Origin of the sequence: Streptomyces sp. NPDC006435 (assembly GCF_040612315.1) — a bacterium.
Taxonomy (GTDB): domain Bacteria; phylum Actinomycetota; class Actinomycetes; order Streptomycetales; family Streptomycetaceae; genus Streptomyces.
On sequence record NZ_JBEXPY010000012.1, the window covers coordinates 1 to 112,280 of the forward strand.

General features: G+C 72.2%; 102 protein-coding genes, 1 tRNA gene, 1 pseudogene and 1 riboswitch (1 of these 105 running past the window's edge). Of the genes and pseudogenes, 51 read left to right on the top strand and 53 right to left on the bottom strand.

Annotated features, from left to right (window positions below; translation table 11 throughout):
- Positions 1–110 precede the first annotated feature (110 nt).
- Positions 111–755, bottom strand: a pseudogene (locus ABZZ04_RS14680) (TetR family transcriptional regulator); the annotation flags it as partial.
- A gap of 117 nt (positions 756–872) precedes the next feature.
- Here ABZZ04_RS14680 and ABZZ04_RS14685 point away from each other — a divergent pair.
- Positions 873–2,483, top strand: a complete 1,611-nt coding sequence (locus tag ABZZ04_RS14685; RefSeq protein ID WP_356932563.1) for an MFS transporter — start codon at positions 873–875, stop codon at positions 2,481–2,483.
- Positions 2,484–2,697: 214 nt separating this feature from the next.
- A complete protein-coding gene (locus ABZZ04_RS14690) occupies positions 2,698–3,114 on the top strand; it encodes a peptidase inhibitor family I36 protein (RefSeq protein ID WP_356932695.1) in 417 nt (138 codons plus the stop codon).
- 126 nt (positions 3,115–3,240) lie between these two features.
- On the opposite strand, the gene aceE is transcribed toward ABZZ04_RS14690, so the two are convergent.
- Positions 3,241–5,973, bottom strand: a complete 2,733-nt coding sequence (gene aceE, locus ABZZ04_RS14695) for a pyruvate dehydrogenase (acetyl-transferring), homodimeric type (protein WP_356932564.1) — start codon at positions 5,971–5,973, stop codon at positions 3,241–3,243.
- A gap of 472 nt (positions 5,974–6,445) precedes the next feature.
- Here aceE and ABZZ04_RS14700 point away from each other — a divergent pair, with 472 nt between their 5' ends.
- From ABZZ04_RS14700 to ABZZ04_RS14725, 6 genes are all read left to right on the top strand, one after another.
- The gene (locus tag ABZZ04_RS14700; protein WP_148834892.1) at positions 6,446–6,883 is read left to right on the top strand and encodes a DUF3052 domain-containing protein; all 438 of its coding nucleotides are present in this window, start codon (positions 6,446–6,448) and stop codon (positions 6,881–6,883) included.
- A 334-nt stretch (positions 6,884–7,217) separates the two neighbouring features.
- A complete protein-coding gene (locus tag ABZZ04_RS14705) occupies positions 7,218–7,676 on the top strand; it encodes a peroxiredoxin (protein ID WP_189541777.1) in 459 nt (152 codons plus the stop codon).
- Positions 7,677–7,953: 277 nt separating this feature from the next.
- On the top strand, positions 7,954–8,529 hold the full coding sequence (locus tag ABZZ04_RS14710) for a TerD family protein (RefSeq protein WP_148835649.1): 576 nt from the start codon (positions 7,954–7,956) through the stop codon (positions 8,527–8,529).
- 131 nt (positions 8,530–8,660) lie between these two features.
- Positions 8,661–9,236, top strand: a complete 576-nt coding sequence (locus ABZZ04_RS14715) for a TerD family protein (RefSeq protein ID WP_148834890.1) — start codon at positions 8,661–8,663, stop codon at positions 9,234–9,236.
- A 70-nt stretch (positions 9,237–9,306) separates the two neighbouring features.
- A complete protein-coding gene (locus ABZZ04_RS14720) occupies positions 9,307–10,443 on the top strand; it encodes a DUF475 domain-containing protein (protein WP_356932565.1) in 1,137 nt (378 codons plus the stop codon).
- A 174-nt stretch (positions 10,444–10,617) separates the two neighbouring features.
- Entirely contained in the window at positions 10,618–11,355 is a 738-nt protein-coding gene (locus ABZZ04_RS14725; protein ID WP_356932566.1) for a Tellurium resistance, read from the top strand.
- Positions 11,356–11,459: 104 nt separating this feature from the next.
- Here the strand turns inward: ABZZ04_RS14725 and ABZZ04_RS14730 are convergent, their stop codons facing one another.
- A complete protein-coding gene (locus tag ABZZ04_RS14730; RefSeq protein ID WP_356932567.1) occupies positions 11,460–12,359 on the bottom strand; it encodes a TerD family protein in 900 nt (299 codons plus the stop codon).
- A 208-nt stretch (positions 12,360–12,567) separates the two neighbouring features.
- On the opposite strand from ABZZ04_RS14730, the gene ABZZ04_RS14735 reads away from it, so the two are divergent.
- The 4 genes from ABZZ04_RS14735 (at position 12,568) to ABZZ04_RS14750 (ending at position 18,309) form a co-directional block, all read left to right on the top strand.
- Positions 12,568–13,731, top strand: a complete 1,164-nt coding sequence (locus tag ABZZ04_RS14735) for an HpcH/HpaI aldolase/citrate lyase family protein (protein ID WP_356932568.1) — start codon at positions 12,568–12,570, stop codon at positions 13,729–13,731.
- A gap of 139 nt (positions 13,732–13,870) precedes the next feature.
- Positions 13,871–16,573 (top strand): phosphoribosyltransferase, encoded by a 2,703-nt coding sequence (locus tag ABZZ04_RS14740; RefSeq protein WP_356932569.1) that lies wholly within the window; start codon positions 13,871–13,873, stop codon positions 16,571–16,573.
- 125 nt (positions 16,574–16,698) lie between these two features.
- The gene (locus tag ABZZ04_RS14745) at positions 16,699–17,499 is read left to right on the top strand and encodes an HAD family hydrolase (RefSeq protein ID WP_356932696.1); all 801 of its coding nucleotides are present in this window, start codon (positions 16,699–16,701) and stop codon (positions 17,497–17,499) included.
- 150 nt (positions 17,500–17,649) lie between these two features.
- Positions 17,650–18,309 carry an O-methyltransferase gene (locus ABZZ04_RS14750; RefSeq protein WP_356932570.1) on the top strand — a complete coding sequence of 220 codons (660 nt, stop codon included), beginning with the start codon at positions 17,650–17,652 and terminating at the stop codon, positions 18,307–18,309.
- Between the two features lie 74 nt (positions 18,310–18,383).
- Here ABZZ04_RS14750 and ABZZ04_RS14755 read toward each other — a convergent pair whose 3' ends face one another.
- From ABZZ04_RS14755 to ABZZ04_RS14770, 4 genes are all read right to left on the bottom strand, one after another.
- The gene (locus ABZZ04_RS14755; RefSeq protein ID WP_148834877.1) at positions 18,384–18,611 is read right to left on the bottom strand and encodes a zinc ribbon domain-containing protein; all 228 of its coding nucleotides are present in this window, start codon (positions 18,609–18,611) and stop codon (positions 18,384–18,386) included.
- A gap of 9 nt (positions 18,612–18,620) precedes the next feature.
- The gene (locus ABZZ04_RS14760) at positions 18,621–19,205 is read right to left on the bottom strand and encodes a DUF4383 domain-containing protein (protein WP_356932571.1); all 585 of its coding nucleotides are present in this window, start codon (positions 19,203–19,205) and stop codon (positions 18,621–18,623) included.
- Between the two features lie 148 nt (positions 19,206–19,353).
- Positions 19,354–20,727: a hypothetical protein gene (locus ABZZ04_RS14765; protein ID WP_356932572.1), complete on the bottom strand. Its 1,374-nt coding sequence runs from the start codon at positions 20,725–20,727 to the stop codon at positions 19,354–19,356.
- A gap of 71 nt (positions 20,728–20,798) precedes the next feature.
- Positions 20,799–21,515, bottom strand: a complete 717-nt coding sequence (locus tag ABZZ04_RS14770; RefSeq protein ID WP_356932697.1) for a DUF4097 family beta strand repeat-containing protein — start codon at positions 21,513–21,515, stop codon at positions 20,799–20,801.
- A 274-nt stretch (positions 21,516–21,789) separates the two neighbouring features.
- On the opposite strand from ABZZ04_RS14770, the gene ABZZ04_RS14775 reads away from it, so the two are divergent.
- Positions 21,790–21,861 (top strand) — tRNA-Val (locus ABZZ04_RS14775).
- Positions 21,862–21,935: 74 nt separating this feature from the next.
- On the opposite strand, the gene ABZZ04_RS14780 is transcribed toward ABZZ04_RS14775, so the two are convergent.
- On the bottom strand, positions 21,936–22,130 hold the full coding sequence (locus ABZZ04_RS14780) for a hypothetical protein (RefSeq protein WP_356932573.1): 195 nt from the start codon (positions 22,128–22,130) through the stop codon (positions 21,936–21,938).
- 111 nt (positions 22,131–22,241) lie between these two features.
- Complete coding sequence (locus ABZZ04_RS14785; RefSeq protein WP_356932574.1) at positions 22,242–23,426, bottom strand: helix-turn-helix transcriptional regulator; 1,185 nt, start codon at positions 23,424–23,426, stop codon at positions 22,242–22,244.
- A gap of 118 nt (positions 23,427–23,544) precedes the next feature.
- Here ABZZ04_RS14785 and ABZZ04_RS14790 point away from each other — a divergent pair, with 118 nt between their 5' ends.
- Complete coding sequence (locus tag ABZZ04_RS14790) at positions 23,545–24,084, top strand: flavoprotein (protein WP_356932575.1); 540 nt, start codon at positions 23,545–23,547, stop codon at positions 24,082–24,084.
- A 175-nt stretch (positions 24,085–24,259) separates the two neighbouring features.
- Here the strand turns inward: ABZZ04_RS14790 and ABZZ04_RS14795 are convergent, their stop codons facing one another.
- Complete coding sequence (locus ABZZ04_RS14795) at positions 24,260–25,207, bottom strand: peptidoglycan recognition family protein (protein ID WP_356932576.1); 948 nt, start codon at positions 25,205–25,207, stop codon at positions 24,260–24,262.
- Between the two features lie 1,485 nt (positions 25,208–26,692).
- Between ABZZ04_RS14795 and ABZZ04_RS14800 the strand changes: the two genes are divergently transcribed.
- From ABZZ04_RS14800 to ABZZ04_RS14810, 3 genes are all read left to right on the top strand, one after another.
- A complete protein-coding gene (locus ABZZ04_RS14800) occupies positions 26,693–27,349 on the top strand; it encodes a hypothetical protein (protein WP_356932577.1) in 657 nt (218 codons plus the stop codon).
- A 240-nt stretch (positions 27,350–27,589) separates the two neighbouring features.
- Positions 27,590–28,024 carry a hypothetical protein gene (locus ABZZ04_RS14805; RefSeq protein ID WP_356932578.1) on the top strand — a complete coding sequence of 145 codons (435 nt, stop codon included), beginning with the start codon at positions 27,590–27,592 and terminating at the stop codon, positions 28,022–28,024.
- 113 nt (positions 28,025–28,137) lie between these two features.
- Complete coding sequence (locus tag ABZZ04_RS14810) at positions 28,138–28,362, top strand: DUF2277 domain-containing protein (RefSeq protein ID WP_148834866.1); 225 nt, start codon at positions 28,138–28,140, stop codon at positions 28,360–28,362.
- On the opposite strand, the gene ABZZ04_RS14815 is transcribed toward ABZZ04_RS14810, so the two are convergent.
- The 3 genes from ABZZ04_RS14815 to ABZZ04_RS14825 form a co-directional block, all read right to left on the bottom strand.
- Entirely contained in the window at positions 28,349–29,020 is a 672-nt protein-coding gene (locus tag ABZZ04_RS14815) for a VTT domain-containing protein (RefSeq protein ID WP_356932579.1), read from the bottom strand. The genes ABZZ04_RS14810 and ABZZ04_RS14815 overlap by 14 nt on opposite strands.
- Before the next feature lie 468 nt (positions 29,021–29,488).
- Positions 29,489–29,935: a DoxX family protein gene (locus tag ABZZ04_RS14820; protein WP_356932580.1), complete on the bottom strand. Its 447-nt coding sequence runs from the start codon at positions 29,933–29,935 to the stop codon at positions 29,489–29,491.
- 936 nt (positions 29,936–30,871) lie between these two features.
- Positions 30,872–31,516, bottom strand: a complete 645-nt coding sequence (locus ABZZ04_RS14825; RefSeq protein ID WP_356932581.1) for an HNH endonuclease family protein — start codon at positions 31,514–31,516, stop codon at positions 30,872–30,874.
- A gap of 279 nt (positions 31,517–31,795) precedes the next feature.
- On the opposite strand from ABZZ04_RS14825, the gene ABZZ04_RS14830 reads away from it, so the two are divergent.
- Complete coding sequence (locus ABZZ04_RS14830) at positions 31,796–32,533, top strand: ABC transporter permease (RefSeq protein WP_356932582.1); 738 nt, start codon at positions 31,796–31,798, stop codon at positions 32,531–32,533.
- Between the two features lie 35 nt (positions 32,534–32,568).
- Here the strand turns inward: ABZZ04_RS14830 and ABZZ04_RS14835 are convergent, their stop codons facing one another.
- Positions 32,569–33,231: an HAD-IA family hydrolase gene (locus tag ABZZ04_RS14835; protein WP_356932583.1), complete on the bottom strand. Its 663-nt coding sequence runs from the start codon at positions 33,229–33,231 to the stop codon at positions 32,569–32,571.
- A 234-nt stretch (positions 33,232–33,465) separates the two neighbouring features.
- Positions 33,466–34,683, bottom strand: a complete 1,218-nt coding sequence (locus ABZZ04_RS14840) for a peptidoglycan-binding domain-containing protein (protein WP_356932584.1) — start codon at positions 34,681–34,683, stop codon at positions 33,466–33,468.
- 198 nt (positions 34,684–34,881) lie between these two features.
- Here ABZZ04_RS14840 and ABZZ04_RS14845 point away from each other — a divergent pair, with 198 nt between their 5' ends.
- Complete coding sequence (locus ABZZ04_RS14845) at positions 34,882–36,936, top strand: MDR family MFS transporter (protein ID WP_356932585.1); 2,055 nt, start codon at positions 34,882–34,884, stop codon at positions 36,934–36,936.
- A 121-nt stretch (positions 36,937–37,057) separates the two neighbouring features.
- On the opposite strand, the gene ABZZ04_RS14850 is transcribed toward ABZZ04_RS14845, so the two are convergent.
- Together ABZZ04_RS14850 and ABZZ04_RS14855 are read right to left on the bottom strand one after the other, a co-directional pair.
- Positions 37,058–37,570 carry a GNAT family N-acetyltransferase gene (locus ABZZ04_RS14850; RefSeq protein ID WP_356932698.1) on the bottom strand — a complete coding sequence of 171 codons (513 nt, stop codon included), beginning with the start codon at positions 37,568–37,570 and terminating at the stop codon, positions 37,058–37,060.
- A 115-nt stretch (positions 37,571–37,685) separates the two neighbouring features.
- A complete protein-coding gene (locus tag ABZZ04_RS14855) occupies positions 37,686–38,738 on the bottom strand; it encodes a DUF2330 domain-containing protein (RefSeq protein ID WP_356932699.1) in 1,053 nt (350 codons plus the stop codon).
- 452 nt (positions 38,739–39,190) lie between these two features.
- On the opposite strand from ABZZ04_RS14855, the gene ABZZ04_RS14860 reads away from it, so the two are divergent.
- Positions 39,191–41,197 carry a bifunctional glycosyltransferase 87/phosphatase PAP2 family protein gene (locus ABZZ04_RS14860; RefSeq protein ID WP_356932700.1) on the top strand — a complete coding sequence of 669 codons (2,007 nt, stop codon included), beginning with the start codon at positions 39,191–39,193 and terminating at the stop codon, positions 41,195–41,197.
- A gap of 155 nt (positions 41,198–41,352) precedes the next feature.
- Here the strand turns inward: ABZZ04_RS14860 and ABZZ04_RS14865 are convergent, their stop codons facing one another.
- Together ABZZ04_RS14865 and ABZZ04_RS14870 are read right to left on the bottom strand one after the other, a co-directional pair.
- Positions 41,353–42,438 (bottom strand): AEC family transporter, encoded by a 1,086-nt coding sequence (locus ABZZ04_RS14865; protein ID WP_356932586.1) that lies wholly within the window; start codon positions 42,436–42,438, stop codon positions 41,353–41,355.
- 111 nt (positions 42,439–42,549) lie between these two features.
- The gene (locus tag ABZZ04_RS14870; protein WP_356932587.1) at positions 42,550–43,833 is read right to left on the bottom strand and encodes a cytochrome P450; all 1,284 of its coding nucleotides are present in this window, start codon (positions 43,831–43,833) and stop codon (positions 42,550–42,552) included.
- A 282-nt stretch (positions 43,834–44,115) separates the two neighbouring features.
- Here ABZZ04_RS14870 and ABZZ04_RS14875 point away from each other — a divergent pair, with 282 nt between their 5' ends.
- Both ABZZ04_RS14875 and ABZZ04_RS14880 read left to right on the top strand, forming a co-directional pair.
- A complete protein-coding gene (locus ABZZ04_RS14875; RefSeq protein WP_356932588.1) occupies positions 44,116–45,294 on the top strand; it encodes a steroid 3-ketoacyl-CoA thiolase in 1,179 nt (392 codons plus the stop codon).
- 194 nt (positions 45,295–45,488) lie between these two features.
- A complete protein-coding gene (locus ABZZ04_RS14880) occupies positions 45,489–46,778 on the top strand; it encodes an alpha/beta hydrolase (protein WP_356932589.1) in 1,290 nt (429 codons plus the stop codon).
- Positions 46,779–46,956: 178 nt separating this feature from the next.
- Here ABZZ04_RS14880 and ABZZ04_RS14885 read toward each other — a convergent pair whose 3' ends face one another.
- The 8 genes from ABZZ04_RS14885 to ABZZ04_RS14920 form a co-directional block, all read right to left on the bottom strand.
- The gene (locus ABZZ04_RS14885) at positions 46,957–47,763 is read right to left on the bottom strand and encodes a hypothetical protein (protein WP_356932590.1); all 807 of its coding nucleotides are present in this window, start codon (positions 47,761–47,763) and stop codon (positions 46,957–46,959) included.
- A 204-nt stretch (positions 47,764–47,967) separates the two neighbouring features.
- Entirely contained in the window at positions 47,968–48,384 is a 417-nt protein-coding gene (locus ABZZ04_RS14890; RefSeq protein WP_356932591.1) for a transglycosylase SLT domain-containing protein, read from the bottom strand.
- 320 nt (positions 48,385–48,704) lie between these two features.
- Positions 48,705–49,523 carry an ECF transporter S component gene (locus tag ABZZ04_RS14895; RefSeq protein ID WP_356932592.1) on the bottom strand — a complete coding sequence of 273 codons (819 nt, stop codon included), beginning with the start codon at positions 49,521–49,523 and terminating at the stop codon, positions 48,705–48,707.
- Positions 49,524–49,630: 107 nt separating this feature from the next.
- Entirely contained in the window at positions 49,631–51,349 is a 1,719-nt protein-coding gene (locus ABZZ04_RS14900) for an ATP-binding cassette domain-containing protein (RefSeq protein WP_356932593.1), read from the bottom strand.
- The gene (locus ABZZ04_RS14905; RefSeq protein ID WP_356932594.1) at positions 51,346–52,512 is read right to left on the bottom strand and encodes an energy-coupling factor transporter transmembrane component T; all 1,167 of its coding nucleotides are present in this window, start codon (positions 52,510–52,512) and stop codon (positions 51,346–51,348) included. The genes ABZZ04_RS14900 and ABZZ04_RS14905 overlap by 4 nt, the downstream gene beginning before the upstream one ends.
- Positions 52,509–53,165: an SCO2322 family protein gene (locus ABZZ04_RS14910; RefSeq protein ID WP_356932701.1), complete on the bottom strand. Its 657-nt coding sequence runs from the start codon at positions 53,163–53,165 to the stop codon at positions 52,509–52,511. Before ABZZ04_RS14910 ends, ABZZ04_RS14905 begins: the two co-directional genes overlap by 4 nt.
- Positions 53,166–53,212: 47 nt before the next feature.
- Positions 53,213–54,490 carry a prenyltransferase/squalene oxidase repeat-containing protein gene (locus tag ABZZ04_RS14915; RefSeq protein WP_356932595.1) on the bottom strand — a complete coding sequence of 426 codons (1,278 nt, stop codon included), beginning with the start codon at positions 54,488–54,490 and terminating at the stop codon, positions 53,213–53,215.
- Between the two features lie 128 nt (positions 54,491–54,618).
- Positions 54,619–54,694, bottom strand: a riboswitch (cobalamin riboswitch).
- Positions 54,665–55,840 (bottom strand): MBL fold metallo-hydrolase, encoded by a 1,176-nt coding sequence (locus ABZZ04_RS14920; protein WP_356932596.1) that lies wholly within the window; start codon positions 55,838–55,840, stop codon positions 54,665–54,667. It overlaps the preceding riboswitch by 30 nt.
- Positions 55,841–56,147: 307 nt before the next feature.
- On the opposite strand from ABZZ04_RS14920, the gene ABZZ04_RS14925 reads away from it, so the two are divergent.
- From ABZZ04_RS14925 to ABZZ04_RS14940, 4 genes are all read left to right on the top strand, one after another.
- On the top strand, positions 56,148–57,914 hold the full coding sequence (locus ABZZ04_RS14925; protein WP_356932597.1) for a protein kinase: 1,767 nt from the start codon (positions 56,148–56,150) through the stop codon (positions 57,912–57,914).
- A 140-nt stretch (positions 57,915–58,054) separates the two neighbouring features.
- Complete coding sequence (locus ABZZ04_RS14930; protein WP_356932598.1) at positions 58,055–59,518, top strand: aldehyde dehydrogenase; 1,464 nt, start codon at positions 58,055–58,057, stop codon at positions 59,516–59,518.
- Complete coding sequence (locus tag ABZZ04_RS14935; RefSeq protein ID WP_356932599.1) at positions 59,518–59,751, top strand: ferredoxin; 234 nt, start codon at positions 59,518–59,520, stop codon at positions 59,749–59,751. Before ABZZ04_RS14930 ends, ABZZ04_RS14935 begins: the two co-directional genes overlap by 1 nt.
- Before the next feature lie 148 nt (positions 59,752–59,899).
- Entirely contained in the window at positions 59,900–61,900 is a 2,001-nt protein-coding gene (locus tag ABZZ04_RS14940) for a GAF domain-containing protein (RefSeq protein ID WP_356932600.1), read from the top strand.
- A gap of 219 nt (positions 61,901–62,119) precedes the next feature.
- On the opposite strand, the gene ABZZ04_RS14945 is transcribed toward ABZZ04_RS14940, so the two are convergent.
- On the bottom strand, positions 62,120–62,497 hold the full coding sequence (locus tag ABZZ04_RS14945) for a DUF4190 domain-containing protein (RefSeq protein ID WP_356932601.1): 378 nt from the start codon (positions 62,495–62,497) through the stop codon (positions 62,120–62,122).
- Positions 62,498–62,585: 88 nt separating this feature from the next.
- The gene (locus tag ABZZ04_RS14950) at positions 62,586–63,197 is read right to left on the bottom strand and encodes a TetR family transcriptional regulator (RefSeq protein WP_356932602.1); all 612 of its coding nucleotides are present in this window, start codon (positions 63,195–63,197) and stop codon (positions 62,586–62,588) included.
- Positions 63,198–63,424: 227 nt separating this feature from the next.
- Here ABZZ04_RS14950 and ABZZ04_RS14955 point away from each other — a divergent pair, with 227 nt between their 5' ends.
- The 6 genes from ABZZ04_RS14955 (at position 63,425) to ABZZ04_RS14980 (ending at position 69,088) form a co-directional block, all read left to right on the top strand.
- A complete protein-coding gene (locus ABZZ04_RS14955; protein ID WP_356932603.1) occupies positions 63,425–64,747 on the top strand; it encodes a glycosyltransferase family 4 protein in 1,323 nt (440 codons plus the stop codon).
- Between the two features lie 65 nt (positions 64,748–64,812).
- Positions 64,813–65,571, top strand: coding sequence for a class I SAM-dependent methyltransferase (locus ABZZ04_RS14960; protein WP_356932604.1), 759 nt, complete (start codon positions 64,813–64,815; stop codon positions 65,569–65,571).
- The gene (locus ABZZ04_RS14965; protein ID WP_356932605.1) at positions 65,568–66,638 is read left to right on the top strand and encodes a prenyltransferase; all 1,071 of its coding nucleotides are present in this window, start codon (positions 65,568–65,570) and stop codon (positions 66,636–66,638) included. Before ABZZ04_RS14960 ends, ABZZ04_RS14965 begins: the two co-directional genes overlap by 4 nt.
- Positions 66,639–66,829: 191 nt before the next feature.
- Positions 66,830–67,384: a hypothetical protein gene (locus tag ABZZ04_RS14970; RefSeq protein ID WP_356932702.1), complete on the top strand. Its 555-nt coding sequence runs from the start codon at positions 66,830–66,832 to the stop codon at positions 67,382–67,384.
- Positions 67,385–67,467: 83 nt separating this feature from the next.
- Positions 67,468–68,250, top strand: a complete 783-nt coding sequence (locus ABZZ04_RS14975; RefSeq protein ID WP_356932606.1) for a maleylpyruvate isomerase family mycothiol-dependent enzyme — start codon at positions 67,468–67,470, stop codon at positions 68,248–68,250.
- Positions 68,251–68,491: 241 nt separating this feature from the next.
- A complete protein-coding gene (locus tag ABZZ04_RS14980; RefSeq protein ID WP_356932607.1) occupies positions 68,492–69,088 on the top strand; it encodes a VOC family protein in 597 nt (198 codons plus the stop codon).
- Positions 69,089–69,150: 62 nt separating this feature from the next.
- Here the strand turns inward: ABZZ04_RS14980 and ABZZ04_RS14985 are convergent, their stop codons facing one another.
- Positions 69,151–69,540, bottom strand: coding sequence for a helix-turn-helix domain-containing protein (locus ABZZ04_RS14985; protein ID WP_356932608.1), 390 nt, complete (start codon positions 69,538–69,540; stop codon positions 69,151–69,153).
- A 76-nt stretch (positions 69,541–69,616) separates the two neighbouring features.
- On the opposite strand from ABZZ04_RS14985, the gene ABZZ04_RS14990 reads away from it, so the two are divergent.
- Positions 69,617–70,027, top strand: a complete 411-nt coding sequence (locus ABZZ04_RS14990; protein ID WP_356932609.1) for a RidA family protein — start codon at positions 69,617–69,619, stop codon at positions 70,025–70,027.
- A 68-nt stretch (positions 70,028–70,095) separates the two neighbouring features.
- Here ABZZ04_RS14990 and ABZZ04_RS14995 read toward each other — a convergent pair whose 3' ends face one another.
- Positions 70,096–70,707: an NAD(P)H-dependent oxidoreductase gene (locus ABZZ04_RS14995; protein WP_356932610.1), complete on the bottom strand. Its 612-nt coding sequence runs from the start codon at positions 70,705–70,707 to the stop codon at positions 70,096–70,098.
- A gap of 161 nt (positions 70,708–70,868) precedes the next feature.
- On the opposite strand from ABZZ04_RS14995, the gene ABZZ04_RS15000 reads away from it, so the two are divergent.
- Positions 70,869–71,267 carry a helix-turn-helix domain-containing protein gene (locus tag ABZZ04_RS15000; protein WP_356932611.1) on the top strand — a complete coding sequence of 133 codons (399 nt, stop codon included), beginning with the start codon at positions 70,869–70,871 and terminating at the stop codon, positions 71,265–71,267.
- 118 nt (positions 71,268–71,385) lie between these two features.
- On the opposite strand, the gene ABZZ04_RS15005 is transcribed toward ABZZ04_RS15000, so the two are convergent.
- The 7 genes from ABZZ04_RS15005 to ABZZ04_RS15035 form a co-directional block, all read right to left on the bottom strand.
- The gene (locus ABZZ04_RS15005; RefSeq protein WP_356932612.1) at positions 71,386–72,414 is read right to left on the bottom strand and encodes an LLM class F420-dependent oxidoreductase; all 1,029 of its coding nucleotides are present in this window, start codon (positions 72,412–72,414) and stop codon (positions 71,386–71,388) included.
- Positions 72,415–72,538: 124 nt separating this feature from the next.
- Entirely contained in the window at positions 72,539–73,357 is an 819-nt protein-coding gene (locus ABZZ04_RS15010; RefSeq protein WP_356932613.1) for a DUF5336 domain-containing protein, read from the bottom strand.
- A 191-nt stretch (positions 73,358–73,548) separates the two neighbouring features.
- Positions 73,549–74,502 (bottom strand): N-acetylmuramoyl-L-alanine amidase, encoded by a 954-nt coding sequence (locus tag ABZZ04_RS15015; RefSeq protein WP_356932614.1) that lies wholly within the window; start codon positions 74,500–74,502, stop codon positions 73,549–73,551.
- A gap of 209 nt (positions 74,503–74,711) precedes the next feature.
- Positions 74,712–75,299, bottom strand: a complete 588-nt coding sequence (locus ABZZ04_RS15020; RefSeq protein ID WP_356932703.1) for a class I SAM-dependent methyltransferase — start codon at positions 75,297–75,299, stop codon at positions 74,712–74,714.
- 109 nt (positions 75,300–75,408) lie between these two features.
- Positions 75,409–75,699: a hypothetical protein gene (locus ABZZ04_RS15025; protein ID WP_356932615.1), complete on the bottom strand. Its 291-nt coding sequence runs from the start codon at positions 75,697–75,699 to the stop codon at positions 75,409–75,411.
- Positions 75,696–76,070: a DUF6415 family natural product biosynthesis protein gene (locus ABZZ04_RS15030; protein WP_356932616.1), complete on the bottom strand. Its 375-nt coding sequence runs from the start codon at positions 76,068–76,070 to the stop codon at positions 75,696–75,698. The genes ABZZ04_RS15025 and ABZZ04_RS15030 overlap by 4 nt, the downstream gene beginning before the upstream one ends.
- Before the next feature lie 350 nt (positions 76,071–76,420).
- Positions 76,421–78,454: a protein kinase gene (locus ABZZ04_RS15035; RefSeq protein WP_356932617.1), complete on the bottom strand. Its 2,034-nt coding sequence runs from the start codon at positions 78,452–78,454 to the stop codon at positions 76,421–76,423.
- Positions 78,455–78,847: 393 nt separating this feature from the next.
- Here ABZZ04_RS15035 and ABZZ04_RS15040 point away from each other — a divergent pair, with 393 nt between their 5' ends.
- From ABZZ04_RS15040 to ABZZ04_RS15055, 4 genes are all read left to right on the top strand, one after another.
- Positions 78,848–79,720, top strand: a complete 873-nt coding sequence (locus ABZZ04_RS15040) for a helix-turn-helix transcriptional regulator (protein WP_356932618.1) — start codon at positions 78,848–78,850, stop codon at positions 79,718–79,720.
- A 5-nt stretch (positions 79,721–79,725) separates the two neighbouring features.
- Positions 79,726–79,923 carry a DUF397 domain-containing protein gene (locus tag ABZZ04_RS15045; protein WP_356932619.1) on the top strand — a complete coding sequence of 66 codons (198 nt, stop codon included), beginning with the start codon at positions 79,726–79,728 and terminating at the stop codon, positions 79,921–79,923.
- Between the two features lie 5 nt (positions 79,924–79,928).
- Positions 79,929–80,129, top strand: coding sequence for a DUF397 domain-containing protein (locus tag ABZZ04_RS15050; RefSeq protein WP_356932620.1), 201 nt, complete (start codon positions 79,929–79,931; stop codon positions 80,127–80,129).
- A 145-nt stretch (positions 80,130–80,274) separates the two neighbouring features.
- A complete protein-coding gene (locus ABZZ04_RS15055; protein ID WP_356932621.1) occupies positions 80,275–81,333 on the top strand; it encodes a phosphotransferase in 1,059 nt (352 codons plus the stop codon).
- A 197-nt stretch (positions 81,334–81,530) separates the two neighbouring features.
- Here ABZZ04_RS15055 and ABZZ04_RS15060 read toward each other — a convergent pair whose 3' ends face one another.
- The 4 genes from ABZZ04_RS15060 to ABZZ04_RS15075 all read right to left on the bottom strand — a co-directional run bounded on the left by ABZZ04_RS15060 (position 81,531) and on the right by ABZZ04_RS15075 (position 86,379).
- Positions 81,531–82,397 carry a GNAT family N-acetyltransferase gene (locus ABZZ04_RS15060; protein ID WP_356932622.1) on the bottom strand — a complete coding sequence of 289 codons (867 nt, stop codon included), beginning with the start codon at positions 82,395–82,397 and terminating at the stop codon, positions 81,531–81,533.
- A 306-nt stretch (positions 82,398–82,703) separates the two neighbouring features.
- On the bottom strand, positions 82,704–84,041 hold the full coding sequence (locus tag ABZZ04_RS15065) for a M20/M25/M40 family metallo-hydrolase (protein WP_356932623.1): 1,338 nt from the start codon (positions 84,039–84,041) through the stop codon (positions 82,704–82,706).
- Positions 84,038–85,426 (bottom strand): cytosine permease, encoded by a 1,389-nt coding sequence (locus tag ABZZ04_RS15070; RefSeq protein WP_356932624.1) that lies wholly within the window; start codon positions 85,424–85,426, stop codon positions 84,038–84,040. The genes ABZZ04_RS15065 and ABZZ04_RS15070 overlap by 4 nt, the downstream gene beginning before the upstream one ends.
- Positions 85,426–86,379, bottom strand: coding sequence for a DUF1177 domain-containing protein (locus ABZZ04_RS15075; protein WP_356932625.1), 954 nt, complete (start codon positions 86,377–86,379; stop codon positions 85,426–85,428). The genes ABZZ04_RS15070 and ABZZ04_RS15075 overlap by 1 nt, the downstream gene beginning before the upstream one ends.
- A 192-nt stretch (positions 86,380–86,571) precedes the next feature.
- Here ABZZ04_RS15075 and ABZZ04_RS15080 point away from each other — a divergent pair, with 192 nt between their 5' ends.
- Positions 86,572–87,399: an IclR family transcriptional regulator gene (locus tag ABZZ04_RS15080; RefSeq protein WP_356932626.1), complete on the top strand. Its 828-nt coding sequence runs from the start codon at positions 86,572–86,574 to the stop codon at positions 87,397–87,399.
- 29 nt (positions 87,400–87,428) lie between these two features.
- Complete coding sequence (gene pepE, locus ABZZ04_RS15085; RefSeq protein ID WP_356932627.1) at positions 87,429–88,157, top strand: dipeptidase PepE; 729 nt, start codon at positions 87,429–87,431, stop codon at positions 88,155–88,157.
- On the opposite strand, the gene ABZZ04_RS15090 is transcribed toward pepE, so the two are convergent.
- Both ABZZ04_RS15090 and ABZZ04_RS15095 read right to left on the bottom strand, forming a co-directional pair.
- A complete protein-coding gene (locus ABZZ04_RS15090) occupies positions 88,120–89,922 on the bottom strand; it encodes an MFS transporter (protein ID WP_356932628.1) in 1,803 nt (600 codons plus the stop codon). The genes pepE and ABZZ04_RS15090 overlap by 38 nt on opposite strands.
- Positions 89,923–90,432: 510 nt before the next feature.
- On the bottom strand, positions 90,433–90,636 hold the full coding sequence (locus ABZZ04_RS15095; protein WP_356932629.1) for a hypothetical protein: 204 nt from the start codon (positions 90,634–90,636) through the stop codon (positions 90,433–90,435).
- A gap of 235 nt (positions 90,637–90,871) precedes the next feature.
- On the opposite strand from ABZZ04_RS15095, the gene ABZZ04_RS15100 reads away from it, so the two are divergent.
- Together ABZZ04_RS15100 and ABZZ04_RS15105 are read left to right on the top strand one after the other, a co-directional pair.
- A complete protein-coding gene (locus ABZZ04_RS15100; protein ID WP_356932630.1) occupies positions 90,872–93,052 on the top strand; it encodes an acyl-CoA dehydrogenase in 2,181 nt (726 codons plus the stop codon).
- A 15-nt stretch (positions 93,053–93,067) separates the two neighbouring features.
- Positions 93,068–94,291 carry a lipid-transfer protein gene (locus ABZZ04_RS15105; RefSeq protein WP_356932631.1) on the top strand — a complete coding sequence of 408 codons (1,224 nt, stop codon included), beginning with the start codon at positions 93,068–93,070 and terminating at the stop codon, positions 94,289–94,291.
- Positions 94,292–94,341: 50 nt separating this feature from the next.
- Here ABZZ04_RS15105 and ABZZ04_RS15110 read toward each other — a convergent pair whose 3' ends face one another.
- Genes ABZZ04_RS15110 through ABZZ04_RS15120 form a run of 3 tightly spaced genes read right to left on the bottom strand, consistent with a single transcriptional unit; the run spans position 94,342 to position 97,248 of the window.
- Positions 94,342–94,974: a response regulator transcription factor gene (locus ABZZ04_RS15110; RefSeq protein ID WP_356932704.1), complete on the bottom strand. Its 633-nt coding sequence runs from the start codon at positions 94,972–94,974 to the stop codon at positions 94,342–94,344.
- Between the two features lie 43 nt (positions 94,975–95,017).
- Positions 95,018–96,466 (bottom strand): serine/threonine-protein kinase, encoded by a 1,449-nt coding sequence (locus ABZZ04_RS15115; protein WP_356932632.1) that lies wholly within the window; start codon positions 96,464–96,466, stop codon positions 95,018–95,020.
- Complete coding sequence (locus tag ABZZ04_RS15120) at positions 96,463–97,248, bottom strand: FHA domain-containing protein (RefSeq protein ID WP_356932633.1); 786 nt, start codon at positions 97,246–97,248, stop codon at positions 96,463–96,465. Before ABZZ04_RS15120 ends, ABZZ04_RS15115 begins: the two co-directional genes overlap by 4 nt.
- 287 nt (positions 97,249–97,535) lie before the next feature.
- Here ABZZ04_RS15120 and ABZZ04_RS15125 point away from each other — a divergent pair, with 287 nt between their 5' ends.
- Positions 97,536–98,468, top strand: a complete 933-nt coding sequence (locus ABZZ04_RS15125) for a hypothetical protein (RefSeq protein WP_356932634.1) — start codon at positions 97,536–97,538, stop codon at positions 98,466–98,468.
- 56 nt (positions 98,469–98,524) lie between these two features.
- Positions 98,525–98,995, top strand: a complete 471-nt coding sequence (locus tag ABZZ04_RS15130) for a hypothetical protein (RefSeq protein WP_356932635.1) — start codon at positions 98,525–98,527, stop codon at positions 98,993–98,995.
- Between the two features lie 92 nt (positions 98,996–99,087).
- Here ABZZ04_RS15130 and ABZZ04_RS15135 read toward each other — a convergent pair whose 3' ends face one another.
- The 3 genes from ABZZ04_RS15135 to ABZZ04_RS15145 are packed head-to-tail and all read right to left on the bottom strand — an operon-like array spanning position 99,088 to position 102,004.
- A complete protein-coding gene (locus ABZZ04_RS15135) occupies positions 99,088–100,320 on the bottom strand; it encodes a sensor histidine kinase (RefSeq protein ID WP_356932636.1) in 1,233 nt (410 codons plus the stop codon).
- Positions 100,321–100,331: 11 nt separating this feature from the next.
- Positions 100,332–101,054: an ABC transporter permease gene (locus ABZZ04_RS15140; protein ID WP_356932637.1), complete on the bottom strand. Its 723-nt coding sequence runs from the start codon at positions 101,052–101,054 to the stop codon at positions 100,332–100,334.
- Positions 101,054–102,004: an ABC transporter ATP-binding protein gene (locus ABZZ04_RS15145; protein WP_356932638.1), complete on the bottom strand. Its 951-nt coding sequence runs from the start codon at positions 102,002–102,004 to the stop codon at positions 101,054–101,056. Before ABZZ04_RS15145 ends, ABZZ04_RS15140 begins: the two co-directional genes overlap by 1 nt.
- A 293-nt stretch (positions 102,005–102,297) precedes the next feature.
- On the opposite strand from ABZZ04_RS15145, the gene ABZZ04_RS15150 reads away from it, so the two are divergent.
- The 3 genes from ABZZ04_RS15150 to ABZZ04_RS15160 are packed head-to-tail and all read left to right on the top strand — an operon-like array spanning position 102,298 to position 105,286.
- Positions 102,298–103,170, top strand: coding sequence for a MaoC/PaaZ C-terminal domain-containing protein (locus ABZZ04_RS15150; RefSeq protein WP_356932639.1), 873 nt, complete (start codon positions 102,298–102,300; stop codon positions 103,168–103,170).
- A 55-nt stretch (positions 103,171–103,225) separates the two neighbouring features.
- Positions 103,226–104,302, top strand: a complete 1,077-nt coding sequence (locus ABZZ04_RS15155) for a Zn-dependent alcohol dehydrogenase (RefSeq protein ID WP_356932640.1) — start codon at positions 103,226–103,228, stop codon at positions 104,300–104,302.
- A gap of 42 nt (positions 104,303–104,344) precedes the next feature.
- Positions 104,345–105,286 carry a 3-oxoacyl-ACP reductase gene (locus ABZZ04_RS15160; RefSeq protein ID WP_356932641.1) on the top strand — a complete coding sequence of 314 codons (942 nt, stop codon included), beginning with the start codon at positions 104,345–104,347 and terminating at the stop codon, positions 105,284–105,286.
- Between the two features lie 88 nt (positions 105,287–105,374).
- On the opposite strand, the gene ABZZ04_RS15165 is transcribed toward ABZZ04_RS15160, so the two are convergent.
- Positions 105,375–105,542 (bottom strand): hypothetical protein, encoded by a 168-nt coding sequence (locus ABZZ04_RS15165; protein ID WP_356932642.1) that lies wholly within the window; start codon positions 105,540–105,542, stop codon positions 105,375–105,377.
- A gap of 120 nt (positions 105,543–105,662) precedes the next feature.
- The gene (locus ABZZ04_RS15170; protein ID WP_356932705.1) at positions 105,663–106,949 is read right to left on the bottom strand and encodes a hypothetical protein; all 1,287 of its coding nucleotides are present in this window, start codon (positions 106,947–106,949) and stop codon (positions 105,663–105,665) included.
- Positions 106,950–107,606: 657 nt separating this feature from the next.
- Between ABZZ04_RS15170 and ABZZ04_RS15175 the strand changes: the two genes are divergently transcribed.
- The 4 genes from ABZZ04_RS15175 (at position 107,607) to ABZZ04_RS15190 (ending at position 111,751) form a co-directional block, all read left to right on the top strand.
- The gene (locus tag ABZZ04_RS15175) at positions 107,607–108,650 is read left to right on the top strand and encodes an iron-siderophore ABC transporter substrate-binding protein (RefSeq protein ID WP_356932643.1); all 1,044 of its coding nucleotides are present in this window, start codon (positions 107,607–107,609) and stop codon (positions 108,648–108,650) included.
- Positions 108,651–108,813: 163 nt separating this feature from the next.
- Positions 108,814–109,656: a Nif3-like dinuclear metal center hexameric protein gene (locus ABZZ04_RS15180; protein WP_356932644.1), complete on the top strand. Its 843-nt coding sequence runs from the start codon at positions 108,814–108,816 to the stop codon at positions 109,654–109,656.
- Positions 109,653–110,396, top strand: a complete 744-nt coding sequence (locus ABZZ04_RS15185) for a C4-type zinc ribbon domain-containing protein (RefSeq protein ID WP_356932706.1) — start codon at positions 109,653–109,655, stop codon at positions 110,394–110,396. The genes ABZZ04_RS15180 and ABZZ04_RS15185 overlap by 4 nt, the downstream gene beginning before the upstream one ends.
- Positions 110,396–111,751 (top strand): bifunctional RNase H/acid phosphatase, encoded by a 1,356-nt coding sequence (locus ABZZ04_RS15190; protein ID WP_356932645.1) that lies wholly within the window; start codon positions 110,396–110,398, stop codon positions 111,749–111,751. The genes ABZZ04_RS15185 and ABZZ04_RS15190 overlap by 1 nt, the downstream gene beginning before the upstream one ends.
- Before the next feature lie 83 nt (positions 111,752–111,834).
- Here ABZZ04_RS15190 and eda read toward each other — a convergent pair whose 3' ends face one another.
- On the bottom strand, positions 111,835–112,280 hold the 3' portion of the coding sequence (gene eda, locus ABZZ04_RS15195; RefSeq protein WP_356932646.1) for a bifunctional 4-hydroxy-2-oxoglutarate aldolase/2-dehydro-3-deoxy-phosphogluconate aldolase. Its footprint extends 202 nt past the window's final position; only the last 446 of its 648 coding nucleotides appear in the window; its start codon lies beyond the right edge, outside the window; the stop codon is at positions 111,835–111,837.

Here is a 112,280-nt window from a genome sequence, read left to right on the forward strand (position 1 = left end):
CCGACCTTCCTTTCCGGGGCGGGGGGCGCCGGCGGCCGGGGGGCCGCCCCCCGCCCGGCCGGGGCGGGGCGCCCGCCGTTCCGGGCGCCCGGAACGGCGAGCGCCCCGGTCCGCCAGTCCCCCGCCAGGGCGGGGCCGAGCTGGTCCAGGTACGTCTCGGTCAGTGCGCGCAGCGAGTCCACGCCGGCGTCCCGCCCCCGCCCCCAGAGCTGCCCGGTCACCCGCAGCACCCCGCAGAACGCGGCCACGGCGACCCTCGGGCGCGGATCCTCGTCCACGTCCAGGCCCTCGCGCCGGGCGATCAGCGTCGCCACCTGGTTCTCCAGGTGGCAGCTCCGCCGCAGGTGGGCGGCGAGCAGCGAGGGTGTCGACTCGATCATCCGGTACGTGCGCATGTGGAGTTCGACCGTGATGATCTCCTCGATCGCCTCGCCGATGCTGTTCCAGGCGCGCAGGACCGCACCGCGCAGCGCCTCGAACGGGGTCTCCTCGGCGGGACGTTGGCGCAGCTCCGCGAGGAAGCGCGACTCGACCATCTCCTGGATGGCGAAGACGGCCTCCTCCTTGCTGGCGAAGTAGCGGAAGAAGGTGCGCTGGGAGACCTCCACCGCGTCGACGATCTCGTCGACGGTGGTCTCCTCGTACCCCTGGGTGGTGAAAAGATCGAGGGCGGTGTGCAGCAGGGCGTCCCGGGTGCGGCGCTTCTTCCGTTCGCGCAGCCCGGTCGAGCGTGCGGCCTGCTGCCCAGCGATCACTTGAACGGTCCTCTTTCTCCTGCTCTGTCCGACTCAGCGTACCTGTGAGCTACGTGACAGTTACTGGCTTGTGAATTGGTTTGTCAACTGTCAGAGGCTGACACTAGTGTCCCCGGCATGACTAGTCAGACCACCGTCGAAAAGGCGTCGCGGGAGCCGAACGGCTCCGTCGATCCCGCACCTGCCAAGGGGCTGCGCGGCCACCCCTGGCTGACGCTCTTCTCCGTGGCCATCGGCGTGATGATGGTCGCGCTCGACGGCACGATCGTCGCGATCGCCAACCCCGCCATCCAACAGGACCTGAAGGCCTCGCTCGCCGACGTCCAGTGGATCACCAACGGGTACATGCTCGCCCTCGCGGTCTCCCTGATCACCGCGGGCAAGCTCGGTGACCGGTTCGGCCACCGCCAGACCTTCCTCATAGGCGTCGTGGGCTTCGCCGCGGCGTCGGGGGCCATCGGCCTCTCCGACAGCGTCGCCCTCGTGATCGTCTTCCGGGTGCTCCAGGGCCTCTTCGGCGCCCTGCTGATGCCCGCCGCGCTGGGCCTGCTGCGCGCCACCTTCCCGGCCGAGAAGCTGAACATGGCGATCGGCATCTGGGGCATGGTGATCGGCGCCTCCACCGCGGGCGGCCCGATCCTCGGCGGTGTGCTCGTCGAGCACGTCAACTGGCAGTCAGTCTTCTTCATCAACGTGCCGGTCGGTGTGATCGCGCTCGTGCTGGGCCTGGTGATCCTCCGCGACCACCGCGCCGAGAACGCGCCGCGCTCCTTCGACATCGGCGGCATCGTGCTGCTGTCGCAGGCGATGTTCTGCCTGATCTGGGCGCTCATCAAGGGCGCCGAGTGGGGCTGGGGCGACTACAAGACGATCGGCTTCCTGGGCGGCGCGCTGGTCCTGTTCGTGGTCTTCGCGCTCTCCCAGAAGAACGTCAGGGAGCCGCTGATCCCGCTCGCGATGTTCCGTTCCGTGCCGCTGTCCGCGGGCACGGTCCTGATGGTGCTGATGGCCTTCGCCTTCATGGGCGGGCTGTTCTTCGTCACCTTCTACCTCCAGAACGTGCACGGCCTGAGCCCCGTCGACAGCGGTCTGCACCTGCTGCCGCTGACCGGCATGATGATCGTCGCCTCGCCGCTCGCGGGTGCCATGATCACCAAGTTCGGCCCGCGGGTCCCGCTGGTCGGCGGCATGGTGTGCACGGCGACCGCCATGTTCGGGATGTCCCAGCTGGAGATCGGCACCGGCACCCTGACCATGTCGATCTGGTTCGGTCTGCTCGGCCTCGGCCTCGCCCCGGTGATGGTCGGCGCCACCGAGGTCATCGTCGGCAACGCCCCGATGGAGCTCTCCGGCGTCGCGGGCGGTCTCCAGCAGGCCGCCATGCAGGTCGGCGGCAGCCTCGGCACGGCGGTGCTGGGCGCGGTCATGGCCTCCCAGGTCGACTCGAAGCTGGAGGGCAACTGGAAGGCCGCGCAGCTCCCGCCGCTGAGCCCGGAGCAGCTGGACCAGGCGTCCTCGGCCGTCGAGGTCGGCATCCCGCCGGTGGGCGGCGACGTCCCGCCGGAGATCGCGCAGAAGATCGCGGGCGTCGCCCATGACACCTTCGTGTCGGGCATGAGCACCGCGTTCATGGTCGCCGGCATCGTCGCGGCGGGTGCCGCGGTGGTCGCCACCCTCACCAAGCGCGGCGAGAACGCCGCCGCGGGAGCGGGCGCCGGTCACATCTGACCGGTCCCGCCACGCCCCGGGACCCGGCGTCCGTACGCCGACGCCGGGTTCCCGCACGTCAACACAGCGCGCACGACAGCCCCGCCGGATCGCTCCGGCGGGGCTGTCGCCTATCAGGGTGGTGTGGTCCGCGGCCCCTTTCCCGGGCGCCGCGCCGCAGGTCAGGGTGCATACGACTGATCCACCGATCCACAAGCCACGGGGGCTGATGACCATGCGCACGACCTTCCTCGCCGCGGCCCTGGCCGCCACCGCCCTGATCCCGCCGGCCGCCGGCCACCTCGCGGGCCCGGGGACCGCCCCGCGCCCCGCGGGCGCCCGCACCGCGCACGGCACGGCGTCCGTCGGGCTCGGGAGCTGCGGGAGCGGCCAGCTCTGCCTCTGGGCGAAGCCGGACTTCACCGGGGCCCGGCAGACCCACGAACTGTCCACCGTCGACATCGAGAGCTGCGTCCCGCTGCCGAAGGGCGCCGCCGTCCAGTCGCTCGCCAACCGCACCGGGCGCCCCGTCACCACCTACCAGTCGGCGGAGTGCGCCGAGACCGGCGAGTTCGAGACCTATCCCGGCGGCGGCACCTGGACGCCCCGGTCCCCGTATCAGGTCAGGGCCTTCAAGATCTGGGAGAACTGACCGGAAACGGGACCGGGGGGAGGGTCCGGGGCCGGGCACCGGGAAGTCGGCGAACCGGAGCACCGGCCCCGGACACCGAAGGGCGGCGGGACCAGGAGGTCCCGCCGCCCTTCACGCGTCGAATGCTCAGGCGTCGCCGCCGGCCGCGCCCGGGTCGGCCGCCGTGACGTCCAGCAGCTCGTACCGGTCGATGGCCTGCTTCAGCAGCGAACGGTCGATCCGGTTCTCCTTCGCGAGCTCGGTGAGCACCGCCAGGACGATCGACTGCGCGTCGATGTGGAAGAACCGGCGGGCCGCGCCACGGGTGTCGGCGAAGCCGAAGCCGTCCGCGCCCAGCGACTGGTACGCACCGGGCACCCAGCGCGCGATCTGGTCCGGCACCGAACGCATCCAGTCCGAGACCGCCACGAACGGGCCCTCGGAGCCGGAGAGCTTCCGCGTGACGTACGGCACGCGCTGCTCCTCCTCCGGGTGCAGCAGGTTGTACCGCTCCACCTCCACGGCCTCGCGGCGCAGCTCGTTCCAGGAGGTCGCCGACCAGACGTCCGCGCGGACGTTCCACTCGTCGGCGAGGATGCGCTGCGCCTCGACCGCCCACGGGACCGCCACGCCGGACGCCATGATCTGGGCCGGGATCTCGCCCCGCTCGGCGGCCTTGAAGCGGTACACGCCCTTGAGGATGCCCTCGACGTCCACGTTCTCGGGCTCGGCCGGGTGCTGGATCGGCTCGTTGTAGACGGTGAGGTAGTAGAAGACGTCCTCGCTGTTCTCGCCGTACATCCGGCGCAGGCCGTCCTTGACGATGTGCGCGATCTCGTAGCTGAACGCCGGGTCGTAGGCGACACAGCCCGGGTTGGTCGAGGCGAGCAGCTGCGAGTGGCCGTCCGCGTGCTGGAGGCCCTCACCGGTCAGCGTCGTACGACCGGCGGTCGCACCCAGCACGAAGCCGCGCGCGAGCTGGTCGGCCATCTGCCAGAACTGGTCACCGGTGCGCTGGAAACCGAACATCGAGTAGAAGACGTACACCGGGATCAGCGGCTCGCCGTGCGTGGCGTACGCCGAACCGGCGGCGATCAGCGACGCCGTGCAGCCGGCCTCCGAGATGCCGTCGTGCAGCATCTGGCCGGTCGGCGACTCCTTGTACGCCAGCAGCAGGTCGCGGTCCACCGCCTCGTACTGCTGACCCAGCGGGTTGTAGATCTTCGCGCTCGGGAAGAAGGCGTCCATGCCGAAGGTGCGGTACTCGTCCGGCGCGATCAGCACGAAGCGCTTGCCGATCTCCTTGTCCCGCATGAGGTCCTTCAGGATGCGGACGAACGCCATGGTGGTGGCGATCGACTGCTGGCCCGAACCCTTCTTCGCGGTCGCGTACGTCTTGTCCTCGGGCAGGACCAGCGGCTTCGCGCGCACCACACGGGTCGGGACGTAACCGCCCAGGCCCTTGCGGCGGTCGTGCATGTACTGGATCTCCTCCGAGTCACGGCCCGGGTGGTAGTACGGCGGCAGGCCGTCCTCCAGCTGCTTGTCCGTGATCGGGATGTGCAGCCGGTCGCGGAACCGCTTGAGGTCCTCGACCGTGAGCTTCTTCATCTGGTGGGTCGCGTTGCGGCCCTCGAAGTTCGGCCCCAGGGTCCAGCCCTTGACCGTCTGCGCCAGGATCACCGTCGGCTGGCCCTTGTGGGCCTTGGCCGCCGCGTAGGCCGCGTAGACCTTCTTGTGGTCGTGACCGCCGCGGCCCAGGTGCAGGATCTGGTCGTCGGTCATGTCCTTGACCATGTCGCGCAGCCGCGGGTCGTCCCCGAAGAAGTGCTCACGGATGTACGCGCCCGACTCGGTGGCGTACGTCTGGAACTGGCCGTCCGGCGTGGTGTTCAGCTTGTTCACCAGGATGCCCGTGCGGTCCTGCGCGAGCAGCGGGTCCCAGGAGCGGTCCCAGACCAGCTTGATGACGTTCCATCCGGCACCGCGGAACTGCGACTCCAGCTCCTGGATGATCTTGCCGTTGCCGCGCACCGGGCCGTCGAGCCGCTGCAGGTTGCAGTTGACCACGAAGGTGAGGTTGTCCAGGCCCTCGCGGGCGGCGATGGAGAGCTGGCCGAGCGACTCGGGCTCGTCCATCTCGCCGTCGCCCAGGTACGCCCAGACGTGCGAGTCGGAGGTGTCGGCGATGCCGCGCGCCTCCATGTAGCGGTTCATCCGGGCCTGGTAGATCGCGGCGAGCGGGCCGAGACCCATCGAGACGGTCGGGAACTCCCAGAAGTCCGGCATCAGCCGCGGGTGCGGGTAGCTGGACAGACCGTTGGGCGCCTTCGACTTCTCCTGGCGGAAGGCGTCGAGCTGCGCCTCGCTCAGCCGGTCGAGCAGGAAGGCACGGGCGTAGATGCCCGGGGAGGCGTGTCCCTGGAAGAAGATCTGGTCGCCGCCGCGGCCGTCGTCCTTGCCCCGGAAGAAGTGGTTGAAGCCCACGTCGTACAGCGAGGCGGAGGAGGCGAAGGTGGCGATGTGACCGCCGACGCCGATGCCCGGACGCTGGGCGCGCGACACCATCACGGCCGCGTTCCAGCGGGTCGCGTTGAGGACCTTGCGCTCGATCTCCTCGTCGCCGGGGAAGAACGGCTCGTCCTTCGTGGCGATCGTGTTCACATAGTCCGTGCTGCGCATCTCCGGCACGGCGACGCGCTTCTCTCGCGCGCGCTCGATGAGCCGGAGCATCAGGTAACGGGCCCGCTCGCGGCCGCGCTCGTCGACCGCGGCGTCGAGCGAGTCGAGCCATTCCTGGGTCTCTTCGGGATCGAAGTCCGGGACCTGGCTCGGCAGGCCGCCAATGATGATCGGGTTGCGATCGGATCCGGAAGCCACGCTGTTCCTTCGCTGTTCGGTGGTGCTCTACGGGGCCTGATGGAGGGAGAACACGCCCCCGGGATGTATGCATGTACGCCATCACCATCGTGTACCGCGGGGGCGCAAACGTCATCTCTACCGAGGGGTAACCGTCGTGTTGTGAGACATCGCGACCGCAGTACGGGGATGGGCTGGGCCAAACCGCAACCATACGCCCAAGGCGTCCAAGCGTTCCCAAAGGATGTTCGACTCCGAATGAGGGACCGAAACGGCATAAGCTGTGGAAGGACGTAAATGGGGGTGGACGGCAGCGCCGGGCCCCGCGGAGGGATCCGCCGACAGTGCGGCGACGTGGCAGGGAACGTCACCGTTTAGGCGGTCTCGCACGCTGGGTACTTGCGCGATCCGCCACTCCCGTGTGGACTACGGCCAACGCCCCGCGTACGCGCGTGGCTGAAGCATTTTCCGAAACATGATCAGGAGGCAACCCGTGAGCGCGACCGCGGACCACGCGGAGGAGCGGACCAACCCGGCTGCACGCCTGGGGTTCGAGCCCGGACAGGTGGTCCAGGAGATCGGCTACGACGACGACGTCGAGCAGGAGCTCCGTGAGGGCATTGAGGCCACAATCGGCCAGGATCTCGTCGACGAGGACTACGACGACGTCGCCGACGTCGTGCTGCTGTGGTTCCGGGACGAGGACGGCGACCTTACGGACGCGCTGGTGGATGCCATTGGTCTGATCGAGGACGGTGGCACGGTCTGGCTGATGACGCCGAAGACCGGCCGTGACGGATACGTCGAACCGAGCGACATCAACGAGGCCGCGCAGACGGCCGGTCTCTCCCAGACCAAGAGCATCAGTGCGGGCAAGGACTGGACGGGCAGCCGTCTGGTCACGCCGAAGGCGGCCAAGTCCAAGCGCTGAGCCACGCTCGCCGGGCGTTTCGCCCCGAAAGGCCCCCGACGGCACCGAGCCGGCCGGGGGCCTTCGTACGGGCCGGGGCCCTTCGAGGGGCCTTCCGCACGGTCAGCCGGGGCCCCGGTGCAGGCCCGCAGCGTCCTCGCACGGACCCGCGGGGTCCTCGCACGGACCCGCGAGGTCCTTCCGTGCGGCCCGCGGAGGCATCTCCACGGCCCTCCGGGCCCCGGGAGCCGGGCCGGCCGGCCCGTGGGCTCCGTGTGGCCGGGCACGGGCTCTGCGTAGGGTGGGGACCACCCGGACAGCCCAGCCCGGTCAACGTAGCGAAGGGACGCTTTTCATGGCGATCGAGGTCGGTACCAAGGCCCCGGATTTCGAGCTGAAGGACAACCACGGCCGGACCGTGAAGCTCTCCGACTTCCGTGGCGAGAAGAACGTCGTGCTGCTCTTCTACCCGTTCGCCTTCACCGGCGTCTGCACGGGTGAGCTCTGCGCGCTCCGTGACGAGCTGCCGAAGTTCGAGAACGACGACACCCAGCTGCTCGCCGTCTCCAACGACTCCATCCACACCCTGCGCGTCTTCGCCGAGCAGGAGGGCCTCGAGTACCCGCTGGTCTCGGACTTCTGGCCGCACGGCGAGACCTCGCGGGCCTACGGCGTCTTCGACGAGGAGAAGGGCTGCGCGGTGCGCGGCACCTTCATCATCGACAAGGAGGGCGTGGTGCGCTGGACCGTCGTCAACGGTCTGCCCGACGCGCGCGACCTCAATGACTACATCAAGGCGCTCGACGCGCTCTGATCGAAGGTCTCCGGACGCGGGCCCCGGACGGGTGCCCCGGCCGGGAACCACCGACCCCCCGATCCGCGACTTCCGAACCGGGACTTCCGGCCGGGGCCGGGTCCGCGGTCCTCGCCCCGCGATCCCGCGGTCCGGGACCGGCGGATCTGCGGCCGACCCGGCCAAAAGCCTGCTTTGGCCGGGAACCGGTCACTAGGATCCAGTCGTTGATCGGATGCCAACGCAACGTGGAGGCGCCGGCGTCCGCCGGCCCCCAAGGAAACCAATGGGAGGACTCGTGGGAGTCAGCCTCAGCAAGGGCGGCAACGTCTCGCTGACCAAGGCCGCACCCAACCTGACCGCGGTCATCGTCGGTCTGGGCTGGGACGCCCGTACCACCACCGGTGGTGACTTCGACCTCGACGCCAGCGCCCTGCTGACGAACGCCGAGGGCAAGGTCGGCAGCGATGGCAACTTCGTCTTCTTCAACAACCTCAAGAGCCCCGACGGCTCCGTGGAGCACACCGGTGACAACCTCACCGGTGAGGGCGAGGGCGACGACGAGGTCATCAAGGTGAACCTCGCCGGTGTCCCGGCCGATGTCGAGAAGATCGTCTTCCCGGTCTCGATCTACGAGGCCGAGACCCGCCAGCAGAGCTTCGGCCAGGTGCGCAACGCGTACATCCGCGTGGTCAACCAGGCCGACAACACCGAGCTGGCCCGCTACGACCTCAGCGAGGACGCCTCGACGGAGACCGCCATGGTCTTCGGCGAGCTGTACCGCAACGCGGGCGAGTGGAAGTTCCGCGCCATCGGCCAGGGCTACGCCTCGGGCCTGCGCGGCATCGCGCAGGACTTCGGCGTCAACGTCTGAGAAGACGCGACAGGGCCCGCCGTCCGGGCGCGGCCCGGTCCATGCCAGCAGAAAATCCGTCCGGCGCCGCACTTCCGTGCGGCGCCGGATGCGGCTCAACAGACGGTTCAACAAATCGGGGAGGACACACCATGGGCGTCACGCTCGCCAAGGGAGGCAATGTCTCCCTCTCCAAGGCCGCACCCAACCTCACCCAGGTGCTGATCGGGCTCGGCTGGGACGCACGATCCACCACGGGCGCCGATTTCGACCTCGACGCCAGCGCCCTGCTGTGCCAGTCGGGCCGGGTACTCGGCGACGAATGGTTCGTGTTCTACAACAATCTGACGAGCCCCGACGGCTCCGTGGAGCACACCGGGGACAACCTCACGGGTGAGGGCGACGGCGACGACGAGTCGGTCATCGTGAATCTCACGCAGGTGCCGGCGCACTGCGACAAGATCGTCTTTCCGGTATCGATCCATGACGCGGACAATCGCGGGCAGACCTTCGGCCAGGTCAGCAATGCGTTCATCCGCGTGGTGAACCAGGCGGACGGTCAGGAACTCGCGCGTTACGACCTCAGCGAGGACGCCTCGACGGAAACGGCGATGATCTTCGGCGAGCTCTACCGGTACAACGGCGAGTGGAAGTTCCGGGCCGTGGGACAGGGGTACGCGTCCGGGCTGCGGGGCATCGCTCTAGACTTCGGGGTCAACGTTTCGTAAAACCGCGCACGGCGCGGGGGAGCCCCGTACACACCGGGGGAGACCCGTTACTTACACGATGGGGTAGCCAGTGCTTCTGAAAACCTTCGGCTGGTCGTTCGCGGTCACCGCGCTAGGCCTTGCCGCAGCTGCGTTCTACGGGGGGTGGGAGGCCTTCGGGGTGGTCGCGATCCTCTCCGTCCTGGAGATCTCGCTGTCCTTCGACAACGCGGTGGTCAACGCGGGGATCCTGAAGAAGATGAATGCCTTCTGGCAGAAGATCTTCTTGACGATCGGCGTGCTCATCGCGGTCTTCGGTATGCGACTGGTGTTCCCCGTCGTAATCGTGGCAGTCACCGCCAAGATCGGCCCGATCGAGGCGATCGACCTCTCGTTCAACCAGCCCGAGCGCTACCAGGAACTCGTCACCGACGCCCACCCGGCGATCGCCGCATTCGGTGGCATGTTCCTGCTGATGATCTTCCTCGACTTCATTTTCGAGGAGCGGGACATTCAGTGGCTGCGCTGGATCGAGCGTCCGCTCGCCAAGCTCGGCAAGGTCGACATGCTGTCGGTCTGCATCGCGCTCATCGTGCTGCTGGTCGCGGCCATGACCTTCGCCACCAACGCGCACCAGCACGGCGGCGGTCACGCCGACAAGGCGGAAACCGTTCTGCTCGCCGGTGTCGCGGGTCTGATCACCTACCTCATCGTCGGCGGCCTCTCCGGCTTCTTCGAGAACAAGCTGGAGGAGGAGGAAGAGCGCGAGCACGAGGCCGAGGAAGAGGCCAAGCGGAGCGGCAAGAAGGTCTCGGCCGTCGCCCTCGCCGGCAAGGCCGCGTTCTTCATGTTCCTCTACCTGGAAGTGCTCGACGCGTCCTTCTCGTTCGACGGTGTCATCGGCGCCTTCGCCATCACCAACGAGATCGTGCTGATGGCCCTCGGCCTCGGCATCGGCGCCATGTACGTCCGTTCGCTCACGGTCTACCTGGTCCGTCAGGGCACGCTCGACGACTACGTCTACCTGGAGCACGGCGCCCACTACGCCATCGGCGCGCTCGCGGTGCTCCTGCTCGTCACCATCCAGTACCAGATCAACGAGCTCATCACCGGCTTCATCGGTGTCGCGCTGATCGGTCTGTCCTTCTGGTCCTCGGTCCGGCGCAACAAGGCGCTGGAGGCCGAGGGCGGCGAAGGTTCCAAGGAGGAAGTCCCGTCCGGGGTGTGACCCGGTAGGGATTGAGGAACGCTCTCAGCGGGGCGGCCCGTACGGCGAAGGTTCTCCGGAGACATCCGGACCCGGCCCGGCGGCCGCCCCGCTGTGATGTGGGCGCCCCGTACGACGTGCGGGGCGGTCGCGGGACCGGGGCACTTTTCTACCGATTACGTGTGGGGGCTGGGGATGGGGTTCTGGGACAACCTGTGGCCGGGGCGGGAGTCGCCGTTCGATTCGGGCGGTGCGATCACCGACTCCATCGTGCTCTCCCGACGGCACGCCACGGTCTCGCTGAACAAACAGGGCACGGTGGCCGGCACGCTGCGGGTCAACCTCTCCTGGCGGATGCGCACGTCCGACATCGAGGGAAGATCGCGGCAGAGCGGCCGGCTGCTGCGCCCGCTGAAGCTCTTCCAGCCGGACGTGGTCCAGGCGCACACCCAGGGCATGGTCAACGTCGACCTCGACCTGGGCTGCATGTACGAGCTGAAGGACGGCACCAAGGGCGTCGTCCAGCCGCTGGGCAACCTCATCGGCGACCTGAACGGACCGCCCTACATCAGGCTCAGCGGCGACGACCGCTTCGGGGCGCCCTCGGGCGAGACCGTCTACGTCAACCTCGACCACCACGAGGAGATCAAGCGGCTGCTGTTCTTCGTCTACATCTACGACCAGACGCCGGCGTTCGACCGCACGCACGCCACGGTGACGCTCTACCCGACGGGCAGCGGACCGCGGATCGAGATCGAACTGGACGAGCGCGCCCCGCAGGCCCGCTCCTGCGCCGTGTTCACGGTGGAGAACGTCAAGGGCGAGCTGATCGTGCGGCGCGAGGTGAAGTTCGTGTACGGCTTCCAGTCGGAGCTGGACCGGATGTACGGCTTCGGCATGCAGTGGGGACGCGGCTACAAGTCCCGGACCTGAGCCCGAGGAGCCGCGCCGCCCCGGGGCGCCGCACGGGCGGCCCCGGAGGCTTCGGGCCCCTCACGAGGGCGGGCGCCGGGTGTCGGCTCGTACGGGTGCGGGGTTCAGGACCTCACGAACTGCGGGCCCTGCGGCGGCAGCACGAAATTCGGATCCGGGGCGGGCGCCGCGGCGGCTGCGGGCTGCGGATAGCCGTAGGCGGGGGGCTGGGCCGGGGGCTGCTGGGCGGCGGCCGGCTGCGGATACCCGTACCCCGGCCGGTTGGCGGGAGGAGCGGCCGGGTGGGTCGAATGCGCCGCCGCGGGCTGCGGATACCCGTACGCGGGCTGCTGGTGCTGCACCGTGGCCTGCGAGTCGGGGTCGGGTGCCGGGGCCGGCGGGAAGTCGGGCGCGGGCGGCGGGAAGCCGGGCGCGGGGGCCGGTGCGGGCACGGGGGCCGACGAGGGCTCCGCCGCGGCCTCTCCCTCGTCGACCGAGATGCCGAACGCGGTCGCCAGGCCGATCAGACCGGTCGGATAGCCCTGTCCCACGGCCCGGAATTTCCAGCCATCGCCGCGCCGGTAGAGCTCGCCGCAGATGATCGCGGTCTCCTCGCCGGTCTCCGGCCGTACGTCGAAGACCGCGAGCGGCTCCCCGTCGGCCGCCGCCGCGTCGTACAGCAGGATGCGCAGATCGCGCACCTGGGCGAACGCGGCCCCGTCGGAGGAGGCGGCGACGACCACCTGTTCGACCGTGGGGTCGAGCCTGTTCAGATCGGCCTCGATGGCGTCCGTGAGTCCTTCCGGGACGCTGCGCTTCGGGAGCCGTCGCACCAGGCCGGAAGGGTGGCGGGGCTGGTTGTAGAAGACGAAGTCCTCGTCCGAGCGCACGCGGCCGCCGCTTCCCAGCAGCAGTGCCGAGGCGTCCACGTCCGGGACGCCGGTGCCCGGGGTCCAGCGCAGCACGGCCCGTACGGCCATGGCGTCCAGAGGGACGTTCGAGCCCTTCACCATCGCGTGCGTCATGCATGTCATCCTGCCTGCTGGCTGCCCGCGCGGACAACGCGGGGTCGCACCGGATCTTCCGGAGCAACACCTTCCGCAGCGTTCCGGCACGTCGGGAAATGGACGAGTTACCCGGAATTCATGCACGTGGGGAACTGTCGACACCCGTCCGTACGTACTATTACCGGCCATACGTTGTCCGGCCGGTCAGGCAGTTCGGGGGAGTCACATGCGTCATTTCGGGCATATCACGCCCGCGGTGAGGGAGGCGTTGTTCTTCCGGGAACCGTGCGAATTCGGTGCGGACTCGCCGCCCCGGATGCTTTCGGCCGCCCTGGGCGCCACTCTGTACAGCCCTGCCACCAGGCCGCGGCTCGCCGACGACATCATCAAGCAGACCGGGCGCGGTGTCGTCTCCATGGTGCTGTGCCTGGAGGATTCCATCGACGACTCCGAGGTCGTCGACGCCGAGGAGAACCTGGTCAGGCAGTTCGCCGAGCTGGACGCGCGCGGCGTCGAGGGGCCCCTGCTCTTCATCCGGGTCCGGGAGCCGGGCCAGATCGTGGACCTGGTGCACCGGCTCGGCCGTACCGTCCGAATGTTGTCTGGTTTTGTACTTCCGAAGTTCACGGAAGAACGTGGCGTGCCCTTCCTGGAGGCGCTCTCCAAGGCCGAGAAGGCATGCAATCGGCGACTGTTCGCGATGCCCGTCCTCGAGTCGCCCGAGCTGCTGTACCTGGAGACCCGGAGCGAGACGCTCCGGGGGATAGCCCGCACCGTCGACGAGTACCGCGAGCAGGTCCTCGCGCTGCGGCTCGGCGTCACCGACTTCTGCTCGGCGTACGGGCTGCGCAGGTCGCCCGACATGACGGCGTACGACGTGCAGATCGTCGGCTCGGTGATCGCCGACGTGGTCAACGTGCTGGGCCGGGCGGACGGCACGGGCTTCACGATCACCGGCCCGGTGTGGGAGTACTTCCGGCTCCAGGAGCGCATGTTCAAACCGCAGCTGCGCCGCAGCCCCTTCCTGGAGGGCCGGGCCGAGGAGCTGCGCACGGCCCTGATCGAGCACGACCTGGACGGGCTGCTGCGCGAGATCGAGCTCGACCGGGCGAACGGCCTGCTCGGCAAGACCTGCATCCACCCGTCGCACGTGGCACCCGTGCACGCGCTGTCAGTGGTCAGCCACGAGGAGTACAGCGACGCCCAGGACATCCTGCGGCCGGAGCGGGGCGGCGGCGGAGTGATGCGCTCCGCCTACACGAACAAGATGAACGAGGTGAAGCCGCACCGCGCCTGGGCCGAGCGGACCCTGCGACGGGCCGAGGTGTTCGGCGTGGCGAAGGCGGACGTCGGCTTCGTGGAACTGCTGGCCGCGGGCCTCGCGGAATGAGCGCGGTGCGCACGGCGGGGACACGGCGGGGGACGGACGCACGGCGAGCAGCAGGCATACGGCGAGGCGCGGCGGGCATGCGGCTGGGCACGGCGGTGCGGCGCTGGACGGGCGTCCGGCGGCGAACGGGCGCGTCTCGATGAGCGGGCGCGCGGTGAGGAAGGAGACGGCGAACGTGGTGTGGTCGGGCAGCTGGGTGACGGAGCGACTGGGTGTGGAGCTCGTCGGCGACGGAAGGCCCGACGGCGACGGCGAGCTGAGAGAACTGCTGGGCCTCGCCCTGCGCCGCAACCCCAAGCGGGCCCACCTCCTCGTGTCGAACGTGCTCGGCAAGCACGTGCCGCAGAAGCCCTCCGTCGTGTACGGCGCCGGATTCGAGCTCGGCCGGCGGGTGCGCGAACTCCTCGGTGACGCCGAGGCGGGCCGGGCGGTCGTGCTCGGTTACGCGGAGACGGCCACCGGCCTCGGCCACGCGGTCGCCGACGGCCTGGGCGTGGCGCCGTACCTGCACTCCACGCGCCGCCCCGTCGAGGGCGTGACGCAGGCGGGCGGCTTCGAGGAGTCCCACTCGCACGCCACCTCGCACCTGCTGCTCCCGGAGGACCCGGAGCTGCTGGCGGCCCCGTCGGCCGCCGGGGCCCCCGACGGGCCGCTGGTGCTGGTGGACGACGAGTTCTCCACCGGCAACACCGTGCTCAACACCATCCGCGCGCTGCACGAGCGCTACCCGCGGAGCCGCTACGTCATTGTCGCGCTCGTGGACATGAGATCACCGGCCGACCGGGAAAGGCTGACCGGGTTCGCCGAGGAGACGGGCGCGCGCATCGACCTGGTGGCACGGAGCGCGGGCACGGTCCTCCTCCCGGAGGGCGTCCTGGAGAAGGGCCGTGCCCTGGTCGCCGCCCACGAGCAGCCGCAGTGGGAACAGAAGCCGGAACAGGGCCCGGAAACGGAACCGGAGCGGAAGCCGGAGCAGGAAACGGAGCGGAAGCCGGAACAGGGACCGGAGCGGGGGCCGGAAACGAGCTCGGTGGACGGCGCCGGGCGCGCGCGGGACGCCGGACCTGCCCCCGCCGCGTCCGCGGTCCGGCCCTGCACCCGGGTTGACCTCCGATGGCCCGCGGGTGTCCCCGACGGCGGACGGCACGGCTTCACCCCCGCCCACCGGACGGCGCTGGAACCGGCCCTGCCCGCCATGGCCGACCGCATCGCCGAGGCGCTGGGCGACGCCCGCCGTGTACTGGTCCTCGGTTTCGAGGAGCTCATGTACGCCCCCCTGCGCCTGGGCACGGCGCTGGAGGACCGTCTCGACGCCGAGGTGCGCTACTCCACCACGACGCGTTCCCCCGTCCTCGCCGTGGACGACCCCGGCTACGCGATACGCAGCCGGCTGGTCTTCCCGGCGCACGACAATCCGGCCGACGGGCCCGGCGACCGGTACGCGTACAACGTCGCGGGCGCCGGGTTCGACGCCGTGGTGCTGACCGTCGACTCCACCGCCGACACCCCCGAACTGCACGCGCCGGACGGCCTGTTGGCACAGCTTGCCACGCACACCGACCGCGTCCTGCTGGCAGTCGTCCCCTCGTACGTGCCCCCGGTTCCCCGGAAGGACGCCACCCCCACCCCCTTCTCCTCCTCTCCTTCCTCTTCCTCTTCTTCCTCCTCCTCCGACGGATCCGAACGGCAGGAAACCACCGTGCTGCCCGAGCCCCTTCGCGGCCCCGCCTTCTCCTCCTACGCGCCGGACGAGGTCGGCTGGCTGCTCCAGGACCTCTCGGACGCCGAACTGGAGGCGCCCACCGAGGAGCGCGAGGAGGCGATACAGAGCGGTGGCGCGCACTACGCCGAGTCGCTGCCCGTCGAGTACCAGCCGTCCGAGCGGTACCAGGAGCTGTTCGGGGCGGCGCTGGACCTGTCGGCCGCCCGGGTCGCCCGCGCGGTCGGCACCGTCACCGAGACGGTGCTCGCCGAGCGCGGCCCCCGCCCCGTCCTGGTCTCGCTGGCCAGGGCCGGCACGCCCGTCGGCGTACTCATGCGACGCTGGGCCCGTCACCGGCACGGCGTCGACCTGCCGCACTACGCCGTCTCCATCGTCCGGGGCCGGGGCATCGACGCCAACGCCCTGCGCTGGCTGGCCGCCCACCACGACCCGGCGGACGTCGTCTTCGTCGACGGCTGGACCGGGAAGGGCGCGATCACCCGCGAACTGTCCGAGGCGCTCGCCGGATTCGAGGGCTTCGACCCCGAGATCGCGGTGCTCGCCGACCCGGGCGGCTGCGTCCGCACCTACGGCACGCGCGAGGACTTCCTCATCCCGTCCGCCTGCCTGAACTCCACCGTCTCCGGGCTGATCTCGCGGACCGTGCTCCGTGCCGACCTGGTCGGCCCCGAGGACTTCCACGGCGCGAAGTTCTACCGGGAACTGGCGGACGCCGATGTGTCCGGCCACTTCCTCGACACCGTCGCCGCCCACTTCGACGAGGTCGCCGACGCCGTGGACGCCGAGGTCAAGGAACTGCTCACGGCCGACCGGGCGCCCACCTGGGAGGGCTGGGCCGCCGTGGAACGCATCAGCGAGGAGTACGGCATCCACGACGTGAACCTGGTCAAGCCGGGCGTCGGCGAGACGACCCGGGTACTGCTGCGCCGCGTCCCGTGGAAGATCCTCGCCAAGCGCGGCGCGGGCGCGGACCTCGACCACATCAGGCTGCTGGCCGAGCAGCGGGGCGTACCGGTGGAGGAGGTCGACGAACTCCCGTACTCCTGCGTCGGGTTGATCCACCCGAAGTACACCAGGGGCGCGACGGGTGCGGACGGCAGGGCGGTGGAGTCCAAGTGACCTCCCCGACCACTCCGGTACCCGCCGTGTCCTCCGCCTCCGCCCCGGGCTCCGCCCCTGTGGTGCTCGTCGCCAGCGATCTCGACCGCACGCTGATCTACTCCGCGGGGGCGCTCCAGCTCACCATGCCGGACGCCGAGGCCCCCCGGCTGCTCTGCGTGGAGGTGTACGACCACAAGCCGCTCTCCCACCTCACCGAGACGGCGGCGGCGCTGCTCGACGAACTGGCCCGCACCACGGTCCTCGTCCCGACGACCACGCGCACCCGCGAACAGTACGGACGTGTCCACCTGCCCGGCCCCGCACCGAGGTTCGCGATCTGCGCCAACGGCGGGCACCTCCTCGTCGACGGCGAGTCCGACCCCGACTGGCAGCGGCGGGTGACCCGCAGGCTCGCCGACGAATGCGCCCCGCTCGCCGAGGTGCGCGCGCACCTCCTGGCCGCGGCCGACCCCGCCTGGCTGCTCAAGGAACGGGTCGCCGAGGACCTCTTCGCCTACCTTGTCGTGGAACGCGCGCTGCTGCCCGAGGGCTGGGCCGAGGAACTGGGGGAGTGGGCGCGGCCCCGGGGCTGGACGGTCTCCCTCCAGGGCCGCAAGATCTACGCCGTACCGGGCCCGCTCACCAAGAGCGCCGCGATGGAGGAGGTGGCCCGTCGCACCGGCGCCGCGCTCACCCTCGCCGCGGGCGACAGCCTTCTCGACGCCGACCTGCTCCTGGCCGCGGATCGCGCCTGGCGCCCCGCCCACGGCGAACTGGCCGACATCGGCTGGAGCGCCCCGCACGTCGAGGTGACGGCCGCTCGTGGCGTGGCCGCGGGCGAGGAGATCCTGCGGCGCCTCCTCCGGACCTCGGAGGAGTTCCGGGCGTCGGGAGTGCTCCGGGCGCCGGAGGATTTCCAGGAATCGGGAGTGCTCCGGGCGTAGAAGGCGCCGCAGCCGCCGCTCCCGGCGCAGGAAGCGCCCCGGTCACGGGTGGCGCTCCGACCCCGGGCGGCGCTCCGGGCCTCGGGGAGGGAAGATCATCCTGGCGCCGGATACCGGCACACCGGCCGATCGAGGCACGAGGAGCACAGGATGACCAAGGGCAACGAAACCAAGATCACGGATGAGCTGTACGCCTACATGCTGGCGCACAACCCGCCGCTCGACGCGGTGCAGCGCGAACTGATCGAGACCACGTACGCCCGCCTGCCCGAGCAGGCCGGCATGCAGTCCGCGCAGGAGCAGGGGCCGCTGCTCGCCTTCCTCGTCCGGCTGACCGGGGCCCGGCACATCGTGGAGGTCGGGACGTTCACCGGGTTCTCCGCCCTGTCGATGGCCCGGGCGCTGCCCGCCGACGGCCGGCTGATCGCCTGCGACGTCTCGGAGGAGTGGACCGCGTACGGCAGGGAGGCATGGGAGAAGGCGGGCGTCGCGGACCGGATCGAGCTGCGCATCGCCCCCGCGCTCGACACGCTGCGGGCGATGCCGGCCGAGCCGCACATCGACCTCGCCTACCTGGACGCGGACAAGGGCAACTACATCCCGTACTGGGAGGAGCTGGTGCCCCGGATGAGGCAGGGCGGCCTGCTCGTCACGGACAACGTGCTCTTCCACGGCAGGGTGACCGACCCGCGGGCCACCGGCGCGGCGGCGGCGATCAAGGAGTTCAACGAGCACGTGGCCGCGGATCCGCGGATGGACAGCGTGATGCTGACCGTCTCCGACGGCCTGACGCTCTCGCGCAAGAAGTGAGTGGCCGAGCGGCCGGTGTGCGGTGACGGCCCCGGGTCCGTCGCAGCGGGGAGCGACCCCGGGGCCACCCGTGCTCAGCCGCAGCAACCCCCGCCGCAGCAACCGCCGCCGCCCCCGCCACCGGCCGACGGGGCGGCGGGCGCGGACTTGGCGGACGACCCGCCCACGGCGACGGTGGACAGCAGCTTCACGGTGTCGTCGTGCCCGGCGGGGCAGGAGGCCGGGTCAGAGGACTGCGCCATCGGGCGGCTGAGTTCGAACGTGTCTCCGCAGGAGCGGCAGCGGTATTCGTAACGAGGCATGGCCCCAGGCTAACGGCGACGGACCACCGGCATCGAGGCCGCCGCCCTCCGGCTCAGCCGCATCTCCTCCTCGGCCTCCTCGGGGTGACGGGCCCGCCAGTACGGGTTGTCGTGCGGGAGACCGCCGCTGACCCGCCCGTACATCCCGAAGACCATCAGCATCAGCCCGACCACGAAGCTGAACAGCACGTTCTGGATGCGGAAGGCGAGGAAGTTGTAGTCGGTCTCCAGCAGGGCGAGATTGACGAAGCCGCTCAGGATGAAGGCGATGCCCAGCACCATGTTGAGCGTCGAGGCGAAGTTGCCGCCGATCACCATCCCGATGAACAGGAGCAGGCCGACGCAGATGGACAGGACGCTGAGGGCGCCGTTGGTGTTGAGGCCCGCGACGGTGGCCCCGCCGGTGCTGAAGAAGCCGATCCTGTTGATCAGTCCCAGGATCCCGAAGACGAACAGCACCAGCCCCATCAGTCCCGCCCCGACCCGGTAGACACGGCTGAGCCGGTGGTCGACCGGCAGGTGCTTGTCGAGCGCGGTGGCCTTGCGGCGACGAGGCCCGTGCCGCCCCGGGACGTGCAGTGCGTGGGTGGCCATGTCGGCCTCCTTCGGGCGTACTACCACCAGGATCCGCCCGCGCCCCGGCCGCCGCACATCAGAACCCCGGACCGGCGCCCGAAGCACCGGCCCCGGAAATCCAGCCCCCGGAAATCCGACCCCCCCCCAGGAATCCAGCCCCCGGGATTCAGCCCCCGGCCCCGGCCCCGCGCTCCTCACGGATCTCGGAGACCACCCGCGCGGCGGTCCGCCGTACCGCCTCGGTCTCGGTCAGGAAGTGCCAGTAGTCGGGGTGCCGCTCCTCCAGTGCGGTGACGGCACGGTCCAGCCGGGCCACCGCGTCGTCCAGCGGACGGGCGTGGCGCGGATCGGGCGTGCTGCGTCCCTCCATGGCGAGGCGCTGGGCGTCGCGGACCGCGAACCGGGTCCGCTGGATCTCCTGCTGCGGGTCCTTGGCCACGCCGTCCAGCCGCTGCAGCCGGTCACCGGCCGCCGACACCGCCTCGTCCGTGGCGTTCAGCAGGGCGCGGACCGTGCTCAGCCGGGAGGTCGCGTCGGCCCACCGCTGCTCGTCCCTGGCCTGAGCGGCCTCCTTCAGCTTCTCCTCGGCCTGCCGCACATTGACGGCCGCCTGCTCGGGAACGGGCTGGAGATCCTGCCAGCAGGCCGCGGAGAACCGCCGCCGCAGCTCGCTCAGCACCGGCTCCACCGAGCCCGCCCGGTTCGTCAGCGCCTGGGCGCGGGTGCGCAGCGAGACCAGCCGGTGATCGATCTCGGCGGCCCGCGCGGGCAGCTCGTCCGCCTCGGCCCGCACGGCCTCGGCATCGCGCAGGACGCGGTCGGCGCGTTGCAGGGTCTCCTGGACGCCGTGCCGGCCCGCGCCCTCGTTGAGCTTGGTCAGCTCGGGGGCGAGGGCCGCCAGCCGCGCGGCGAGATGATCCGCCCGCAGCCCGGAGGCCCGGACCGCGTCGAGCGCGTTGCTCGCACCGAGCAGCGCCTGCCGGGCCCGTTCCACGGCGGGCGCGAGCCGGGCGAGCTGCGTCTCCGCACTGCCCAGCAGCGGACCGAGCCCCTGGGCGAACCGGTCCAGCTCGCCCTTGACCCGTATCAGCTCGTCCCTGGCCGTGGTCAGCTCGGTCCTGGCGCGGGTCGCGACCGACGGTTCGAGATCGTCCCGGTCGAGGTCGTACGTGTCGACCGCGGTGATGTACAGGTGACTGACCGCGTCGATCCGCTGCCCGAGAGCGGCGAAGTCGTCCACGGCCTTGCGGGCACGGGGGGAGCTGTCGACCGCGGTGATCGTCTCGATGGAGATCCGCAGGTCGCGCTGGGCCGTGTCCAGCTCGTAGAAGGCCGACGCGGCGGCGTCCTTCGCGGCCTGCGCGTCGGCGCGCTGGCTCTCCCCACGCCCGCCGAACCACCGTCTCGTACCGCCACCGGCGAAGGCGGCGGGCAGCGCGGCCACGAGCAGCGGCACCGGCAACAGCATCAGCCCGAGGACATCCCCGACGGCGGAATTCCCACCCGCTCTCGCCCGCGGCCGCGCGTGTGTCGCCGTCACATCCCTCTCCCGTGCCGTCTCGCCCTGCCCGGTACATTCTCCCACCAGGTAAGGACGAACACACGGGCCGGTTAGTTCGCGCTGCGGACGTCGATTTCGCCGTTGCCGCTCCGGGCCTTCACCACGTGGCGGCTGTTCTCGCCGCGGGGCACGTCCACCGAGATGCGCCCGTTGTCGGCGGAGGCGTCCACGGCGTACTTCGTGCCACCGCCCGGCAGGACGACGGCGATCCCCCCGTTGTCGCTCACGGTGTCCACCCGGTCCGGCACGGAGGCGAACTCCAGTTGGATCCTGCCGTTGTCGGACTGTGCCGACACGGACGCGGCCGAGATCCGCTCGGCGGTGATGCGCCCGTTGTCGCTCTTCAGCTCCAGCGGACCACTGGAGTCCCGGACCGTCACCCTGCCGTTGTCGGCGGTCAGCGAGAGCGGGGTGTCGAAGCCGGACGCGGTGATCCTCCCGTCGTCCCCCTCGACGACCACCCGCACCCCGCGCGGCACCTTCACCCGGTGCTCCGAGTCGCAGTCGCTGACCAGGGCGTCGCACTTCACCCCGAGAGTGAGCGTGTCGTCCTCCATGCCCCACCGCGGCTCGGGCCCGCTCCCGAACATCACCCATCCGTCGACGCGCCGGGTCACCTCGACCTTCTGCACATCGGCCGGTACGAGTTCCAGCGACGAGTGGTCGGAACGGATGGTCAACGTCTTCCCGCGCAGCGCGAACGACTTGTGCTCGGCAGGCGCGTCACCGACGTCCGTACCACCACAGCCGGTGAGCACGAGAGCCATGAGCACGGCCCCGCCGGACGCGATGAGAGTGCGGGTACGGACTGCCACGATGATCTTCCCCCAAGGTCGGACTGACATCTACCGCGTGCGCTCCGCCGCGATGGCTCCACCGTACGAAGCCGCCCGCCCCCGACAGAATGCGGACGGCTACCGTACGAGAGGTGGGGATAACCCCCGCACGGCTTCCCTCTCCCCTCCCACCCGCCCGTCCACCGCCGACGGAAACCGTTTGTGACCGGGGGCCTCGGGCCATGTACGCTGTTCCTTCATCCACGGGTGCGTAGCTCAGGGGTAGAGCGCTGCTCTTACAAAGCAGATGTCGGCGGTTCGAAACCGTCCGCGCCCACCGGTACGAAGGTCCCCGGCCGATCATGGCCGGGGACCTTCTGCGTATGTGCGAGGGGCTGGAGCCGGGGGCGGTCAGCCGTGGTCCTTCCAGCAGAGGGGGCAGCAGCGGGGGAACCACAGGGCCGAGGTGCCGTGGGCGTCCACGGGGCGGGGGCCGAGGTCGTGGGCCGTTCCGTTGCGCAGGGGGGCGCCGCAGAAGCAGCAGTTCGCGCCGCGCTGCTGCTGGCCCGTCAGCTCGTCGACTGGTGGCAGATCCCTCACTGTCATGGCGTCCCCGGCTCGTCGCTCTTCAGGTGGAACCAGGATGCCGGGCGGGAAAGGGGGCAACGCTCACAGATCTGTGAGCGCCGCAGGAGAGGAGGGGTGGGGGTTTGTGGGTTACAGGCCGATCCAGGCGGCCATGTGGCCGAGGGTGTCCGGGGTGCGGCGGGAGGCGTGGACCAGGCCCTTGATGGTCTCCCGGGCGCCCGGGTGGTAGCGGGTCTGTTCGGGGGCCGTGTGCCGGGCGTCGACGATGCTGCCGAGCGCGGCCTCGGTGCGGCCGGTCTCCATCTCCGAGCGGGCCCTGTCGATGAGGAAGTGGGCGCGGCGGGAGGTGGCCAGGGTGGGCGGGAGTGCGATGTTCCTGGCCTGGGCGAGGGCTTCGTCGTACTGCCGCATCTCGACCGCCGCCGACATCTTGTGGAGCGCCACGTTCGTGGGGCCGAAGGAGAGCCAGTGGATCTCGGAGGCGTCCCCGGTCCGGGTGGCGCACCGCTTCGCCTCGGCGATGTGGGTGTCGACCACGTTCTGCTGGTCGGCGCGGGCGGCGATGACGGAGGCCCCGAGGTGGAGCTGTCCCGTGACGGCGACCGCCTCACGGGTCTGCTCCGCCGCGCCGACGATGTCGTGACCGGCGGCGACCAGGCGTTGCCCGATGGCGTACTCGCCCTCCCGGAAGTACGCCAGGGCCCGCATGTACTGGCGGATGGCGGCCAGGCAGGGGTCGGAGGCCCGGTGGGCGGCCCAGCACATGCGGTCCAGGGCGACCGAGCCGAGGTCGTAGTACCCGAGCTTCACCGCGATGTCGTGCGCGGTGCGGTACGTTGAGGCGAGCGCCTGCCACAGCTCCGTGGACCGGTTGCGCCAGGCCGCGGTGGTGAGTTCCGCGATCACGGCCGGCAGCAGCCGGGCGGCGTTGCGCAGGCGGGTGGCCCTGACCTGGGCGCACAGTTCCTCGGCGGCCGCGATCAGTTGCCCGGCCGGTCTGTCGGGGATGGTGTCGTCGGCCCCGAGGTCGTACAGGTCGAGCGCTTCGCGGATGGGACGCACCAGTTCGGTGAGGCGGTCCTGCTGGAGCTCGGTCACGTAGGGCTGCCCCGTCAGCGCGGTGACGTCGATGCGCAGGGCCTGGGCCACCGCCGCGACGAAGTCGAGGTTCGCCGGTTTGGCGCCGCACTCGACCTGGTTCAGGAGGCTGTACGAGTACGGAAGCCGCTCGGCCAGCTGCCGCTGCGTCAACCGGGCGAGTTTCCGCTGTTCCTTGATGCGGGCACCCGTGTGGTCGTCGTCCGGTCCGGACATGCCGGCCTCCCTTCCTGAATCGTCATCCGGACCGTACTCATCCGCTGGTGCCCCCGTCCTCGTCTCACCCCGATTCCACCCGGTCCGGGGGTGGTCACGGGTGTGGTCGTATGACGGCATGACGACTCTGTACCTGTTCGGATCCGCCGCCCCACCCGTTCTCGAGGTCGACGGAGCCATCGAGGAGGCCCGCGCCCGCGGGTGGGACGTGTGCCTCGGGTTAACACCGGTTTCGGCCCGGTGGCTGGTTGAACGGCTGCCGGAACTGGAGCGGCTGACGGGGCATCCGGTGCGCTTCGAGTACAAGTTGCCCGGGGAGCCGGACGTGTGGCCGAAGGCGGACGCGATCCTGTTCGCGCCGGCCACCTTCAACACCGTCAACGAGTGGTCCCTCGGCCTGACGGGCAAGTTCGTGGTGGGGGTGGCCGCGGAGGCGATCGGCAAGGAGATCCCGACCGTGGTGATGCCGTGTCTGAACGCGGCCTACGCACGGCACCCCCGGTTCGACCTGTCGGTGGCGACGCTGCGGGACGCCGGGGTGACGGTGCTCTACGGGCCGGGCGGATTCGAGCCGAACCAGCCGGGCGAACGCCGGCCCGAGGGCTTCCCCTGGCACCTCGCCCTGGACGCGGTCGGAGCCCCGGACCGCGGCCGGTGACCGGGGCGGGGCCGTGACCCGGGCGGCCCGTGGGGACGCGGCGGAGGACCGGGACCGGCCGACGGGCTCCGGGACCCGCGAGTCGTACGGGGGATGTCGCGAGAGGGCCCGTGACGGCGGGGCGCGAGGGCCGTATCGCCGTCACGGGCCGGAACCCGGACGAATCCCGGTGCCGTCAGGCCCCGTTGGTGTCGGCCGTGGCGTTGTCGTCGACCACGGCCTGTTCGATCGCGGTCCGGACCGCGGTGACGATGGTCGCGGTGTCGGCGCCCTTGCCGAGCTGGCCGGCGAGGGCGGTGATCGCGGCGGTCTGGGCGGCCATCCGCTTGTCCATGGAACGGATGCGGGCCTGCATGTCCTTCAGGATGGACTGCGGCTGCCACGTGGGGTTCGTCGCGTGGTCCGCCGCGTCCGACGGGCCGCCGATCGCATCGGTCTTCCAGACGGCGTCGAAGATGTCGCGCTTGGTGATGCCTGCCATGGGGTCCTCCTCGTTCGGGTTCCAGCTCGCGGGGTGCTTGAGGCGCTCGGCCACGTCGGAACGCAGCTTCGACATGGTGAAACCACGGGGGTCGACCTTGTCGTTCGACCACTCCAGGTGGCCGATCACGGACTTCGCCGACCAGCCGTGCGCCCGGCACAGCGCGGCCTGCACCCGGACGATCGCGTCGTACTGCGCCTTGGGCCAGGGGTCCTTGCCGTCGCCGAGGTTCTCGCACTCCCAGCCGTAGAACCGGGCGTTGCCGTCGACCCCGTTGGCGTTGCCCTTCGTGGGCGGGGTCGGGCGCGTGCCGTAGGACTCGGCGATGACCTGGTCCAGCACCTTGGGGTCGCCGCCACCGGCATGGTTGGCGCGGCCCCAGCCGACCATGTGCACCCGGCCGTCCTTCGCGATCATCCCGTGGCACAGCGGACCGGGCAGGGACGCGTACCCGTCCCGGACCATGGCCACGGTCGCCGCCGTCCCCTTGGTGACCGTGTGGTGCACGATGCTGCCGTTGACCGGGCCCCAGGGGCCCTTCGAGTTCCGGTTGTGCGTGCGCCAGTTGCCGACCTCCACCACGCGGACACCCTCAGCGCGCAGTGCGGACAGAACCCGCGCGGCAGTCATGGGCTGTGCCATGTGTTCCTCCCCTTCAGCCCGAGGTGTACGTGACGTTGCGAACCCCGTCGGCGGGGCGCGTTCGCCGTGTTGTCGATCCGCTCCATCTTCTCCACCCGTGAGCACGGAGCCGCGCCGGCGGTGATCCGCCGCCGTGACCGTGTGCTTCATGCCGTTCGTCGGTGTCCGCGCGAACGCGGGCTGCTCCGCGGTGACGACCGACCCGTACGGGTTCCATACCCCGGTGACGGCGGTCGGACTCGACTGCGGGGTCGACAACGTGTACGGACCGTCAGCCGTACGGGCACCGGGCGGGGTTCGGCCGCTCCTCGGTCCGGGTTCCCGTCCGGGTTCCCGTCCGGCGGCCGTCCGGTCGGGGTGCGCCGGTCCGCGTACGGCCGTTCGTCGGCTTCCGCATAGCCGGGCTGGCTGTTGCCGCAGCCCCAGCACTGCCACCAGCCGCCGGCGGTCTGGCTCATCTGGGCGCCGCATTTGCTGCATCGCATGGTGCCGTCCTCCTCTCCGATGGATGGGTGGTGCCTCGGCCCGGCCGCCGTCCCGTCGGGGGAGGCGTGGCCGGGGAAGGGGTCATCGGGGGGTGTCCGGGCGGTGCGGCTCGGGCCGGGCCCCGGCACTGCCCACGGTGGTGTCCCCGGGGTCGATGCCGGGTGCGGTCACGGCTGTTCGGCCCGGTACCGGCGGTGGTACGCACGGTCCGGGCGTGCGGCGGACGGGTCCACGGACCGGAAGGACGGCCCCGGTCCCCGGCCGCAGGGCGCGGACGAGGTCCTGCCGGTCGACCTCGTACGCCTTGGTTGTCATCGTCACGGGTAACCCCCCGTTGCGGTCGTCGAGCAATACCGCTGACAGTAGGAACCCTGTGAGCACGCGACCCACCGATGTACGGAAGTGATCCCACACCGCACTCGCGCGGGTGGACGCGGGGTTCGCACCCTTGACCCCCCGGTCCGATTACAGGACGGCGACGGGGTGTTGTACGTGGGGGAAAGCGTGGGTCCGATCGGGCCGGACCGGGACGTCCGCGCCGGTGCGCGCGGAAGCCGCGCCCCTCCCGCACGGGGCGGGAGGGGCGCGGAGCGATTCGGGGGCTCAGCGGTTCGAGAGCTCGGTGGTTCGGTGGCTCGGGAGTTCGGGGGGATTCGGCTCAGGCGTTGGGGCGCTTGCCGTGGTTGGCGTTCTTCTTCTTGCGGGCGCGTCGCTTGTTTCCGCGCTTGGCCATGACGTGTCTCCCTTGTCCGGGATCTTCGTGTTCACGCCAGTTTAGGTTCGACCTGTGTCCGCCGCATCAGCGGTGACGGCGACGGCGGCTGCGGTGAGGGTGATGGCAACGACGGTGAGGGCGGTGACGGTGGTGGACCGGGTGCGGGGGCGACTCTTTCTGTCCTACCCCGCACTCTCCTGTTTCTCCCCCTGCTCGAAGGGCGGGCCGGGCCTGGCCGTAACGTATGTCCGTTCGAACAGGTCCTGTCCCAGGGGGGATCATCCATGTCGTACGGCTATCCGCCGCCACAGCCGGGGCAGCAGCCGCCCCCGCCGCCGTTCCCGTCCGCCCAGGATCCTTCACAGGGGGCGCCGTACCAGCACTGGCCGCAGCCCGGCCCCGGGGCGTACGGCTACCCGCAGCCGCCGAAGAAGTCCCGTACCGGGCTGATCGTCACGCTGTCCGTGGTGGGCGGTACGGCCGTCCTGCTGGCGCTCGGGGTGCTGATCGCGGTCCTGGGCAGCGACGACTCGCCGTCGGACGGCTCGAAGCGGCCGGTGGCCGGGGCCTCGGAGGGCAGGACGCCGGCCGAGGAGGGCACGCCCGCGCCGGACGGGACGTCCGACGCGTCCGACGCCCCCACGGAGCTGCCCGCCCGGGACGTCACGGGCGACGTGCGGATCACCAGGTGCGCGATCGACTCGTTGACCGAGTGGCCCGACGCGGACGTGGAGATCGTGAACCACTCCAAGGACCAGGCGTCCTACATCGTGTCCGTGGAGTTCGTGGACGGGGAGGGCACCCGTCGGGCCTCGGGGCTGGCGACCGCGACCGATCTGGCGGCCGGGCAGAAGTCGGTGGAGAAGGCCCAGGGACTGGGGAAGGTGCCGGGCAAGATGACCTGCCGGGTCTCGAAGGTGACGCGGCTGCCGTCGTCGTAGGGCGCGTTCCGGGACGGCTGCGTGGAGTGTCGGCTGCGCGGAGGGACTGCTGCGCGGAGGGGCGGCCGAGCCCCGGCACGGCGGCGTGGCGGTGCCGGCTGAGTGGCGTCGCGGGGTGGTCGGGGGCGCGGTGCCGGGTGTTTCGGGCTCACCCGCATGGGGGTGCCCGAGTGGTCGCGGGGGAGGGCGCCCCGCAGGGTCGGTTCTGTTCGCCGTCCCGTCACGGCCAAGGAGGTTCCCATGGCTCACTCGGCGCCCGTACCCGGTCGGACCGGTTCCGCAGCCCCGGAGGACAGCAATCCCTGGGCGGCCGGAGGCACCATGTTCGCCGGCGTCCTGCTCCTCGTGGACGGTGCCTTCGGGGTGATCAAGGGCGTCGCCGGTATCGCCTCCGACGACGTCTACACGCGCATCGGGAATTACACGTTCGAATTCAGCGTGACCGCCTGGGGATGGATCCATCTCGTGCTCGGCATCGTGCTCGGGCTCGTCGGCTGGGGCATCCTCCGGGGCGCCCTCTGGGCCCGCGCCACGGGCGTGGTGATCGCCGCCATCAACCTGATCGTCAACTTCGTCTGGCTGCCGTACCAGCCGATCTGGGCGATCATCTCGATCGCCATCGACACGTTCGTGATCTGGGCCCTGTGCACGGACCGCTCGAAGGCGATCGTCTGAGCGGGACGGACCGGGCGGGCTGATCGTCCGGGCGGGGCGGACCGGCGAGCGGGCCGGTGGGCGGATCGGTGGGACGGCGGGGCGTTGTCAGTGGCCCGGTTCACACTGGGGGCATGTGCCGAAGCATCAAGACCCTTCGCCCGCCCGTCCTCCCCGAGGAAGCCACCGAGGAGGAGATCCGCGCCGCCGCCCTGCAGTTCGTGCGCAAGGTGTCCGGCTTCCGGGCCCCGGCCGCGCACAACCAGGAGGTGTTCGACCGGGCCGTCGACGAGATCGCCGGGGCGACCGCCAGACTCCTGGACGGGCTGGAGGTACGGGGCGGCGTCAGGGCGTCGTAGTGGTCGCCGGGGCGGCCGCGGCGGCTTCCGCGGCCGGCCGGCGCATGAGGTACGCGGCCAGGGCGCCCGCCATGAACAGGGCGAACACGGATATGCCCGTGGCCACCCAGGTCGCTCCGAGCCACTGGCCGCCGAAGTAGCCGAGGCCCACGCTGTAACCGGCCCAGGCCACCCCGGCCAGGGCCGACCAGGGCAGGAATTCCTTGACGTCGCGATGCGCGGCGCCCGCGCCCAGGGAGACCACCGAGCGTCCGGCCGGGGCGAAGCGGGCGATGATGACGAGGATGCCGCCGCGGGACAGGGCCGCGCCGAGGCGTTCCTGCGCGGACGTGAGGCGGCGGGAGCGGGCGATGGCCCGGTCCAGACGCGCCCCGCCGCGCCAGGCCAGCCGGTACGCGACGAGGTCGCCGAGCACCGAGGCGCTGGCCGCGCAGAGGATCAGGGCGAGGAGCGAGGGCACCTGGGGCACCTGCTCGGCCGCGCCCGCCGCGGAGGCGGCACCCGCGACCGTCGTCGAACCGGCGGCGGCGGCCGTGGCGGCGGTGATGACCAGCACGCCGCTCGGCAGTACGGGCAGGAAGACGTCCAGGAGCACCGAGAGGGCCACCACGACGTAGATCCATGGGCTGCCGGTCAGTGCACCCACACTCTCAAGCACCTACTACTCCCCGTTCCGGAAAAGCGCCGCGACGTCGCGGGGGAGCGGCAGGAGCGGCAGGGTCGGCTGCAAAGCGTACGCCTGCCGTTTATCCGGTGATCGATAAAATACGGATGATGTTGGGAACCTCACGTACACCCGTAAATGGGAAGCATCGGTTCCGGGCGCACATCCGGATGTACGTGAGGAATGGGTCTTTTCGCGGGGCCTTCAGCCGGGCCTTCGGCAGGTTCTGAGGCGGGCCTCGGGGCGGGTCCTGACTCGGGGCCCGATGCGGGCCCGAGGCGGTTTCGAGGGCGGTCCCGGTGGTGGGGCCCGACGGGGGCGGTCGCAGGGAAGGGGAGCGGCCTGCGACGGGCCGGTCGGCCGCGGGTGGAGCCGGTTCACGGTGGGCGGCGACGGGCCCGTCCGTCGGTCCCGGGGCGGTGCCCCGGTCTCCACGGTCGGGAGGGCTGGGCCCCGGGCGGATCAGGCCGTGACGGCCGACGTCTTCTCGCGGGCGTCGGTGTCGCCGCTCTCCGCGCCGCGCCGGGTGAACAGCTGGTCCAGGGCCAGGGCGCCGGGGCCGGTGAAGATCAGCAGGAAGAACGCCCAGCAGAAGATGGCGGCGGGCTCGCCGTTGTTCTCGATCGGGAGCAGCGCCTCGGGCTGGTGGACCTTGAAGTAGGCGTACGCCATGGAGCCGGAGGCGATCAGGGCCGCGACGCGGGTGCCGAGGCCGAGCATCACCAGGATGCCGCCGACGAGCTGGATGACCGCCGCGTACCAGCCGGGCCAGGCGCCGACGGACGCCGAGTGGGCGCCGCCGAAGAACCCGAAGAGCGACGAGGCGCCGTGGCAGGCGAAGAGCAGGCCGGTGACTATTCGGAACAGGCAGAGGACATAGGGCTGAGCCTGGTTCAGGCGTGTGTTCATGGGGGGCGTGCTCCTTCGGTCTGGTGGGGACGTGAACCGATTGAGTGGCACAGATTAGGGAAACCTCACCAATGCTTGCAACTTCAACATCCTGCAAGTGTCCGAAAGTCGTCATGTGCTCGTCAGCCAGCCCATGAGGTGGTACCGCCTCCATCTGCGGTCCTTGATGCGGCGCCTTGGCCTGAACCAATGGCGGCGTAACTTTCCGGCCACCGGCGAGGAGGGCCACGGGCCGGCGGCCGGGATGCGGTACGAGCGCGGCCGGGGTGCGTTCGGGGCGAGGTGGACCGGCTTCGGGGCGCCGGGGCGCCGACGTGCCGGGGCGGGGCGAAGCGGAATCCGGTCCGGGGTGCGTCGGGGGCGGTTCGCGCGCGGGCGCGGGCAGGTCAGCCGCGCGGCGCGGGTCGCGGGGTGTGGCCGGGCGTCGCGAAAGGGGGCCGCCGGCTCCGCGACGGGCGCGGGGAGCACATCGCCCGCCGGTGCACATACCGCCGCCGGGGTGTGCCGGGTCGGGGAGCTCCGGTGCGCCGGTGCCGGTGGGTCCGTCCGTCGCCGATCGGTCCGGTCCGGGGTCCGGCGGGGCCCGCGCGCGGTCCCGGCCCGCGCTTCCGGTGCCGGGTGCCGCTCGCGGCCGGATGGCGGGGCGCCGGTTTCCCGCGTGTCCACCACGCGTCGTCGTACTCGGCCGAAAACACGTCGGTGTTTCCGGAGGCCGTATCCGGCACCGCCGGGCGTCGTGGGAGCGTCCCGCGCCCCGCGCGCGTGCGTGCGTGCGCGCAGGCGTGTACGGAGCTGCGTGGTTGCGGGGGCCCGCGCGCACGCGCGTACGGAGCCGCGCGGGGTGCGCGGCTCCGTACGGGTGGGGCGGGCCGGCCGGGTCGGCGGCCTCCCGCCGGTGCGCCGGGGGAGGCGTGCGCCCCGTCTCCGTCGCCCGGGTCAGCAGTTGTTGAGGATGCCCTGCAGGGCGCTCTTCTCCGCCGAGTCGACCTTCAGGTCGTAGTAGTGCTTCACGTGCACCCAGGCCCGCGCGTACGTGCACAGGTACGAGGTGCGCGAGGGCAGCCAGTCGGCCGGGTCCTTGTCGCCCTTGGACTGGTTGACGTTGTCGGTGACCGCGATGAGCTGCGGGCGCGTCAGGTCGTTGGCGAACGCCTGCCGCTGGGCGGTGGTCCAGCTGCTGGCGCCCGAGCGCCAGGCCTCGGCGAGCGGGACCATGTGGTCGATGTCCAGGTCGGACGCGGCGGTCCAGGTGGCGCCGTCGTACTCCGAGTACCAACTGCCGCTGACGGCGGCGCAGGTGGAGCTCTGCTCCACGTTCGTGCCGTCGCGTTCGAGCACGACCTCACGGGTGTTGCAGGCGCCCGACTGGGTGATCCAGTGGGGGAACTTGTCGCGGCTGTAGCCGGAGGACGAGCCCTCGGGGGAGACGGTCAGGTCGCCGAGGTACGAGCGGGCGGTCGAGGCGGAGACCGGAGTGGGCATGGCCGCCTGGGCGGTGGGGGCGGTGAGCAGTGCGGAGGTTGCGGCGAAGGCGGCGGATGCGGCGACGACGGCGAGGCGACGCGCGTAGACACCTGACATGCGAACTCCCTTGATGTGGGGGGAACTTGGACGGGTGACCCGTGGGGCCCGGCCATCGTGACGGCACCAGGTTTCCGTGGGGTGGGCACCAGGTAACAGAGTGGCGACATGGGCACGTCACATCAAGGGTTCCGGCCAACTTGGCTGGAGCATGGGGGCGTACGTCCGCATCTGCGCGGGCGCACGTGCCGTCCCGCGGGCTGACACGACGCCAGGCGGACGGCTGCGGCAATCGGTTCGCGAAGGCGGTCCGGAGCGGGCCGGCCGTAGGGTTGCGGGGTGCTGCTACCGGTCAATGCCACGCTCGGGGTGGTCCTCGCACTACTGCTCGCAGCTGCCGCCGCGGTCGCGGCCCTGGCCTCGCTCGGCCGGTCGCGCGAGATCCTGCTGGCCGGGCTGCGGGCTGCGGTCCAACTCGCCGCGGTCTCCCTGCTGATCGGCTGGGTGGTCCACGCGCTGCCGCCGCTGCTCGCGTTCGTGGCACTGATGTACGTCGTGGCGGTACGGACCGCGGGTCGCCGGATCACCCGCAACCGCACCTGGTGGTGGGCGGCCCTGCCGATCGCGGCGGGGGTCGTGCCCGTGGTCGCCCTGCTGCTGCTCACCGGACTGCTCCCGGTCCGGGGCATCGCCCTGATCCCGGTGACCGGCATCCTGATCGGCGGCGCCCTGACCGCGACCGTGCTCGGCGGGAGGCGGGCGCTGGACGAGCTGACGAGCCGGCGCGGCGAGGTGGAGGCGGGCATGGCGCTCGGGCTGCTCGACCGTGACGCGCGGCTGGAGATCGCCCGGCCCGCGGCGTCGGACGCGCTGCTGCCGGGGCTCGATCAGACCCGGACGGTGGGGCTCGTCACCCTGCCGGGTGCCTTCGTGGGCATGCTGCTGGGCGGCGCCTCGCCGGTGCAGGCGGGGGCCGTGCAGCTGTTCGTGCTGGTGGCGTTGATGGCCGTGCAGGCGGCGGCCGTCGCGACGGTGCTCGAACTGGTGGCGCGGGGGCGGCTGCACCGGGAGGAGTGAGCCCGTCGGGGCGGCGCGGTGCGGTCCGGGGCGGGTTATCGCGCGTCGACGTGCAGGCGGATCGAGCCGTCGGCCGCCGCCTCCACCCGTACCCGCGTCAGGTCCTCGACGTGGGCGTCGGGGGAGAGGGCCGCGGCGCGCGGGCCGACGCCGACGACGCGCATGCCCGCCGCGCGGCCGGCCGCGATGCCCGCCTCCGAGTCCTCGAAGACGACGCAGTCCGCCGGGGCGAAGCCCAGTTCGGCCGCTCCCTTGAGGAAGCCCTCGGGGTCCGGCTTGCTGGCGCCGACGTTCTCGGCGGTGACGCGGACGGCCGGGATGCGCAGACCGGACGCGTTCATCCGGGTCCGGGCCAGGGCCGCGTCGGCCGAGGTGACCAGGGCGTGCGGGAGCTCGGCGATCGCGTCCATGAAGGCGGGCGCGCCGCCGATCGGGACGACGCCGTCGGTGTCGGCGGTCTCCTCGGCGAGCATGGCGCGGTTGTCCGCGTAGTTCTGCTCCATCGGGCGGTCCGGGAGGAGCACCGCCATCGTGGCGTAGCCCTGCCGCCCGTGGACCACCTTCAGCGCCGCCTCCGGGTCCAGCCCCTCGCGCAGCGCCCAGCGCCGCCAGCAGCGCTCCACCACGGCGTCGGAGTTCACCAGGGTGCCGTCCATGTCGAGCAGGAGGGCGCGGGCGGTGAGGACGGTGGCCGGCATGGGCGGGCTCCAGGGTGCGGGGGCGCGAGAACGCGAGAACGCGGGGAAGGGTGCGAAAACGCGGAGAAGCTGGAAAAGGGACAAGCAGCCTCGCCCGCCGGTCAGGGGTGGCGGGCGAGGCTACTTTGTTCCATCACGATACAAAAACCTGCCGGGGAAAGCCAATCCCCTCCCGGACCGGGATGCCGGGAGTTCCCCCGGCCCTGGTCCCGGCACGGGTTCGAGTCCGGGGCGTCAGGAGTTCCCCCGGCCCGTCGTCTCCGCCTCCAGGGCGCGGCGCGTGTGGGGGCCGTACACCCCCGGGGAGTCGCCCTTGATCGACTTGTACGTCTGGTAGGCGTTCACGGCGTACTCGACCCGGCTCGTGTAGTTGCCGTCGGCCGGATCGGCGTAGAGCCGGATCTCGGTCAGGCGGTGCTGCAGCTCGGTCACCCCGGGCCCCTGGTCGCCGTAGCGCAGCGTGCCCCTGGTCAGCGAGGGGGGCGCGGCGTCCGTGGCCGTGGGGTCCGCGGACTTCGAGGGCGTGGCGGACGGGGCGGTGGACGGCCGGGAGGCGGTGGCGGACGCGGAGGGGGACGGCGAGGCGCTCGGCGAAGCCGGGGCGGACGGCGTCGCGGGGGCCGGTGAGGAGGAGGGCGAGGCCGACGTGGAGGCCGGTGCCGGCTCCTCCGACGGGAGGGTCGCATCGGGGAGGCTCGCCACCGTGCTCGGCAGGGCCTGCTCGTGGTCGGTGTCCCCGCTGCCGCCCCCGAGGAGTCCGCTCGCGAAGGCCGCCGTGCCCACCACGGCGATCGCGACCGCGCCCATCGCGGCCGCCACGAAGGGCCTGCGCCGCCGGCCGGTCTCCTCGGGGCGCGCGCCGGTCGCGATCGGGGCGGTGGGGGCGGCAGCGGAAAGCACGGAAGGAGGCGCGAAGGGCGAGTCGAGGGCGGTGGTGTCGGGCATCCCGGTCGGGCCGCCGCCCGCCGCCGGGCCTGTCGCCGGGCCCGCCACCGGGCCGAGCCGGAGCGGCATCGTCGCTTCCGCTTCCGCTCCCGCTCCCGCTCCCGCTCCCGCTCCCGCTCCCGCTCCCGCGACGGGTCTGTGAGGTCCGTGAGGTCCATGCGGTTCGCGCGGGCCCCCGGGCTTCTCGGGGGCGGCCGTCGACGGGTCGTTCCCCAGCGTCACGTACGGCCGTATGCGCAGCGGGTCGAAGTCCTCCGCCGCCGCCCGCTCCGCCTCGTCGGCCGCCGACCGCTCGGCCCGCTGCCGCTCGGCGGCCCGGTACCGCGCCTCGTACTGCTCGGGCGTCGGCCCGGGTGTCGCCCGGTGCTGCTCGGACGGTGTCCCGTACCGCTCGGGCGTCCGCTGTCCGCAGGTGCAGCCGGTACCCGGGGCGGCCCCCCGGCCGGCCTCGGGCCTTCCGCCCGTTCCGTTGTCCTTGCCGCACTCCGGGCACATATGTCCGGTCATTGTGGTGGGCCCCTCCCCGTTCGAATGCCTTGCGATTATGCAATCCGCAGCCGGGATGCCCAATGCCGTACCGAAATGCGACACCCGGTACCAGGCCGAAACGCGACACCGTCCGGAGAACGGTCGTCACCTCTTCGGCAGGCCGTAACGAGGCAGAACGTCCAGGATGGGGATGTAGCGGACCCGAGGAGATGTTCCATGGCCCAGCATTCGAGCCCCCCGACCCCGGCCCCCGCCCCGATACCCGGTGAGGGCCGTTCCACGCGGTCGGTCCTCGTGGCCATCGGCGCGCTGCTCCTCGGCATGCTGCTGGCCGCACTCGACCAGACCATCGTCTCCACCGCGCTGCCGACGATCGTCAGCGACCTCGGCGGACTGGAGCACCTCTCCTGGGTGGTCACCGCCTATCTGCTGGCCTCGACCGCCGCGACCCCGCTCTGGGGCAAGCTCGGCGACCAGTACGGGCGCAAGAAGCTCTTCCAGACCGCGATCGTCATCTTCCTCATCGGCTCGGCGCTCTGCGGCGTCGCCCAGAACATGCCGCAGCTCATCGGCTTCCGGGCCCTGCAGGGCCTCGGCGGCGGCGGTCTCATGGTGCTCTCGATGGCGATCGTCGGCGACATCGTCGCCCCGCGCGAGCGGGGCAAGTACCAGGGGCTGTTCGGCGCGGTCTTCGGCGCCACGAGCGTCCTCGGGCCGCTGCTGGGCGGGTTCTTCACCGAGCACCTCAGCTGGCGGTGGGTCTTCTACATCAACCTGCCGATCGGTGTCGTGGCGCTCCTCGTGATCGCCGCCGTGCTGCACATCCCGGTCCACCGCACGAAGCACACCATCGACTACCTCGGCACCTTCCTCATCGCGTCCGTCGCCACCTGCCTCGTCCTCGTCGCCTCGCTCGGCGGCACCACCTGGGCCTGGGGTTCGGTGCAGATCATCGGCCTCACCGTCCTGAGCGTGCTGCTGCTGGTCGCCTTCGTGGGCGTGGAGCGCCGCGCGGCCGAACCGGTCATCCCGCTGAAGCTCTTCCGGATCAGGACCTTCTCGCTCGTCGCCGTCATCAGCTTCGTCGTCGGGTTCGCGATGTTCGGCGCGATGACCTATCTGCCGACCTTCCTCCAGGTGGTGCACGGGATCACGCCGACGATGTCCGGCGTGCACATGCTCCCGATGGTGCTCGGCCTGCTCCTCACCTCGACCGCGTCCGGGCAGGTCGTCAGCCGCACCGGCCGCTGGAAGGTCTTCCCGATCGCGGGCACCGGCATCACCACGATCGGACTGCTGCTCCTGCACCGGCTCACGGAGACCAGCAGCACCTGGCAGATGAGCGTCTACTTCTTCGTCTTCGGTGCCGGGCTCGGCCTGGTGATGCAGGTCCTGGTGCTGGTCGTGCAGAACGCCGTCACGTACCAGGACCTCGGCGTCGCCACCTCCGGGGCCACCTTCTTCCGCTCCATCGGCGCCTCGTTCGGCGTCGCCGTCTTCGGCACGATCTTCACCAACCGGCTCACCGACGAACTGACCGCGGTGCTCGCCGGCCAGTCGCTGCCGCCCGGGGCCAGTGCGGAAGGGCTGGCCGCCGACCCGCGCGCCATCGGACAGCTGCCGCCCGCGCTGCGCCCGGAGGTGCTCCACGCGTACTCGACCTCGATCACGGACGTGTTCCTGTACGCGGCCCCCGTCGTGCTGATCGCCTTCGTCTTCGCCTGGTTCCTCAAGGAGGACAAGCTGCGCGGCTCGGTGACCGCCCCCGACTCCACCGAGACCCTGGCGTCGAACCCGGTCGAGCGGTCCTCCTACGACGAATGCGCCCGTGCCCTGTCGGTGCTCGCCACCCGGGAGGGCCGTCGCGGGATCTACGTGAAGATCACCAAGCGGGCGGGCTACGACCTGCTGCCCGCTTCGAGCTGGATGCTGCTGCGGATCAAACGGCACGGCACGGTCGAGCCCTCCGTGCTCGCCGACACCACCCCCGTGCCGCTGCGGGCGATCAGCGAGGCCGTCCGTCAGCTGGAGGAGCGCGGACTGGTCCGGCGCGAGGGCGTGCAACTGGTGCTCACCGAGACCGGCGAGGAGGCGGTGGTGCGGCTCGCGGAGGCCCGGGAGGAGTCGATGGCCGAGCTGCTGGGCGACTGGTGGGGGCCGGAACGCCCGACCGACCTGGTCGGACTCGTGGCGGAACTGACCTCCGAGACGAGCGGGTCGAGCAGGGAACAGCCGCCCGGCCCCGAACCGAAACGGGATCACGCGGCGTGAACGGAGCCATGCGGCCGAACGGAACGGGACCGCACGGCCCGAGCAGGGTCATGCGGCCCGGACGGAACCGCACCGCATGCCGCACCGCACGGCAGGGGCTTCCACGGTCCCGGACGGGCCCCTACTGTTCCGGCAGGTCCTTCGCGAACCAGTGCTCCGCGTACTGCCGCCGGTGGAACGCCGGGACCTCCCGGTAGCCGTGCTTGGCGTAGAGCCCGCGGGCCTCGACCAGGTCGCTGCGGGTGTCGAGCCTGAGCGTGCGTACGCCGAGGGCGCGCGCCGCGTCCTCGACCGCCGCCATGAGCAGCGCGCCGCCGCCCGTGCCGCGGTACTCGGGGCGCACGAACACCCGGGTCAGCTCCGCGACGCCGGTGTCCACCACCAGCAGACCGGCGCAGGCGGCGGGCCTGCCCCCGAACCGGCCGACGACGAACTCGCCGGTGGGCGGCACGAGCCGCTCGGCGCCGTCGTCGGTGAGCCCCTCGTCGATCTCCTCGGCGGTCGCGGGCCGTCCCCAGTAGCGGCTCGCCACCTCGTCGTAGTAGTCGCGCCGCAGCAGCGCGGAGTCCGGCGAGTCGAACGCCTCGGGGGCCGAGGCCCAGGTCGCGTCGGTGGTGCCGGCCGCGCCAGTCATGCCGGTCGTGTCGGTGGTGCCAGTCATGCCGGTCATTCTGGGCGGGCGCGACCGAGCAGGCGAACGAATTCCCGGGTCGCCCGGCCTGCCCGTTCTCGCCGTGGCCGGTCCGTCCTCACCCCAGTGGTGTCACCGGCCGCCGCCCCCGGGACCGCCGCACCACCACGACCGCGGCCAGTACGACCCCGAGCAGCGTCAGCACCCAGGCGGGGATGCCGGCCACGGTCAGCAGCCGGTCCGTGTACACCACGGTCCGGTACGGGGTGTCGGCGTCGGCCGCGCGCAGCTCGTGGTCGCCGTCGATCCGCTCCGGGCGCGGGAACGACTGCTCGATCGCGGTGAGGAACACCGGCTTCCCGCCGGTCATCTCGGCCAGTGCGTCCGCGCCGCCGTGCTCCGACGCGGGGTCGATCCGGCCCGCGTACGTGACCTCCGGCGCGTCGCCGCCGATCGGGCCGCTCGGCTCCATCCGGTGCGCGGCGAGGACGTACAGGCCCAGCTCCTGCGGCGTCGAGGCGAGCTTCGACAGGCGCATCGGGTAGACCAGCCGGTCGCTGGCGAAGCGCAGCCGCAGCGGTTCGAGGCTGCCGACGAGCGGCTTTCCCCGCTCGCGGGGAGCGAGCCGGACCGCGACGTACTCCCACTTCTGCTCGACATAGGGCTCCAGCGCCGTCGCCAGCCGGTCGGGGAGCTCGAACCCGTTGTCCTCCAGCCAGCCCTGGAGAGCCTCGGGGTCGGTCGCCGCCAGCCGTGCCACGTCGAAGGGGCCGAGCCGCTCCCGGCCGACCACCGAGACCGACGGGGCCCCGGCGGAGGGCGCCCCGACCCCGTCACCGATCGAGGAGTCGAACGGCCAGTCGTCGGAGCGGGGCCAGAAGTAGTGCCTGACCTCGTGCACCGGAGCGGTGAGGGCGGAGAGTTCGGAGAAGAGGTCCGAGTCGCCGAGCTCCACGCTCGCGCGGTGCGGCACCGGCATGATCCAGGCGGCCTCGGGGGCGTCGCCCCGGACCGTGAGCCGCATGACGATCTGCTCGGTACGGCCGTCCCAGGACACCACCGACGTCTCCCGGTCGACCGAGACCCGGTTCTCGCCCCTCGGGACCATCGCCCCGCAGCCGCACGCGTACGCCGGGTCGATCAACGAGCCGAGCTGCAGCGACACCAGCATCAACAGCAACGACAGTGCCCGCACCGCCCATGCGCGCCGCCCGCCCCGCGGACGCGGCTTCCCCCTTGAGCCCTGCACCTGCATGCGCCGCTTTCCTCCCCCGTACGCCGACGAATACGGGTGAGGACGTGCGAGCAGCGATTCCGGTTCCGGTTCCGGCCCGGCATCGATATCGGCCGTATGTCCGGTGATTTGGGATTTTTTTCGAATAAAAGCGGGATGACGGGCAGGTGAAGGAAGGGCGGATTGGGTCTATCTCGTGCGGTAATGCGAAAGTTTCACAGCGCGCCCGGGTCGAGCGGCGGGCACAGGACCGGCGGGAGGATCGGCGCAGCGTGGCGAATGCGGAGCAGGGTGTGCGCACAGGCGCGGCGACGGGCATGGGCACGGGAACGGGGGCGGCGGGGACAGGGACGGGGACGGGGGCGGCGGGCACCGGGGCGGTTCGGGCCCTGCTCTGGCTGGTCGTGGCGGCACTGGCCGTACGGCAGATGGCGGTGGTGCTGAGACGGCCGCGGGGCGAACGGCTCACCGACCTGGAGACCTGGATCGGGGAGAACGGCGTCCTGCACGTGCCGGGCTCGCTCTACGACAGCGACCGGTTCACCGGTACCCCGTTCGCCGGGCTGGTGCTGAAACCGCTGGCCAGAACCGCGGAACAGAACCTGGGCGTCGCCTGGACCTTCGGTTCGCTGCTGCTCGTCGCCGCACTGGGCGTCGTCGCGGCCCGTGCCCTGCCGGGGCCGGTCACCCGCCGCACCGCCCTGTTGGCCGCCCCCGTCGCGATCAGCCTGCTGATGCTCTCCCTGCCGGTCCGCAACGCGCTGCACCTGGGACAGACCAGCATCCTGCCGGTCCTGCTGGTGCTGCTGGGCTGTTTCGTGGTCCGCGGGGAACGTGCCCCGGGCGTGCTGATCGGCCTGGCGGCGGCGCTCCAGCCGACCGTGCTGCTCTTCGCCGCCCTGCTGTGGTTCATCGGGCGCCGCCGGGCGGCGACGGCCGGCGGCGTCACGTTCGCCGTCTGCACGATGCTGGCCTGGGCGGTGCTGCCGGGCGACTCGTGGACGTACTGGGTGCACCACGTCGCGGGGGCCGGGCTCGGCGACGACGCGGCCGACCTGGCCAACCAGTCCATGCACGGCGCGCTGCTCCGGTTCGGGCTCACGGGCCCGCTCGAGATCGCGCTGCTGGTGGTGCTGGCGGCCGTCGTCTGCCGGGTCGGGCTGCGTCGCGCCGTGCGGTACGCGCGGGACGGGCAGTTGCTGCTCGCCGTCGCCGTGACCGGCTGCGTCGCCGTCGCCGTCTCGCCGACCGCCTGGCAGCACCAGCTGCTGTGGGTGCTGCTCGCCGTGGTCGGACGGGTCGGCAGGCGGGCCGCCGACCGGCCGGTCTGGCCCGTGGTCGTGGTCCTCGTCATCACCCTGCCGGGGAAGATGCTGCTGCCGAACATGGCGGTCCTCTTCCCCCTGCGCGACAACGTGCTGCTGATCGCCGCGATCGCCGCGGCCTGTGCGGTGCCGTTCCTGCCGCGCGCCTCGGAGCACTGGCAGCACCCGGTCCCCACCCGGTACGCGGCCCCCGCCCCCGCCCGGTGGCGCCGGATCCCGCTGCTGCCGTTCTGGCGGCGGGTGCTCGGCCGGCCCAACCTGCTGCTGGAACTGCTCCTGATCAGGGTCGTGTACTCCGCGTACTCGCACGTCAGGCTCGCGGCGACGGCCGGTCGGGGCACCGCCGAACGCCACGGCCGCCAGATCCACGCCGTCGAGCAGTGGCTGCACATCGACATCGAGCACGCGGTCAACCACGCGGTCGTGGGGATCGGCCGGCTGAGGGGCTTCTTCGACCACTACTACACGACGTTCCACTTCATCGTGCCGCTGACGATTCTCGGCGTGCTCTACGCGCGACGTCCCGCGGACTACCGCTGGGCCCGCAGCACGATCGGTTTCGCCACGGTCCTGGCCCTGTTCGGCTTCTGGCTCTATCCGCTCGCCCCGCCGCGCCTGATGCCGGGGCTCGGCTTCATCGACACGGTGAACGGCGTCCAGGACTTCGCGAAGCCGGACTACGGAACGCTGACCTCGATGACCAACCAGTACGCGGCGATGCCCTCGCTGCACTTCGGCTGGTCGCTCTGGTGCGGCGTGATCGTCGTCGTGCTGGCCCCGAAGGCGTGGATGAAGGCGCTGGGGCTGCTGCACCCGCTGTTCACGGTCTCCGCGATCGTCGCCACGGCCAACCACTGGGTGCTGGACGCGGTGGGCGGCGCGGTCGTGGTCTCGCTCGGCTTCGGACTGACCTACGTCCTGTCGGGGCCGCGGCACGCACCGCAGGACGAACCGGGCGGACCCGGTGCGACGGAGCGGACGGTACCGGCATCTGCATCTGCATCAGCACCGGCACCGAGAACGGCGACGGCGGACGCGACAGCCGACGCGGTGGCAGGCAAACGGAACTGACCGGAACCGGGCAGAACGGAACCGGTCGGAACCGGTCGGAACCCACGAAGGGCCGAAGGGGTGCCGGGACGAACGCATCGTCCTGACACCCCTTCGGCGTGGATCGCCGCCTGACCAGGATCCGCCCGTTCACGCCGGTTCGCCACTCGAACGGCTCAGGAGGGGGCCGCACCCAGGGCCCAGGTGGCGAGGGACAGCGTGGCCATGGAGACCACCGTCGAGGCGACCACGGCGTTTCGGGCCGGGCGGGTGTCCAGGCCGTACTGCTGGGAGTAGATGAAGGCGTTCTGGGCGGTCGGCAGCGCGGAGCAGAGCACGACGGCCAGCAGTTGGTGCTCCGGCAGATGCAGCAGCGGGCCGCCGACGGCGAAGGCGATCAGGGGCTGGCCCAGTGTCTTGAGCGCCACCGTCACGACGACCTCGGCACGCTCGACACGCTTCGTGCGTGTCAGGAGCCCCGTACGCGCCGGGTGTTCCGTGCGCGCCGGGTGTTCCGTGCCCTTCGCGGGCACGGGGTGCCGCGCGGGGGCCGTCGAACCGTTCTCGGCCGGGCGGGTGTTCAGGGAAAGGCCCAGGGTGATCAGGGCCGTCGGCACGGCGGCGGCGCCGAGCAGGTCGCAGGAGTGGGCGAGGGCGTGCGGCAGCCGCAGCCCGAGCGCGGAGACGGCCACGCCGAGCAACGAGGCCATGATGATGGGGTTGCGCACCGGCATCGTCAGCATCCGCCGCAGCACGACGGCCCTCCCGGACCTCGCACCGCCCCCGGTACCGGCCCCGACCGTGCCCGTACCCGTTCCCGAGTCCAGCAGCGTCAGGATCACGGGCGAGACCAACAGCACCTGGAACAGGATGATCTGGGCGACGAACGAGGCGTCGCCGAGGACCTGGACCGCCACCGGGATGCCGAGGTTGGCGGAGTTGACGTAGCCCGACGTCATGCTGCCGATCGCCCGGTCCGCGGTGCCCCGGCCGAAGAGCCGGCCGGCCGTCAGGAAGCCGAGACCGCAGACCAGCGCCGTGCCCGCCGCGAAGGCCACCATCGAGGGATTGGCGAAGGAGTCGAGCCGCGCCCCGGAGACCATCGTGAACAGGGCCGCGGGCATGGCCACGTGGAAGACGAACCGGCCGAGCACGGCCTCCGCCTGCCGGCCCAGCAGGCCGCTGCGGCCGACCGCGTAACCGATGGCGGTCAGCGTCCAGATGGGGGCGAAGGCGGAGAGCAGGGCGTGCATGCCCGCCATGATCCTCGTGCCTTCGTGCGCCTCCCGTACGGGGGTTCGGCCGGGGTGCGGGCCGTGCCGCGACGGACGGCGGGGGCCGGGCATGGGAGAAGCGGCCCCCGCCGCCCGAAGTCACCCGGCGCGCTCGGCCCCGTCCCCGGTACTGGTACCGGTACCGACGCCGACCTGGAGTTGTTTGATCCCGTTGAGCCACGCCGAGCGCAGCCGCCGCGGGTCGTCGAGCAGTCGCAGGTCCGGCAGCGCGTCGGCGATCGCGTTGAAGATCAGATCGATCTCCAGCACGGCCAGGGACTTGCCGAGGCAGAAGTGCGGCCCGCCACCGCCGAAGCCGAGGTGGGGATTGGGGTCGCGGAGGATGTCGAAGTCCTCCGGGTTCTCGAAGACCTCGGGGTCGTTGTTGGCCGAGGAGTAGAAGAGCCCGACCCGCTGCCCCTTTTTGATCGACTGTCCGCCCAGTTCGACGTCCTGGGTGGCGGTCCGCTGGAAGGAGACCACGGGAGTGGCCCAGCGGACGATCTCCTCGGCGGTCGTGGCCGGCCGTTCGCGCTTGTAGAGCTCCCACTGGTCGGGGTGGGTGAGGAAGGCGTGCATGCCGTGGCTGATGGCGTTGCGGGTGGTCTCGTTGCCGGCCACGGCGAGCAGGATCACGAAGAAGCCGAACTCGTCGGAGGAGAGGTTCCCCTGGCCCTCCGCGGCGACCAGTTGCGAGACGATGTCCCCGGCCGGGCACTCCTTGCGGGCGGCCGCCAGGTTCATCGAGTACGAGACGATCTCCATGGCCGCCTCGGTGCCGACCTCCGCGGTGATCGCGTACTCGGGATCGTCGTACGCGGCCATCTTGTTGGACCAGTCGAAGATCTTGGCCCGGTCCTCCTGCGGTACGCCGATGAGTTCCGCGATGGCCTGGAGCGGCAGTTCGACGGCGATGCGGGTGACGAAGTCGAACGAGCCGTCGGTGTCGGCGGCGGCGCGCGCGGCCGACACGATCGAACGCGCGCGGTCGCGCAGGGCCTGCTCCAGGCTGCGCACCGCCCGCGGCGTGAAGCCCCGCTGGATGATCTGGCGGACCCGGGTGTGCTCGGGCGGGTCCATGTTCAGCATGATCAGCTTCTGGACGTCGATCTGGTCGCGGCTGATCGACTCGTTGAAGCGGATGACCGCGGTGTTGGTGTTCGAGGAGAACAGCTCGGGGTGGGTGGAGACGTATTTGACGTCGGCGTGCCGGGTGACGACCCAGTAGCCCTCGTCGTCGAAACCGGAGACACCGGCCGGCTGGGCGCACCACCAGACCGGCGCGGTCTGCCGCATCTGTGCGAACTCCGGGTGCGGGATGCGGGATTGGAGCAGGTCGGGGTCGGTGAAGTCGAACCCTTCGGGCAGATGGGGGCAGGGCATCGGCAACTCCAGGTCGGTCCGAGAGCCGCCCGAACACTGTCTGACGACCCATCAGAAGTTGCCCGAAAGGTAGTAACGAGTTCTACAACTGGCAAGAGGTGGTGGCCGATTCGTTGCGTGAGGACCCGGTGGGGCGGGTGTGAAGCGGGCGGCGGCCACGTGCAAGACCCTTGCACACTCGGGGTGGCCTTCGTGAGACTGCCCGTAGAACTAGAACGCGTACTAGTTCCACTCCGCGGGCGCCGGGACGCCTCTGCGGACGTGTGAGGAGAGGACGAGCTCATGGCCGCGGAACCCGTCATCGTCGAAGCCGTACGCACCCCCATCGGCAAGCGCCAGGGGGCGCTCGCCAATCTGCATCCCGGCTATCTGCTGGGCGAGACCTACCGAGAACTCCTCGGCCGCACCGGCATCCAGGCCGACTGCGTCGAGCAGATCGTCGGTGGCACCGTCACCCACGCCGGCGAACAGTCCATGAACCCGGCCCGCAACGCCTGGCTCGCCGTGGGGCTTCCGTACGAGACCGCCGCCACCACCGTGGACTGCCAGTGCGGTTCCTCGCAGCAGGCCTCGCACATGGTCGCCAACATGGTCGCGGCCGGTGTCATCGACGTCGGCATCAGCTGCGGCGTCGAGGCGATGTCGCGGGTGCCGCTGGGCAGCGGTTCCAAGCACGGGCCGGGCAAGCCCTGGCCCGACGAGTGGAACGTGGACCTGCCCAATCAGTTCGAGGCCGCCGAGCGCATCGCCCGCAGGCGCGGACTGACCCGGCAGGACGTCGACGAGTTCGGCCTGCTCTCGCAGGAGCGGGCCGCCGTCGCCTGGGCCGAGGAGCGCTTCAAGCGGGAGACGTACGCGGTCCAGGTGCCGACCACCGAGGAGGAGCAGGCGGCCGGGCAGGGCATGTGGCGCCTGGTCGACCGGGACGAGGGGCTGCGCGACACCACGATGGAGGGGCTCGGCCGGCTCAAACCGGTCATGCCCACCGCGATCCACACCGCGGGCAACTCCTCGCAGATATCCGACGGCGCCTGCGCGATCATGTGGGCGTCCAAGCGGATGGCGCGCGCGCTCAAGCTCAAACCGCGCGCCCGCATCGTCGCCCAGGCGCTGGTCGGCGCGGACCCGCACTTCCACCTCGACGGGCCGATCGACGCGACCCGCGCGGTGCTGGGCAGGGCCGGGATGTCGCTCAAGGACATCGACGTCGTCGAGATCAACGAGGCCTTCGCCTCGGTGGTGCTGAGCTGGGCCCGGGTGTTCGAGCGGGACCTCGACGGGCTCGCGAAGGTCAACGTCAACGGCGGGGCCATCGCGCTCGGTCACCCGGTGGGTGCCACCGGGGCCCGGCTGATCACCACGGCGCTGCACGAACTGGAGCGCCGCGACAAGGAGTTCGCACTGATCACGATGTGCGCCGGCGGCGCGCTCGCGACCGGAACGATCATCCAGCGGCTATGACCCCGTGGCCGTGCGGCGGCTGCGACGGTGCCGGTGACGAAGACCGCGGATCCGTGAACGCCGGGCGGCCGTGACCCCGTGACCGTCCGACGGCAGACCTGGCAACACCACCGGCCCGGGGTGTACTTGGCGACACCCCCGGCCGGGGCCCACACCGATGTCCGCGACGGACGCGGCCCCATAGCGTCGTCGTCATGGACAACGACACCAGCCCCACGAACCGTCGGACCCTGCAGGGGCGGCGCCGCGTCGCACGACGGGTGACGGCGGCCGCCGCCGCGATGGTCCTCACCGCGCTCGGCACCGCACCGGCCCTCGCCCAGCAGCCCTCCGGCGCACCGGACCAGACGCGCCCGCACGCCGCGGCGCACGGCCGGGGAACCCTCCTGGGCGTGACCCCCGTGGCTGCCCTCGACCGGTCCGCCGTCGCCGGTTTCCTCGCCGGGGCCGGCATGGACACCGGCACCGTCCGCCACGGCCTGCGGGCCTACCGCCTCACCTACCGCACCGTCACCCCGCAGGGCGCGCCCACCACCGCCACCGGGCTCCTGGTCCTCCCCGAGGGCGGCCCCCGCAGGCTGGACCTGGTCTCCGACACCCACGGCACGATGGCCCACCGCGACTACGCGCCCTCCGTCGGCGAGGGCTTCGGCCGCCTCGCCCCCTACCTCCACGCCTCGGCGGGCCGGGCCGTCGCCGCCCCCGACTACCTGGGCCTCGGCAAGGGGCCGGGCCGCCACCCGTACATGGACACCAAGTCCGCCGTCACCGCCTCGGTCGACATGCTGCGGGCCTCCCGCACCGCCGCGCGGCAGCTGCACCGCCCGCTCACCGGCGACGTGTACGCCAGCGGCTTCTCCCAGGGCGGCCAGGTGGCGATGGCCCTGGGCCGGGCCCTCGACGAGGGCGCGGACCGGCACTTCAGGCTCCGGGCCCTCGCCCCCGTCTCCGGCCCCTACGACATCGAGCACGCGGAGATGCCCGCCCTGTTCGACGGCCGGGTCAACGACATCAGCGCCGTCTTCTACATGACGTACTACCTCACCGCGCAGAGTCGGCTGCACCCGCTCTACAAGGACACCTCCGAGGCGTTCCGGAAGCCGTACGCGGACGTCGTCGACCGGCTCTTCGACACCAACCACACCGAGGAGGAGATCATCCCGGCGCTGCCCGCGACGCTGAAGGAGCTGCTCACCGACGACTACTACCGGCAGGCGCAGCACCCCACCGGCGGGCTGCTGGCCGCGGCGCGCGCCCAGGACGGCAACTGCGACTGGAAGCCGGACGTCCCGGTGCGGCTCCACTCCTCGTCCGGCGACACCGACGTGCCGATCGCCAACGCCCGCAACTGCGCCGCCGATCTGGCCTCGCACGGCGTCCGGGCCCGGGTCGTGGACCAGGGCGAGGTCGACCACAACGGCACGTACATGAAGGCGGGCCCGCAGATCGTCCGCTGGTTCGACCGACTCGCCGGGCGGCACTGACGGAACGGCACGGTCCGCACCGACGACACGGTCCGCGCAGCCGACACGGGACAGTCACCGACGACACGACGCGGCCCCGGCCGGGAGATCCGGCCGGGGCCGCGTCACCGCGTCACCGGGCATGCGCCAGTACGGAACGTGTCCGGTGCGGCACGTGTCCGGTACGGACGGCGCGTGCTCAGTACGGCACGTGGGTGGGGAAGGTGGTGGTGGGGCCGAACAGCCCGGCGTACCCCTCCTCGTGGCGGCGGTGCCGCCCGGACCGGCCCACTTCCGCGACCGGGGCCGCGAGCACGATCAGCCCGTCGTCGGCGAGTTCCTGCACGCGCATCAGCAGGGTCCGCACGTCCAGGCCGAGTTCCACGGCCACGGTCTGCAGGTCGAGACCGGACTCCCAGCTCCACAGCAGCACGGAATCCATGCTGGGCGACCAGGCGACGGGATACACCGGTTCCGGCGGCGCGGCCGGGAACGGCGCCGGGGTCTGGAACACGGCGGGCACCAGCTCGGGGGCTTCCGGGACCGCCACCGGCTCGGGCGCGATCATCGGCTCGGGCGCGGCCATCGGCTCGGATGCGGCCATCGGTTCCGGAGGCGCCATCGCTTCCGGGACCGGCGGTGGTTCGGGAGCCGCCACCGGCTCCGGGGCCACGGCATCCGGTGCGTACGGCTGTTGCTGCGGCAGCGTGGGCGGCGACGACGGCGATTCGTCGCCCGGCTGCGGCGCGGGCGCCGGGGCATCGGATGAGGCGAAAGGTTTATTCACCGGGTTCTTCGGGGCCCGGGGGGCCTGGTTCAAGAGTTCTTCGGCGAGGGACCGGGCGTTGCTGCGGCCGACGGCACGTCGCGCTAATCGCACTTCGCGCTCCTTGAGGCCCATCAAGTCGGCGATGGAGCCGTCGTCGCCGACCGTGACGGCGAAGGCCGCCAGCGTTCTGCTCCGCTCGGCCTGTGTTTCGTCGAGCAACGCCTGAGCCCGGCGCATGCGTTCGTCACTGGCGCAAAAAGCTTCCGCCAGGACCGTGTTCCGCTCCCAGAATTCTCTTGGTTCCACGTGAGTGACAACGCGTCGACGGCCGATGGGAACGGACGGGCGAGCCAAATGCACCTGAACGGGTTAATGCTCGATCGCTCGCCCCGGTGATATCGGAGTGTTCCGGCCGGCCGGTCGGGAGGGCTGTTCCCGGGATCAGTACCAGCCGTTGGACTGCCAGAAGGCCCAGGCGCCGCACGGGCTGCCGTAACGGGACTTCATGTAGTCCACGCCCCACTTGATCTGGGTGGTGGGGTTGGTCCGCCAGTCGGATCCGGCCGAGGCCATCTTCGAGCCGGGCAGGGCCTGGACGAGACCGTAGGCGCCGGAGGAGGCGTTGGTCGCGGTGTGGTTCCAGCCACTCTCGTGCTGGACGATGTTGCTGAAGCACTGGAACTGCGCGGCGTCACCGATCAGCGCCCGCGCCGTGGCCTGCGCACCCGTCGGGGCGGCCGTGGCCGGGGAGACGCCGAGGGCGACACCGGTGGCACCCAGGAGCACGGCGGTGCCGGCGACGGCGGACTTGCGACGGGCGGTGCGGGGCAGGGCGAGGATGTTACGGGCGAACGACACAGGAGACCTAACGTCGGGTACGGGGGAAGTCGCGGGCCGGTCCGGAGCACGTGGCCGTGCGGGTGGACCGGGGTTCGTCGACCGGGGTCCGACGCGACGGACCCGGCGGTGTTCGGCGACTCGTCCAGTGTTAGCGGCGGCTTTCAACCACCGCAACGACCCCGAATACGAGCCGGCCTCGCAGCCGGTCCCGAAGGTCCCGGCCGGCCCCGACCACCCCGAACAGGTCATAGCAGGTCAAAGTGGACGCTCGGCGAGGTGTCGATCCGCCGGACGGCTACTAACCCGGTTAGGGGAGGACCAAGGGCCTGTGGGAGCCCTCACTCGCGGGGCGCGTCGAATGTGACCCGGGCCTCGAAGGCCGCGCGGCGGGTGGCCCGGCGCAGCGCCTTCAGCAGCGCCGGACCGACGGCCAGGACCAGCACCACGGTGAGCGAGGCCCGGCCCAGGTCCCAGCCGAGCGAGGTGGCCGCGCAGTAGGCGAGGAAGCGGACCAGGTTGTCCGCCAGCGGATCGCCCGGGTGGAACGAGATCCCCGAGCCGGACGGGGGCACCACCGTCCAGCCGGCCAGGTTCATCACCGTGCCGTACGCGAACGCCGCCAGGAACCCGTAGCCCGCGAGCATCAGCAGCTCGGCGCGCCCGCGCAGCCGTTCCGGCCCCGGCAGCAGGCCCGCGCCCATCGCGAACCAGCCCATCGACAGCATCTGGAACGGCATCCACGGCCCGACCCCGCCGGTGAGCAGCGCGGACGCGAACATCGTCACCGCGCCCAGCACGAAGCCGAACCCCGGCCCGAGCACCCGGCCGCTCAGCACCATCAGGAAGAACATCGGCTCCAGCCCCGCCGTGCCCGCACCCAGCGGGCGCAGGGCGGCCCCGACCGCGGCCAGCACCCCCAGCATGGCGATCGCCTTCGCGTCGAGACCGCCGTCCGCGATCGTCGCGACGACCACGCCGACCAGCAGCGGCAGCAGCGCGGCGAAGAGCCACGGCGCGTCCCCGGAGTGCGCCAGGCCGGAGCCGCCGTCGGCCAGCAGGGGCCAGCCGAACGAGAACACCCCGATCACACCGATGAGGACGAGTGCGACGACCGCCCGGGGGCCGAGCCGAACCGCCCGCACCCGCCGCCCGCGCACGCCCGTGCCCGTACCGGTTCCCGCGCCCGCTCCCGTACTCGTGCCCGTACCCCTTTCCGTACCAGTGCCCGTACCCGTACCGGTTTCCGGTCCCGTACGCCGTGTGCTCATGAGTCCGCCTCCAGCGCGGCGCGCACCTGGGTCACGGTCAGCCACTCCTGCGGGGCGAGGATCTTCGCGGTCTGCGGGGCGAACGCCGGGGAGGAGACCACCACCTGCCCGGTCTCCCCGTCCGCGACGACCTCCCCGTCGGCGAGGACCACCACCCGGTGCGCCAGCTCCGCCGCGAGTTCCACGTCGTGCGTGGCCAGGACGATCGCGTGCCCCTCGGCCGCGAGCGCGCGCAGCACCCCGACCAGCCGGGCCTTCGCCGCGTAGTCCAGACCGCGGGTCGGCTCGTCCAGGAGCAGCAGCGGGGGCCGTGCGGTGAGCACCACGGCCAGGGCGAGCGCGAGGCGCTGCCCCTCGGAGAGGTCGCGCGGATGGGTGCCGTCCGGCACGTCGGGCAACAGCTCGGAGACCAGGGCCCGGCAGCTGCCGGGGGCGGCGCCCGCGTCGGAGTCGGCCGCCTCGCACTCGGCGCCGACCGTGTCCGCGTACAGCAGGTCGCGCGGCTCCTGCGGCACGAGGCCGACCCGGCGCACCATCTCGCGCGGCTGCGTGCGGTGCGGGGTCCGGCCGCCGACCAGGACGGTGCCGGTGGTGGGCTCGACCATGCCGACCAGGGTGCCCAGCAGGGTGGACTTGCCCGCCCCGTTGCGCCCCATCAGGGCGACGGTCTCGCCGGGGGAGACGGCGAGCGTCACCCGGCGCAGCGCCTCGACCCGCCCGCGCCGCACGCCCAGCCGCTCGACCCGTGCCGGGACCTCGGGGACGGGCCCCGCCTCCGGGACGGTCCGCGCGTCGCGGCCCAGCAGCCGGGCCAGGACCCCGCGCCGCCCGGCGGCGGGCGCGGGGACGACGGGTGCCGGGGTGGCGGAGGACACCGGCGCCGGGGCGGGCGGCCGTGCCGAGGAGAGACGTTCGCGCAGGTCGGAAGCCCGGCGCCGGGCGTCACGGACCGAGAGCGGCAACGGCTCCCACCCCGCGAGCCGACCCAGCGCCACGACCGGCGGATGGACCGGGGAGAGCGCCATGATCTCCGCGGGCGCGCCCATGACCGGCGCCGCACCCGGCGACGGCAGCAGGACGACGCGGTCCGCGTACTGCACCACCCGCTCCAGCCGGTGCTCCGCCATCAGGACCGTGGTGCCCAGGTCGTGCACCAGCCGTTGCAGCACGGCGAGGACCTCCTCGGCCGCCGCCGGGTCCAGCGCGGACGTCGGCTCGTCGAGGACCAGCACCTTGGGATGCGGGGTGAGGACGGAACCGATCGCGACCCGCTGCTGCTGACCGCCGGACAGCGTGGCGATCGGCCGGTCGCGCAGCCCGGCGAGACCCAGCAGGTCCAGGGTCTCCTCGACGCGCCGCCGCATCACGTCGGGGGCCAGGCCCAGCGACTCCATCCCGTACGCCAGCTCGTCCTCGACCGTGTCGGTGACGAAGTGGGAGAGCGGGTCCTGGCCCACCGTGCCGACCAGATCGGCCAGTTCGCGCGGTTTGTGGGTACGGGTGTCGCGCCCGTCGACCGTGACCCGGCCGCTCAGGGTGCCGCCGGTGAAGTGCGGCACGAGCCCGGACACGGCACCCAGCAGGGTCGACTTGCCGACCCCGGACGGGCCGACGAGCAGCACCAGCTCGCCCTCGGGCACGGTCAGATCGACCCCGGACAGGGTGGGGCGCTCCGTGCCCTCGTACCGCACCGAGACCTGCTCGAACCTGATCACTGGCCCTCCTCGGGTTTCGCCCCGCCCACCGGCGGCGGCACCGGCGCCACCACCGCGGGCAGCAGTCCGATCAGCACCGCCGCGGCCGGCCACAGCGGGAACACCGGCGCGGTCAGCGGTGCGACCCCCGGGTGCAGCGCCGCCCCGTCGACACCGCCCGCCCAGATCATCGCCACCGCCACCACGGCCCCCGAGCCCGCCACCAGCCAGGCCCGGACGTCCCACCGGTCGGGCCGGTAGCGGGTACGGACCGAACGGGCCCCGCCCAGCCGCAGCCCGACCGCCGCGGCGACCAGCCCGAGGGCCAGCAGCGGCAGCCCGTACACCGCGCCCTGCGCGGCCAGCAGACCGTACGTGCCCGCGCACACCCCGAGCAGTCCGCCGAGGGTGAGGACGTTCGTGGTGCGGCGGACGGCGGCCGGGACCCGGGCGGTGCGTCCGTAGCCGCGCGCGTCCATCGACGCCGCCACCGCGATCGACCGTTCCAGCGCGCCCTCCAGGACCGGCAGCCCGATCTGGAGGACCGCCTTGACGCCGCCGGTCGGGCGTCCCCGCAGCCGCCGGGCGGTGCGCAGCCGCATCACGTCCGCGACCATGTTCGGCGCGAACGTCATCGCGACGACGACGGCGACCCCCGCCTCGTACAGCGCCCCGGGCAGCGACTTCAGCAGCCGGGCCGGGTTGGCGAGCGAGTTCGCCGCGCCGACGCAGATCAGCAGGGTGGCCAGCTTCGCCCCCTCGTACAGGGCGAAGACCAGCTGCTCGGCGGTGACCCGGCCGCCGATCCTGACCCCCTTCGCCCAGTCCGGCAGGGGCACCTCGGGGAGCGTGAACAGGGTGTGGGTGCCCGGCAGCGGCGAGCCGAGGAGGACGGAGAAGACCAGCCGCACGGCGACGACGAACAGCCCGATCCTGATGAACGTCCCGTACGAGCGGGCCCACGGCGCGTCCGTGCGGCGCGCGGCGACCACATAACCGGCCACCGTCACCAGCAGCCCCAGCAGCAGCGGGTTGGTGGTCCGGGAAGCGGCGGTGGCCAGCCCGAGCGCCCACAGCCACCAGGCCCCGGCGGGCACGGCGTTGCTCCGGGACGCTGCGGGGGCCAGGGCGCGGCGGGGCCGGGCCGCGGTGCCGGTGGCCGGGCCGTCGGTCCGGGCGGTCATCCGCGTCGGCGGCGGGCCTGCGCGATCGCGGCGACGCCGAGGAGGAGCACGGCGGCGGCGCCGACGAACACCCCGGCGGACGGACCGCCGCCGGAGCTGTCGACGACGTCGGACGCGGTACCGGAGCCGGCCGGGGGCGTGGCGCCGGCCGCGGACGGTGTCCCGCCGTCGGCGTCCGGGACCTGCTCGCCGCAGCCCGTGCGCGGATAGCCGGAGATGGCGCAGAGCATCGCGGCGCTGTCGTAGCGCAGCGGCTTCGCCACCGAGGCGAGCGCCTCGGCGGCGCTGGCGTCGGGGGCGACCCGCGCGCACGCCGTTCGCGGCGCGGGCGGGGTCTCCCCGGACGGGGCGTCCGCCGCCGTGCCCGCGTCGATGACGAGCGCGATCCGCTTGGTCCCGTCCCGGGCCGGGGTGCCCGCGCAGATCTTCGCGAAGTCGGGGGCGTGGCGCGGCTTCGCGGCGTCCTGGGAGTCCTCGCTCACCGCGAACCGGAAACCCTGCACCGTGCCGTCGTCCGGCCGGACCAGGGACGGGCCCTGGGTGGCGTACGTCCAGCCGGTGCCGGAACCCTCCCAGAACGACCAGTACCGGTAGCCCGCCGCATGGGCCGTCCCCGTGCCGAGCAGCACGGCCAGGGCGGTCAGTACGGCCAGGACGACGCCCGGCGTCGCCGGCGGTGCGCCGGCCCTTCCCGCCCGCCTCACGGGCGCTGGTTCTTCCGGCGTCCGCTGATCAGGAAGAACGCGCCCGCGGCGACGACCAGGCCGATGCCGACGTACCACCACACGCCCCCGATCACGTCGTCGCCGCTGTGGACCTGGTCCTGCTCCGTGGGCACGTAACCGGTGTCGCCGGCCGGGTCGGGCGTCACCACGGAGGCGGGCGCGGGGCCGCTCGCGTTCAGCCGGGCGACCAGGTCGACGCCGCCGAAGGCCCGGGCGTTCTCACCGGTGGCGTGCGCGGCCAGGATCAGTTGCGCGTAGGCAGCGGGGCCGTTCTGCTCGGCCCAGCCCCGGGAGTTCTTCTTCAGCCAGGCCAGGGCCCCGTCCGCCTCGTTCTGATGACCGGACGCGGACAGCGCGACGACCGCGTCCGCGGTGTTGCCGAAGTCCGGCTGCGGCGTGGTGTCGGCGGCCCCCGGCATCGGCGGCGCGTTCAGACGGCCGTGCTCGGCGAGGGCGTTCTTGAGGTAGTGGGCGCCGTTCTGCGCGGCCTGCTCGGGGGTGGGGTCGTCACCCGGGGCGCAGCTGCTGGGCTTCTTGCCCGCGGAGTTGTTCCCGACGGCCAGGGCCTTGCCCATCGTGCCGAGCACGGCGGCCGCGGTGGCGTCCGCGTTCGCGGCGAGCTTCCCCTTCTTGTCGGGCTGGTAGGCGAAGGCGCCGCCGTCCTCGCCGCCGCACGGGATCGCGAGGGCGAGCAGCGGGTCGTAGGGGGTCTTGCCGCCGGGCGTCGTGATGTCGGTTATCCGCTGCCCCTGCCGGGCGAGGGCGCCGATCACCAGGGAGGTCGAGTTGGCGTCGCTGGGCGCACCGGCGGTGTAGCCCCAGCCGCCGTCCTCGTTCTGCACGGACTTCAGCCAGCGCACCGAATTGTTCACGGTCTCGCGGTGGCCGCCCACCTCGGCCAGCGCCTGGGCGGCGGCCGCGGTGGCGTTGGTGTCCGGCACGGTCTTCGCGTCGCACGGCCGGGAGGCGTCGGGCCGGTACGCGGCGTACGAGCCGTCGGCGCACTGCTGGGAGATCAGCCAGTCCACCGACTTCGCGGCGGGGGTGACGCCCTCCAGCTTCTGCGCGAGGAAGGCCAGCGACTGCCGCCACACCCCGTCGTAGGTGGGGTCCTTCGTGCCGTACAGCCCCGGCGGCAGGGCGGCGGAGGGGGAGGGCGTGGGGGACGGCGCCGCGACGGCGACCGGGGCAGCGGCCGAACAGAGCACGGCTGCGGTGGCGGCGAGCGTTGCGACGCTGCGGCGTACGGTCATGGCGGGCGGGGCCTCTCCTGGTGCGGAACCGGGCACGGGCACGCTCAGGCACCGGGCTCGGCCCCGTATACCTCGACGGTGCCGGCCACCGGGGGTCCGGTGGCGCGAGCCGGTCACGACCTCGGACAGGGCATTCCGACTCACCGCCTGCGACGACGGCTCACGGCTGCGCGGTCAGTGCCGGATTCGCACCGGCTTCCCCCTGAACGGGCATGATGACGACCCGCCCACTCTACCGGGCGGCTCCGGACGGCCTCCGGCCCGGGCCCGTCCCGGCCCACGCCCCGCGGCTCGCACCGAGGCCCCTCGCACCGCGACGTACCTCACCGGCTCGCTGCCCGCCACCGCCTCCGCGCGCCCCAGCTTCACCAGTCGTCGCAGATGCGCCTCGGCCTCGGAGACCGCGATGTTCCGCGAGCCGTACGGGATCTGCGCCCACGGCCGGTTCCACTCCATCCGCTCGGCCAGCTCCCACGGGGTCAGCGGGACCGACAGCAGTCCGAGCAGCCCGGCCAGCCGCTCCTCGTGGTGGTCGAGGAGTTCGCGGACCCGGCCCGCCGCGTCGGTGAACGCGTGCTGGTGCGCGGGCAGCACCTCGGCGACCCCGAGCCGGCCGACGCGCTCCAGCGAGGCGAAGTAGTCGCCGAGGGGATCGGTGACCGTGGCGTCGTCCGGGTCCTCGTACAGCCCGATGTGCGGGCTGATCCCCGGCAGCAGGTGGTCCCCGGAGAAGAGCCGGCCCCGGCCCGGCAGGTTCCCCGGATGCTCCTCCTCCAGGTGCAGGCAGACGTGCCCCGGCGTGTGGCCGGGCGTCCAGACGGCCCGCAGCCGGCGCCCCGCCAGGTCCAGCAGCTCACCGGGCACGATCTCCCGGTCCGGGAGCGCGGCCCGCAGTCCGGGCAGGGTGCCGCTCCTCGCGCCCCTCTCGGCCGCGGCGGCCCGCAGCGGCGCGAGGTGCTCCTCGGGCGCCCCGACGGCGGTGAGCTTGCCCACGAGATACGTCAGCCAGGTGCCGGGTTCCGACTCGCGGGTGCGGCGCACGATCTCGGTGTCCGCCGGGTGCATGGCGATCCAGGCCCCGGACGCCTCGCGCACCTGCCCGGACAGGCCGTGGTGGTCGGGGTGGTGGTGGGTGATGACCACCCCGTGGATCCCGCCGACGTCCGTCCCCGCGGCGGCCAGCCCGGCGGTGAGCGTGTCCCACGCCGCGGGGTCGTCCCAGCCGGTGTCGATCAGGACCGGCCCGCGGTCGGTGTCGAGTACGTGCACGAGGGTGTGGCCCAGCGGGTTGTCCGGGATCGGCACCTTGATGCTGTGCACGCCCCCGCCGTGATCGGTCACCTGGGTCATGGGCTTCCCCCGTCTCTCCGCGGCCCGGCCGGCGTACCGGACGCGCATCGGCGTGCCTGAGTACCGGACGTACGACGGCGTACCGGACGTACGGCTGTGCGATGCACCGGGCCCACTGTAACGAGAACCTGTTCCATTGGTAGCCCCGGTCGACCATCTCCTTCTCGTTCCGGTGGAAGCGGAGGGCGGGGGCGGGTCCGGAGCCGGTCGCCGGGTGGCCCGGGAAGCGTCAACTTCGGCTGATGCGAAGTTGGTTGAGCTTGAAATGATCACCGTGCCGGATGTGGTGGTCGGTTATCTTGAGCGGGTGGGTGACGATGCGCGACAGCAAGTGATCGCCGGGCGGTACCTCCTGCTCGACCACCTCGGCAGCGGCGGCATGGGCACCGTGTGGCGCGCCACCGACCAGCTCCTGAAGCGCTCCGTCGCGATCAAGGAGGTGCGTCTGCAGGCGGGGGCCGAGGAGTTCGCCAAACGCGCGCGCCGGGTGCATCGCGAGGCGCGTGCCATCGCCGGTATCTCCCATCCCAACGTGGTCAACGTCTACGACCTCGTGGACCACGAGGACCGGCTGTGGGTGGTGATGGAGCTCGTGCGGGGCCGCTCGCTGGCCGAGCACGTCGCCGGGTCCGGTCCGATGTCCCCGTCCCGGGTCGCCGCGATCGGCCTCCAGCTGCTCGCCGCGCTCGACGCGGTGCACGCCACCGGCGCACTGCACCGGGACGTGAAACCGGCCAACGTCCTGATGCGGGACAGCGGCTCCGTCGTGCTCTGCGACTTCGGCATCGTGGCGCTCGCCGACACCGCGTCGCTCACCACGCCCGGCGGGGTGATCGGCACGCTGGACTTCATCGCACCGGAACGCCTGAGCGACCGCCCGGCGGGGCCGCCCAGCGATCTGTTCTCGCTGGGCGCCACCCTGTGCGCGCTGCTGACCGGCCGTTCCCCCTTCGCCCGCTCGGAGCCCGCCGCGGTCCTGCACGCCGTGATGCGGGAGGAACCGGAGATCCCGGCCGGTGCGGGGCCGTTGGCCCCGGTGCTCGAAGCCCTGCTGAGCAAGAACCCGGCCGACCGGCCGACCGTCGCGCGGGCGACCGCCCTGCTGCGCCCGCAGGCCGCCGCGCCGGACCCCGGGCCCGACTCCCGGGACCCGTCGCACGACACGACGGTCCGGTCGCAGGGGGCGCGCCGTCGGCCGTCCCGCCGGGCGGTGCTCGCGGCCGGCCTCGCGCTCGCGGGAGGGGGCGGTGCCGGTTTCGCGGTGAGCCGGCTGTGGCGGGGCGACGGGGCCGAGGCCGACGCGGGACGCACCGGCGGGCCGACCCCGAAGATGTCGGACCCCGCGGCCGGCCCCGGGGCATCGGCCTCCGTGACGCTCAAGAACATCCCCGTCGGCGCGGCGATGTCCGCCCCGTCCGGCGCGAAGCTGCTCTGGCTGTTCTACGGGGACCAGTACGTGCGGGTCGACGTGTCGGATGCGAACGAGCGGTTCCGGCGGGACGTCGGGCCCAAGCCGATCAGCAACTGGAGCGGAGCCTTCAAGGGCCTGCCGGACTTCAGCAGGAAGATCGACGCGGTGCTGCCGGTCCCGGGGTACGACGGTGAGTACTGGGTCTTCTCGGGGGCGCGGTACGTCCGGATCGGCATCGAGAACGAGACGTACAACGACAGTCTGCTGGCGGACCCGGAGCCGCTCGGGGACTGGGCGGACGGCTTCGGGCTCGGGACCGGCCCGTCGGCCGTCGTCGACGCGACGATGCCGGTGCCGGACGAGGGCGTGCGGGAGTTCTGGGTGTTCTCGGGGAACCGGTATGCCCGGTACGGGCTGGACGGCATCGGCCCCGAGGGCCGGCTCGTGAAGGACTGGCAGCCGCTCGACGACTGGAGGGGGAGCTTCGCGATGCACGCCGCCTTCCGGGACGGGATCGACGCGGCCGTCCAGGTTCCGGGCGAGCGGAACAACTACTGGATCTTCGCCGGAGGCTCGTACGTCGAGATCAGGGTGGCGGACGGAGGGCAGGGCTACGCGGACGAGTTGGTCCATGGACCCAGACCGGTGAGCGCCCGGGGCTGAATCCGCCGGCCGCCCGGTTCGCCGCGGTCCGCGCGGGCCCGCCCCGTGCCGTGCGCGCACCCGTGGACTCCTGGAACTGGAACTGGTATCAGTTTTGACGGGTAGTCAGACATCGTGCCGGTTCGCGGGAGGCAGCAGCCATGACCGAGCTTGTCGAACACGGAAAACTGTTCATCGGCGGGGAGTTGGTCGACCCGCTGGGCCGGGACGTCATCGAGGTCGTCTCGCCCCACACCGAGCAGGTCATCGGGCGTGTGCCACACGCCTGCGAGGCGGACGTGGACCGGGCCGTCGCCGCCGCGCGGCGGGCGTTCGACGAGGGGCCGTGGCCGCGGATGTCCCTGGACGAGCGGATCGCGGTGGTGACCCGGATCAAGGACGCGTTCGCCGTCCGGTACGAGGAGATCGCCCGGGTCATCAGCGCGCAGAACGGCACCCCGTACACGTCGAGCGTCATGGTGCAGGCGCTCGCCGCGATGATGGTGTGGGACGCGGCGATCACCGTGGCCCGCACCTTCCCGTACGAGGAGCGGCGGACCGGGGTGCTCGGGCCGCTGCTGGTGCGCCGGGAGCCGGTGGGGGTGGTCGCGGCGGTGGTGCCGTGGAACGTCCCGCAGTTCACCGCCGCCGCCAAGCTCGCGCCCGCGCTGCTGGCCGGCTGCTCCGCGATCCTCAAGGTATCTCCCGAATCCCCGCTGGACGCCTACCTGTTGGCGGAGATCGCCGCCGAGGCCGGGCTGCCGGAGGGGGTGCTGTCGATCCTGCCGGCCGACCGGGAGGTCAGCGAGTACCTGGTCGGGCACCCGGGCGTCGACAAGGTGTCGTTCACCGGGTCCGTCGCCGCCGGGCGCCGGGTGATGGAGGTCGCCTCCCGCAACCTCACCCGCGTCACGCTGGAACTGGGCGGCAAGTCCGCCGCCGTGATCCTCCCGGACGCCGACCTGGACACCGCCGTCGCCGGCATCGTCCCCTTCGCCTGGATGATCAACGGTCAGGCGTGCGTGGCCCAGACCCGTATCCTCGTACCGCGTTCCCGTTACGACGAGACGGCCGAGGCGTTCGCCGCCGCGGCGGGCGCGCTGAAGGTCGGCGACCCGCTCGACCCGGCCACGGAGCTCGGGCCCCTCGTCGCCCGGCGCCAGCAGCAGCGCTCGCTCGACTACATCCGGATCGGCCAGGACGAGGGCGCCAAGATCCTCACCGGCGGCGGCCGCCCGGCCTCCCAGGAGCGGGGCTGGTACGTCGAGCCGACCCTCTTCGGCGACGTCGACAACTCCATGCGCATCGCCCGCGAGGAGATCTTCGGCCCCGTCATCTGCCTGCTGCCGTACGGCGACGAGGACGAGGCGGTACGGATCGCCAACGACTCCGACTACGGGCTCAGCGGCAGCGTCTGGACCGCCGACACCGAGCACGGCATCGACATCGCCCGCCGGGTCAGGACGGGCACGTACAGCGTGAACACCTTCAGCCTCGACATGCTCGGCCCGTTCGGCGGCTACAAGAACTCCGGCCTGGGCCGGGAGTTCGGCCCCGAGGGCTACGGCGAGTACTTCGAGCACAAGATGATCCACCTGCCCGCCGGCCACGAGGGCGGTGCGTGATGGGGGACCGCTGGACCGTGGAGGTCGACCGGGGAATCTGCATCGGCTCCGGCCTGTGCGTGAACCACTCCCCGAACGGCTTCGCCCTGGACTCCGCCCGCCAGTCCCGCCCCTCGTCCCCCGAGACCGACGCCGACGAAGGCGTCCTGGCCGCCGCCGAGGGCTGCCCGGTCGAGGCGATCACGATCACCCTGACCGCCACGGGGGAGGCGGTGTTCCCGCCGGAGGACTGAGGCGTGCTCCCGGGGCCCCGTCCGGCCGGGCCCGGTCCGGCCGGTCGAAAAGAGCTCCGTGTCTTGCGCCGGGGCCCGTCGGGCGGGTACGAACGCGGCGGGGGCGCCGGCCGGTGTCCCCGCCGCTTCCGACGATTGCCGACCGCTCATGACCGAACCGCCCGCCTCCGCCGCCCCCCATCTGCGCCGTCTGCTCGATCTGCTGGCCGACGACGCCCCCGCCGAGGCGCTGGGGGCCGTCTCCTCGCAGGCGCGGGCGGACGGGGTGGCGCCGGGGGACCTGGCCGAGGTGGAGCGGGCCACTGCCACCGCCCTGCGGATCAGGGGCGCCCTGCGGCAGCACCGGCGCCGCGAGCTCCAGCTCACCGCGCTCTTCGACACCGCGGGCGACCTCGCCGCCTCCCGCGACCTGGACGCGGTGCTGAAGGCGATCGTCCGCCGGGCCAGGATGCTGCTCGGCACGGACACCGCGTACCTCACGCTCCCCGACGAGGAGGCGGGGGACACCTACATGCGGGTCACCGACGGGTCGGTGTCGGTGGTCTTCCAACGGCTGCGGCTGGAGCTCGGGCACGGGCTCGGCGGCCTGGTGGCGCAGACCGCGCGACCGTACGCGACCCCCGACTACCGCACCGACGAGCGCTTCCACCACACCCCCAACATCAACGCCGGGGTGCTGGACGAGGGGCTCGTCGCCATCCTGGGCGTCCCGCTGCTGCTCGGCTCCAGCCGGGGCGGTACGGGAAAGGTCATCGGCGTCCTCTTCGCCGCCGACCGCGCCGCCCGGGTCTTCAGCCCCGACGAGGTCGCCCTGCTCTGCTCGCTCGCCGCCCACGCGGCGATCGCCATCGACACCGCCCGCGCGCTCGCCGACACCCGGTCGGCGCTGGACGAACTGGCCGTCACCAACGCCGAGCTGGCCGAGGCCAACGCGGCGGTGCGGGAGCACTCGGCGGCCATGCGCCGGGCCGAGGAGTCCCACGACCGGCTGACCGACCTGGTGCTGCGCGGCCGGGAGGTCAAGGACGTCGCCGCGGCGGTCGCGGGGCTGCTGGACTCCCCGCTGACCATCCACGACCCGGGCGGGCGCCCCCTGGCGGCCGTCCGGCCCGACGGCACCGACTTCACCCCCGACGCCATGGACGCCGGCTGGCTGGCCGAGACCGCCGAGGAGTCCCGTACCGGCGCACGGGCCGTGCACCGCGACGGCCGGTGGATCTGCGCGGTCCTGGCCGGGCGGGAACTCCTGGCCGGGCTGGTCCTGCACCGGGACGGGCGGCTCGACGACTCCGACCGGCGGCTCTACGAACGGGCCGCCGTGGTCACCGGACTGCTCCTGCTGCTGCGGCGCACCGTCGCCGAGACCGAGAACCGTGTCCGCGGCGAGCTGATCACCGACCTGCTGACGGGCGCGGACCGCGACCCGGAGGGCCTCGCCGAACGCGGCCGGCGCCTGGGCGTCGACCTCGACCGCCCGCATCTGCTGCTGGTGGCCGAGGTCGCCGAGGGCGGTGCCCGGGAGCGGCTGGCCCCCGCCGCGGTGCGTTACCTGTTCGGCGGCGACGTCCACGGGGTGTCCGCGGAGCACGCCGGCAGCGTGGTGCTGCTGACGACGGCCGACGGGACGGCGACGGCGGCCGGTGACGCCGCCCGAGCCGCGGCGGAGCGGCTCGGGCAGCTGGCCCAGACCCCCGTCACCGTCGCCGCCGCGGGCCCGGGCGGCGGGGTCCGGGAACTGGTCCGCGCCCACCAGGAGGCCACCCGCTGCCTGAACGCCATGCGGGTCCTGGGGCGCACGGGGGAAGGGGCCTGCGTGGAGGAGCTCGGCTTCCTGGGCGTGGTGCTGGGCAACGCGCAGGACGTCGACGGCTTCGTCGCGTCGGCGCTGGGGCCGCTGCTGGAGTACGACGCGCGGCGCGGCACCCAGCTGGTGCGCACCCTGGGCGCCTACTTCGGCTCCGGCGGCAGCCTCGTCCGGGCCAAGGACGAACTCCACGTGCACGTCAACACGGTCGTGCAGCGGCTGGACCGGGTGCAGGCGCTGCTGGGGCCGGACTGGAACGAGCCCGGCCGGGCGCTGGAGCTCCAGCTGGCCCTGCGCCTGCATCTGCTGACGGGCGGCCGGAGGACGGGCGGCCGGAAACGCTGACCGGGGGCTTCGGAGGCAGTCCCGGGCGTCGTTGACCGGGGGCCTCGGAAGGGGCTTCGCAAAGGAGTCCCGGGCCGTCGGACGGGAGGCCGGGGAGGGAACCCCGGGGGCCGTCGAGGGGCGCCGGGGCCGTCGACCGGGGGCCGGCGAGAGCGCCCCGGACCGGTCGCGGGGCTTGACCGGGTGCGGCCGGGAGCCCTGCGTCCGTGCGGACGGGCGTCAGAACGCGCCGACCGCCTGGACCGTGGCCACGGTCATGCCGATCGCGGCGAAGACGACGCCGATGATGCCCATCACGATGCCCGCGACCGCCTGGCCGCGACCGCCGCCCTCGCCCCGGTCCGCCATGCGCTTGGCCGAGATGCCGAGGCACAGCGCGATGATCGGCAGGATGATCGGGATCAGGACCAGGCCGAGGATGCCGAGCACCATTGAGGCCGTCGCCTTGCCGCTGGGCAGCTGGGCGGCCACGGGGTACCCGTAACCGGCCGGGGGCTGGGCGGCGTATCCCGGGCCGTTCGGGGCCTGGGGCGTCGTCGCGACACCTGCGTTGCTCATCTGGTCGGACATGTGTTCCTCTCCATCGGTGCTGGTCATGCTCATGCTAGGGAGCGACCTGTGGCTCTTTCGGAGGGAATGGTAAGGGGAATGTAAGGAAAACCCTGCGAAGGGGTGGAGGGATGTGCTAGTGCGCTTCCGGTGGGCAGGTCACGTCGATCAGCCGGCACACCGTCTCGATGTCGATCTTCACCTGGGCGATCGACGCCCGCCCCGACAGCCAGGTGATCAGCGCCGAGTGCCAGGTGTGCTCGATGACCCGGACCGCGGAGAGCTGCTCCGGCGTCGGGTGCTCCAGCCCCATCGCGTCCAGGATGATCGTCGTGGTGATCCGCGAGACGGTGTCCACCTCGGGGCTGACGCTGCGGTCCGCGAAGGTCAGCGCCCGCACCATCGCGTCCGCCAGGTGCGGTTCGCGCTGGAGCGCGCGGAACGCCCGCATCAGGGTGTCGGCGACCCGCTGCGCCGCGTCGTCCCCGGCCGGGGGATGCTTGTGCAGCGTCGTGTGCATGTGCTGGAGCTGGTCCTGCATGGTGGCGACCAGCAGATGGATCTTGGAGGGGAAGTAGCGGTACAGGGTGCCCAGTGCGACCCCGGCGGCCTCCGCGACCTCGCGCATCTGCACCGCCTCGAAACCGCCCCGCCCGGCGAGCCGGGCGCTGGCGTGCAGGATGCGGCGGCGGCGTGCCTCCTGCCGTTCGGTCAGGGGCGGCAACGCCGGTCTGGCTTCCGCGGTCATGTGTCCCCCATGGCTGCTGTCCGCGATTCGGAGGGAGGCGCTCGGTCTCCCGGCGGCGACAGCATGCCAGGGGGCCCGGTGGTGGCGCGAATCACCTGATCCGGCCGTTGCACCGACGCTACCTGCCGGTAGATTCGTAGCTCATTGAACGATCCAGTCTGAAACTTGTTCTAGATTAGCGTGAGCGGTTACGCTCCGGCGGAAACGCAGTGAGAAGGGGGCCGAGTGTGACCGCTGAGGCCATAGAATCGGGCCCCCGTACGGGCCCGGACACGTCCGGCACCGCCGACGACCGCCCGTTGCGCATCGCACTCCTCACCTACAAGGGCAACCCCTTCTGCGGCGGCCAGGGCGTCTACGTCCGCCACCTCGCCCGCGAACTCGCCCGGCTCGGCCACGGCGTCGAGGTGATCGGCGCCCAGCCCTACCCGGTGCTCGACGAGGGCGTCCCGCTCACCGAGCTGCCCAGCCTGGACCTCTACCGCCAGCCGGACCCGTTCCGCACCCCGAAGCGCGACGAGTACCGCGACTGGATCGACCTCGCCGAGGTCGCCACCATGTGGACCGGCGGCTTCCCGGAACCGCTCACCTTCAGCCTGCGGGCCCGGCGCCATCTCGCCGCCCGCCGCGGCGAGTTCGACGTCATCCACGACAACCAGACCCTCGGCTACGGCCTGCTCGCCGACCTCGGCGCCCCGCTCGTCACCACGATCCACCACCCCATCACCGTCGACCGGCAGCTGGAACTGGACGCCGCCGACACCCGGCGCCGCCGCGCCTCCGTGCGCCGCTGGTACGGCTTCACCCGCATGCAGAAGCGGGTCGCGCGCCGACTGCCCTCCGTGCTCACCGTCTCCGGTTCCTCCCGGCAGGAGATCGTCGACCACCTCGGGGTGCGCCCGGACCGCATCCGGGTCGTCCACATCGGCGCCGACACCGACCTGTGGTCCCCCGACCCGTCGGTCGCCGAGATACCCGGCCGGATCGTCACCACCTCCAGCGCCGACGTCCCGCTGAAGGGCCTCGTCCACCTCGTCGACGCCCTCGCCAAGCTCCGTGCCGACAACCCGCGGGCGCACCTCGTGGTCGTCGGCAAGCGGGCCGAGGACGGACCCGTCGCGCAGGCCATCGAACGGCACGGCCTCCAGGACGCCGTCGAGTTCGTCAAGGGCATCAGCGACGCCGAGCTCGTCGACCTGGTGCGCGGCGCGCAGATCTCCTGCGTCCCCTCGCTGTACGAGGGCTTCTCGCTGCCCGCCGCCGAGGCCATGGCCACCGGCACGCCCCTGGTCGCCACCACCGGCGGCGCGATCCCCGAGGTCGCCGGACCCGACGGCGAGACCTGCCTGGCCGTCCCGCCCGCCGACCCCGGGGCCCTGGCCGACGCGCTCGGCCGGCTGCTCGCCGACCCGGAGCTGCGGGCCCGGCTCGGCGCCGCAGGACGTGAGCGGGTGCTGTCCCGGTTCACCTGGAAGCAGGCCGCCATCGGCACCGCGGCCCTCTACCGCGAGGCGATCGCCGCCCGGTCCGGCGCCGGCCGCCGGCGCTGACCCGGCCGCCCCCCCCCGCACCCGACTCCGCCCCCGACCCCCTCCGACCGCGAAAGCAGGCACTCGTGCTGACCGTGGACTTCACCCGCTTCCCGCTCGCCGCCGGCGACCGAGTGCTCGACCTGGGCTGCGGCGCCGGACGCCACGCCTTCGAGTGCTACCGGCGCGGCGCCCAGGTCGTGGCCCTCGACCGGAACGGCGAGGAGATCCGCGAGGTCGCCAAGTGGTTCGCCGCGATGAAGGAGGCCGGCGAGGCCCCCGAGGGTGCCACCGCCACCGCGATGGAGGGCGACGCGCTCAACCTGCCGTTCCCCGACGAGTCCTTCGACGTCGTGATCATCTCCGAGGTCATGGAGCACATCCCCGACGACAAGGGCGTGCTCGCCGAGATGGTCCGGGTGCTCAGGCCCGGTGGCCGGATCGCGGTCACCGTGCCGCGCTACGGCCCCGAGAAGGTCTGCTGGACGCTCTCCGACGCGTACCACGAGGTCGAGGGCGGCCACATCCGCATCTACAAGGCCGATGAACTGCTCGCCAAGATGCGCGGCGCCGGCCTCAAGCCGTACGGCACCCACCACGCCCACGCCCTGCACTCGCCCTACTGGTGGCTCAAGTGCGCCTTCGGCGTGGACAACGACAAGGCGCTGCCGGTCCGCGCGTACCACAAGCTGCTGGTCTGGGACATCATGAAGAAGCCGATGGCGACCCGGGTCGCCGAGCAGCTCCTCAACCCGGTCGTCGGCAAGAGCTTCGTGGCGTACGCGACCAAGCCGCACCTGCCCGCGGCCGCCGCGGCCGACGACCTCGCCAGGGCCGAGGCGTGAGCGTTCCCGAACGGACCGAACACCTCGTGCTGCCCGGCGTCCTCACCGCCGAGCAGGCCGCCGAGACCGTCGCGGCCCTCCTCGCCGTCCAGCGCGAGGACGGCGCGCTGCCCTGGTTCCGGGGCCACCACCTCGACCCGTGGGACCACACCGAGGCCGCCATGGCCCTCGACGCCGCGGGCGAGCACGAGGCCGCGGCACGCGCGTACGAGTGGCTGGCCCGGCACCAGAACGAGGACGGCTCCTGGTACGCCGCCTACCACGACGGGGACCCCGGGCAGCCGACCGACCGGGGCCTGGAGACCAACTTCTGCGCGTACGTGGCCGTCGGCGTCTGGCACCACTACCTCGCCACCGGCGACGACGCCTTCGTCGACCGGATGTGGCCGACCGTCTACGCCGCCGTCGAGTTCGTGCTCCGGCTCCAGCAGCCCGGTGGCCAGATCGGCTGGAAGCGCGAGGCCGACGGAACCCCCGTCCACGACGCGCTGCTGACCGGCTGCTCCTCCGTCCACCACGCGCTGCGCTGCGCGCTGGCCATCGCGGAACGGCGCGAGGAACCGCAGCCCGACTGGGAGCTGGCCGCCGGGGCGCTGGCCCACGCGATCCGCAAGCACCCGGAACGCTTCCTGGACAAGAGCCGCTACTCGATGGACTGGTACTACCCGGTCCTCGGCGGCGCGCTCACCGGAAAGGACGCCGAGGACCGCATCGAGGAGGGCTGGGACCGCTTCGTCGTCCCCGGCCTCGGGGTGCGCTGCGTGCTCCCCAACCCGTGGGTCACCGGCGGCGAGAGCTCCGAACTCGCCCTGGCCCTCTGGGTGATGGGCGAGTCCGACCGGGCGCTGGAGATCCTCCAGTCCATCCAGCACCTGCGCGCCGAGGGCGGCATGTACTGGACGGGGTACGTCTTCGAGGGCAACCGGGCGATATGGCCCCAGGAGCTCACCACCTGGACCGCCGGTTCGCTGCTGCTCGCGGTGGCCGCGCTCGGCGGCGACGAGGCGACCACCGCGGTCTTCGGCGGCGAGCACCTGCCGCGCGGACTGGACCCGGACTGCTGCTGACCGGAGCCGCTCCGGGCCCCGCCGCGGGCGGGGCGGTCCCGGCCACCCGGACGGCGTTTCCCGGGTGGCGGACCGCACCGGGCCGGAAGAATCTTACGGAGAGTGCCGAGACCGGTCACTCTCCGTAGGAGTTTCCGAGGTGTCCGGCCAGGAGGCCCGCCGTGCCCAGTCCCGCCGTGCCCAGTCCTGCCGTGCCCCGTTCCGTACCGCTGCGCCGGACGCTCGTCGCGCTGCCGCTGGCCTGTGCCCTGTTCGTGGGCGCCACCGGGTGCGGCGGCGGCAACGACGGCGGCGGCGCGAGCGCCACGGCCTCCCCGAGCGGGACGTCCTCGGTCCAGGCGCAGAAGTTCGCCAAGACGCGCTTCGTCAGCAACGCCGGGCTCGCGGCCGGGGCCACGTACCAGTGGATCGTCAAGCCGTACCGGGCGGGCAAGTTCAAGAAGGGTGCGGACGGGCGGACCTTCGCACTGGTCAAGGCCGGGCTCGCGGGCGCCTTCACCTACAACCGGCTGAAGGCGGCGGCGGTCAACGCCAAGGGTGACCCGCTGCTGTCGAAGGCGGTCGCACCGCTGACGGCGGGCATCGAGTCGCTCAAGGACCTGGGCGCCAAGCTCCGCAGGGGCGAGGCGGGGGAGGGTGACATCGGGGTCTTCGAGAGCGTGATCAACAGCGTCAAGGACGCGGGCGCGAGCGCGGGCGCCGAGGTGAAGGACAAGGTGCCCAGCACTGCTCAACTCGGCGGCTAGGAAGGGGAGTTCACCTGGTCGGGCGGGTGGGGGTGCGAATAAAGCGATGGGCCCCGGTGCGTGGTCGCACTAGGGTTCGGCACATGAGTTCACTTCCGCTTTCGCATGACGACTACTGCGCCGAGATCATCGCCCGCACCGACGCGCTCAGGGCCTCGCTCCGGGGCGCGGACCTCGGCGCGACCGTCCCGACCTGCCCCGACTGGACACTGCGCGACCTCGCCGTGCACGTCGGCGGAGCCCACCGCTGGGTGGGCGAGATCGTGCGCACCCGGGCCACCGAGGAGGTCACGGAGAAGCAGGTGCCGCGGTTCGAGCCGGAGGGCGACGATCCCGACGTGCTCGACGCCTGGCTCGCAGAAGGCGCGGCGGAGACCGTCCGGGCGCTGCGGGAGGCCGGGCCGGACCAGGAGGTGTGGACCTGGGCGTGGGAACGGAGCACGGGGTTCTGGGCACGCCGGATGGCGCACGAGACGATCGTCCACCACGCCGACGCCACGCTCGCCGCGAAGACCGACTACGAGGTGCCGCCGGCGCTGGCAGCGGACACCATCGAGGAGTGGCTGGAGATCGTCGCGTTCGTCCGTTCCGCGGGCGACCCGGAGGCCGCCGAGCTGACCGGGGCCGGGCGCTCCATCCACCTGCACGCCACGGACGTCCCGGACGCCGAGTGGCTGATCGAGTTCGGCGACGACGGCTTCACCTGGCGACGCGCCCACGAGAAGGCGACCGTGGCGCTGCGGGGCACGCTCACCGACATCATGCTGGTCTTCAACCGCCGCCTCGCGCCGGACAGCGACCGGGTCGAGGTGCTGGGCGACGCGGAGCTGCTGGACTTCTGGCTGAAGCGCACCTCGTTCGGCTGAGCCCGGCCCGGGGCTCCGGCAGGCCCCGGCCCGATTCGGGCGGGGTGCGGTACGGGCCCGCTGTGCGGGCGGGGCGGGGCTGAGCGAAGCTGGAGGTGGGACGGCCCGCCCGCGCGGGGCAGGACGCCGCAGCCGGGTGCGCCCGGGGCCGGGGGACGGCACCCGCGCGGGGCACTACGCCGGTCCCGGCCCGCTCCGGGGCGGGACGGGTGGCGCGGTCCCGGACAGGAGCGGTGAACCCATGACGGCCACAACCGTGCGAGGCATCGACCACATCGGGGTCACGGTCCCCGACGTGGAGACCGCGACCCTCTTCCTCGTCAGGGCGCTCGGCGCCGAGGTGCTCTACGACACCCTGCGCCGCCAGGACGGGCCGAACGGCGGACCGGAGGTCGAGCGTCGGCTCGGGGTCCCGGCGGGCACCCTGCAACTGGCGGTCAGGATGCTGGCCCTGCCCTGCGACGGCCCGTGCATCGAGCTGTTCGAGTTCCAGGGGCCCCGCCGCGAACCCCCGGTGCTGCCCTGCGACTTCGGCTGGCAGCACCTGGCGCTGTACGCCGACGACCTGGACGCGGCCGTGCGGGACTGCGTGGCCGCGGGGGCCGTGCTGCTCGCCGACCCGCAGCCGCTGCCGGGCCCCGAGGCGGGGGAGCGCAACCGGTTCGCGTACCTGCGCACCCCGTGGGGCAGCACCCTGGAGCTCCTGACGTACCCGGACCCGCAGCCCTGGGAGCGCACCGCGACCCGACGGCGGGTGCGTCCCTCATCCGTCAGCACCGGGGCCGGCACAGGTGCCGGCACCTGGCCGACCGACCCGGCCAGGCCCGCCCCCGCCTGACCGAGCCGTGCACAGGCCCCGTACACCCGGTTCGGTCCGGCTCGGTTCGAACGGGGGAGGCCCTACTCGTCGAGTTCCGCGAGCAGCCGCGCCTCCTCCCGCGCGTCGAAGTCCTCGCGCGCGCGTGCGACGGCGGGCATGTTCGCCGAGGCCCACGCCAGCAGCACGTCGACGGGAGGCCGCAGGGTCTTGCCCAGCGGCGTGATCCGGTACCTGATCGCCACCGGGCGGGTGGAGAGGACCTCGCGCTCGATCACGCCGTTCCGTTCGAGCCGCCGGAGCGTCGCGGTCAGCGACTTCTGCGTGACCCGGGGAATGGCCCGGCGCAACTCGTTGAAGCGGCAGGGGCGTTCGCAGAGCTCGTTCAGGACGCCGAGCGACCACTTGTCGAGGACCTGGTCGAGCAGCTCGCGGTGCGGGGGGCCGATGAGGAGTCCGTCCTCGGTATCCATGGCGAAACCTGGTCTCGTTGAAGTGTCCTTCTGCCACTAAGTAGCTTACGGATACCTGGCTCGAAGGAGGAACACCATGACCGTCCAGCACTTCACGCCGCGGGGCATGCTGCGGCCGACCCCGTACCACCACGTGGCCGTGGGCACCGGGACGAGGCACGTCCATGTCGCCGGACAGGTCGCGCGCCGGGCCGACGGCGCCCGGGTCGCGCCCGGCGACCTGGCCGGACAGGTCGCCCAGGCGCTGCGCAACACGTCCGTCGGGCTGGCGGGCGCGGGCGCGTCGTTCGCGGACGTGCTGCGCCTGACGTTCTACGTGACCCGGTGGAGCCCGGAACGGATCGGCGACTTCATGGCCGGGGTGGAGGCCGTGGCCGAGGAGATCGGGCTCCCCCTTCCCATGCCCCCGGCCTCCCTCATCGGCGTCGACCACCTCTTCGAGCCGGACGTTCTCGTCGAGGTCGAGGCGACCGCGCTGCTCGACTGAGGCGCGGGGCGGTCGGCCGGGACCGCCGGGCCCCGGACTGCCGGGTCCGGGGCCGCCGTCCCCGGACGTCAGGCCAGGAGCGCGGCGTGCTCCCGGGCGGACTCGGCGGCCCGCTCCAGCGACTCCCGCGCCGACTCCTCGGCCAGCGGCACCAGTTCGGCCATGGAGGGGTTGACGGAGGCCAGCGTCAGCTCGCGCGTGATCACCTCGACCGGCAGGCCGAGCACGTCGCCCAGCACCTTCTGCAGGTAGTTGGTGTCGAAGTCGAAACCGGCCCGCGGCGTGCCGGGCTTGTAGGAGCCGCCGCGCGAGGAGGCGATCACGATCCGCTTGCCGGACAGCGACACGCCCTCGCCGAAGGTCCGCCCCACCAGGAGGATCTGGTCCAGCCAGGCCTTCAGGGTGGACGGGATCGTGAAGTTGTACATGGGGGCGCCGATGAGGACGAGGTCGGCCTTCTCGAATTCGGCGATGAGCTCCTCGCGCAGGGCGGGGACGGCCTCGGCGGTGACGGTGGCGGCGTCCAGGTGCGGTACGGGGGTGGCGGCCAGGTCCCGGCGGATGACGCTGCCCTGCGGGTGCGCCGCCTCCCAGCTCCTGCGGAAGGCGTCGGTGACCTGACGGGAGCCGGAGCCCTCCAGCGGGAACAGGGACGAGTCGATGTGCAGCAGAACGGCCATGGAAAACACTCCTCGGAAACGGGTGCGCGGGGGTGCGCAGGGCGCGCGGGCACGGCGGACCGACGCAGCCCGGCACCGCACAGCGGCTTCATTAGCTACTTACGAAGTGAGAGTAGCTTACTTTTCAGAAGCACCTTGGGGGTGGGCGATACCATGGCCGCATGGCGATGGGGCAGCATGATGCGGGGCAGTGCGCGGGTGTGGGCGGCGCGGTGGAAGGCGTCTTCGTCCTTCTGGGCAAGCGCTGGAACGGCGTGATCCTCGCCAGCCTGATGAGCGGTCCGGGCCGCTTCGCCGAACTGCGCCGCGCCGTCAGCGGGATCAGCGAGCGCATGCTCTCCGACCGCCTCGCCGAACTCGGCGAGGCGGGTCTGGTGAGCCGCGAGGTGGACGCCGGCCCGCCGCTGCGCGTCACCTACCGGCTCACTCCCGCCGGTGAGGCGCTGCGGCCGGCCCTGGAGGAGCTGGGCAGCTGGGCCGAACGGTTCCTCGGTGTCCCCGAGGGGGAGGGCTGCGCCGCCGCACGGCAGCCGGAGACCGCGGACCCCCGGGGCGCGTGACGCCCCGGACGCACCGGGGTGCGTGACGCGTCGGACGTGACGGGATGTGTGACGGGCCGGACGTGCCGGGATGCGTGACGGGCCGGACGCCCCGGCCCCGCCCTCCGGGCGGAGGGTGTCACTCCTGGAGCGCGCCCCGGTCGTTGAGTTCGGCGAGCACCCGCAGGGTGTGCGGGTCCGGTGCCGTCACCAGCAGGTCGGTGACCGGCCCCGCGCGCCACGACTCCAGCCGCTCCGCGATCCGTTCGCGGGGGCCGACGAGCGAGATCTCGTCCGCGAACGCGTCGGGCACGGCCAGCACCGCCTCCTCCTTGCGCCCTTCGAGGAACAGCCGCTGGATGTGCCGGGCCTCCGCCTCGTACCCCATCCGCGCCATCAGGTCGGCGTGGAAGTTGCGGGCCGCGTGCCCCATCCCCCCGATGTAGAAACCGAGCATCGCCTTCACCGGCAGCAGCCCCTCCGCCACGTCGTCGCAGACCCGGGCGCGGACCAGCGGCGCGATCATGAAGCCGTCGGGGAGATCGGTGAGCGAGGCCGCGTACACGTCGGTGCGCAGCGGTGACCAGTACAGCGGCAGCCAGCCGTCGGCGATCCGGGTCGTCTGCGCGATGTTCCTCGGTCCCTCCGCCCCGAGCAGCACGGGCAGCCGCGACCGCAGCGGGTGGGTGATCGGCTTCAGCGGCTTGCCCAGCCCGGTGGCGTCCGGACCGGTGTACGGGTGGGAGTGGAACCGGCCGTCCAACTCCACGGGCGCCTCGCGGCGGAGCACCTGGCGGACGACGTCGACGTACTCACGGGTCGCGGTCAACGGGCTCGCGGGGAACGGCCGTCCGTACCAGCCCTCCACCACCTGCGGGCCGGACAGCCCGAGGCCGAGCATCATCCGGCCGCCGGAGAGGTGGTCGAGCGTGAGGGCGTGCATGGCGGTCGCGGTGGGGGTGCGCGCCGCCATCTGCGCGATGCCGGTGCCCAGCCGGATGCGGGAGGTGTGTGCGGCGATCCAGGTCAGCGGGGTGAACGCGTCCGAGCCCCAGGCCTCCGCCGTCCACACCGACGCGTACCCCAGTTGCTCTGCCGTCCTGGCCAGTTCGAGATGGGCGGGATCGGGGCCCCGGCCCCAGTAGCCGAGCGCGAGTCCGAGCCGCATCCGACACCTCCCAGCATTTCTGACACCCAGTCAGATCGATGCGCACGGACGGAGGGTACGACAACGGCCCCCCGCCCGGAAGGGGCGGAGGGCCGCTGTCGTGACTGCGGATGATGCGCCGGGCTCAGCCGCGCTGGATGCCCGTGGTGTCCTGGAGCACGCCGCGACGGCCGTCCTGGGTCTGCGCGACCAGGGTCTGACCGCGCTGCTCGACCGCGAGGTACCAGGTGCCGGGCGCCAGTTCGGCGATCGGCGACGGCGAACCGTCCTCGCCGTACAGCGGACGGGCCACCGGCACCGCGAACCAGAACGGGGTGAAGTCACCGGCCGGCGCACCCGCACCCGCGGCCTGCGGCTGGGCGTTCTGCGGATCGGGCTGACCGGCCGCCTGCGGCTGACCGCCGAAGGAGGGCTGGCCGCCGTACGACGGCTGCGGCTGGGCGCCGCCCGGGTAGCCGTAGCCCTGGCCGGGCTGGCCCTGGCCGTACGGGGGCTGCACCGCCTGCGGGCTCGGGGCGCCCATCAGCGGGGCCTTGAGCGCGGGGACCAGCGGGGTGGCGACCGCGCCGCCCGCGAGCGCGATGGTCGCGAGCAGGCCGAGGATCATGCCGGCGCCCGCGTCACTGCCGTCGATGATCGTCCAGAAGGCCGTCCACAGCGAGAAGACGGTGAACGCGGCACCGAACTGGCCGAGGTCGAAGCCGACGACCTTGCGGGCCGGCATGGAGCGGCCCACGATCACCAGCGCCGCACCGATGATGCCCGCGAGGAAGAGGCTCATGAGGAGCCCGAGCGAGTCCCAGGCGTTCGGGGCGTTGTAGTTGGAGCAGTTGACGCCCGTGGGGCAGTCGTAGCTGAAAAGGTCGAGGAAAGAGGCGATGAACAGCACGACCGCTGCTCCGATCACCACGCCGTCGCCTCGAGTGAGGGAGCGGATATTCACGTGAAGGTCCTTAGTCGGTCGTCTCGTCTGGGCGGTCGTCGCTGCCGCCTGCACGGGTACGGCGGGCACGGCACGAAGCTCGGGGGAGGCCCCCATCGTACGGATGAATCTATCGTCTGCCCGGTCGGGTTGTGGCCCTGCCCGGAGGCCGGCCCCACATCCCCCCGTTTTCGCCCCAGAACCACCTCTTGTTACCCCTTGAGGTAGCTGCTGATGCCATCGGCAATGCCTTGTGCGGCCTTCTGGCGCCAGTCCGGGCTGGTGAGCAGTGCGGCGTCCCTGGGATCACGCATATTGCCGCATTCGATGAAGACTTTGGGCACGGTCGACAAATTCAGTCCGCCCAGATCCTTGCGGGTGTCCAATCCGGTATTGCCGCCGATGTAATTGGAGGGAGCGCTTCCGGTAGCCCGGACGAAGAGACCGGCGATCCTGGTTCCCAGATCGCGCGAAGGGCCGACGATCTTCGAGGTGTCCGCCGCCCCGCCCCGTACGGCCGCGGGCAGGATCACGTGGAAACCGCGGTTGCCGACCGCGGAACCGTCCGCGTGCACCGAGACCACCGCGTCGGCTTTCGCCTTGTTCCCGATCCGGGCCCGTTCGTCGACGCACGGTCCGTACGAGCGGTCGTTGTCGTACGTCAGCAGGACCTCGGCCCCCTGTTCCTCCAGGAGATCGCGCAACCGGTGCGACACATCGAGCGTGAACCGGGCCTCCGCATAACCGGAATTGGTCGAGGTGCCGGTGGTGTCGCACTCCTTGTGCCCGGTCCCGATGTCCACCTGGCGATTGATTTCCCGGGTGTGCAGGCGATTGTTCGGATTGTGCCCGGGATCGATCACAACGGTCTTGCCCGACAACGGCCCGGAGATCTTCTTCGCGGGCCCGGAAACGGAAGCGGAAGGAGTGGGGGAGGCGGACTTCTTTCCCGGCGCCGCAGCGCTGCTCGACGGCGACGCCGAAGCCGACGCGGAGGACGGCGCGGAGGCGGCGGAGCCGTCTCCCGGACCGGGCCGGGCAGCGGCTCCGCCCCCGTCGTCGCCCGCGCCACAGCCCGCGGCACTCAGGCACACGGCTGCGAGCGCGGCGGCGGCGATCAGGGGCCGGCGGCGCGGTGTGGGGGGAACGCTCTCGTCGTACGGCACCACGCGATGCTATCGGGGCCCTCGGGTGTGTTTCGAAAGTCTCGTCTGGCCGGGGGCGCCCAGCACGCACGCTCGCGGCGTTGTCGGTCGTCGGCGCAGCCCGCTGCGCTCTCCTCCCTCCGCCTTGCGATCGCACGCACCGGATGCCCCCGGCCCCGCCCTCCGGGCGGACGACGCCACTTCCGAAACACACCCTCGGACGGCCACCCTCAGATGCCGGTTCCGGTACGCCGCAGCACCCGCAGCGAATCCGTCACCGAGACCTCGGTGAACGCGCCGGACTCCAGCGCCCGCAGATAGATGCGGTACGGGGCCTGGCCGCCGTGCGCGGGGTCGGGGAACACGTCGTGGATCACCAGCAGCCCGCCCTCGGCCACGTGCGGCGCCCAGCCCTCGTAGTCGCCGTTGGCGTGCTCGTCGGTGTGCCCGCCGTCGATGAACACGAACCCGAGCTTCCCGCCCCAGACCGCCGCGACCTGCGGCGACCGTCCGACCAGCGCCACCACGTGGTCCTCCAGGCCCGCCGCGTGCAGGGTCCGGCGGAAGGTCGGCAGCGTGTCCATCCGTCCCACCTCCGGGTCCACGACGGTCGGGTCGTGGTACTCCCAGCCGGGCTGCTGCTCCTCGCTGCCGCGGTGGTGGTCGACGGTGAGCGCCGTCACACCGGCCGCCCGCGCGGCGTCGGCGAGCAGGATGGTGGAGCGCCCGCAGTACGTGCCGACCTCCAGGACCGGCAGCCCCAGCGCGGCGGCCTCGACGGCGGCCCGGTACAGCGCGAGCCCCTCGCCCACCGGCATGAAGCCCTTGGCGGCCCGGAAGGCGGCGAGAATCTCGGGCGACGGCTCGACGGCGGACTCGGCGGGCACGGGTTCCTCCTGGTGGGGACGGTCGGGGACGGTTTCGGGACTACGCGTTCGACGGCGCCCCATCGTGCCGTACGCCCCCGCCGGAGGTGTCGGCGGGGGAGCCCGTCCGGTCCCGGGACGCCCCTCGGCCGGGCGAGGGGCGCCCCGGGTTCGCGCAGTCGATGTGGCGGTAGAGGACGACCGGCTCCCCGGCCGCCCCGGGGATCTCGCCCCGGAAACAGCGGTCGAGCGGCTGGACCGGACGCAGGCACGCGGGGCAGGTCCGGCCCGGTGGTGCGAACGTCGTGTAGTCCCACGGCCCGTGGTCCCGCGGCCGGGCGTCGACGTTCATGCCGTTCCCCCGTGCTGCGCCGCGGAGTCGGCCAGCCGGTGCAGCATCCGGGCGAGGTCGCGCAGATGCTGGTACGCGCTGAAGACGAGCGCGCCGTCCCTCGGCGTCGAGGCGAGGAGCTGGTCGGCCTCCCACCGGACGGAGCGGGCCGCGGCGGTCCGCGCGTGGTCGAGCACCGCATCGGCGAGGAGGACGACGTGCCCGCGCAGTTCGCCGGTCCGGGCGTCGATCTCCTGGCGCGTGACCGTGCCGAGCCGGAGGGCCAGGGCCTCGTCGGCGGCCCGGAGCGAGGACTCGACGTTCAGAGGAAGGCCGCCGTCGGCCGCCCGCTGCGGTTGGCCGGGGGAGAGGGGCGTCGAGGGATGTGTCATGGGGGCTCCTGGCTCGGGCCTACGGATCTGCGGATCTGCGGATCCGGGGAGGTGGCGGCAGGCGGACGGGTCGCGCGGCGATGCCTCGTACGCGCCCGTTTCGGCAACCTTCGGTAATCGTCGCAGCGCGGACGGCAGCCGGGGGAGTGCCGCAGCGGTTTTCTGCGAGCGGGTTTCCGCGCGAAAGTCCTTGCTGCTCCAGCGCGTTCGCGTCCCCGGACGGGGTGTTCTGCGGCGGTGCAGAACACCCCTTGCGGCGGCAGGACGTTCTCCGTCACGCGGGGTGACGGCGCGTGGGACCGGGGGGCGTCAGGGGGAGGGGGCCAGGAGTGGCCGAGGCGTTCAGGGGGTCAGCTGCCGAAGCGCTCCGGCTTGAGCTTGTTGAGCCAGGCGTGGGTCACGCCGTTCCGCTCGATGCGGAGGAAGTCGGCCCTTCCGTCTCCGTCGACATCGGCGAACCGCACCTCCTGCGGGGGCACTCCGGAGTCCTTCGCGATCCTTCCGATCTCCCGGAACTCACCGCCCGCCCCCTTGTCGCCCACGTTGATCCAGGCACGGGCGCCGCCCTTGGCGGTGATCAGGATGCGGTCGTCACGCTTGTCCCCGTCGATGTCCGCGTACAGGATCTCCTCGGGCTCCGTCCGGACGCCGTCGATGTTCTCGGGCGGCGCCCAGTCCAGGTACTCCCGTCCGCCCACGGACTGGAAGTCCCTGTTGTACCAGGCCGTCGTCGTACCGTCCGGCTCGATCAGCAGGTAGTCGTCCCGTCCGCCTCCGGTGACGTCCGCGAACAGGACGCGGTCCTTCGGACCGACGGACGGCCGGTCGCCGGTGGCTCCCTGCGAGAACACGTCGGGGGTGCCGGTGTAGTCGTTCATGCACATGCGGGCGCCTGCCGGGTTCTCCTTCTTCCAGGTGTGCACCCTCATCCGGCCGTCCGGGGCGACGTCCAAGCAGTCGGGAAAGCCGTCGCCGTCGATGTCGCCGAAGTGGAGGGCGCTGCCCACGGCCCCGGCCGGAGGCACGTAGGAGTTCGGCCCGGGGACGAAGGGGTTCCAGCCCGTGTCCGAAGGGCCCCTGTTCCACCAGAACCGGAACTTCTGGTCCTTGTCGACCACGACGAACTCGGTCCTGGTGTCCAGATCGATGTTGACCATCCGGAACGTGCTCGTGGACGGGAACTTCTCGGGCTGGATGATGCCGCGGTCCTCCCAGCCCGCGCCCGGCCCCTTCGTTTTCGCGTCCCCGGCCGGTGCGGCGGAGTCGGCGCCGGAGTCCGTTGTGGAGTCGGAGTCGGACTTTGTCGTGGAGCCGGAGCCGGAGTCGGAGTTCCAGGGCAGTGGGGCGAAGTACAGGGCCGTGGCGGCGGCCGCGGAGACGAACAGCGCGGCCGGGAGAAGCACCGGGCGGAGGCGCGGACGGGAACGCGGGCGGGCATGCGGACGGGGCCGCGTGTCCCGGCCGGGTTCCTCCGCGGCGTCGCGCTTCTCGGCGGTGTCGCGTGCCTCGGCGGCGTCGTGGTGGTTGTCGGTGATGTCGCGTTCCTTGGCCGCCCGGCGTGCCGCGGCGGCCATCACGGCGGCGTTGACGTAGCGGTCCTCGGGGTCCTTGGCGAGCGCCTTGGAGAGAAAGGCCCTGGTCGCTTCCGGGACGTCGCCGGGGAGGGCCGGCACCGGTTCCTCGATGTGCTTGAGGGCGACCTCGACGGGTGATGCCCCGCTGAACATCGGTGTTCCGGTGATCAGTTCGTAGCAGACCGCGCCGATGGAGTAGAGATCGGAGGCCGGGAGGACGGGCAGCCCCCGGGCCTGCTCGGGAGACATGAAGCGCGGTGTGCCGATGATCCCGTGCGGGTCGGTCAGCCGGGTGCCGGTCTCGGTGCGGGCGATGCCGAAATCGGTCACCGTGACCCGGCCGTCCTCGCGGAGCATCAGGTTCGACGGCTTGATGTCGCGATGCACGATGCCGAGCCGGTGCACGGTGTGCAGCGCGTCGAGCGCCTGGGCGGCGAGGTCGAGCACCCTGGCGGACGGAAGGAGCCCGTGCTCCTCGCGCAGCTCCTCCAGCGTCTTGCCCTCGACGAGTTCCATGACGATGTACGCGACATGCGTCGCCGTGCCGCCGCCGTTCCCGGGGAACATCTGCTCGCCGTAGTCGTGGACGCCGACGACGCCCGGATGACGGATGGAGGCGAGGATCTTGGCCTCCTTCCGGAAGCGGGGGAGGAAGGAATTGTCCTCAAGACCCGACGGGCGAAGGAACTTGACGGCGACCTGGCGCCTGAGCACCTGGTCCTCGGCGCACCAGACCTCGCCCATGGCGCCACCGCCCAACCGTCCGACCAGTGTGTAACGGTCGTCGATCAGCGTCCCTCGACCCCACATGCCTGCATACCTCGCCATGTTCGTCACGCACGGAGCTTCTGGCGCCCGCCGTGCGTGGCGCGGCGCCCCGGAAAGGGTTCCCGGAAAGGCTAAGACCTCGCAAGGAAGCCCTCTGGTTGATCGTCAACCTGGCTGTAACTGCACGGCAGTTGTCCGGAGAAGGGCACCCGGTGGACGAAGGGCCCACTTCGGCAACATTTGGTAATCGATCCGGTGCGGAGGGTAGCCTTGGGTGTCGCAGCAGTTTTCTGCTAACAGATTCCTGCGTGAATTTCTGTGCCGTTTCGGCGCATTTGCGCTCCTGGGCGGAGTGTTCTGCGTCGACGCAGAACACTCCTTGCGGCAGCGGAACATTCTCCGTCACACTGGGTAACAAGTCCTGGGAGGCAGTAGATGATTACGGATGTGGAGTCGGCGACGCCTGCTCTCTGCCGTCTTCAGTTAGGGCGTGAACTCCGGCAGCTCCGGCACGAAGCCGGTCTCACATCGACCCAGGTCGTCCGCACCTTGATCTGTAGTCCGTCGAAGCTGACCAGGCTGGAGACGGGGGACAATTCGGTTGTCGAGGCCGTCGACGTGATGGCACTCTGCGAGATCTACGGGGCGGATCCCGAGAAGCGTGCTCTGTTGTTGGGGTACGCGGCCGTCACCAAGACCAAGAGGGACTGGTGGCAGTCGCCCGAGTACCGGCCCGCCATCCCGCCCACGTTCAAGGCGTACTTGGGCCTGGAAGCCACGGCTGCGGCTGTGTGCAACTACGAGAGCGAATTCGTCCCCGGCCTTCTCCAGACCGAGGACTACGTGCGCACCATCCATCGCCGTGCACACGAGAGGCTCTCCGCCGACGAGATCGACCGACTCGTCACGGTGAGGATGACGCGGCAGGAGGTACTTCACCGCAGGTCTGTGCCGCTCAAGTTTGCAGCGGTGATCAATGAGGCGGTTCTCCGCCGCGAAGTTGGCAGTTCGACCGTCATGCGTGCGCAGATGGAACATCTGGCGGAGGTGGCCGAACTGCCCTCAGTACGGGTGCAGGTCGTCCCCTTCAAGGCGGGCGCTCACCCCGGGATGAACGGCGCCTTCACGTTGTTCCGGCTTGGCGACGCGGAATCCATCGCGTACCAGGAGAACCTGGGCGGGGCATCAGTCACGCGGAAGCGTGCCGATGTCGCCCTGTACGAAGAGGCGTTCAACGACCTCCAGATTCTTGCCGTGGGGCCGCAGGAGTCTCTCGGCATGATCAGAGAAGCAATCAAGGAGCATTGATCTACATGACCACTCGTGAGCCCGCCGGTGCCCACTGGTTCAAGTCGAGCTACAGCAACGACCAGGGTGGCAACTGTGTCGAGGGTGCCCGGCTCGACGGGCAGGTGATGGCTGTCCGGGATTCCAAGGACCCCGGGCAGGGCGTCTGCGTGTTCCCGGCCGCCGCCTGGCGTGCGTTCGTCGACGGGGTCAAGGAGCACTGATCCACATGACCACTCACGTGCCGGCCAGTGCCCACTGGTTCAGGTCGAGCTACAGCAACGACCAGGGTGGGCAGTGCGTCGAGGGCGCCCGGCTCGACGGGGCGGGAATGGCCGTACGCGACTCCAAGGCGCCGGAGTTGGGGGCCTGTCTCTTCCCGGTCGCCGCCTGGACCGCGTTCGTCACCGCAATCACCTCCAACGCCTGACGCGCCGCCCGAACGAAGGCCCCCGCCCGTGCCCCGGCGGGGGCCTCCGCGCAGGTTCTCGAACCGCAGGACCTGCACCCCGGTACGCCTCGTCGGCCCAGTACTCGATGTCCTCTGACGACGTCCCGGGGCTACGCTCGTCGGCATGTCGAACCGAGTTCCTTTCAGTGAGGCGCTGCTCTCCACCGTGGGCACTCCCGAGCAGGCCGAAATCCTGGGCAGCAGTCCACGGGCGCGGGTGTGGCGGGTGCGGTCGGCCGACCGGCGGCCGGTGATCGTCAAGCAGATCGTCGACGGCGGGGACGCGGCGGCCGACGCGGACACGCGCTTCGCGCGGGAGGTCGCCGGGCTGCGCCTGGCGGGACGGGCCGCCGGGCCCGCCGTGGCCCCCGCGCTGCTCGCCACGGACCCGTCCTCGCGGGTGATGGTCCTGGAGCACCTGGAGGACCTCGGCAGGACGGACGACTGGATGCCGGGGTACGCCGAGTCGCTCGCCCGGCTGCACGCCCTGACCGGGCCCGCCGACGCGGGCGCACTGCCGGTCTGGTCGGGTCCCACGGCCGCCGACGCGGAGTCCTTCCTCGCCCTGGCCAGGGCGTTCGACGTGCCCGTGCCGTCCGCGGTTCCCGATGAACTCGCCGCTCTCCTGGAGCGGTTGGACCCTGCCCCGTACCATGCGCTGCTGCACGGCGACCCCTGCCCCGGCAACGATCTGCGCACCGCCGACGGCGTCCGCTTCGTCGACTTCGAGGGGGCCTCGCTCGGCAACGGCCTGATCGAACTCGCCTACTTCCGCATCGGCTTCCCCACCTGCTGGTGTGCCATGTCGGTCACCGCGGCCCCGCTCGCGGAGGTCGAGGACGTCTACCGGACCACCTGGCGCGGCCTCACCGGGAAGGACGTGCCGGGCGACCTCGCCGACGCGTGCGCGGGCTGGCTGATCCAGGGCGACGCGCTCGTCGAACGGGCCCACCGCAGGACGGTCGACCAGTTCGCCCGGGTGCCCTCCGAGGACTTCGAGTGGGGCTACATCTCCGCCCGTGAGCGGCTCGTCCACCGCCTGGGCGTGGTCGCCGACATGACCCGCGACCACGACCACCTGCACGCCGTCGGCCGACTCGGCTCCGCCCTGGCCGACCGCCTGCTCGAACGCTGGCCGCAGCTGCGTCCGCTGCCCACACATGACGCCCGCCCCTGGTATTAGAGCGTGTCATGCCGGTCGGCGGAGCCAGATCATGATGGCGGCGATCGGGACCGTCCCAGTGCCTCGCCGCCGACCGATGCGACCGGCCACGTGCCGTGGCCTCCCCTTTTTCCAAGCCCCTCCCGCATGCTGATGGGCCCGGACGATTGCCCGGCCGGGTCGGTGACGCGGCCCAGTCCCATACCGCCTGAACGGTGTCAGGCGGCTCGGCCGACGTCCAGCCGTTCGGGCGACGGCTCGTATCCAGCCGCCCGGTAGGTGGCGACGGCGGCAGCGTTCGAGCTCGGGGTGCAGACGAGCGCGCTCGACGCACCCATCTCGCGCAGCGCTGCCGCAGCGGCGACGCTGATGGCCGTCCCGTGGCCGCGACCGCGATGGTCGGCGTGCACACCCACCGGCTCCAGCAGGCCGGGCCTGCCGGGGCCGGCCGACCAGACCGTCGCCGCGGCCACCGCGTTGTCCCGGTCGTCGTAGCCGATCAGGCAGCGGGCGTCGGCGTAGACCGGCCCGGCCGCGAGAACGTGCCAGACCTCCTCGGTGAACCTCGGACTGCCGAACGCCGAGCGGTGCACCGCGGTCCGTACCCCCGCCGTCTCCGGACCGGCTACCTCGATCCGCAGGCCGGAGTCCCTCACCGGCGCGGAGAGGTCGTGGCGCAGAGGCGTCCACGGCTCGTCCAGATTCCAGCCCGCCTCCAGGAGGACCTCGCGGAGCAGGGCGCCGTCGGGGATTTCGAGGCCGACCTTCCCGGGCGGCAGGACCCCGCGCTCCGGATCGTTGAGGTCCGCCAGCAGCCGACGCGCCAGATCCTCGTCCTGTCGCAGGTCGGGCGCGGTCGTCAGACGCAGCACATCAGGGCCGTCCAGGTAGCCGACGGCGATGATCCGTCCGCCCGCGCTCCAGGTGCGGACGGCCGAGGCCAGCTTCTCCGCGCCCAGCGCCCAGGCCCAGCCGAGGTCTCCCGGATGGAGTTGCAGCGGCGTCCGGTCGTCCTGCCATGTGCGGAGTGCGTCCACGGCTCCGGTCAGCTCGTCGGCGCAGGGCTCGTTCAGAACGATCGTCATGTCCTGCATCTCACACCGTCACGGCGGCCGGCCGCACCCGGTTTTTGCTCAGCCGGCCGGACCCACAGGACACGCCTGGGCCGTATCCGTGCTCCGACAGCAGATTCCTGTTGCCCACCAGCGGGTTCGCGACCATGGGGGTGAGCGTCGGCAGACGGTCATGGGCCGACGCTCACGAGCCGGCCGGCCGGTGCGGGGGGATTTCGGCCTCGATACGTACGCCCCCACCGACGGCATGGATTCCGGTGGGGGCGTACATGGGGTGGGCCCGGGTCGGGGCCCCTGGCAGGGGTGCCGAGTGGGGAGTCAGCAGCTCTGCCAGAGCCGGGTCATGACGCGGACGCCGAAGCGCAGGCCCTCCAACGGGACGCGTTCGTCCACGCCGTGGAACAGGCGGCCGTAGTCCAGGTCGTGCGGGAGCTTGAGGCCCTTGAAACCGAAGCAGCGGATGCCGAGGTGGGTGAAGGCCTTGGCGTCGGTGCCGCCCGGGTTGCAGTACGGGACCGGGTGGCCGTCCGGGTCCTCGGCGCGCACGGCCGCGCACATGGCGTCGACCAGCGGGCCGTCGAACGTGGTCTCCATCGCGATGTCGTGGTTGACCCACTCACGGGTGACCGAGGGGAGGAGGAGGCCGTCGATCGTGTCGATCAGCTCCTGCTCGTGGCCGGGGAGGAACCGGCCGTCCACCCGGGCGGTGGCCTTTCCGGGGATCACGTTGGTCTGGTAACCGGCGTTGAACATGGTGGGGTTCGCGGAGTTGCGGAGCACCACCTGCATGAAGTCGGCGACGTGCCCCAGCCTGGCCAGCTCGGCGTCCAGGTCCTCGGCGTCGAGGTCGAGCTCCACGCCCTGGAGGTCGGCGGCCTCCTGGAGCAGCGCCCGCACCGGTTCGATCAGCCGGACGGGGAAGGTGTGACGGCCGATGCGGGTCAGCGACTCGGCGAGGTCGGTGACCGCGTTCTCGTCGTTGGGCGACGAGCCGTGGCCGGCCCGGCCGGTGGCGGTCAGCTCCATCCAGGCCATGCCGCGCTGCGCGTTCTCGATCGGGTAGAGGCGCCGGGTGTCGTCGAGCGCGTACGAGAATCCGCCGCCCTCGCCGATCGCCTCGGTGACCCCGGCGAACAGCTCCGGGCGGTGCTCGACCAGCCAGTGGGCGCCGAACTTCCCGCCCGCCTCCTCGTCGGCGAGGAAGGCCAGGACCAGGTCGCGGGACGGCCTGGTGCCGGTGCGGGCGAAGTGCCGGGCGGTGGCCAGCATGACGGCCACCGTGTCCTTCATGTCGATCGCGCCGCGCCCCCACAGGTAGCCGTCGCGGATCTCGCCGGAGAACGGCGGGACCTGCCACTCGGCGGCGTCGGCGGGCACCACGTCCAGGTGGCCGTGGACCAGGAGGGCACCGCGCTTCGGGTCGGCGCCCGCGATCCGGGCGATGACGTTGGCGCGGCCCGGGGCGGACTCGACCAGCTCGGAGGCGATGCCCGCCTCGGCGAGGCGGCCCACCACCCAGTCGGCGCAGGCGCGCTCGTCGCTGGTGGGGTTGGAGGTGTCGAACCGGATCAGTTCGGCGCAGAGCCCGATGACCTCGTCCTGGGCCTCGGCCGAGGCCGGGGCGAGCGGGGCGGTGGTGGGGTCGGGGGTGGTCATGCTGCTCCCACAGGGGTTGTCGCGCGGGCGGCGGGGGCGGAGGCGTCCTCGTCGTCCAGGGTGGAGGTGCCGTACGGCTTCACCCAGCCCAGCAGGCCGAGGACGCTGTACAGGACGAACGCGGTGGCCAGCGAGTTCAGGGCCGGGATGCCGCCGTCGTAGAACTTGCCGACGCAGAACGCCGCGATCCAGATGACGATGGACATCGGGACCCAGGTCGGCGAGGACGTCGGCAGGGTCTCGGACTCGCGGGTCTCGTCCAGCGGCTTGCGCATCCGCTTCACGACCCAGTACTCGGCCACGATGATGCCGCCGATGGGCGGGATGGCGACGCCGAGGACGGAGAGGAACTCGGTGAAGTGGGTCATGATCCCGACCGCGGACAGGGCCGTGCCCGCGATGCCCAGGACGATCGTGACCGCGCCGCGGTGCAGCCGCTTGCGGAAGACGACCTGGAAGAAGTTGACGACGCCGAGCGAGGAGCCGTACAGGTTCCAGTCGTTGATCTTGGCGGTGGACATCAGGACCACGATCACGCCGAAGGCGCCGGAGGTGGAGAGCACGATGTGCGAGACCTCGCTGCTCTTGACCAGGTGGCCGAGAAGCACGCCGGTCAGGCCGACGATGTACTCGGAGAGGATCATCGACGAGGCGCTCTGCAGGAAGACGTGCGAGCCCTTCCGGTTGTACCGGGTCATCTCCGGGGACACGATCGCGCCGGTCATGTAGCCGCCCGCGATGGCGGTGGCGGCGACGGCGAGCGGGATCGTCTCGCCGGGCGGCGGGGAGCTGATCAGCTCGCTGATGGAGTGGTCCTTCAGCGTCGATATGACCGACCAGGCGACCATCGCGAAGAACAGCGGCGTGACGATTTTGGCGAAGGTGGCCATGTACGTGAAGCCGAAGATCACCAGGGCGGTGATGGCGATGCCGGCCAGCACGCACCACATCCAGGCCGGGCCGCCGATCAGCGCCGAGACGCTGTTGCCGAAGATCGTGTTCTGGACGCCGAACCAGCCGACCAGGCTGACCGCGATGATGAAGCTGACCAGCGCCGAGCCGTTGCGGCCGAAGCCGACCCAACGGGTCAGCATGGGCGTCGCCAGGCCCTCGCGCATGCCGGCCAGGCCGATCGCGAAGATCACGACCTCCAGGATCACCGCGCCGAGCGTGAAGGCGAGGAAGGCGCCCTTGAAGGTCATGCCGACGCCGATGGTGGCGCCGAGGGTGAACTGCGAGATCGAGCCGGACTGGGCCAGCCACTGGAGCAGCATCGACCAGAAGCCGAAGCGCTTGTCGCGCGGGACGCGGGACAGCGAGTAGTCGTCGCTGCCGATGGCCTTGGACTCGGGGGCCCCGGCCTCGGCCTGCGGGGTGGCTGCCATCAGGACTCCTGGGGTGTGCGGCCGAAGGTCTGCAGGTGTGCCAGCGACCCGTAGCGGTTGACGAGGTTGTCGAACTCCACCGCGTCGTGGAAGTCCAGGTGGCCGCTGCCGTAGCCCTTGGCGACCTCCACGGCGTAGCGGGCGGCGGACGCGATGTCCGTCTCGTGGCTCGCGCCCGTACCGCAGCCCGGCACCGCGGCGGCCGAGGTGATGGCCAGGCCGATGACCGGGGCGGTCGTCGCGGTGGAGGGCTGAAGGATCGAATTGATGTGGTGTGCCCCATTACCGTACGGGGTGATGTCCTGGGTGGTCACCGGATACGTGACCAACGGCTCACCCGTCACCACGGCCAGCAGTTCGCCGAGCGGCTCGGCGACCCGGAGCACCCAGCCCTCCTTGACGGTGGGCGACAGGGCGAGGCCCTTGTGGTTGATGATCCGGTTGCCCTTGGTGGTGTCGATGGAGAGCACGGCCTCCATCTCGTCGGTCACCTCGTGCCGGTTCATGGTGGCGATGTCCACGGGCGAGCCCATGAACGGCACCGGGTCGTGCGGCTCGGTCGGCGCGTTCGGGCAGATGTGGGTGGCCACGATCACGTCGCCGGGCAGCACGTCGCCGCGGCGGCGCATGTCCAGCAGCTTGGCGGCGGCGGCGAGCGCGGAGACCGCGCCGTCGGCGTCGGAGACCAGGCCGGTCACCTCGGGCCGGGCGCCGATGCCGCCGAGCCGGCCCACCACGCCCAGGGTGCGGGCGTCGCCCCCGGACGTGCGTCCCCGCGAGCCCGGGACGCGGACCATCACGAAGTCCGTCGAGCCCTGCGCGCCGACGACCGTGGTGACCTTCGCGGACGAGCCCTCGGCGCCGCTCACGGAGTCGAGGTACTCGACGACCGTCTTGCCATTGACCTGGGGATCGTCCAACAGATCGACGATGTCCAGCACGTACTTCAACATGGGGGGCCTTTCTCGCTCACCCGGTCTCACCGATCTCACTGATCCGGACACCCGGGCTGATCCGGACACCCGGGCCGGCGTTCGACGGGAAGAAGCGCGGGGCGGGGTGCTGAGGACACATTCGGGATCGGATAGCGTTGAACGCAACTGTTTCCCGTTATTTGCAATTCAGGTCTGAATGGTGAGATGACGATGGCGGACTTCGATCTGGACCGGCGCACCCCCGCCGGGGCCCTGCAAACCGTCGACCGGGCGCTCCTCGTGCTGCTCGCCTTCGAGCGGACCCGGCCCGACTGGGGCGTCACCGAGGTCGCCGAGGAGTTCGGCTGGGACACCTCGGTGGCCCAGCGGCTGCTCGCCACCCTCGCCGGGCGTGGCTTCCTGGTCTCCGACCCGGTCACCCGCCGCTACCGGATCGGCCCCGCCGTGCTGCGCCTGGGCAGGCTCTGGGAGCGGTCCGGATCACTGGAGCTGCTGGCCGGACCGGTCCTGGAGGAGCTGCGCCGGGTCACCGGCGACACGGTGCTCTTCTGCCTGCCGGACAGCTTCCACATGCGGTGCGTCGCCGCCGAGGAGGGCGTGGCCGGGCCGCTGCGCTACTACCCGCTGGTCGGTGAGCTCTACCCGGCGCACGCCGGGGCGACCAGCAAGTCGTACTACGCGTACCTGCCCGACGAGCAGCGCCACCGGCTCTTCCGGGGCCGCCCCATGGCCCGGTTCACCGACCGGACGGTCACCGACCCGGACCGGCTGGAGGAGGAGTTCCTCAAGATCCGCGCCCAGGGCCACGCCTGGACGGTCGGCGAGTACGACACCGGCATCGCGACCGTCGCCGTGCCGGTCTTCCTCGGCCGCGAACCGTACGGCAGCCTCAGCCTCGGCGGCGCCGAGGAACTCTTCGCGGGGGCGCCGGACGACCGGCTCGACGCGCTGAGGCACGCGGCCCAGCTGCTGGAGAAGCGGCTCACCCACCCGCCGCAGCGCCCGAAGCCCCGGGCCCGCCGCCCCCGCACCACCTGACGACCCGGAAGCCACCCGAGAGGAACCCGATGAATCTGCTGCTGCTCTCCAACTCCACCCAGTACGGCCGCGGTTACCTGGAGCACGCCCTCGACACCGTCACCGCGTTCCTGCCCGAAGGCGCCCGGCTGGCCTTCGTCCCCTACGCGCTCGCCGACCACGACACGTACACCGCGCGCGTCCGTGGCGCCCTCGAACCGGCCGGGATCACCGTCCGCGGGGTCCACGAGAACCCCGACCCGATCGCCGAACTCGCCGCTTCCGACGCCGTGTTCATCGGCGGCGGCAACTCCTTCCGGCTGCTGAGCGCCCTGTACCGGACCGGTTTGCGGGAGGCGGTCGCCGAGGCGGCGCGCGACGGGCTGCCGTACATGGGGGCCAGCGCCGGTACGAACATGGCGGCGCCCACCCTGCGCACCACCAACGACATGCCCATCGTGCAGCCGCCGTCCTTCGAGACGCTCGGCCTCGTCCCGTTCCAGATCAACCCGCACTACCTGGACCCGGACCCGGCCAGCACCCACAAGGGCGAGACCCGCGAGGAGCGGCTCACCGAGTTCCTGGAGGAGAACGACGTGCCGGTGCTCGGCCTGCGCGAGGGCTCGTGGCTGCGGGTGGAGGGGGAGCAGGCCCGGGTGCAGGGCGCCCGTCCCGCCCGGCTGTTCACCCGCGGCGCACCGCCGCAGGAGCTCGCGGCCGGGACGGACGTCTCTCAGCTGCTCACGACGACACCGCGGTTCGACGTCCCGGCGCGTTGACGCCCAGCACCAGATCGGTGTCGACCGGCAGGCCGTCACCCGGGTACGTCGCCGGGCAGGCGCGCGGTGCGTACCCGGCGGCCGAACCGGCCAGCACGAAGTTCCCGCCGGCCGGGGCGGGCAGCACGTAGTGACCGTGCTCGTCGGTCACGGCGAGCCCGGCCTGCCGGCCCCGGTGGTCGATCAGTGTGACGTTGGCACGGGCCACCGGCACCCCGTCCGTGCCCGTCACCCGGCCGCGGAAGCCGCCCGAACCGGCCACGGTGCGGGACGCGGTGGGGGCCGGGGCCGGCTCCTCGACGTCGTCCTCGCTGCTCGCCAGCAGGGCCGGGCGCATCGCCTCGCGCCGCGGGGGCAGGAACCAGGCCAGCACCAGCCCGACCACCACCGCGCCCATCGCGATCAGGAACGAGATGCGGAACCCCTCCATCGAGGGCAGCGGCCCCCGGTCCGTCGATATCGCGGTGTCGGCCAGCACCATGCCGATCACGGCGCTCGACACCGAGGTGCCGATCGACCGCATCAGGGTGTTCAGGCCGTTGGCCGCGCCCGTCTCGGACGGGTCGACGGCGCCGATGATCAGCGCGGGCAGCGAGGAGTACGCGAGGCCGATGCCGGCCCCGATCATCACCGCGATCAGCACGGTCTGCCAGGCGGCACCCATCAGGCCGAGCCCCGCGCCGTAGCCGACCGCGATGACCAGCAGGCCGAGGATCAGCGACACCTTGGGGCCCCGGCGGGCCGACAGCCGGGCGTACAGCGGGGCGACGAACATCATCGTCAGGCCGAGCGGCGCCACGCACAGCCCGGCGACCACCATCGAATGACCCAGGCCGTACCCCGTGGACGTGGGCAGCTGGAGCAGCTGCGGCAGGATCAGCGAGACGGCGTAGAAGGCGACCCCGACCATGACCGAGGCGAGGTTGGTCAGCAGCACCTCGCGCCGGGCGGAGGTCCGCAGGTCGACCAGCGGGGTCTGGCTGCGCAGTTCGAACAGGCCCCACAGGAGGAGGATCACCAGGGCGGCGACGAACAGCCCGATCACGGCGCCCGAGGTCCAGCCCCAGTCGCCGCCCTTGGTGATGGGCAGCAGCAGGCAGACCAGTCCGAGCGACAGCCCGAGCGCGCCGACCAGGTCGAACCGGCCGGGGGCGCGCAGCTCGGGCTCCGGCACCACCAGGGCGGTGAGCGTCATCGACAGCACGCCGAGCGCGGCCGAGCCGAGGAACAGGGTGTGCCAGTCGAAGTGCTGGGCGACCAGCGCGGCGGCGGGCAGCGCGAGCCCGCCGCCCACCCCGATCGAGGAACTCATCAGCGCCATCGCCGAGCCGAGCTTCTCGCGCGGCAGCTCGTCGCGCATGATGCCGATGCCCAGCGGGATGGCGCCCATCGCGAAGCCCTGGAGCGCACGCCCCGCGATCATGACGACGAGGTCGTCGGTGAAGGCGCATATGAGGGAGCCGACCACCATCACGGCGAGGCTGGCGAGCAGCATCCTGCGCTTGCCGTGGAGGTCGCCGAGGCGGCCCATGATCGGGGTGGCGACGGCCCCCGCGAGCAGCGTCGAGGTCAGCACCCAGGTGGCGTCGGACGGGTCGGTGCGCAGCAGGGCGGGCAGGTCCTTGATGACGGGGACGAGCAGGGTCTGCATCACCGCGACGGTGATACCCGCGAAGGCGAGTACGGGGACGACGCCGCGGCCCGCCCGGGGTGCGGACGGATCGGCGGGTTCCCCGGCGTGCTGTTCGTTCGACGTCTGTGGCATGCGTGCGGCCTCCGGGCGGCATGGTCGAGTGCGGTGAAGGGTCCGGCGGAGTGTGGGGGCCCGGCGAGGTGTGCGGGTTCGACGGAGTGCGCGGGCCCGACGGCGGGCGATGCCGCCCGCCAAGTGCGTGCAGGGTGAAACCTTCCGGTCGTCCAAGGTATTCCGGGAAACGCGGAACGAACGGGGCGCGTCGGCGCACCGGCCCCGGACGGAGAGGCACCCGACCCGGGCGGGGGCGCGCACGGGGTGAACCGCGCGGCGTTCGCAGGGCGGTGACGCGCGGGCGTGTGCGGCGGTTTCGGCATCGCGGCGCGCGGGCGTGCGCGACCGACGGGCGGGGCGTGCGCAGGGGTGCGCGGAGGTCGGCCCGTCGGCCGGTGCCGGCCGGGCTGTCGGTCGGCCGGCTGGTCGGTCTGCCTGACGGACCGTCAATCAGCCTGCCGGCCGGGCCGTTCCGTAGGCGGAGGGCGCCCGTGCTTCAGGGGCCGCGGAAGCCGAATCGCGCGGAGCTCACGAGGGCTGCCGCCGCGAGTGCCGTGCCATCGCGAAAGCGATGCCGAGGACTCCGCCCGCACCGCCGCCGAGGGCCAGACCGAGTGCCGGGTTGTCGAGGACGGACTGTCCGAGCGCGATCCCGGCGGAGGTGCCGACCAGCATGCCGACGATGAAACCGGTGCTGACGGAAGGCGCCTTGACTTCTTCGGTGTCTGCCATGCGGCCCATTGTGCTGGAGGGCGCCCGGAGGCGAATCCGCCACAGGTCGGATACGACCGGCCTTCCGGGCTGGTGTCCATCGGCCAATGTCCATCGGCCAATGTCCATCGGTCGGTGTCCATCGGTCAGGGTCCGTCGGTCCGGTCCCGTCCCCGACCGTTCTCTGACCTTCCGTCAGATTGAAACGTGTTCTACTCTTGCGCCGTTCCAGTGGCTGCGACCGGCGAGGATCCGCATGGGCATCGGAATCACCGAAGAACACAGGGAGTTGGCGCGGGCCGTACGGGGCGTGCTGGCGCGCGCCGTACCGCCCGAGGAGCTCCGCGCACTCCTCGACGCGGACGGCACCGCCGCCCCCGGCGGGCGCCCCGGGTACTGGGACGTCCTCGCGGAACAGGGCCTGCTCGCCCTCCATCTCCCCGAGGAGTGCGGCGGCGGGGGCGGCCGGCTCCTCGACCTGGCCGTGGTACTGGAGGAGGCGGGCCGGGCCGCGCTCCCCGGCCCGTACCTGGCGAATGCCCTCGCCGGCGCCGTACTGCACGCGGCGGGCGGCGGCGAACCGCTGCACGACATCGCCTCCGGCAGCCGCGTCGGCGCCGTCGCCCTGGGCCCCGGCACCCTCACCGCCGTCGAACAGCAGGGCGGCTACCTGCTCGACGGCACCTCCCCGCCCGTCCTCTCCGGCGACGGGGCGGACCTGATCCTGCTCGCCGCCGAATCCGCCTCCGGCACCCTCTGGCTGGCCGTCGACGCCGCCGCCGACGGGCTGACCGCACACCCGCACCGGGGCGCCGACCCGACCCGCCGCACGGCCGACGTCGTGGCCGAGGGCGTCCTCGTCCCCGCGGAGCGCCTCGTACGGACCGACACCGCGCACGTCCGCGACCTCGCCGCCGTCCTCCTCGCCGCGGAAGCCTGCGGAACCGCCGCCAGGACCCTCGACATCGCCGCCGAACACGCCAGGACGCGCGAGCAGTTCGGCCGGCCCATCGGACAGTTCCAGGGCATCAAGCACCTCTGCGCCGACATGCTCGTCCGGGTCGAGCGGGCCCGTGCGCTGGTGTGGGACGCGGCCCGCGCCGCCGACGGCGAGAAGGACCCGGACGTACGGTCCATGGTCGCCGCCCTCGCCGCCTCGGACGCCCTCGACGCCGCGTACGGCTGCGCCAAGGACTGCATCCAGATCCTCGGCGGCATCGGCTTCACCTGGGAGCACGACGCCCATCTGTACCTGCGCCGGGCCCTGGTGGCACGGCAGTTGCTGGGCGCCGGGGACGCCCACCGGCTGCGGGCCGTGCGGCTGGCCGGGAGCGGGGCCCGCCGCGAACTGGCCCTCGAACTCCCCGAACGGGCCGCCGCCCACCGCGCCGAGGCGCACCGGGTGGTGGCGGCCGCCCGCGGCCTCGACCCGAAGGAGGCCCGCCGCGCCCTCGCCCCGACCGGCTACGCCGCCCCGCACCTGCCCGCCCCCTGGGGGCTGGGCGCCGACCCCGTGCAACAGCTGGTCGTGCAGCAGGAGTTGGCGCAGCAGGGGGTGCGGGTCAGCGACCTGGGGATCGCCACCTGGGTGGTGCCCTCGCTCATCGCCCACGGCACGGCCGAACAGCGGGAGCGCTACCTGGCGCCCACACTGCGCGGCGAACTCCTGTGGTGCCAGCTGTTCTCGGAGCCCGGCGCGGGCTCCGACCTCGCCTCGCTCCGCACGAGGGCGGAGCGCACCGAGGAGGGCTGGCGGATCAACGGCCAGAAGGTGTGGACGAGCGCCGCCCGCGGCGCCGACCACGGCATCCTGCTCGCCAGGACCGACCCGGACGCCCCCAAGCACCGGGGACTCGGCTACTTCGTCGTCGACATGAGGAACACCCCGGGCATCGACATCCGGCCGCTGAAGGAGATCACCGGCGACTCCCTCTTCAACGAGGTGTACTTCGACGACGTCCTGCTGCCCGCCGACGCCGTCGTCGGTGAACCCGGCGACGGCTGGCGGGTCGCCCGGCACACCCTGGGCAACGAACGCGTCCACATGGCCGACCAGATGACCTTCGACACCGGTCTGGAGGCGCTGATCGCCCACTGCGGCGAACTCGACGGCGCGTACCGGGCCCGCATCGGAGCGCTCGCGGCCGAGGCGCACGCGCTGGGCTGCATCGGACTGCGCACCACCCTGCGCCAGGTCTCCGGCCTCGAACCCGGCGCGGGGGCCTCCGTCCGCAAACTCGTCCAGACCACCCACCAGCAGAAGGTCGCGGAACTGGCCCTCGAACTCCTCGGACCGGCCGGCGCCACGGGCGAGGGCTCCGGACAGCGGGCCCTGCACGGCTTCCTGATGTCCCGCTGCCTGACCATCGCGGGCGGCACCACCCAGGTCCAGCTCAATGTCGTCGCCGAACGCATCCTCGGTCTCCCGCGCGATTGAAAGGACCCACCACCCATGAAACCCGCCACAACCGCGCAACCCGCCAAGGCGTACGTCGTCGGCGTCGGGATGACGAGGTTCGAGAAGCCGCAGACCCGCGACTGGCAGTACTGGGACATGGCGAAGGAGGCCGGAACGGCGGCGCTCGCCGACGCCCGGATCCCCTACGCGCAGGTCCGGCAGGCCGTCGTCGGCTACTGCTTCCAGCCCTCCACCGCCGGGCAGCGCGCCGTGTACGGCCTCGGCCTGACCGGGATACCCGTCTACAACGTCAACAACAACTGCGCCACCGGCTCCACCGCCCTGATGACGGCCCGGCAGTTCGTCGAGGGCGGCATCAGCGACTGCGTCCTCGCGCTCGGCTTCGAGAAGATGACCCGCGGCGCGCTCGGCGGCGGGGGAGCGGACGGCGGAGCCGCGGACTTCAAGGCGTCGCCCGTGGCCCGGCACTACGGGATCATGGCCGCCGCCCACGGCTTCGAGCGGACCCCGCCCACCGCCCAGATCTTCGGCAACGCGGCCCGCGAGCACATGGCCCGGTACGGGACCACGGAGGCGCAGCTCGCGGCGGTCGGCGCCAAGAACCACCGGCACTCGGTGAACAACCCGTACGCCCAGTTCCAGGACCCGTACACGGTCGAGGAGGTGCTTGCCGCGAAACCCGTCCACTCCCCGCTGACCAGGCTCCAGTGCTCGCCCACCTCCGACGGGGCCGCCGCGGCCGTCGTCGTGTCCCGGCGCTTCGTCGACGAACACGGCCTGCACGACCGGGCGGTGGAGATCACCGCCCAGGCCATGACCACCGACACCGAAGCGTCCTTCGCCTCCGGGACCTGCATCGACGCGGTGGGCCTGCCGATGTCGCGGGCCGCCGCCCAGCAGGTGTACGCGGCCTCGGGCCTGTCCGCCGCCGACCTCGACGTGATCGAGCTGCACGACTGCTTCTCCGTCAACGAACTCCTCACCTACGAGGCGCTCGGGCTGTGCGGCGAGGGCGAGTCGGGCAAGCTCGTCGAGTCCGGGGCCACCACCTACGGCGGGCGCTGGGTGGTCAACCCCTCGGGCGGGCTGATCTCCAAGGGGCACCCGCTCGGCGCCACCGGCATCGCCCAGATCGCCGAGATCACCTGGCAGTTGAGGGGAGAGGCGGGCGAGCGGCAGGTGCCGGACGCACAGGTCGGCCTGACCCACAACATCGGCCTCGGCGGCGCCGCGGTGGTGACACTGCTGCGCCGGTAGCGGGAACCGCGGAGCCGGTCAGGACACCGGCTCCGCGGCCGGTACGGCTCTCAGAGCCACCCCTGCTGCCGCGCCGCCCGGACCGCCTCCATCCGGTTGCGCGTCCCCGTCTTGCCGATCGCTGACGACAGGTAGTTGCGCACCGTCGACTCGGACAGGTGCAGCTTCGCCGCGATGTCGGCGACCGTCGCCCCGTCCACCGAGGCGTTCAGCGCGTCCCGCTCCCGCGCCGTGAGCGGGCTGGGACCGGCGCTGAGCGCGGCGGCGGCCAGGGCGGGGTCGATGACCGTCTCGCCGGCCAGCACCCGGCGGACCGCGACGGCGAGTTCCTCGACCGGACCGTCCTTGACCAGGAACCCCGCGGCCCCGGCCTCCATCGCCCGGCGCAGATAACCGGGGCGGCCGAACGTGGTCAGGATCAGCACCCGGCAGTCCGGCACCTCCGTACGCAGATCGGCGGCGGCGTCCAGCCCGCTGCGGCCCGGCAGTTCGATGTCCAGCAACGCCACGTCGGGGCGGGACCGCAGCGCGGCGTCCACGATCTCGTCCCCGGCACCGACCTGCGCCACGACCTCGATGTCCGGCTCCAGACCGAGCAGCAGCGCGAGCGCGCCCCGCATCATCCCCTGGTCCTCGGCGAGCAGCACCCGTACCGGTTGCGCCGGGCGGTGATCCTGCGGCATCTCGTTCACGCCCCCAGGGTAGGGCCCGGGGCGGGGCGCGGGGTCAGCAGCGCTCGGCCCAGACGTGCGAACGGGGCCCGGCCGGAACGGAGAGGTTGGTGCGGGTGCCCGCCGACAGGCAGCCGAGGCGGTTCTTCAAGTACTTGTCGGCGTAGTAGACGACCTGGGCGAAGGACTCGCCCTCGGCGGCGGCCCTGCCGTTGTTGAAGACCGAGCGCGGCTGCTGCCGGCCCGCCCAGCTGCACCGGTTCTCGCCCTCCAGCCAGTCCGTCTCGTCGCCCACCCAGGCGCACATCAGGCCGCCCCCGTCGGCCGCGGTGAAGAAGCAGACGCTGCCCCGGATGCAACGGTCGTAGCCGACGGGTTCGGTGGCGGGCCCGGTGGTGCGTTCGACGGCGGGCTCGACGGTACGCACCGGAGCGGCCGTTCCCGTGCTCCGCGCGGTGGGGGAGCCGTCCCCCTCGGTGGGCCGCGTCCCGAGGTACAGGCCGACCGCCGTCAGGGCGCCCGCGCAGGCGAGCGCGATCAGGGAGCGCCGCAGACGGCGGCCGGGGCGCGGCGGCGGGCCGGCCGGGGAGCCGTGGGAGTCGTGGGCGCCGTCCAGGACGGACCGGATGCGCCCCAGCAGGGTCGCCGCGGCATGGGGCGCCCGTTCCTCGTGCGTCGTGGCCAGGCAGTCCGTGATGATCCCCCGCCACCCGGGCGGCAGGGCGGAGGACAGCCGCAGGGGTTCGGTGCCGCGGGCGTAGCGCACCACGGCGTCCCTGCGGGCGGCCCGGGTGCCGCCGGGAAGCGGCAGCGTGCCGGTCAGGACGAGGTGGGCGAGGACGCCGAAGGCCCAGATGTCGGCGGTGGGGCGGACCAGTTGGCCGCGCTCGCCGACCTGCCCCCACAACAGCTCGGGCGGCGTGTAGTCGGGCGTGGCGAACGCGGGGGCGTAGGCGTGGGTGCCTTCCATCTCCGCGGCCATGTTGAAGTCGGCGAGCCGGGCCTCGCCGTCCTGCAGCAGGACGTTGGCGGGCTTGAGGTCGCCGTGGACCCAGCCCGCCTCGTGCAGTTGCTGCAGGCCCTCGCAGATCTGGAACAGCAGGCGGGGGCCGGACTCGGGCGGCGCCGGGGCGCGCAGCACGACGTCGAGCGAGCTCTCGGCGCGGTCCAGGACCAGCACGGTGGCGCCGTCCAGGTCCTGGCGGCCGGGGTCGTCCACCGTGAGCACCTCGTGCATCCGGACCAGCCGGGGCGCCCGCACCCGGCTCAGCAGCTCGACCTCGCGCTCGGCCAGGTCGCGCAGGTGCCGGAGCTGGCGCGGGGTGTGGGTGCCGGTCGGCAGGAACTTGAGGGCGGCGGTCCGGGGACTGCCCGCACCGGCGCGCCGTGCGGCGTACACACTGCCGAAACCGCCCGCGCCGAGGGGCGCGCCCACGATCCAGTCGCCGACCCGGTACGACTCGGGAACGGAAACGGCGTAGAGATCTCCGGGGCGTTCGGTCACCGCAGCACCCCGATGGCCGAAGCGGCAGTGGAGGCGGCGGAGACGGAAGAGGCCAGGACGATCAGATCGTCCTCGTGGACGAGGTCGAAGCGCAGGGCGAGGGAGACCAGGGCCTCCTTCGTACCGTTGCGCCGCGGGCCGGACCCGGCCTCCTCCGGGGCGGGTCTGAGCCGCAGCTTCACCGCCAGGTAGTTGATGTTCCACTGCACCGCCGACCGGCTGGCCGCGGGCCACACCGGCCGTAACCGCTCGGCGAGTTCCTCGGCGGTGGGCAGGGCGGTGTGCGGTGGCGCGTCGCGCAGCCGGGGCTCGCACAGGGCGACCAGGACCGCGAAGTACCTCTTGGTGCGGTCCAGGGAGAAGGCGGCCACGGTGGTGGCACCGTCGGGGGCCCAGGACTCCTCGCCCAGGTAGTCGTGCTGCGGCGCCCACACGTCGAAGCCGAGCAGTTCGCCCGCGGCCGGCAGAACGACCCGCGCGAACTCGAACGGCACAGGGGCCTCCAGGCGGCCCGGGGCCACCTTGATGTGCTCGCCGGCCCCCTCCGGGTTCTCCACCACGTAGGTCTGATGCCGGTTCAGATTGCTCAACGTCCAGAACGTGCCCTGTGCGGAGATCTCCCCGGCGACGCGCGAGACCCCGTCGTGCGCGATCACCAGGTGCTGTCCGGGTGCTCTCGCGCCGGCCGGGCTGCGGCCGAAGAGGAGCCGGTCGCCGGAGGCGAGCGAGAGGTGGTCTCTTGGGCTTGTCCGCCCGGGTGGTACCACGACGATGCTGTGCATGTTCCCCCCTAGGTCCACTGCCTGGACAGGCTAGGGGACGGGGACGCGTGGGCCGGGGTCGATTTCTCCGGCGTTTTCCGTGTCGCGGGGCACCTGCGGGGACCGGCCCCACCGGCCCGGACGGGGCCCGCCGGATCGAGGACGGAACCCCTGGTCAGTAGCGGGTTGCGGGCGGTGGAGCAACCTCGCACATCTGAGGGTCCGCGACCGCCCGCCCGCTGGCATCGTTGCCGTCAGTCCGGTCCGCGGGACTCGCCGGACGTGAGGACGGAAGGGGGAGAAGGGCAATGGGACGTCGGACGGTGGGCCTGGGAACGGCCGTGGTCGTCGCATACGGATTGCTGGTCACCGGATGCACGGGGGTGGGCACGGACACGGGCCCGGTACGGGGGGAAGCGGCTCCGACGCGGTCCGCGTCGTCCCGCGGACTGTCGGACGACGAGCAGGCACGACTCGACCACGCCGAGGAACTGCTGGTGAGCAGGTGCATGGCCCGGAAGGGGTTCACCTACACGGTGCGGCCCCCGTCCACCGGTGGGGAGAACCGGTTGGTGGGCTATGTGCTGGACGACCCGGCATGGGCGGGGAAGTTCGGGTACGGCAGCCGGATCCAGAAGGAGTCGGAACGCAACCGGCGCAGCGACCCCAACCTCGTGTACGCCCGCAAGCTCTCCGGCAAGTCCCGGGCCGTGTACGACAAGGCACTCAGAGGCGGGCCGGGCACGCCGGAGCTCACCGTGGCGCTGCCCGGCGGGGGAACCGCCCACAACCAGGTCGGGGGATGCCGGGCCACCGCGCAGGAACAGCTGTACGGGGAGCGCGCGACGTGGTTCCGCACCACGAGGGTGGTGAGCAACCTGGCTCCGATGTACCTGCCGAAGCTGGCGCGCGACAAACGTTTCACCACGGCACAGGCGAAGTGGGCCCGGTGCATGAACAAGGCCGGTCACCACTACCGGAGCCCCGTCCAGGCCAGGGAGGACCTGCCCCGCCTGACCGAGGGGCTGTCGCCGGACAGGGCGTTCGCGGTGGAGGTACGGCTCGCACGGGCGGAGGCCGGGTGCGCGAAGGAGATCGGGTTCGGGGCGACGGGAAGGGCGCTGGAACAGGAGTACCGCGCCCGACTCCGCCGCACCTACGGCCGCGAGCTCGACGCCTACGACCGGATCCAGCGGACGGCGCTGGTCCGGGCCGAGAAGATCACCGGACAGGCCGGCTGACCTGTCCGACACGGACTCCCGCCCCGCCGGGGCGGGCAAACGAGGGGAGAACGGAAATGCGGAAGATGATGTCGGCCGCCACGGTCGCGGGTCTGGCGGTCATCGGCCTGGCCCTGCCCGGAGCGGTCGCCCAGGCGACGCCGGCCAGTACCTGCACCTACAAGGAGGACGGAAAGGTCCACGCCTGGCGGTACACCAACTGCACCGGCGACCACCTGGGCGCGGCCGAGGGCGACGACTGGGACTGGGGGGACAACACGGGGCCGTTCCAGGGGGACGACGACAACCGCGCCAGCTCGGTGATGAACTCCGGCTGGAATGACCCCAACGGCTACAACTACGTCGCGTTCTACCGGCTGCCGGGAAACCCGGCCAACACCTGGTCGAGCGGATACATCTGCATGGACCGCGGGGACTGGGTCGTCGACCTCTCCAAGGTGACCTTCACCACCGGTCAGGTGGTCGACGACTCCATCTCCGCCCACGCGTGGGTGCAAAGGTCCGCCTGCGGCAAGTTCATGGGCTGACCACTCGGCGGCCCGTCTCTCCGGAGGCGGGCCGTTTCCCGTTTCCCGTGCTCCCCGTCGGGCACATCGGGTGGTGCGGCGTCCGGCAGCGCTCAGGCGTCCGCGCCGAGCCTGCCCGACGGTTCCGTTCCGTTCGATCCGTCCGTTCCGCTCGACCCGGGCCCGCCCAACGGCAGTTCCGCCGTGACGGTGAAGCCGCCGCCGGGTTCCGGGCCCGCCCGGAGCGAGCCGCCCGCTGCGGCGAGGCGTTCGGTGAGGCCGGTCAGGCCGGTGCCGCCGATGCCGGGGACGGGCGGGGCGTCCGGGCCGGAGCCGTCGTCCATGACCGTCAGGCGGACCCGGTCGGCGTTGCCGGCGACCGTGAACGAGCAGGTGGTGGCGCGGGAGTGGCGCACCACGTTGGTGACCGCCTCCCGCACCACCCAGCCCAGCAGCGCCTCCGTCTGCGGGGCGAGCGGTGGTCCCGAGCGGCGGAGCACCGGTTCGATGCCGGCGGCGGTCAGGGCGGACCGGGCCCGGTCCAGTTCGGTCGCCAGGCTCCCCTCCCGGTAGCCCGTGACGGCCTCGCGGATCTCGGTGAGGGCCTGGCGGCCCACCGACTCGATGTCGGTGACCTGGGCGAGCGCGGCGTCCATGTCGCGCGGCGCGAGCCGGCGCGCGGCCTCCGACTTGACCACGATCACCGAGAGCGTGTGGCCCAGCAGGTCGTGCAGGTCGCGGGAGAACCTCAGCCGTTCCTTCTCGACGGCGGTACGGGCCAGTTCCTGCCGGGTGGCACGCAGTTCCGTCACCGTCTCCGCGAGGGTGAGTATCGCGGCGGTCACCGCCCCGGAGATGAAGGTTCCGTACCCGATCGTCCACGGGTCCGAGGCGCCGTGACCGCGCCACACCGCGACGGCGGTGGCGACCGCGGCGAGGGAGAAGAGGCCGATTCCCAGCATCCGGCTGCGCAGCACGGTGCCGCAGGCCAGCGAGAGCAGCGGGAAGAACAGCAGCCAGCTGCCGCCGTAGCCGATCGTCAGCGCGAGCGTCACCCCGGCCATCGCGGCGAGCAGCCCGTACGTGACCGGGCTCTCGCGCTTCCTGCGGTCGAAACCGCGGAACACCACGGAGACGTAGAGGGAGTTGAAGGCCAGCAGGCCGAGCCCGCCGAGCCACGGGTTGTCCGCCTCGCCCTGGAAGAGGTTGGAGAAGGACCCCAGCCCCAGCAGCAGCCACGGCAGCAGGGCGTACGGTCCGGGCGGCCCGGAGCGACGCTCCCCGCGCCGGCGCCGCCACGGGCGCGGTCGCCCGCCCTCGCACTCGTCCATCGGGTACCCGGCCATGTCCGCTCCTGTCACACGGTCCGCGCGGACCGACGGTACGAGATCACGGCGTACGTACCGAACAGCAGCAGCCATGCGCCCAGGACCGCGATCGTACCGGCGCCCGGCGCGTGGCCGTCGGTGGTGGCCCAGCCCAGGTCGGCGAACCGGTTGGCGGGGGTGAACCGGCCGACGGAGCGCAGCCATTCGGGCAGCAGCTCCAGCGGGAACCACAGCCCGCCGACGACCGCGAAGCCCATCAGGCAGGTCATGTTGGCCACCCCGGTGCCCTGCGGCGTGAGCCGGTACCCGTTGCCCAGGCCGAGCAGGGTGAACGGCAGGGCGCCGAGCCACAGCAGCAGCACCAGCACGGCCCACTGCCAGGCGTCCAGCCGCACCCCGTTGATCAGCCCGCCGGCCAGCAGCACCGTGAGGATCGTCGGCAGGACGGTCACCGAACCGCTGATCGCCCGGCCCACGACCGCCTGCGCGGGGGAGAGCGGGGTGACCCGCAACTGCTGGAGCCAGCCGATCGACTTGTCGGAGGCGACTCCCGTACCGATCGACATGGCGGAGCCCAGCGCCCCGTACGCGGCCATGCCGACCATGGACATGGTCTTCCAGCCTTCGGCGCCGTCGCTCCCGCCGATGTTGGTGAAGATCAGGTACATCATCACCGGCATCCCGGTCCCGAAGATCAGGAAGAAGCCGTCGCGCAGGGTCCGGCGGATTTCGAGCACGATGTAGCGGTACATCACACAGCCTCTGCTTCGGAATCGGACGAGATGGACGGGGCCGCCGGGGAGGTCAGGGCGAGGAACGCGTCCTCCAGCGTGGCCCGGGAGACCCGCAGATCGCGGATCATGCCGCGGCGGGCCAGCTCCACGACGGTGGCGTCCGAGTCGTCCGTGCGCAGCAGCGCCCGGTCCCCGGACACCTCGACGGCGACGACGCCGGGCAGCAGCTCCAGACCTCCGGTCGGACCGCCCGCCAGGTCGAAGGAGACGAGGCCGCTGCCGACCGAGCTCCTGATCGCGTCGCCGGTGCCGTCCGCGACGATCCGCCCCCGGTCCACGACGACGATCCGGTCGGCGTTCCCGTCGGCCTCCTCCAGGTAGTGGGTGGAGAACAGGACGGTGTTGCCGCGCCGCGCGTAGGCCCGCATCGAGTCCCAGAAGGCGCGGCGCGCCTCCACGTCCAGGGCGGCGGTCGGCTCGTCCAGGACGATCAGTTCCGGATTGCCGGCCAGCGCGACGGCGAAGCGGACGCGCTGGACCTGGCCGCCGGAGAGCTTGTCGACGCGACGGTCCGCGTACTCGCCCAGCCCCGCCAGCGCGAGCGCCTCGGGCACCGGCATCGGCTTCGGGTACGTCGAGGCGACGAAGGCGACCAGTTCGCGGACGGTGACCCGCTGGATCGGCTGCCCGTCCTGGAGCATCGCGCCGACCAGGCCGGCCCGCACGGCCTGTTGCGCGCTGCGGCCCAGCACCCGTACCCGGCCGGTGTCCGGCTCGTCCAGCCCCAGCAGGAGGCCGATGGTGGTGGACTTGCCCGCACCGTTGCGGCCGAGCAGGGCGACGGTCTCGCCGCGGTCGATGGACAGGTCGATCCCGTCCACGGCCCGCACCGTCCGCCCCGCCCGGCCGAAGCTCCTGACCACCCCGGTGAGGTCCACCGCGGTTCCGTTCCCCGTTGTCGTTGTCATGACGAAGACGCTACGGAGGGAACGGGGGCACCGGGCAGAGGCGTGTGTACGGACTACGGCAGTACATATGTCACTGCCGCCGGGTCGGTACGGGGTCACCATCCTTGTGCCGCAATGGATCTGACGATACGTCAGCAAAGGTGTTCACAACTGCCGGGCGCTGCGTTATACATGGGTTCACCGGCTAGAACGCGTTCTAGAACAGGCGTCGCGGCCGGTCCCGCGCGACCTCGGTGCGGCCGACGGTGCGGACGGCCGCGCCGGGGTCTTCCCACCATCAAGGAGCGGCTCCCATGCCCATCGACGTCGAAAAGGCCCTCGCCGCCGAACCCCGGTCCGCCCACATCGACTGGGACCACAAGGACGTGCAGCTCTACCACCTCGGGATCGGCGCCGGTGCCGGTCCCGAACCGGCCGACCCCGCCGTCGACCCCGGCGAACTGCGCTACACCCTGGAATCCCGGCTCCAGGTACTGCCCTCCTTCGCCACCGTCGCGGGCGGAGGCATGGGTTCCCTCGGCGGACTCTCCTCGCCCGGCGTCGACATCGACCTCGCCGCCGTTCTGCACGGGGGGCAGAACGTGCGGGTGCACCGGCCGATCCCGGTGCGCGGCAGCGCCGTGCAGACCTCGAAGATCGCCGCGGTGTACGACAAGGGCAAGGCGGCCGTGCTGGTGCTGCGCTCCGAGGCCGCCGACGAGGAGGGCCCGTTGTGGACCAACGACGCCCAGATCTACGTCCGGGGCGAGGGCGGTTTCGGCGGCGACCGGGGCCCGTCCGGACGGACCGCCTACGCCGCCGTCGCCCCGAACCGCGTCGTGGAACGGCCGATCCGCCCGGACCAGGCGCTGCTGTACCGGCTGTCGGGCGACTGGAACCCGCTGCACGCCGACCCGGAGTTCGCCGCGCGCGCCGGGTTCGCCCGGCCGATCCTGCACGGACTGTGCACCTACGGCATGACGCTCAAGGCCGTCACCGACACGGTGCTCGGCGGCGACGTGACCCGCATCCGCTCCTACCGCACCCGGTTCGCCGGCGTCGTCTACCCCGGCGAGACCCTCCGCATCGAGATGTGGACCGACGAGAACCAGGTACGGGTCGAGGTGAGGGCCGTGGAACGGGACAACGCCGTGGTCCTCGGGGACACCTTCGTCGAACACTCCTGAACCAACTCCACGCGTTCCGGGGCCCGGGACGCGGGCCCACGAGAGGAGCCGCACCATGCGCGCCGCCCTGCTGCACGAGATAGGCCAGGACAAACTGGAGGTCCTCGACGACGTCGAGGCGGTGGGCTTCGGCCCCGGCAAGGTAAGACTCCGCATCCGGGCCACCGGACTGTGCCACTCCGACGTGTCGGCGATGAGCGGAGTGCTGCCGCAGCCCGCCCCGTTCATCCCCGGCCACGAGGGCGCGGGCGAGGTCCTCGACGTCGGCGACGGCGTCACCGGACTGAGCGCGGGGGACCGGGTGCTGGTCTGCTGGCTGCCCTCGTGCGGGGAGTGCCCGTCGTGCCGGCGGGGGCAGACCCAGCTCTGCCTGGCCGGTTTCATGAACGCGGGCACACCCAACTTCAAGCGCCCCGGCAAGGACGTCTTCGGCTTCGCGGGCACCGGCACCTTCACCGAGGAGGTCGTCGTCGGCGCGGGCTGCGCCGTACCGATCCCCGACGACGTGCCGTTCGAGATCGCCGCGCTGATCGGCTGCGGGGTGACCACCGGACTGGGCGCGGCCATCAACACCGCGCAGGTGGAAGCCGGTTCGTCGGTCGCAGTGATCGGCTGCGGCGGCGTCGGCATCTCCACGATCCAGGGGGCGCGGGTGAACGGCGCCGCCCAGATCGTCGCCGTGGACCCGGTGGCCTCCCGGCGCGAGGCGGCGCTGCGATTCGGCGCGACGGAGGCCCTGGCCCCCGACGAACTCGCCGACGCCAGGCAGCGGATCACCTCCGGCGAGGGCTTCGACTACGTCTTCGAGGTCGTCGGCAAGTCGGCCACCGCACGCACGGCGTACGAGAACACCCGGCGCGGCGGCACCCTCTGCATCGTCGGCGCGGGTGCGATGGACGACAACTTCCAGGTCAACATGTTCGAGCTGTTCTTCGACGAGAAGCGCATCCTGCCCTCCATGTACGGGGGAGGGGACGTGCTCCGCTCGTACGAACGGGCCATCGCGCTCTGGCGGGCGGGCCGGATCGACCTCGAATCGATGATCACCCACCGGGTGCGGCTCGACGGGATCAACGACGCCCTCGACCAGATGCGGACCGGCGAGTCGCTGCGCACCTGCATCGAGATCTGACCTCCCCACCCTGCCCCCTCCTGAGAGGACCCCGAGATTCCGATGTCACTTCCCCTGGACGGCATGTCCGCGATCGTCACGGGTGCGGGCCGCGGCCTCGGACGCGCCGAAGCGCTGGAACTGGCGGGGCTGGGCGCGTCCGTCGTCGTCAACGACTACGGGCAGCCGGGCCGCGACGGCTCGGGAGAGGCGTCCGCGACCCCTGCCGAGGAGGTCGCCGAGGAGATCCGGGCGGCGGGCGGCCGGGCGGTCGCGCACGTCGGCGACGTCTCCGACCACCAACAGGCCGGGGCACTGGTGCAACTGGCCGTCGACACGTACGGAAAGCTCGACGTCCTGGTCAACAACGCGGGCATCCTGCGCGACCGGATGATCTTCTCGATGACCGAGGACGAATGGGACTCCGTCATCAGGGTCCATCTCAGGGGCCACTTCAACACCACGCACTTCGCCGCCACGCACTGGCGGGCCCGTGCCAAGGAGTCCGGCGGCCCGGTCCACGGACGGATCGTCAACACCTCCTCGGAGGCGTTCCTGGCCGGTTCGGCGGGCCAGCCGAACTACGCCGCGGCCAAGGGCGGCATCGTCGGCCTCACCACCTCCACGGCCCTGGCCCTGGCCAGGTACGGCGTCACCGCCAACGCCATCTGCCCGCGGGCCCGCACCCGGATGACCGAGGACGTCTTCGCGGGCTTCGAGGTGCCCGGGGACGGCCGGCTCGACGCGCTCGCCCCCGAGCACGTGGCGCCCCTGGTCGGCTATCTGGCCTCACCGGCCGCCGCCAAGGTCAACGGGCAGCTGCTGGTCGTGCACGGCGGGATGGTCGCGATCGTCGAACGGCCCAGGGTCGCGGCGAAGTTCGACTCCGCGAAGGAGACCTTCACCTTCGACGAGCTGGACGAGCTGATCTCCCCGTACTACGAGGACCGCCCGCCGAACGAGACCTTCGCCGCGGCCGAGGTGCTCGGCCTGAAGCGGGGCTGACGGGGGAACCCGCGACGGAAGACGGGTGGGCCCCGGCAGCCGCACGGCTGCCGGGGCCCACCCGTCCCTCGTTGATGTGTCGGTGCGGTCAGGCCGCTCTGCCGTCCCCCTCGGAGGGGCGCCGGTGGCGGCCGTGCGGCTGTGCCGCCGTCTCGTCCACCGACTCGCCCCCTCGGTGCTTTCCGGAGCCGCCGGCTTCGGCCCGGTCCGCGTCCTGGGGACGCGTCTGGGTCGTGTCGGTTCGGGCTTCAGACATGTGGGAAGTCACCCCGTTGTGGTCGCTTACATGTGTCACCAGGGCCGATCACGCCACCGCGCACGGCACGGCCGCCATAGGCGACCGCGCGTCACGACCGCGCTGCCCGGACCCAGAGATTTAACCAGGAATCTCACGCCCGACGAGAGGCGCCTGGCCCAATGGAACCGGCTTGCACGTCGATAGAGGCGAAGCGGTGGCGGACGGTTGCATACCGCTTTCCGCACACGTCACCGTCACCGCCGTCGCCACCGGCGGCGCGTGGCGCTCCCCGTCCGCCGGTGCCTCCAGCAGCGCCACGCCGCACGGCACGTCCCCGCCGGAGTACGGAAGCCCGAGCACGCCGTCCCGGCTCCACACCCCGCTGCCCGCCTGCCACCCATCGGGAGCGGCGAGTTGGTGCAGCCGGCGCCCCGCCGGGCGCCACACCCCGACCCAGCTGCCCGCCGCCCCGTCGATCCGCAGGGCCACCGCGCAGTTCTCCGGCATCAGCATCTGCCCCGGCTGCACGGCGAACGGGGTCACCGCCGCGTCGGACAGGCGCAGGCACTCGGGGAAGCGCACCGGCAGGCTGCTGCCCAGCACGCCCCACCCGAGCCGGTCGTGCCCCGGCGCGTCCGAGCGGATCAGCAGCAGTCCGCTGTCCGGGTCGGCGAGCAGCAGCCGGTCGTCGCTGCCGGGGGCGATCTGCAGCAACGGCGTCACCTCGCCGCCCCGTTCCAGGTCCACGGCGACGGCCTTGACCGGCCCGCCGCCCGGCATCTCGCGGTCCAGGGCCAGCATCCGCCCCGTCCGGTCCAGCCAGACGCCGCCGGAACAGCGCCCCGGGACCTCCGCGACGTGCTCCGGCCCGAAGGCACCGCCCGCCACCAGCCACACGGAGGTGGAGTGCGCGCCGACCGACAGGGCGTACGCGCTCGCCCCGTCCGGACACGGCGGCAGCAGGGTCAGGTCCGCGCATTCGACGGTGCCGAGCGGGAGTTCGCCCGTGCCCGGACCGGTGGGGTAGAGCAGCGACACCGCGTGCCGGTCCGCGACCCGGCGCCGGATCAGCACCCGCCCGTCGGCCAGCGGCAGCACCTCGGAGCCGGGCTCCTCCGGCTGGTCGAGGGGGAGCGGCACGGCGTACGGCTCGTGCCCGTCGAGCGTCCAGCGCTCCACGAACCACGCCTGCCCGCCGTCCCGGTCGTCCCCGCCGGCCACGTCGGCGAGGGCGAGCCGGGCCGCGTACGCACCGTCCGCGGAGATCGTGAACGCGGGCGCGGGCGGGAGCGCCGGTACGGGAGTGGGCGGGAGCGCCGGTACGGACGCGGGCGCCGGTGCGGGCGCGGCGGGGAGGGCGGCCGGGGTCCGCGTGCGCTCCCCGGCCGATCGGGCGGCTCCGGGCGCCCGGGGCGCCTCGGACATCCCGGATGTCCCGGACGCTCCGAGTGTTCCTGGCTTTCCGGATGCTCCGGGCGGGAGCGCCGGGGCGGGCCGTACGGGGACGGAAACGCTGGAGGCGAACGGTGCGGGGAGGCCGGAGGCGGCCCCGGGGGCGGCGATCACGGCGGCACCGGTTCGACGGGCGGCGCCCCGGGGGGTGAGGGCCCGGGTGGCGACGGGGCGCGCGGCGACGGGATGCGGGGCGACGGGGCGCGCGGTGACGGGGCGCGCGGCGGTCCCGGAGGTGCCGGTCCCGGCGGCTCCCGCCAGCACGGCTCCCGTTCCTGCCCCCGGTCCGGACCCGGCCCCCGATCCGGACCCGGCCTCGGGGGCCGTCCCCACGGGCAGGTCGGATCCGCCGCTGCCCAGGACCGCGTCCGCGGCGTCCCCGGCAGCTCCGGTCGCCCTCGCGGTCCCGTTCTCGATGGCACAGGCAGTCATGGAATGGTCACCTCCGGCGACCGAAGCTAGTTTTCGCACTTCCTGCCGAACAACACGAGACCTGCCACTTCACACATAAGGGTGGCGGTGCCCGGGTTTGCCTGAGATCGAGGGGGTGCCTGTGCTGGGCGAGAATCGAGGGGATTAAGGTTAGGCAGTCCTAAGTGATGCCTGTGTGACCCTCGACTGGAGCAAGTGATGTCCCTTCGTCGCCGCGGTACCGCCGCAGTCGGCCTGGTGGTGGCCGCCGCCCTTTCCCTTTCGGCCTGCGGGAGCGACGACGGGAAATCGGACGGCGCGACCGGCTCCGGGAACGGCGGTGACAAGAAGGCGGCCGTCGCCACCGGTGGCAAGGACTTCGCCGACGCCGCGAAGAAGACCGCGGAGTTCGGGACGGACGCCGAGGCCGGCCAGTACCCCCGCACCCTCACCCACGCCATGGGCAAGACGGAGATCAAGTCCGCGCCCAAGCGGGTCGTCGTGCTGGACGTCGGCGAGTTCGACAACGTCGTGTCGCTGGGTGTGAAGCCGGTCGGCTACGCGCCCTCCGAGGGCGACGCGGCCATTCCCTCGTACCTGAAGAAGGACGCGGGCAGCCCCGAGAACGTCGGCACGATCAACAACCTCAACCTGGAGGCGATCGCCGGCCTGAAGCCCGACCTGATCCTCGGCAGCCAGCTGCGCGCCGCCGACAAGTACAAGGCGCTCTCCGAGATCGCGCCGACCGTGTTCTCCATCCGTCCGGGCTTCACCTGGAAGGAGAACTACCTCCTCAACGCCGCCGCGCTGGACAGGACCGCCGAGGCGAAGAGCGAGCTGGACGCCTACGAGAAGAAGGCCGGGAAGCTCGGCGAGGACATCGGCCCGAAGAAGCCGACCATCTCGATGGTCCGCTACATGCCGGACCGGATCCGCCTCTACGCCAAGGCGTCCTTCATCGGCACCATCCTCGAGGACGTCGGCCTGCCGCGCCCCGCGAACCAGCAGATCGACGACCTCGCCGCGGAGATCAGCCCGGAGAAGATCGACGACGCCGACGCCGACTGGATCTTCACCGGCGTCTACGGCGACGTGAAGGCCACCAAGCGCGACACCACCCAGTCCAACCCGCTGTGGAAGAACCTCAAGGCGGTCAAGGAGGGCCGGGCCAAGGACGTCCCCGACGAGACCTGGTACCTCGGCCTCGGCGTCACGGCCGCGAACATGGTCCTCGACGACCTCCGCGCCGACCTCGTGAAGTGACGATTCACTGATCGCCCGCCCGCCGACCCGCCGGCTGCCCGCCCCGGACCGCGTTCCGGGGTGCGGCACCGGCGCGGCGGGCGGTGCCGTGCGGGCCGCGGCCGTCCGCTCGGGTCACCGGAGCCATGGACGGCGGGCCACGGAGGGCAGGTAGCCTTTGCTTGTGCCCCGTCTGTCTGATGTCCTCGCCGAACTCGACGCCCTCTGGCCGCCCGGGAGGGCCGAGAGCTGGGACGCGGTCGGCACCGTGTGCGGAGACCCCGGTGCCGAGGTCGACCGGGTGCTGTTCGCCGTCGACCCCGTCCAGGAGATCGCCGACGAGGCGATCCGGCTCGGCGCCCAGCTGATCGTCACCCACCACCCGCTCTACCTGCGGGGTACGACGACGGTCGCGGCCGACACCTTCAAGGGCCGGGTCGTGCACACCCTCATCAAGCGCGACATCGCGCTGCACGTCGCCCACACCAACGCCGACACCGCCGACCCGGGCGTCTCCGACGCGCTGGCCGGTGCGCTCGACCTCCGCGTCGAGGGCCCGCTCGTGCCGGACCCGTCCGACCCGGAGGGCCGTCGCGGACTCGGCCGGATCTGCGTGCTCGACCACCCCGAGACCCTGGCCGAGTTCGCCGCCCGCGCCGCCGCCCGGCTGCCCGCCACCGCGCAGGGCATCCGGCTCGCGGGCGACCCGGCGGCGACGGTGCGCACCGTCGCGGTCAGCGGCGGCTCCGGCGACAGCCTCTTCGACGCGGTGCGCGCCGCGGGCGTCGACGCCTTCCTCACCGCCGACCTGCGCCACCACCCGGCCTCCGAGGCCGTCCAGCACTCCTCGCTCGGCCTGATCGACGCCGCCCACTGGGCCACCGAGTGGCCCTGGTGCGAGCAGGCCGCAGCGCAGCTCGACGCGATTTCCGACCGCCACGGATGGGACCTGCGGGTCCACGTCTCGAAGCAGGTCACCGACCCCTGGACCACCACCACCCACCACTCTTCTGGAGCCCCCAACTGAACGCCGCGCCCGCCGACCAGATCCGACTCCTCGACGTCCAGGCCCTCGACGTACGCCTGTCCCAGCTCGCGCACCGGCGCAAGTCGCTGCCCGAGCACGCCGAGATCGAGTCGCTCACCAGCGACCTCGCGCAGCTGCGCGACCTGCTGGTCGCCTCGCAGACCGAGGAGAGCGACACCGCCCGCGAGCAGACCAAGGCGGAGCAGGACGTCGACCAGGTGCGCCAGCGCGCCGCCCGCGACCAGCAGCGCCTCGACTCCGGCGCGATCACCTCGCCGAAGGACCTGGAGAGCCTCCAGCGCGAGATCGCCTCGCTGGCCAAGCGCCAGGGCGACCTGGAGGACGTCGTCCTGGAGGTGATGGAGCGCCGCGAGTCCGCCCAGGAGCGCGTCACCGAGCTGTCCGACCGGGTCTCCGCCGTCCAGGCCAAGGTCGACGACGCGACCGCCCGCCGCGACGCCGCGACCAGGGAGCTCGACGCCGAGGTGGCGACGGTCACCAAGGAGCGCGAGGTCGTCGCCGGTTCCGTCCCCGCGGACCTGCTGAAGCTGTACGACAAGCTCCGCGAGCAGCAGGGCGGCGTCGGTGCGGCCCGCCTCTACCAGCGCCGCTGCGAGGGCTGCCGCCTCGAACTGAACATCACCGAGATCAACGAGGTGAAGGCGGCGGCCCCGGACGCCGTGCTGCGCTGCGAGAACTGCCGCCGCATCCTGGTCCGCACGGCGGAGTCGGGCCTGTAATGACCCAGCCGCGCCAGTTCGTCGTCGAGGCCGACGGGGGTTCCCGGGGCAACCCGGGGCCCGCCGGTTACGGGGCGGTCGTCATCGACCCGGTGACCGGGGAGACCCTCGCCGAGGCCGCCGAGTACATCGGCGTCGCGACGAACAACGTCGCCGAGTACAAGGGCCTCATCGCGGGCCTGCGGGCGGCGAGGGCGCTGGTGCCGGACGCCTCGGCGGACGGCGCGCTCCGGGTGCGGGTCCGGATGGACTCCAAGCTGGTCGTGGAACAGATGTCGGGCCGCTGGAAGATCAAGCACCCCGACATGAAGCCGCTCGCGGCGGAGGCCGCCAGGATCCTGCCGCCCTCCGCCGTCACGTACGAGTGGATCCCGCGCGAGAAGAACAAGCACGCGGACCGGCTCGCCAACGAGGCGATGGACGCGGGCAGGCGCGGCAAGCAGTGGGAGCCGTCGGCCTCGACGGCCTCCCTCGACGCCCGTGGGTCCGCGCCGACGACGGACCTGCCGCCGGTCTCCGGCCCGCCCGGCGACGCGGCGGCGGGCGCGGCAAGGGCCCGCGCCGCCCTCGCCGGCCGCACGGCACAGGCCGCTCCGGCGGGCGCAGCGGGTACGGCACGGACAGGCACGGCACAGGCCGCTCCGGTTCCGGCGGGCACTGCTCCGACAGGTACGGCTCCGGCAGCAGCCGCCACCGCCGCGCCCCGGGCGGGCTGGGCGGCGCCCGATCTCGGCGCGCCCGCCACCTTCGTACTGCTCCGGCACGGCGAGACGGCGCTCACCCCCGAGAAGCGGTTCTCGGGCAGCGGCGGCAGCGACCCCGAGCTCTCGGCGGTCGGCCGCCGACAGGCCGAGCTCATCGCGGAGGCGCTGGCCGCCCGCGGCACGATCGAGGAGATCGTCAGCTCCCCGCTGCGCCGCTGCCGTGAGACGGCGGGCGCGGTCGCGGCCCGGCTCGGCCTGGAGGTCCGGATCGAGGACGGCCTGCGCGAGACGGACTTCGGCGCCTGGGAGGGACTGACCTTCGCCGAGGTGCGCGAGCGCCACGGCGCCGACCTGGACGCCTGGCTCGGCTCCGCGAAGGCGGCCCCCACCGGCGGCGGGGAGAGCTTTGCCGAGGTGGCCCGCCGCGTCGCGGCGACCCGGGACCGCCTCACCACCCGCCACGCGGGCCGCACGGTCCTCCTGGTCACCCATGTGACGCCGATCAAGACCCTGGTCCGGCTGGCCCTCGGCGCCCCGCCGGAGGCCATGTTCCGCATGGAGCTCTCGGCGGCCTCGGTCTCCGCGGTGGCGTACTACGCGGACGGGAACGCGTCGGTCCGGCTGCTGAACGACACCTCGCACCTGAGGTGACGGGGAAGGCCGCCGGTGCGTCCGGCGGCCGGCGGGCCCGCGATCCGTGGTCCGCGGCCCGCCGGCCTCCCGGTCCGCGACGGTCAGCCGCGCAGGGCCGCGGCCTCGCCCGCCAGCCGCTCCACCCGCGCCCAGTCCTTCGCCGCCACCGCGTCCGCCGGGACCATCCAACTGCCGCCCACGCAGCCGACGTTGGGCAGTGCCAGGTACGACGGCGCGGAGGCGGGCGAGATGCCGCCCGTCGGGCAGAACCGGGCCTGCGGCAGCGGTGAGGCGAGCGACTTCAGATACGCCGTGCCGCCCGCCGCCTCGGCCGGGAAGAACTTCATCCCGGTGACCCCGCGCTCCAGCAGCGCGACCACCTCGGACGTCGTCGAGACGCCCGGCAGGAACGGCACCCCCGATGCCTTCATCGCGTCCAGCAGCCGCTCCGTCCAGCCGGGGCTGACCAGGAACCGCGCCCCCGCGGCGACCGTGTCGGCGACGTTCCGCACGGAGATCACCGTGCCGGCGCCGACCACCGCGTCCG

Coding starts and splice junctions, on each gene's coding strand:
- ABZZ04_RS14785 (WP_356932574.1), bottom strand. CDS start 23,426: ATGTCCGGACCGGACGACGACCACACGGGTGCCCGCATCAAGGAACAG.
- ABZZ04_RS15135 (WP_356932636.1), bottom strand. CDS start 100,320: ATGGCCGGGTACCCGATGGACGAGTGCGAGGGCGGGCGACCGCGCCCG.
- ABZZ04_RS14875 (WP_356932588.1), top strand. CDS start 44,116: ATGGCCGCGGAACCCGTCATCGTCGAAGCCGTACGCACCCCCATCGGC.
- ABZZ04_RS15165 (WP_356932642.1), bottom strand. CDS start 105,542: ATGTCTGAAGCCCGAACCGACACGACCCAGACGCGTCCCCAGGACGCG.
- ABZZ04_RS15050 (WP_356932620.1), top strand. CDS start 79,929: ATGACCACTCACGTGCCGGCCAGTGCCCACTGGTTCAGGTCGAGCTAC.
- ABZZ04_RS15090 (WP_356932628.1), bottom strand. CDS start 89,922: ATGCCACAGACGTCGAACGAACAGCACGCCGGGGAACCCGCCGATCCG.
- ABZZ04_RS15055 (WP_356932621.1), top strand. CDS start 80,275: ATGTCGAACCGAGTTCCTTTCAGTGAGGCGCTGCTCTCCACCGTGGGC.
- ABZZ04_RS15040 (WP_356932618.1), top strand. CDS start 78,848: ATGATTACGGATGTGGAGTCGGCGACGCCTGCTCTCTGCCGTCTTCAG.
- ABZZ04_RS14915 (WP_356932595.1), bottom strand. CDS start 54,490: ATGACCGTACGCCGCAGCGTCGCAACGCTCGCCGCCACCGCAGCCGTG.
- ABZZ04_RS15045 (WP_356932619.1), top strand. CDS start 79,726: ATGACCACTCGTGAGCCCGCCGGTGCCCACTGGTTCAAGTCGAGCTAC.
- ABZZ04_RS14690 (WP_356932695.1), top strand. CDS start 2,698: ATGCGCACGACCTTCCTCGCCGCGGCCCTGGCCGCCACCGCCCTGATC.
- ABZZ04_RS14865 (WP_356932586.1), bottom strand. CDS start 42,438: ATGGCGGGCATGCACGCCCTGCTCTCCGCCTTCGCCCCCATCTGGACG.
- ABZZ04_RS15100 (WP_356932630.1), top strand. CDS start 90,872: ATGGGCATCGGAATCACCGAAGAACACAGGGAGTTGGCGCGGGCCGTA.
- ABZZ04_RS14990 (WP_356932609.1), top strand. CDS start 69,617: ATGACCGTCCAGCACTTCACGCCGCGGGGCATGCTGCGGCCGACCCCG.
- ABZZ04_RS15075 (WP_356932625.1), bottom strand. CDS start 86,379: ATGTTGAAGTACGTGCTGGACATCGTCGATCTGTTGGACGATCCCCAG.
- ABZZ04_RS14885 (WP_356932590.1), bottom strand. CDS start 47,763: ATGCGCCGGGCTCAGGCGTTGCTCGACGAAACACAGGCCGAGCGGAGC.
- ABZZ04_RS15005 (WP_356932612.1), bottom strand. CDS start 72,414: ATGCGGCTCGGACTCGCGCTCGGCTACTGGGGCCGGGGCCCCGATCCC.
- ABZZ04_RS15095 (WP_356932629.1), bottom strand. CDS start 90,636: ATGGCAGACACCGAAGAAGTCAAGGCGCCTTCCGTCAGCACCGGTTTC.
- ABZZ04_RS15125 (WP_356932634.1), top strand. CDS start 97,536: ATGGGACGTCGGACGGTGGGCCTGGGAACGGCCGTGGTCGTCGCATAC.
- ABZZ04_RS14745 (WP_356932696.1), top strand. CDS start 16,699: ATGCCGGACGCCGAGGCCCCCCGGCTGCTCTGCGTGGAGGTGTACGAC.
- ABZZ04_RS14985 (WP_356932608.1), bottom strand. CDS start 69,540: ATGGATACCGAGGACGGACTCCTCATCGGCCCCCCGCACCGCGAGCTG.
- ABZZ04_RS14935 (WP_356932599.1), top strand. CDS start 59,518: ATGGGGGACCGCTGGACCGTGGAGGTCGACCGGGGAATCTGCATCGGC.
- ABZZ04_RS15110 (WP_356932704.1), bottom strand. CDS start 94,974: ATGCCGCAGGATCACCGCCCGGCGCAACCGGTACGGGTGCTGCTCGCC.
- ABZZ04_RS15150 (WP_356932639.1), top strand. CDS start 102,298: ATGCCCATCGACGTCGAAAAGGCCCTCGCCGCCGAACCCCGGTCCGCC.
- ABZZ04_RS14945 (WP_356932601.1), bottom strand. CDS start 62,497: ATGACCAGCACCGATGGAGAGGAACACATGTCCGACCAGATGAGCAAC.
- ABZZ04_RS14950 (WP_356932602.1), bottom strand. CDS start 63,197: ATGACCGCGGAAGCCAGACCGGCGTTGCCGCCCCTGACCGAACGGCAG.
- ABZZ04_RS14805 (WP_356932578.1), top strand. CDS start 27,590: ATGGCTCACTCGGCGCCCGTACCCGGTCGGACCGGTTCCGCAGCCCCG.
- ABZZ04_RS14905 (WP_356932594.1), bottom strand. CDS start 52,512: ATGACCGCCCGGACCGACGGCCCGGCCACCGGCACCGCGGCCCGGCCC.
- ABZZ04_RS15170 (WP_356932705.1), bottom strand. CDS start 106,949: ATGTCCGAGGCGCCCCGGGCGCCCGGAGCCGCCCGATCGGCCGGGGAG.
- pepE (WP_356932627.1), top strand. CDS start 87,429: ATGAATCTGCTGCTGCTCTCCAACTCCACCCAGTACGGCCGCGGTTAC.
- ABZZ04_RS14705 (WP_189541777.1), top strand. CDS start 7,218: ATGGCGATCGAGGTCGGTACCAAGGCCCCGGATTTCGAGCTGAAGGAC.
- ABZZ04_RS14800 (WP_356932577.1), top strand. CDS start 26,693: ATGTCGTACGGCTATCCGCCGCCACAGCCGGGGCAGCAGCCGCCCCCG.
- ABZZ04_RS15030 (WP_356932616.1), bottom strand. CDS start 76,070: ATGACACATCCCTCGACGCCCCTCTCCCCCGGCCAACCGCAGCGGGCG.
- ABZZ04_RS14820 (WP_356932580.1), bottom strand. CDS start 29,935: ATGAACACACGCCTGAACCAGGCTCAGCCCTATGTCCTCTGCCTGTTC.
- ABZZ04_RS15065 (WP_356932623.1), bottom strand. CDS start 84,041: ATGACCACCCCCGACCCCACCACCGCCCCGCTCGCCCCGGCCTCGGCC.
- ABZZ04_RS15080 (WP_356932626.1), top strand. CDS start 86,572: ATGGCGGACTTCGATCTGGACCGGCGCACCCCCGCCGGGGCCCTGCAA.
- ABZZ04_RS14740 (WP_356932569.1), top strand. CDS start 13,871: ATGAGCGGGCGCGCGGTGAGGAAGGAGACGGCGAACGTGGTGTGGTCG.
- ABZZ04_RS15140 (WP_356932637.1), bottom strand. CDS start 101,054: ATGTACCGCTACATCGTGCTCGAAATCCGCCGGACCCTGCGCGACGGC.
- ABZZ04_RS14750 (WP_356932570.1), top strand. CDS start 17,650: ATGACCAAGGGCAACGAAACCAAGATCACGGATGAGCTGTACGCCTAC.
- ABZZ04_RS14975 (WP_356932606.1), top strand. CDS start 67,468: ATGAGTTCACTTCCGCTTTCGCATGACGACTACTGCGCCGAGATCATC.
- ABZZ04_RS14835 (WP_356932583.1), bottom strand. CDS start 33,231: ATGCCGGCCACCGTCCTCACCGCCCGCGCCCTCCTGCTCGACATGGAC.
- ABZZ04_RS14725 (WP_356932566.1), top strand. CDS start 10,618: ATGGGGTTCTGGGACAACCTGTGGCCGGGGCGGGAGTCGCCGTTCGAT.
- ABZZ04_RS14880 (WP_356932589.1), top strand. CDS start 45,489: ATGGACAACGACACCAGCCCCACGAACCGTCGGACCCTGCAGGGGCGG.
- ABZZ04_RS15155 (WP_356932640.1), top strand. CDS start 103,226: ATGCGCGCCGCCCTGCTGCACGAGATAGGCCAGGACAAACTGGAGGTC.
- ABZZ04_RS15130 (WP_356932635.1), top strand. CDS start 98,525: ATGCGGAAGATGATGTCGGCCGCCACGGTCGCGGGTCTGGCGGTCATC.
- ABZZ04_RS14755 (WP_148834877.1), bottom strand. CDS start 18,611: ATGCCTCGTTACGAATACCGCTGCCGCTCCTGCGGAGACACGTTCGAA.
- ABZZ04_RS14760 (WP_356932571.1), bottom strand. CDS start 19,205: ATGGCCACCCACGCACTGCACGTCCCGGGGCGGCACGGGCCTCGTCGC.
- ABZZ04_RS14795 (WP_356932576.1), bottom strand. CDS start 25,207: ATGGCACAGCCCATGACTGCCGCGCGGGTTCTGTCCGCACTGCGCGCT.
- ABZZ04_RS14870 (WP_356932587.1), bottom strand. CDS start 43,833: ATGCCCTGCCCCCATCTGCCCGAAGGGTTCGACTTCACCGACCCCGAC.
- ABZZ04_RS14730 (WP_356932567.1), bottom strand. CDS start 12,359: ATGACGCACGCGATGGTGAAGGGCTCGAACGTCCCTCTGGACGCCATG.
- ABZZ04_RS15035 (WP_356932617.1), bottom strand. CDS start 78,454: ATGTGGGGTCGAGGGACGCTGATCGACGACCGTTACACACTGGTCGGA.
- ABZZ04_RS15070 (WP_356932624.1), bottom strand. CDS start 85,426: ATGGCAGCCACCCCGCAGGCCGAGGCCGGGGCCCCCGAGTCCAAGGCC.
- ABZZ04_RS14825 (WP_356932581.1), bottom strand. CDS start 31,516: ATGTCAGGTGTCTACGCGCGTCGCCTCGCCGTCGTCGCCGCATCCGCC.
- ABZZ04_RS14855 (WP_356932699.1), bottom strand. CDS start 38,738: ATGCTGGTGTCGCTGCAGCTCGGCTCGTTGATCGACCCGGCGTACGCG.
- ABZZ04_RS14845 (WP_356932585.1), top strand. CDS start 34,882: ATGGCCCAGCATTCGAGCCCCCCGACCCCGGCCCCCGCCCCGATACCC.
- ABZZ04_RS14850 (WP_356932698.1), bottom strand. CDS start 37,570: ATGACTGGCGCGGCCGGCACCACCGACGCGACCTGGGCCTCGGCCCCC.
- ABZZ04_RS14940 (WP_356932600.1), top strand. CDS start 59,900: ATGACCGAACCGCCCGCCTCCGCCGCCCCCCATCTGCGCCGTCTGCTC.
- ABZZ04_RS15025 (WP_356932615.1), bottom strand. CDS start 75,699: ATGAACGTCGACGCCCGGCCGCGGGACCACGGGCCGTGGGACTACACG.
- ABZZ04_RS15105 (WP_356932631.1), top strand. CDS start 93,068: ATGAAACCCGCCACAACCGCGCAACCCGCCAAGGCGTACGTCGTCGGC.
- ABZZ04_RS15145 (WP_356932638.1), bottom strand. CDS start 102,004: ATGACAACGACAACGGGGAACGGAACCGCGGTGGACCTCACCGGGGTG.
- ABZZ04_RS15060 (WP_356932622.1), bottom strand. CDS start 82,397: ATGACGATCGTTCTGAACGAGCCCTGCGCCGACGAGCTGACCGGAGCC.
- ABZZ04_RS14930 (WP_356932598.1), top strand. CDS start 58,055: ATGACCGAGCTTGTCGAACACGGAAAACTGTTCATCGGCGGGGAGTTG.
- ABZZ04_RS14840 (WP_356932584.1), bottom strand. CDS start 34,683: ATGACCGGACATATGTGCCCGGAGTGCGGCAAGGACAACGGAACGGGC.
- ABZZ04_RS14770 (WP_356932697.1), bottom strand. CDS start 21,515: ATGGCTCTCGTGCTCACCGGCTGTGGTGGTACGGACGTCGGTGACGCG.
- ABZZ04_RS14995 (WP_356932610.1), bottom strand. CDS start 70,707: ATGGCCGTTCTGCTGCACATCGACTCGTCCCTGTTCCCGCTGGAGGGC.
- ABZZ04_RS14780 (WP_356932573.1), bottom strand. CDS start 22,130: ATGACAGTGAGGGATCTGCCACCAGTCGACGAGCTGACGGGCCAGCAG.
- ABZZ04_RS15175 (WP_356932643.1), top strand. CDS start 107,607: ATGTCCCTTCGTCGCCGCGGTACCGCCGCAGTCGGCCTGGTGGTGGCC.
- ABZZ04_RS15190 (WP_356932645.1), top strand. CDS start 110,396: ATGACCCAGCCGCGCCAGTTCGTCGTCGAGGCCGACGGGGGTTCCCGG.
- ABZZ04_RS14735 (WP_356932568.1), top strand. CDS start 12,568: ATGCGTCATTTCGGGCATATCACGCCCGCGGTGAGGGAGGCGTTGTTC.
- ABZZ04_RS15120 (WP_356932633.1), bottom strand. CDS start 97,248: ATGCACAGCATCGTCGTGGTACCACCCGGGCGGACAAGCCCAAGAGAC.
- ABZZ04_RS14980 (WP_356932607.1), top strand. CDS start 68,492: ATGACGGCCACAACCGTGCGAGGCATCGACCACATCGGGGTCACGGTC.
- ABZZ04_RS14790 (WP_356932575.1), top strand. CDS start 23,545: ATGACGACTCTGTACCTGTTCGGATCCGCCGCCCCACCCGTTCTCGAG.
- ABZZ04_RS15160 (WP_356932641.1), top strand. CDS start 104,345: ATGTCACTTCCCCTGGACGGCATGTCCGCGATCGTCACGGGTGCGGGC.
- ABZZ04_RS15020 (WP_356932703.1), bottom strand. CDS start 75,299: ATGCCGGTGGGCGAGGGGCTCGCGCTGTACCGGGCCGCCGTCGAGGCC.
- ABZZ04_RS14685 (WP_356932563.1), top strand. CDS start 873: ATGACTAGTCAGACCACCGTCGAAAAGGCGTCGCGGGAGCCGAACGGC.
- ABZZ04_RS14810 (WP_148834866.1), top strand. CDS start 28,138: ATGTGCCGAAGCATCAAGACCCTTCGCCCGCCCGTCCTCCCCGAGGAA.
- ABZZ04_RS15000 (WP_356932611.1), top strand. CDS start 70,869: ATGGCGATGGGGCAGCATGATGCGGGGCAGTGCGCGGGTGTGGGCGGC.
- ABZZ04_RS14920 (WP_356932596.1), bottom strand. CDS start 55,840: ATGACCCAGGTGACCGATCACGGCGGGGGCGTGCACAGCATCAAGGTG.
- ABZZ04_RS14715 (WP_148834890.1), top strand. CDS start 8,661: ATGGGCGTCACGCTCGCCAAGGGAGGCAATGTCTCCCTCTCCAAGGCC.